The 115,343-nt window shown below is 58.4% G+C and carries 104 protein-coding genes, 3 pseudogenes and 1 riboswitch (2 of these 108 cut by a window edge); of the genes and pseudogenes, 49 read left to right on the top strand and 58 right to left on the bottom strand.

Going from position 1 to position 115,343, the window contains the following annotated elements; all coding sequences use genetic code 11:
• Positions 1–116, top strand: partial view of an RNA helicase gene (locus tag DWZ22_RS02280; protein ID WP_118345706.1) — the final stretch only. 2,566 nt of this gene lie to the left of the window's left edge; only the last 116 of its 2,682 coding nucleotides appear in the window; its start codon lies off the left edge, out of view; it ends in the stop codon at positions 114–116.
• A 79-nt stretch (positions 117–195) separates the two neighbouring features.
• On the opposite strand, the gene DWZ22_RS02285 is transcribed toward DWZ22_RS02280, so the two are convergent.
• From DWZ22_RS02285 to DWZ22_RS02310, 7 genes are all read right to left on the bottom strand, one after another.
• Positions 196–1,953, bottom strand: coding sequence for a DUF2130 domain-containing protein (locus tag DWZ22_RS02285; protein ID WP_118405319.1), 1,758 nt, complete (start codon positions 1,951–1,953; stop codon positions 196–198).
• A 138-nt stretch (positions 1,954–2,091) separates the two neighbouring features.
• Positions 2,092–2,637, bottom strand: coding sequence for a metallophosphoesterase (locus DWZ22_RS02290; RefSeq protein WP_117734531.1), 546 nt, complete (start codon positions 2,635–2,637; stop codon positions 2,092–2,094).
• Positions 2,638–2,703: 66 nt separating this feature from the next.
• Positions 2,704–2,883, bottom strand: a complete 180-nt coding sequence (locus tag DWZ22_RS10200) for a hypothetical protein (protein WP_158550198.1) — start codon at positions 2,881–2,883, stop codon at positions 2,704–2,706.
• A gap of 400 nt (positions 2,884–3,283) precedes the next feature.
• A complete protein-coding gene (locus DWZ22_RS02295) occupies positions 3,284–4,048 on the bottom strand; it encodes a ChbG/HpnK family deacetylase (RefSeq protein WP_117734532.1) in 765 nt (254 codons plus the stop codon).
• 226 nt (positions 4,049–4,274) lie between these two features.
• Positions 4,275–5,474 (bottom strand): MFS transporter, encoded by a 1,200-nt coding sequence (locus tag DWZ22_RS02300; RefSeq protein WP_158557569.1) that lies wholly within the window; start codon positions 5,472–5,474, stop codon positions 4,275–4,277.
• A 242-nt stretch (positions 5,475–5,716) separates the two neighbouring features.
• Positions 5,717–7,096: an aldehyde dehydrogenase gene (locus tag DWZ22_RS02305; RefSeq protein ID WP_118345708.1), complete on the bottom strand. Its 1,380-nt coding sequence runs from the start codon at positions 7,094–7,096 to the stop codon at positions 5,717–5,719.
• A gap of 8 nt (positions 7,097–7,104) precedes the next feature.
• The gene (locus DWZ22_RS02310) at positions 7,105–8,325 is read right to left on the bottom strand and encodes an iron-containing alcohol dehydrogenase (protein WP_117798940.1); all 1,221 of its coding nucleotides are present in this window, start codon (positions 8,323–8,325) and stop codon (positions 7,105–7,107) included.
• A 253-nt stretch (positions 8,326–8,578) separates the two neighbouring features.
• Here DWZ22_RS02310 and DWZ22_RS02315 point away from each other — a divergent pair, with 253 nt between their 5' ends.
• Positions 8,579–9,142, top strand: a complete 564-nt coding sequence (locus DWZ22_RS02315) for a ferritin family protein (RefSeq protein ID WP_070097113.1) — start codon at positions 8,579–8,581, stop codon at positions 9,140–9,142.
• A 242-nt stretch (positions 9,143–9,384) separates the two neighbouring features.
• Here the strand turns inward: DWZ22_RS02315 and DWZ22_RS02320 are convergent, their stop codons facing one another.
• Together DWZ22_RS02320 and DWZ22_RS02325 are read right to left on the bottom strand one after the other, a co-directional pair.
• Positions 9,385–10,266: a hypothetical protein gene (locus tag DWZ22_RS02320; protein ID WP_117794349.1), complete on the bottom strand. Its 882-nt coding sequence runs from the start codon at positions 10,264–10,266 to the stop codon at positions 9,385–9,387.
• Positions 10,267–10,803: 537 nt separating this feature from the next.
• Positions 10,804–12,243 (bottom strand): PLP-dependent aminotransferase family protein, encoded by a 1,440-nt coding sequence (locus DWZ22_RS02325; protein WP_118405321.1) that lies wholly within the window; start codon positions 12,241–12,243, stop codon positions 10,804–10,806.
• Between the two features lie 145 nt (positions 12,244–12,388).
• Between DWZ22_RS02325 and pdxS the strand changes: the two genes are divergently transcribed.
• Both pdxS and pdxT read left to right on the top strand, forming a co-directional pair.
• Positions 12,389–13,279 (top strand): pyridoxal 5'-phosphate synthase lyase subunit PdxS, encoded by an 891-nt coding sequence (gene pdxS / locus DWZ22_RS02330; protein WP_118405322.1) that lies wholly within the window; start codon positions 12,389–12,391, stop codon positions 13,277–13,279.
• A 20-nt stretch (positions 13,280–13,299) separates the two neighbouring features.
• Positions 13,300–13,887, top strand: a complete 588-nt coding sequence (pdxT, locus tag DWZ22_RS02335) for a pyridoxal 5'-phosphate synthase glutaminase subunit PdxT (protein ID WP_118405323.1) — start codon at positions 13,300–13,302, stop codon at positions 13,885–13,887.
• A 421-nt stretch (positions 13,888–14,308) separates the two neighbouring features.
• Here the strand turns inward: pdxT and DWZ22_RS02340 are convergent, their stop codons facing one another.
• Positions 14,309–15,220 (bottom strand): hypothetical protein, encoded by a 912-nt coding sequence (locus DWZ22_RS02340; protein WP_117734540.1) that lies wholly within the window; start codon positions 15,218–15,220, stop codon positions 14,309–14,311.
• Positions 15,221–15,434: 214 nt separating this feature from the next.
• Between DWZ22_RS02340 and DWZ22_RS02345 the strand changes: the two genes are divergently transcribed.
• Positions 15,435–15,845: a peptide deformylase gene (locus tag DWZ22_RS02345; protein ID WP_117734541.1), complete on the top strand. Its 411-nt coding sequence runs from the start codon at positions 15,435–15,437 to the stop codon at positions 15,843–15,845.
• A 75-nt stretch (positions 15,846–15,920) separates the two neighbouring features.
• Here DWZ22_RS02345 and DWZ22_RS02350 read toward each other — a convergent pair whose 3' ends face one another.
• Positions 15,921–17,402, bottom strand: coding sequence for an aminotransferase class I/II-fold pyridoxal phosphate-dependent enzyme (locus tag DWZ22_RS02350; RefSeq protein WP_117734733.1), 1,482 nt, complete (start codon positions 17,400–17,402; stop codon positions 15,921–15,923).
• Positions 17,403–17,604: 202 nt separating this feature from the next.
• A complete protein-coding gene (locus tag DWZ22_RS02355) occupies positions 17,605–18,462 on the bottom strand; it encodes a LysR family transcriptional regulator (RefSeq protein ID WP_117734542.1) in 858 nt (285 codons plus the stop codon).
• A gap of 118 nt (positions 18,463–18,580) precedes the next feature.
• Here DWZ22_RS02355 and DWZ22_RS02360 point away from each other — a divergent pair, with 118 nt between their 5' ends.
• Complete coding sequence (locus tag DWZ22_RS02360; RefSeq protein WP_118405324.1) at positions 18,581–19,492, top strand: DMT family transporter; 912 nt, start codon at positions 18,581–18,583, stop codon at positions 19,490–19,492.
• 140 nt (positions 19,493–19,632) lie between these two features.
• Entirely contained in the window at positions 19,633–21,882 is a 2,250-nt protein-coding gene (locus DWZ22_RS02365; protein ID WP_118405325.1) for a KUP/HAK/KT family potassium transporter, read from the top strand.
• A 79-nt stretch (positions 21,883–21,961) separates the two neighbouring features.
• On the opposite strand, the gene bsh is transcribed toward DWZ22_RS02365, so the two are convergent.
• Both bsh and DWZ22_RS02375 read right to left on the bottom strand, forming a co-directional pair.
• A complete protein-coding gene (gene bsh / locus DWZ22_RS02370; protein ID WP_118405326.1) occupies positions 21,962–22,927 on the bottom strand; it encodes a choloylglycine hydrolase in 966 nt (321 codons plus the stop codon).
• Positions 22,928–23,170: 243 nt separating this feature from the next.
• On the bottom strand, positions 23,171–23,590 hold the full coding sequence (locus DWZ22_RS02375) for a peptide deformylase (protein ID WP_117734546.1): 420 nt from the start codon (positions 23,588–23,590) through the stop codon (positions 23,171–23,173).
• Positions 23,591–23,784: 194 nt separating this feature from the next.
• On the opposite strand from DWZ22_RS02375, the gene DWZ22_RS02380 reads away from it, so the two are divergent.
• Both DWZ22_RS02380 and DWZ22_RS02385 read left to right on the top strand, forming a co-directional pair.
• Positions 23,785–25,098 (top strand): NCS2 family permease, encoded by a 1,314-nt coding sequence (locus DWZ22_RS02380; protein ID WP_117734547.1) that lies wholly within the window; start codon positions 23,785–23,787, stop codon positions 25,096–25,098.
• Positions 25,099–25,235: 137 nt separating this feature from the next.
• Positions 25,236–25,901 (top strand): alpha/beta hydrolase, encoded by a 666-nt coding sequence (locus DWZ22_RS02385; protein ID WP_147335817.1) that lies wholly within the window; start codon positions 25,236–25,238, stop codon positions 25,899–25,901.
• Between the two features lie 61 nt (positions 25,902–25,962).
• Here DWZ22_RS02385 and DWZ22_RS02390 read toward each other — a convergent pair whose 3' ends face one another.
• The 4 genes from DWZ22_RS02390 to DWZ22_RS02405 form a co-directional block, all read right to left on the bottom strand.
• On the bottom strand, positions 25,963–27,297 hold the full coding sequence (locus DWZ22_RS02390; protein ID WP_117743294.1) for a uracil-xanthine permease family protein: 1,335 nt from the start codon (positions 27,295–27,297) through the stop codon (positions 25,963–25,965).
• A 122-nt stretch (positions 27,298–27,419) separates the two neighbouring features.
• Positions 27,420–28,550 (bottom strand): 5-methyltetrahydropteroyltriglutamate--homocysteine S-methyltransferase, encoded by a 1,131-nt coding sequence (locus DWZ22_RS02395; RefSeq protein WP_118405327.1) that lies wholly within the window; start codon positions 28,548–28,550, stop codon positions 27,420–27,422.
• 156 nt (positions 28,551–28,706) lie between these two features.
• On the bottom strand, positions 28,707–29,603 hold the full coding sequence (locus DWZ22_RS02400) for a LysR family transcriptional regulator (protein WP_117743296.1): 897 nt from the start codon (positions 29,601–29,603) through the stop codon (positions 28,707–28,709).
• A gap of 10 nt (positions 29,604–29,613) precedes the next feature.
• Entirely contained in the window at positions 29,614–30,522 is a 909-nt protein-coding gene (locus tag DWZ22_RS02405; RefSeq protein ID WP_118405328.1) for an HAD-IIB family hydrolase, read from the bottom strand.
• Positions 30,523–30,583: 61 nt separating this feature from the next.
• Positions 30,584–30,694: riboswitch (TPP riboswitch) on the top strand.
• Positions 30,695–30,745: 51 nt separating this feature from the next.
• Here DWZ22_RS02405 and thiM point away from each other — a divergent pair.
• From thiM to DWZ22_RS02420, 3 genes are read left to right on the top strand one after another with little or no spacing between them, the layout of a single operon-like run.
• Positions 30,746–31,585: a hydroxyethylthiazole kinase gene (thiM, locus tag DWZ22_RS02410; RefSeq protein WP_117763686.1), complete on the top strand. Its 840-nt coding sequence runs from the start codon at positions 30,746–30,748 to the stop codon at positions 31,583–31,585.
• A gap of 3 nt (positions 31,586–31,588) precedes the next feature.
• Complete coding sequence (locus DWZ22_RS02415; RefSeq protein ID WP_233505090.1) at positions 31,589–31,930, top strand: thiamine-binding protein; 342 nt, start codon at positions 31,589–31,591, stop codon at positions 31,928–31,930.
• On the top strand, positions 31,927–32,622 hold the full coding sequence (locus DWZ22_RS02420; RefSeq protein WP_117743298.1) for a thiamine phosphate synthase: 696 nt from the start codon (positions 31,927–31,929) through the stop codon (positions 32,620–32,622). Before DWZ22_RS02415 ends, DWZ22_RS02420 begins: the two co-directional genes overlap by 4 nt.
• 100 nt (positions 32,623–32,722) lie before the next feature.
• Here the strand turns inward: DWZ22_RS02420 and DWZ22_RS02425 are convergent, their stop codons facing one another.
• On the bottom strand, positions 32,723–33,592 hold the full coding sequence (locus DWZ22_RS02425) for a patatin family protein (protein WP_117743299.1): 870 nt from the start codon (positions 33,590–33,592) through the stop codon (positions 32,723–32,725).
• Positions 33,593–33,849: 257 nt separating this feature from the next.
• On the opposite strand from DWZ22_RS02425, the gene DWZ22_RS02430 reads away from it, so the two are divergent.
• From DWZ22_RS02430 to DWZ22_RS02445, 4 genes are all read left to right on the top strand, one after another.
• On the top strand, positions 33,850–34,473 hold the full coding sequence (locus DWZ22_RS02430; RefSeq protein WP_117763685.1) for a flavodoxin family protein: 624 nt from the start codon (positions 33,850–33,852) through the stop codon (positions 34,471–34,473).
• Between the two features lie 17 nt (positions 34,474–34,490).
• Entirely contained in the window at positions 34,491–34,832 is a 342-nt protein-coding gene (locus DWZ22_RS02435) for an arsenate reductase family protein (RefSeq protein ID WP_055252194.1), read from the top strand.
• Positions 34,833–34,918: 86 nt separating this feature from the next.
• The gene (locus DWZ22_RS02440; protein ID WP_117763684.1) at positions 34,919–36,049 is read left to right on the top strand and encodes a GTP-binding protein; all 1,131 of its coding nucleotides are present in this window, start codon (positions 34,919–34,921) and stop codon (positions 36,047–36,049) included.
• 101 nt (positions 36,050–36,150) lie between these two features.
• Positions 36,151–36,750 (top strand): tRNA (cytidine(34)-2'-O)-methyltransferase, encoded by a 600-nt coding sequence (locus tag DWZ22_RS02445; protein ID WP_118405329.1) that lies wholly within the window; start codon positions 36,151–36,153, stop codon positions 36,748–36,750.
• Between the two features lie 29 nt (positions 36,751–36,779).
• Here the strand turns inward: DWZ22_RS02445 and DWZ22_RS02450 are convergent, their stop codons facing one another.
• The 4 genes from DWZ22_RS02450 to DWZ22_RS02465 all read right to left on the bottom strand — a co-directional run bounded on the left by DWZ22_RS02450 (position 36,780) and on the right by DWZ22_RS02465 (position 43,296).
• Positions 36,780–39,272 (bottom strand): excinuclease ABC subunit UvrA, encoded by a 2,493-nt coding sequence (locus DWZ22_RS02450; protein ID WP_118405330.1) that lies wholly within the window; start codon positions 39,270–39,272, stop codon positions 36,780–36,782.
• Between the two features lie 65 nt (positions 39,273–39,337).
• Entirely contained in the window at positions 39,338–40,456 is a 1,119-nt protein-coding gene (locus DWZ22_RS02455) for an AAA family ATPase (RefSeq protein ID WP_118405331.1), read from the bottom strand.
• Positions 40,457–40,549: 93 nt separating this feature from the next.
• Positions 40,550–42,553 (bottom strand): translation factor GTPase family protein, encoded by a 2,004-nt coding sequence (locus DWZ22_RS02460; protein WP_118405332.1) that lies wholly within the window; start codon positions 42,551–42,553, stop codon positions 40,550–40,552.
• Positions 42,554–42,807: 254 nt separating this feature from the next.
• The gene (locus DWZ22_RS02465) at positions 42,808–43,296 is read right to left on the bottom strand and encodes an N-acetyltransferase (protein ID WP_117734562.1); all 489 of its coding nucleotides are present in this window, start codon (positions 43,294–43,296) and stop codon (positions 42,808–42,810) included.
• Between the two features lie 76 nt (positions 43,297–43,372).
• Here DWZ22_RS02465 and DWZ22_RS02470 point away from each other — a divergent pair, with 76 nt between their 5' ends.
• On the top strand, positions 43,373–43,669 hold the full coding sequence (locus DWZ22_RS02470; protein WP_117743306.1) for a hypothetical protein: 297 nt from the start codon (positions 43,373–43,375) through the stop codon (positions 43,667–43,669).
• Between the two features lie 48 nt (positions 43,670–43,717).
• Here DWZ22_RS02470 and DWZ22_RS02475 read toward each other — a convergent pair whose 3' ends face one another.
• Entirely contained in the window at positions 43,718–44,422 is a 705-nt protein-coding gene (locus DWZ22_RS02475) for a class I SAM-dependent methyltransferase (protein WP_118405333.1), read from the bottom strand.
• A 435-nt stretch (positions 44,423–44,857) separates the two neighbouring features.
• On the opposite strand from DWZ22_RS02475, the gene DWZ22_RS02480 reads away from it, so the two are divergent.
• Positions 44,858–45,259: a hypothetical protein gene (locus DWZ22_RS02480; protein ID WP_118405334.1), complete on the top strand. Its 402-nt coding sequence runs from the start codon at positions 44,858–44,860 to the stop codon at positions 45,257–45,259.
• A gap of 125 nt (positions 45,260–45,384) precedes the next feature.
• On the opposite strand, the gene DWZ22_RS02485 is transcribed toward DWZ22_RS02480, so the two are convergent.
• A complete protein-coding gene (locus DWZ22_RS02485) occupies positions 45,385–46,200 on the bottom strand; it encodes a putative RNA methyltransferase (protein WP_118405335.1) in 816 nt (271 codons plus the stop codon).
• A 193-nt stretch (positions 46,201–46,393) separates the two neighbouring features.
• Between DWZ22_RS02485 and DWZ22_RS02490 the strand changes: the two genes are divergently transcribed.
• Positions 46,394–47,776, top strand: coding sequence for an MATE family efflux transporter (locus DWZ22_RS02490; protein ID WP_118405336.1), 1,383 nt, complete (start codon positions 46,394–46,396; stop codon positions 47,774–47,776).
• 27 nt (positions 47,777–47,803) lie between these two features.
• Here the strand turns inward: DWZ22_RS02490 and DWZ22_RS02495 are convergent, their stop codons facing one another.
• Positions 47,804–48,670: a LysR family transcriptional regulator gene (locus DWZ22_RS02495; RefSeq protein WP_117734567.1), complete on the bottom strand. Its 867-nt coding sequence runs from the start codon at positions 48,668–48,670 to the stop codon at positions 47,804–47,806.
• Between the two features lie 158 nt (positions 48,671–48,828).
• Between DWZ22_RS02495 and DWZ22_RS02500 the strand changes: the two genes are divergently transcribed.
• Together DWZ22_RS02500 and DWZ22_RS02505 are read left to right on the top strand one after the other, a co-directional pair.
• Positions 48,829–49,731 carry a DMT family transporter gene (locus tag DWZ22_RS02500; RefSeq protein ID WP_117734568.1) on the top strand — a complete coding sequence of 301 codons (903 nt, stop codon included), beginning with the start codon at positions 48,829–48,831 and terminating at the stop codon, positions 49,729–49,731.
• Positions 49,732–49,819: 88 nt separating this feature from the next.
• Positions 49,820–50,545 (top strand): uracil-DNA glycosylase, encoded by a 726-nt coding sequence (locus DWZ22_RS02505; protein ID WP_117734569.1) that lies wholly within the window; start codon positions 49,820–49,822, stop codon positions 50,543–50,545.
• 50 nt (positions 50,546–50,595) lie between these two features.
• On the opposite strand, the gene DWZ22_RS02510 is transcribed toward DWZ22_RS02505, so the two are convergent.
• The 3 genes from DWZ22_RS02510 to DWZ22_RS02520 all read right to left on the bottom strand — a co-directional run bounded on the left by DWZ22_RS02510 (position 50,596) and on the right by DWZ22_RS02520 (position 53,778).
• Complete coding sequence (locus DWZ22_RS02510; protein WP_117734570.1) at positions 50,596–51,276, bottom strand: SDR family NAD(P)-dependent oxidoreductase; 681 nt, start codon at positions 51,274–51,276, stop codon at positions 50,596–50,598.
• 9 nt (positions 51,277–51,285) lie between these two features.
• Positions 51,286–52,008 (bottom strand): VUT family protein, encoded by a 723-nt coding sequence (locus DWZ22_RS02515; RefSeq protein WP_233502109.1) that lies wholly within the window; start codon positions 52,006–52,008, stop codon positions 51,286–51,288.
• 156 nt (positions 52,009–52,164) lie between these two features.
• Positions 52,165–53,778, bottom strand: a complete 1,614-nt coding sequence (locus tag DWZ22_RS02520; protein ID WP_117734571.1) for a peptide chain release factor 3 — start codon at positions 53,776–53,778, stop codon at positions 52,165–52,167.
• Positions 53,779–54,086: 308 nt separating this feature from the next.
• Here DWZ22_RS02520 and DWZ22_RS02525 point away from each other — a divergent pair, with 308 nt between their 5' ends.
• The 5 genes and pseudogenes from DWZ22_RS02525 to DWZ22_RS10650 all read left to right on the top strand — a co-directional run.
• Positions 54,087–54,467, top strand: coding sequence for a GntR family transcriptional regulator (locus DWZ22_RS02525; RefSeq protein WP_117743314.1), 381 nt, complete (start codon positions 54,087–54,089; stop codon positions 54,465–54,467).
• Positions 54,468–54,490: 23 nt separating this feature from the next.
• On the top strand, positions 54,491–55,372 hold the full coding sequence (locus tag DWZ22_RS02530) for an ABC transporter ATP-binding protein (RefSeq protein ID WP_117734573.1): 882 nt from the start codon (positions 54,491–54,493) through the stop codon (positions 55,370–55,372).
• Positions 55,369–56,067, top strand: a complete 699-nt coding sequence (locus DWZ22_RS02535) for an ABC-2 transporter permease (RefSeq protein ID WP_117734574.1) — start codon at positions 55,369–55,371, stop codon at positions 56,065–56,067. The genes DWZ22_RS02530 and DWZ22_RS02535 overlap by 4 nt, the downstream gene beginning before the upstream one ends.
• A gap of 259 nt (positions 56,068–56,326) precedes the next feature.
• Positions 56,327–56,740 (top strand): annotated as a pseudogene (locus tag DWZ22_RS10645) (EamA family transporter); the annotation flags it as partial.
• Positions 56,741–56,797: 57 nt separating this feature from the next.
• A pseudogene (locus tag DWZ22_RS10650) lies at positions 56,798–57,202 on the top strand (EamA family transporter); the annotation flags it as partial.
• Positions 57,203–57,296: 94 nt separating this feature from the next.
• Here DWZ22_RS10650 and DWZ22_RS02545 read toward each other — a convergent pair.
• The 3 genes from DWZ22_RS02545 to DWZ22_RS02555 all read right to left on the bottom strand — a co-directional run bounded on the left by DWZ22_RS02545 (position 57,297) and on the right by DWZ22_RS02555 (position 59,722).
• Positions 57,297–58,601 (bottom strand): chloride channel protein, encoded by a 1,305-nt coding sequence (locus tag DWZ22_RS02545; RefSeq protein ID WP_118405337.1) that lies wholly within the window; start codon positions 58,599–58,601, stop codon positions 57,297–57,299.
• 125 nt (positions 58,602–58,726) lie between these two features.
• Positions 58,727–59,260, bottom strand: coding sequence for a TIGR00730 family Rossman fold protein (locus DWZ22_RS02550; protein ID WP_118405338.1), 534 nt, complete (start codon positions 59,258–59,260; stop codon positions 58,727–58,729).
• Between the two features lie 36 nt (positions 59,261–59,296).
• Positions 59,297–59,722 (bottom strand): potassium channel family protein, encoded by a 426-nt coding sequence (locus DWZ22_RS02555; protein ID WP_158550201.1) that lies wholly within the window; start codon positions 59,720–59,722, stop codon positions 59,297–59,299.
• A gap of 254 nt (positions 59,723–59,976) precedes the next feature.
• Here DWZ22_RS02555 and DWZ22_RS02560 point away from each other — a divergent pair, with 254 nt between their 5' ends.
• Positions 59,977–60,456, top strand: coding sequence for a pyridoxamine 5'-phosphate oxidase family protein (locus tag DWZ22_RS02560; protein ID WP_117798958.1), 480 nt, complete (start codon positions 59,977–59,979; stop codon positions 60,454–60,456).
• 96 nt (positions 60,457–60,552) lie between these two features.
• Here DWZ22_RS02560 and DWZ22_RS02565 read toward each other — a convergent pair whose 3' ends face one another.
• Together DWZ22_RS02565 and tsaA are read right to left on the bottom strand one after the other, a co-directional pair.
• A complete protein-coding gene (locus DWZ22_RS02565) occupies positions 60,553–61,764 on the bottom strand; it encodes a MalY/PatB family protein (RefSeq protein WP_118405340.1) in 1,212 nt (403 codons plus the stop codon).
• A gap of 112 nt (positions 61,765–61,876) precedes the next feature.
• Positions 61,877–62,614 carry a tRNA (N6-threonylcarbamoyladenosine(37)-N6)-methyltransferase TrmO gene (gene tsaA, locus DWZ22_RS02570; RefSeq protein ID WP_233546427.1) on the bottom strand — a complete coding sequence of 246 codons (738 nt, stop codon included), beginning with the start codon at positions 62,612–62,614 and terminating at the stop codon, positions 61,877–61,879.
• A 138-nt stretch (positions 62,615–62,752) separates the two neighbouring features.
• On the opposite strand from tsaA, the gene DWZ22_RS10205 reads away from it, so the two are divergent.
• From DWZ22_RS10205 to DWZ22_RS02585, 3 genes are all read left to right on the top strand, one after another.
• Positions 62,753–63,580, top strand: a complete 828-nt coding sequence (locus DWZ22_RS10205) for a TipAS antibiotic-recognition domain-containing protein (protein WP_158573288.1) — start codon at positions 62,753–62,755, stop codon at positions 63,578–63,580.
• A gap of 51 nt (positions 63,581–63,631) precedes the next feature.
• Positions 63,632–63,877 carry a glutaredoxin gene (locus DWZ22_RS02580; RefSeq protein WP_117734582.1) on the top strand — a complete coding sequence of 82 codons (246 nt, stop codon included), beginning with the start codon at positions 63,632–63,634 and terminating at the stop codon, positions 63,875–63,877.
• Between the two features lie 832 nt (positions 63,878–64,709).
• Positions 64,710–64,976 carry a hypothetical protein gene (locus DWZ22_RS02585; protein ID WP_117734583.1) on the top strand — a complete coding sequence of 89 codons (267 nt, stop codon included), beginning with the start codon at positions 64,710–64,712 and terminating at the stop codon, positions 64,974–64,976.
• 151 nt (positions 64,977–65,127) lie between these two features.
• On the opposite strand, the gene DWZ22_RS02590 is transcribed toward DWZ22_RS02585, so the two are convergent.
• The 8 genes from DWZ22_RS02590 to DWZ22_RS02625 form a co-directional block, all read right to left on the bottom strand.
• Entirely contained in the window at positions 65,128–66,081 is a 954-nt protein-coding gene (locus DWZ22_RS02590) for a tRNA-dihydrouridine synthase (RefSeq protein WP_118405342.1), read from the bottom strand.
• A 50-nt stretch (positions 66,082–66,131) separates the two neighbouring features.
• Positions 66,132–69,386 carry an ABC transporter ATP-binding protein/permease gene (locus DWZ22_RS02595; RefSeq protein ID WP_118405343.1) on the bottom strand — a complete coding sequence of 1,085 codons (3,255 nt, stop codon included), beginning with the start codon at positions 69,384–69,386 and terminating at the stop codon, positions 66,132–66,134.
• Between the two features lie 187 nt (positions 69,387–69,573).
• A complete protein-coding gene (locus tag DWZ22_RS02600) occupies positions 69,574–71,265 on the bottom strand; it encodes an FAD-dependent oxidoreductase (RefSeq protein ID WP_118405344.1) in 1,692 nt (563 codons plus the stop codon).
• Positions 71,262–71,588 carry a rhodanese-like domain-containing protein gene (locus DWZ22_RS02605; RefSeq protein ID WP_117734587.1) on the bottom strand — a complete coding sequence of 109 codons (327 nt, stop codon included), beginning with the start codon at positions 71,586–71,588 and terminating at the stop codon, positions 71,262–71,264. The genes DWZ22_RS02600 and DWZ22_RS02605 overlap by 4 nt, the downstream gene beginning before the upstream one ends.
• Positions 71,589–71,707: 119 nt before the next feature.
• Entirely contained in the window at positions 71,708–72,367 is a 660-nt protein-coding gene (locus DWZ22_RS02610; RefSeq protein ID WP_158553148.1) for a Crp/Fnr family transcriptional regulator, read from the bottom strand.
• A 98-nt stretch (positions 72,368–72,465) separates the two neighbouring features.
• A complete protein-coding gene (locus DWZ22_RS02615; RefSeq protein WP_118405345.1) occupies positions 72,466–73,428 on the bottom strand; it encodes a redoxin domain-containing protein in 963 nt (320 codons plus the stop codon).
• Between the two features lie 35 nt (positions 73,429–73,463).
• The gene (locus DWZ22_RS02620) at positions 73,464–74,375 is read right to left on the bottom strand and encodes a 4Fe-4S binding protein (protein ID WP_233505092.1); all 912 of its coding nucleotides are present in this window, start codon (positions 74,373–74,375) and stop codon (positions 73,464–73,466) included.
• Positions 74,368–74,514, bottom strand: coding sequence for a CD1871A family CXXC motif-containing protein (locus DWZ22_RS02625; protein ID WP_197032826.1), 147 nt, complete (start codon positions 74,512–74,514; stop codon positions 74,368–74,370). Before DWZ22_RS02625 ends, DWZ22_RS02620 begins: the two co-directional genes overlap by 8 nt.
• Before the next feature lie 89 nt (positions 74,515–74,603).
• Here DWZ22_RS02625 and DWZ22_RS02630 point away from each other — a divergent pair, with 89 nt between their 5' ends.
• The 3 genes from DWZ22_RS02630 to DWZ22_RS10375 are packed head-to-tail and all read left to right on the top strand — an operon-like array spanning position 74,604 to position 76,423.
• Positions 74,604–75,278 (top strand): response regulator transcription factor, encoded by a 675-nt coding sequence (locus DWZ22_RS02630; protein ID WP_118405346.1) that lies wholly within the window; start codon positions 74,604–74,606, stop codon positions 75,276–75,278.
• Positions 75,275–76,150, top strand: coding sequence for a histidine kinase dimerization/phospho-acceptor domain-containing protein (locus DWZ22_RS02635; protein ID WP_233546428.1), 876 nt, complete (start codon positions 75,275–75,277; stop codon positions 76,148–76,150). Before DWZ22_RS02630 ends, DWZ22_RS02635 begins: the two co-directional genes overlap by 4 nt.
• Complete coding sequence (locus tag DWZ22_RS10375) at positions 76,151–76,423, top strand: sensor histidine kinase (protein ID WP_369833803.1); 273 nt, start codon at positions 76,151–76,153, stop codon at positions 76,421–76,423.
• Between the two features lie 116 nt (positions 76,424–76,539).
• On the opposite strand, the gene guaA is transcribed toward DWZ22_RS10375, so the two are convergent.
• Positions 76,540–77,520, bottom strand: coding sequence for a glutamine-hydrolyzing GMP synthase (gene guaA / locus DWZ22_RS02640; RefSeq protein WP_118405347.1), 981 nt, complete (start codon positions 77,518–77,520; stop codon positions 76,540–76,542).
• Positions 77,521–77,816: 296 nt separating this feature from the next.
• On the opposite strand from guaA, the gene DWZ22_RS10250 reads away from it, so the two are divergent.
• Complete coding sequence (locus DWZ22_RS10250) at positions 77,817–78,821, top strand: helix-turn-helix transcriptional regulator (RefSeq protein WP_199407122.1); 1,005 nt, start codon at positions 77,817–77,819, stop codon at positions 78,819–78,821.
• 155 nt (positions 78,822–78,976) lie between these two features.
• The gene (locus DWZ22_RS02650) at positions 78,977–83,344 is read left to right on the top strand and encodes a hypothetical protein (protein WP_118405348.1); all 4,368 of its coding nucleotides are present in this window, start codon (positions 78,977–78,979) and stop codon (positions 83,342–83,344) included.
• A gap of 89 nt (positions 83,345–83,433) precedes the next feature.
• On the opposite strand, the gene DWZ22_RS02655 is transcribed toward DWZ22_RS02650, so the two are convergent.
• The 3 genes from DWZ22_RS02655 to DWZ22_RS02665 all read right to left on the bottom strand — a co-directional run bounded on the left by DWZ22_RS02655 (position 83,434) and on the right by DWZ22_RS02665 (position 85,680).
• Positions 83,434–84,018, bottom strand: coding sequence for a hypothetical protein (locus DWZ22_RS02655; RefSeq protein ID WP_118405349.1), 585 nt, complete (start codon positions 84,016–84,018; stop codon positions 83,434–83,436).
• 9 nt (positions 84,019–84,027) lie between these two features.
• Positions 84,028–84,258, bottom strand: coding sequence for a helix-turn-helix transcriptional regulator (locus DWZ22_RS02660; protein WP_117743329.1), 231 nt, complete (start codon positions 84,256–84,258; stop codon positions 84,028–84,030).
• Between the two features lie 213 nt (positions 84,259–84,471).
• Positions 84,472–85,680 (bottom strand): ATP-binding protein, encoded by a 1,209-nt coding sequence (locus DWZ22_RS02665; protein WP_117743330.1) that lies wholly within the window; start codon positions 85,678–85,680, stop codon positions 84,472–84,474.
• 252 nt (positions 85,681–85,932) lie between these two features.
• Here DWZ22_RS02665 and DWZ22_RS02670 point away from each other — a divergent pair, with 252 nt between their 5' ends.
• Entirely contained in the window at positions 85,933–87,930 is a 1,998-nt protein-coding gene (locus DWZ22_RS02670) for a type IIA DNA topoisomerase subunit B (protein ID WP_118099054.1), read from the top strand.
• Between the two features lie 45 nt (positions 87,931–87,975).
• Entirely contained in the window at positions 87,976–90,216 is a 2,241-nt protein-coding gene (locus tag DWZ22_RS02675) for a DNA gyrase subunit A (RefSeq protein WP_118405350.1), read from the top strand.
• Positions 90,217–90,306: 90 nt separating this feature from the next.
• Here the strand turns inward: DWZ22_RS02675 and DWZ22_RS02680 are convergent, their stop codons facing one another.
• Together DWZ22_RS02680 and DWZ22_RS02690 are read right to left on the bottom strand one after the other, a co-directional pair.
• Complete coding sequence (locus DWZ22_RS02680) at positions 90,307–91,515, bottom strand: ATP-binding protein (protein ID WP_118405351.1); 1,209 nt, start codon at positions 91,513–91,515, stop codon at positions 90,307–90,309.
• A gap of 383 nt (positions 91,516–91,898) precedes the next feature.
• Positions 91,899–92,429: a flavodoxin family protein gene (locus DWZ22_RS02690; protein WP_118405352.1), complete on the bottom strand. Its 531-nt coding sequence runs from the start codon at positions 92,427–92,429 to the stop codon at positions 91,899–91,901.
• A 287-nt stretch (positions 92,430–92,716) separates the two neighbouring features.
• Here DWZ22_RS02690 and DWZ22_RS02695 point away from each other — a divergent pair, with 287 nt between their 5' ends.
• On the top strand, positions 92,717–94,450 hold the full coding sequence (locus DWZ22_RS02695; RefSeq protein WP_117734604.1) for a DUF262 domain-containing protein: 1,734 nt from the start codon (positions 92,717–92,719) through the stop codon (positions 94,448–94,450).
• A 9-nt stretch (positions 94,451–94,459) separates the two neighbouring features.
• A complete protein-coding gene (locus tag DWZ22_RS02700; protein WP_117734605.1) occupies positions 94,460–94,804 on the top strand; it encodes a DUF6508 domain-containing protein in 345 nt (114 codons plus the stop codon).
• 224 nt (positions 94,805–95,028) lie between these two features.
• Here DWZ22_RS02700 and DWZ22_RS02705 read toward each other — a convergent pair whose 3' ends face one another.
• The gene (locus tag DWZ22_RS02705) at positions 95,029–95,466 is read right to left on the bottom strand and encodes a helix-turn-helix domain-containing protein (RefSeq protein WP_117734606.1); all 438 of its coding nucleotides are present in this window, start codon (positions 95,464–95,466) and stop codon (positions 95,029–95,031) included.
• A 189-nt stretch (positions 95,467–95,655) separates the two neighbouring features.
• Complete coding sequence (locus DWZ22_RS02710) at positions 95,656–96,711, bottom strand: YeiH family protein (RefSeq protein ID WP_117734607.1); 1,056 nt, start codon at positions 96,709–96,711, stop codon at positions 95,656–95,658.
• A 217-nt stretch (positions 96,712–96,928) separates the two neighbouring features.
• Between DWZ22_RS02710 and DWZ22_RS02715 the strand changes: the two genes are divergently transcribed.
• Positions 96,929–97,819, top strand: a complete 891-nt coding sequence (locus tag DWZ22_RS02715; protein ID WP_117734608.1) for a LysR family transcriptional regulator — start codon at positions 96,929–96,931, stop codon at positions 97,817–97,819.
• A 248-nt stretch (positions 97,820–98,067) separates the two neighbouring features.
• Here DWZ22_RS02715 and DWZ22_RS02720 read toward each other — a convergent pair whose 3' ends face one another.
• The 4 genes and pseudogenes from DWZ22_RS02720 to DWZ22_RS02735 form a co-directional block, all read right to left on the bottom strand.
• Positions 98,068–98,316 (bottom strand): transposase, encoded by a 249-nt coding sequence (locus DWZ22_RS02720; RefSeq protein WP_117794380.1) that lies wholly within the window; start codon positions 98,314–98,316, stop codon positions 98,068–98,070.
• A 195-nt stretch (positions 98,317–98,511) separates the two neighbouring features.
• On the bottom strand, positions 98,512–98,727 hold the full coding sequence (locus tag DWZ22_RS02725) for a histidine kinase dimerization/phospho-acceptor domain-containing protein (RefSeq protein WP_006720091.1): 216 nt from the start codon (positions 98,725–98,727) through the stop codon (positions 98,512–98,514).
• 79 nt (positions 98,728–98,806) lie between these two features.
• Positions 98,807–99,424, bottom strand: a pseudogene (locus DWZ22_RS02730) (GyrI-like domain-containing protein).
• 139 nt (positions 99,425–99,563) lie between these two features.
• On the bottom strand, positions 99,564–100,013 hold the full coding sequence (locus DWZ22_RS02735) for a hypothetical protein (RefSeq protein ID WP_117734610.1): 450 nt from the start codon (positions 100,011–100,013) through the stop codon (positions 99,564–99,566).
• A 794-nt stretch (positions 100,014–100,807) separates the two neighbouring features.
• On the opposite strand from DWZ22_RS02735, the gene DWZ22_RS02740 reads away from it, so the two are divergent.
• Entirely contained in the window at positions 100,808–101,770 is a 963-nt protein-coding gene (locus tag DWZ22_RS02740; protein ID WP_118405353.1) for an Abi family protein, read from the top strand.
• Between the two features lie 92 nt (positions 101,771–101,862).
• Here the strand turns inward: DWZ22_RS02740 and DWZ22_RS10210 are convergent, their stop codons facing one another.
• Entirely contained in the window at positions 101,863–102,006 is a 144-nt protein-coding gene (locus DWZ22_RS10210; RefSeq protein ID WP_158573289.1) for a hypothetical protein, read from the bottom strand.
• A 377-nt stretch (positions 102,007–102,383) separates the two neighbouring features.
• Between DWZ22_RS10210 and DWZ22_RS02745 the strand changes: the two genes are divergently transcribed.
• From DWZ22_RS02745 to DWZ22_RS02780, 6 genes are all read left to right on the top strand, one after another.
• Positions 102,384–103,055, top strand: coding sequence for a DUF3800 domain-containing protein (locus DWZ22_RS02745; RefSeq protein WP_117794838.1), 672 nt, complete (start codon positions 102,384–102,386; stop codon positions 103,053–103,055).
• Positions 103,056–103,446: 391 nt separating this feature from the next.
• The gene (locus tag DWZ22_RS02750) at positions 103,447–103,830 is read left to right on the top strand and encodes a cytidine deaminase (RefSeq protein WP_117794797.1); all 384 of its coding nucleotides are present in this window, start codon (positions 103,447–103,449) and stop codon (positions 103,828–103,830) included.
• Complete coding sequence (locus tag DWZ22_RS02755; protein ID WP_117794796.1) at positions 103,821–104,510, top strand: MBL fold metallo-hydrolase; 690 nt, start codon at positions 103,821–103,823, stop codon at positions 104,508–104,510. Before DWZ22_RS02750 ends, DWZ22_RS02755 begins: the two co-directional genes overlap by 10 nt.
• A gap of 292 nt (positions 104,511–104,802) precedes the next feature.
• On the top strand, positions 104,803–105,057 hold the full coding sequence (locus DWZ22_RS02760; protein WP_118405354.1) for a hypothetical protein: 255 nt from the start codon (positions 104,803–104,805) through the stop codon (positions 105,055–105,057).
• Positions 105,058–105,760: 703 nt separating this feature from the next.
• On the top strand, positions 105,761–105,979 hold the full coding sequence (locus tag DWZ22_RS02775) for a helix-turn-helix domain-containing protein (protein WP_118405356.1): 219 nt from the start codon (positions 105,761–105,763) through the stop codon (positions 105,977–105,979).
• A gap of 360 nt (positions 105,980–106,339) precedes the next feature.
• Positions 106,340–107,014: a DUF3800 domain-containing protein gene (locus DWZ22_RS02780; RefSeq protein WP_118405357.1), complete on the top strand. Its 675-nt coding sequence runs from the start codon at positions 106,340–106,342 to the stop codon at positions 107,012–107,014.
• A gap of 782 nt (positions 107,015–107,796) precedes the next feature.
• Here the strand turns inward: DWZ22_RS02780 and DWZ22_RS02785 are convergent.
• Positions 107,797–107,964, bottom strand: a complete 168-nt coding sequence (locus DWZ22_RS02785) for a hypothetical protein (protein WP_157966984.1) — start codon at positions 107,962–107,964, stop codon at positions 107,797–107,799.
• An 837-nt stretch (positions 107,965–108,801) separates the two neighbouring features.
• Between DWZ22_RS02785 and DWZ22_RS02790 the strand changes: the two genes are divergently transcribed.
• Both DWZ22_RS02790 and abc-f read left to right on the top strand, forming a co-directional pair.
• Complete coding sequence (locus DWZ22_RS02790) at positions 108,802–110,088, top strand: MFS transporter (RefSeq protein ID WP_118405358.1); 1,287 nt, start codon at positions 108,802–108,804, stop codon at positions 110,086–110,088.
• 261 nt (positions 110,089–110,349) lie between these two features.
• A complete protein-coding gene (abc-f, locus tag DWZ22_RS02795; RefSeq protein ID WP_118405359.1) occupies positions 110,350–111,819 on the top strand; it encodes a ribosomal protection-like ABC-F family protein in 1,470 nt (489 codons plus the stop codon).
• 410 nt (positions 111,820–112,229) lie between these two features.
• On the opposite strand, the gene tet(W) is transcribed toward abc-f, so the two are convergent.
• Positions 112,230–114,149 (bottom strand): tetracycline resistance ribosomal protection protein Tet(W), encoded by a 1,920-nt coding sequence (gene tet(W) / locus DWZ22_RS02800; RefSeq protein WP_066305045.1) that lies wholly within the window; start codon positions 114,147–114,149, stop codon positions 112,230–112,232.
• Positions 114,150–114,522: 373 nt separating this feature from the next.
• Positions 114,523–115,343 carry the 3' portion of a plasmid recombination protein gene (locus DWZ22_RS02805; protein ID WP_233541788.1) on the bottom strand. The gene runs 367 nt beyond the window's last position, so the window shows 821 of its 1,188 coding nt (coding positions 368–1,188); the start codon falls outside the window, past its right edge; its stop codon occupies positions 114,523–114,525.

Genomic DNA, 115,343 nt, shown 5'->3' on the forward strand with positions numbered 1-115,343 from the left:
GCGACCACGACTTTGGCATCATGGGCGATGTCGACCTGGATGCCACGCAAGACGGCGGCGAGGTTATTTTCAAGAACTACCGTGTCGGCTTTATCGAGGATTTGCTCGAGGACTAGCCGTACATACTGGAACGAAATGAAGCGGGGCCGCTGGCAACATCGCCAGCGGCCCCGCTTTTGCACTATACGTTATGCCTTACTCGGCATCCTCGACCTCATACGAATCGGCATCGGCGGGCTCATCAACCGTGTCCGCCGCCACCTCACGCACCTCGTCGAAGGCCGCCTTCATTGTTTTGTTCCCCCAGGTGAGTTTGCGGATCGTGAGGTCGTCGGCCTTCTTGTTTGCCAAGCGTAGGTTGTTCTCGGACGACAGGAGCGCCTCCTTGGTCTTTTGCAGATGGATAATCGTCTTGTCGATCTCCTCAATCGCCGTCTGGAACTTACGGCTCGCGAGCTCATAGTTGCGGCCGAAGTCGTTCTTGAACTTCTCCATCTTGGCTTCGAAGTTCGTGACATCGATATTCTGCTGTTTGTACTCCGCCAGTTCCTGCTTATAGCGAAGCGAACCCATAGCGGCGTTGCGCAGCAGCGTAATCATGGGAATGAAAAACTGTGGGCGGATCACGTACATCTTCTCGTAGCGATAGCTCACGTCCACGATTCCTGCGTTATAAAGCTCGCTCTCGGGCTCGAGCAACGTGCAGAGCACCGCGTACTCACAGCCTTTCTGGCGACGATCGTGGTCGAGCTTCTTAAAGAAGTCCTCGTTCTTATGCTTGGTCGCGGTCTCGTCGTTCTCGTTTTTCATCTCGAACATAATCGAAATGATCTCGTTGCCGCTCGCGTCACACTCACGGAAGATAAAGTCGCCCTTGGTGCCCTCGGACGCATCGTTGTCTTTCTCGAAGTACGCGTTGGGAAACGCCGTCATGCGTAGGCGGTTAAACTCGGTCTCGCAGTGCTGCTCGAGCGACTCGCCCACCATCTTGGTGGACAGGCGGACCTTCATGTCCTTAAGGCGCTCAATCTCTTCATCCTTATAGCGAATCAGTTCCTCGTTCGCGCGCTTGGTCTGCGCAAGTTCGAGCTCGTGTGCCGCCTTGGCCTGCTCCTCGCGCGAATCGCGCACCGCCAGCTCGCTCGTCAGCTTGGCACGCGCCTCGTCGCGCTCTCGCTCCGCCGCGGCAACCGCCTCCGACAGGTTCATTTTTGCTGCCAGCTCCTGCTCGCGCAGCTGGGCGCGCAGGCCCTCAGCCTCCTGCTCAGACTGAGCCTTTGCGGCGGAAAACTTCTCCTGCACCTTCGCCTGATAGTCAGCAAATGTGCGTTCAGCCTCGCTGCGAGCAGCATCAAGCGCGCGCTGCGACTCGGCCGCGGCCGCGGCAAGCGCCATCTCCTGGGCCTTGTCCGCCGCGGCAAGCTTGGCCTGCAGCTCGGCAATCTGCGCATCGCGTGCGGCCAGATCGCTTTGAGCAGCGTTACGCACCGCCGACTCGGCAAGCTTGGCTTCGTCATCCTTACGTCCCAGCTGTGCGCGCAAGCTGTCGATTTCGCGCTGGAGCTCGGCGTTCTCCTTTTGAGCATCGGCGCGGGCCTCTACCGCCGCGCGCTGGCTTGCGCTCTCGCGCTCTGCAGCAGCGCCCTCGAGCTTGGCGCGCAGCTCGGCAAGTTCGGCATCGCGCTTGGCGACCTCTTGCGCCAGCTGTTGAGCTGCGGCATTCTTCTGCTCGACAAGCTGGGCGTTACGTTGGGACTCCGCCTTTTGCAAAGCGGCCGCCGAACGCGAGCGCTCAAGCTCCAGCGCCCGCTCGCCCTCGCGCTGGACCGCCTTCACACGCTCATCCAGGTCGTGCGAGAACTCGGTATCGCGCACCTGCTTGACGATATCCGCATAGCCGGACGCATCGACCTTAAAAACTTCGCCGCAATGCGGGCACTTAATCTCGTTCATGGCAGCTCCTCGATGGACGCAAATATCAACCGCATACACTCTACCGCGCCGCACGGACAAAAAAGGCGCCGCCGCCATAATGGCAACGGCGCCAAAACCACCACAAAGGTGTCTGTCCCCTTTGTGGTGGTTCGAGAATTACAGCCCAAAAAAGTCTAGGATCTGGTCGCGGCTTACGGGCTTGTAGCCATTAGCGTCAAGTCCCACGTCATAGCGCAGAACCGGGCGCTCGCGATCGCGGTTGCGGACGTTGGCACGGTCTCCCCTGCTGTGAATGTGCCCGTGCAGCATGATGGCACCGCGCGCCTTGCCATTCCAGCTGAGCATGGGGTAGTGGCTCATCACCAGACGATGGCCCTTGGCGTAACCGGGAGCGACCTCCAGATAATCGCGCACTTCATCCCAAATATGCGGCGCGTCCGGATCTTCCCAATCGCCGTCATGGTTGCCACGAATGAGCGCCACGTTCTTGCATTCGATACGCTCGCGCAGGCGCACCGCCTCCGCCAGGGGCAAACGATAGGTAAAGTCACCCAGAATATAGAGGCGGTCATCCGCAGCAACACACTCATTGATGGCATCGATGACCTTGCGGTTCATCTCCTCGATCGAACCAAACGGTCGATCCATGTCGTGCAAGATATTCGTATCACCCAGGTGCAGGTCGGCGGTAAACCACATCATCGTCTACGTCCTCATTTCGCAATGCGTATAAGACCTGTTTAGTATACAGACGCAGCGATGCGACAGTTACCCAAAGAGCCCGCCGAACAGACCCCGGCGACGTTTGTCTTGCTTTTTCGAAGCGTCGCCCTGGGCTTTCTTGTCCTGCCGCTTTTTACGGTCCTGCCCCAGCTCGTCATCATCGAGCAGCAGATCCCACTCAAACGGATCGTCTGTCAGATCGAACAGTTCGTCATCATCAAACATGACCGCCTCCATTGCCGGTTAGCGAGCGTCCACCACATAGTTGAGAAGTCTACGGACCCGTGCGGACACAAATTCATCCTGTCTGCATCCTTCAATCGTTTGCCGCAACGCTTGCGCGACAGAACGCTTGCAGATAAGATAGGAACACGGATGGCACCCGTTGCCGCGGGTCTTGCCAACTCCGATACACGTTTTCATCGTGAGAAGTGGCCGTCTTCGCTTACGCGGGGCGGCCACTTTGTTTATTCCTATGCCATCGACTCTAATGCACAAAAAGGCACGCATGACACGTTGCCCTGACTCTATTGCGCCGCATGGAAAAAAAGGCGCCGCCGCCATAATGGCAACGGCGCCAAAACCGCCACAAAGGTGCCTGTCCCCTTTGTGGCGGCTTGAGTCCTTACAGGTCGCGGTAGTCGATCAGGCGAAGATCGGGTTGAGACTCAAGCCAAGCGCGAAGCCCGGGATCGATCAGAGCATCGACTTCCTTGGTGCGATCGGTCGTAAGCGAGCTGTTCTCGAGGATAAAGCGGTCGAGATAACCCGGATGGCAGACAAAGATCACCGTCTCACCTTCTACCATCTCGCGGACCGTCTGCATGATTGCCTCTTTGGGTTCGTAGCCCGGCTCCATCGAGCGCATCACCATGCGCAGGTCGGCATCTCCGCAATGCACCACTGCCACAGGGTCGAAGCTCGCCTTTTGCTCCTTAAGACCCAGTTCCTGGGCAACCGCCGAGATAGCTCGGTTAAGGTTTTTGCTCATGACGGCATGGGCCTCAAAGTAATCGGGCTCGCGACCCACGATCTCGACAAAGCGGTCATGCTGCGCGCGGATCTCGATGCAGGCCTCGTCGAAGTCTATCAACTCCTCACCGCGCTTAAAATGCTCACGGAAGGTACGGCTGCTATGGAATTCACCGTTCTCGTTGAGCATGCTCGGAATGAGCGCCGGGTCGGCACACGGCTTACCCAGACACACGTTGGTATGCTGGCCCACTGCAACACCGGCGTCTGCCACGAGCGACCAGCCACGTTCGGCCTCGGGCATATTGGGCATAAGGCCTACCGAGCGCACCAGACCCTCGTTGACGCTGCGGGCGATTCCCAGGTCAACGGCATACGAATACCCAATGTCATCGGCACGGATTAAAAGCCGTTTCATAACAACTCCCCCAATCTATGGAAAACTCACCACAAGTGGATACCTTTGTGATGGTTCGAGAATTACAGCTCGAAGAATCCAAGGCTCCAGTCGCAGCTTGCGGACTTGTGACCGTTAACATCGAGCCCCGCGTCATAGCGCAGGATCGAGCGCTCGCAATCGCGGCTGCGCGCATTTCGCTTTCCCCATGCGACCTATTCAGCAAGGCAAGCGGAATGCCGAGAGCCTAGCCCCGACGCCGGGCGATTGCCCAAAACGTGCAGGCGATAGCGGCCGTTGCCAGGCTTGCGCCAACAAGCACTCCCTGCACGCCAAAGGCGTCGGCCAAAAACGGAGCAACGACCAGAGGCAGCACGCCTGCGCCGTTGAGGCCCACGCGCATCACGCCCAGCACGCGCCCCACCTTGGCAGGGTCGCTCAAGCGCTGGGTGAGTGTGACGCGCACCGGTCCCATGGCGCCAAAACCAATGCCACAGACAAGCTGCCCCACCGCAGCAACGGCAACATGGGCGGTACCCACATACACAACGGAGCCCACACCCGTCACCAGCAGCATCGCCGCCAGAAGCTCCAGCCTGATGCGTCCCGACGGCACACGCATGATTAGGTACGACCCCAGTGTTCCGCCGATGCCAGCAATGGCCGACAACCATCCCATCCACTCCGTACCCACGCAGAGAACATCGCGGTAGAACAGCGACTCGAGCGAATCGAATGCCCCGTAGGAAAAGAAGCCCATAAAGCCCATGAGAAAAATCAGGCGCAGGTCGGCATCAGCTGCCGTGGCAATAACGCCTTCCCAAAGCGATCGCAAGCCCGTCGCCTCAGCGCGAGACTCCGGCTTAGCGAAGCCCTGAACAGCAGCGCCTTCACACAACGAGGTCGCAAGCAGCAGAGCGGGAACAGGTGCCACCGCAAGCAGGAAAAACACCCCTTGGTTGGAAAAGACCGAAGCGATAACGCCTCCAAGCGCAGGTCCAACGATCACCGCGACACTTGTCGCGATGTTATTGAGGCCGTTAATGCGCAGAAGCTCATCGGGGACTTCCGTCAAAAAGCGCGGATAGGCGTCCATGGCCGTAGTCCCCGCGCCAAACAACAGCCCGGTAGAGATGGCGAGTAGCGCAAGCGCGGAATAGGACACGGGAGCAACAAGACCAAAAACGCCCGATGCGCAAAGCAGGACGCAAACGGCTAGAAGCACATGACGCGGGCCCAAGGAGTCCACAAGTGCGCCGGAGCAAAACGTTGCAAAGATGAGCACCAGGTTGAGTCCAAACACGAGTGCGGACGTCTCAAATGCGCCGGCCCCGAGAACGTAGGTGCCGCAGCCAATGATGCCGACAAAATACGTCGACTGAAATGCAAGCTGTATAAAGAAATTTACCGCAACCAAACGGTGCGATGGAGAAAGAAGGCGGGACATAGCAAACCCCTCATGCATATGAAAACCAAACGAGACAGCCTGAGCGTCATCAGTCCATATAGCTCTCGAACATATGCATAATCTCCCCTTTGCTGCGGTCGTCCCGTATTCTAGCACCGATCTGGCGTCCCGCCCCTGCGCGTTGCCATCAGAACGCTCCACGCCCCAGCGCTTGGGCATGAGAAATGGCCGCCTTCGCTTACGCGGGGGCGGCCATTTTGCTTTTCTCTGTGTCATCGATTCTAATGCACAAACATGCGCACGAATTTGTGTTTCCAGCTTGCGTAGGGCGCATACCGAAACGGCACGTCCAGCCAGGTTGCCTTGTTCACGATGCTCTTCTTGTGGCTAAACGTATCGAAGCTCTCGCGGCCATGGTACTGCCCCATGCCGCTCGCGCCCATGCCGCCAAAGCCCATATGGCTCGTGGCCAGGTGCATGATCGTATCGTTAATGCAGCCGCCGCCAAAGGGCACGTAGCGCACAAAGCGCTGCTGAACCGCACGGTCCTGACTAAAGACGTACAGGGCCAGCGGCGTCGGGCGATTCGCGATGAACGCCTCGACCTCATCCAGGCTCTCAAACGTCAGCACCGGCAAGATGGGGCCGAAAATCTCCTCCTGCATTACGGCGTCATCGGGGGTCACGCCATCCAGAATCGTCGGCTCAATCTTGAGCGACATCTCGCGCGCCGCGCCACCAAGCACAACCTTATCGGGATCGATCAGCCCGCGCACGCGCGCAAAGTGCTTGGCGTTGACGATATGGCCGTAATCCTCGTTGTCGAGCGGATGCTCGCCAAACATACGGCGGACTTCCTCCTTGATAAGGCCCAGCAGCTCGTCGTGCACGCGTCTATCGACCAGCAGGTAGTCGGGCGCCACGCAGGTCTGCCCCACGTTGAGCCATTTACCAAAGGCGATACGCCGTGCCGCGACCTTCAAGTTTGCCGTTGCATCTACGATGCAGGGACTCTTTCCACCCAGCTCGAGCGTCACGGGCGTAAGGTTTTTACTTGCCCGCTCCATGACGAGTTTGCCGACCGGAACGCTACCGGTAAAGAAAATCTTGTCCCAGCACTCATCGAGCAGCGCTTCGTTCTCGGCGCGCCCGCCCTCGACAACCGTTACCAGGCGCGGATCAAATGCCTCTTCGCAGATTTGCTTGAGCACCGCGCTCGAAGCCGGGGCATAGGCGCTCGGCTTGATGACCACGGTATTGCCCGCGGCAAGGGCGCCGGCAAGCGGCTCGAGCGTCAACAAAAACGGATAGTTCCAAGGAGCCATGATGAGCGTAACGCCATAGGGCACGGCCTGCGTCTTGCACACACTCACGGCGTTGGCGAGGTCACACGGGCGCAGGCGCGGGCGACTCCATCGAGCCACGTGCGCAATCTGATGACGAATCTCGGAAAGCGACGTGCCGATCTCGCACATATATGCCTCGTCGTGCGACTTGCCCAAATCGGTCTTGAGCGCATGGGCAATATTGGCCTCGTGCGCCTGTGCCGCATCACGCAAGCTCACGAGCGCGCGACGGCGAGCATCGACATCAAACGTGGCATGCGTCTTAAAATAGGCGCGCTGATCGGCAACGATGCGCGCGATTTCCTCGGTGTTCATGGGCCCTCCTAGTTCTCGCCCTCAAACATACCACCTGCAACGACTTCGTACATATGCTCGAGCTCCAAGCGGTCCATTAGAAGCGGAACGGGGTACAGGGGATTGGCCTCGGCATCGGCATGCGCCGCCATCTGCGGAATGTCGGAGCGGCGAACGCCTGTCACATATTTGGGGATACCCAGGGCAACGTTCATGCGGTCGACCCAATCGATAAAGGCCTCGGCCGCAAGACCGTCCTGCGCGGTAGCCGGCGCAATGTCCGCCATGCGGGCAAGATCGGCGAGCTTGGGGGCGGCGGCGTCACCATAAGCGCGAAGCATATGCGGCAGGATGATGGCGTTGGCCAGGCCATGCGGAATCCCGTATCGTCCGCCCAGGCTGTGTGCAATGGCATGAACGTATCCAACGTAGGAGCGCGTAAACGCAACGCCCGCCTTATACGCTGCAGAAAGCATATTGTGGCGCGCACGCATGTTGTCGCCGTGCTCATAGGCCTCGAGCAAATAATCGTGGATGAGCTGTACCGCCTGACGCGCCATCTTGCGCGTATAGGGCGTGGTGCTGCGGCCGATAAAGGCCTCGACGGCATGCGTCAGGGCATCCATACCCGTTTGTCCCGTAATGGAGGCGGGCAGGCCGCGCGTAAACTCGGGGTCGTACACCGCAAAGCGCGGGATAAGCACAAAGTCGTTAATGGGGTACTTGTAGTGCGTCTTGTCATCGGTAATGACCGCTGCAAGTGTGACCTCGCTTCCCGTGCCTGCCGTGGTGGGGACGGCGATGAGCAGCGGCAGGCGACGATGAACGCGCAGCAGGCCACGCATCTTGTTGATGGGCTTGTTTGGCTGTGCGATGCGTGCGCCCACACCCTTAGCACAGTCCATGGCCGAGCCGCCGCCAAAGCCGATAACGGCCTGGCAGGCGTTCTCCCGATACAGGGACGCCGCTTCCTCCACGTTTGAGACCGTAGGGTTTGCCGATGTTTTGGCATAGATCGCAACGCCGATTCCCTTGGACGCGAGCGCCGTCTCGAGCGGTGCCGTAAGCCCCAGACGGGCAATACCGGGATCCGTCACGATAAGAACCCGCTGTATCGAGCGTTTTTGAAGCACCGCGGGGACATCCTCGGCATGCTCCAGAATATGCGGCTCGGTATAGGGCAACACCGGCAATGCGATGCGAAAAACCATCTGATACGTTCGGCACCAGGCGCGACGGGCTAGATGCATAAAGGAAGCTCCTTCATTTGTTGATGGGTCAACATTTGCTCGACCGATTGTACTCATCGGAGGTCTCGGGCGGCCTGCCAATCGTTAATCAATCAACATCTTCACAAGCTCAAAATTTTTTATTAAAAATCATTCCTAATAGGCTTCACATTCGGTTGCATTTATGGATAATAGAACTCGTCAAGACGCGCGTCCGGAGAGGGCCTTTACGGGACCGGACGAGCGCTCCATCGCCATCGATCGAAAGGATCGAATCATGAAATTTGTTTGCCCCGTTTGCGGTTATGTGGAAGAGTTCGACGGCGACCAGCTGCCCGAGGATTTCAAATGCCCCCAGTGCGGCGTTCCCGGTTCTCGTTTCCTGAAGCAGGAGGAGGGCCAGCTCGAGTGGGCTGCCGAGCACGTCGTGGGCGTCGCCAAGATGGAGGGTGTCTCCGAGGATATCGTTGCTGACCTGCGCGCCAACTTTGAAGGCGAGTGCTCCGAGGTCGGTATGTACCTGGCCATGGCTCGCGTCGCTCATCGCGAGGGCTATCCCGAGATCGGCCTGTACTGGGAGAAGGCTGCGCACGAGGAGGCCGAGCATGCCGCCAAGTTCGCTGAGCTCCTGGGCGAGGTCGTGACCGACTCCACCAAGAAGAACCTCGAGATGCGCGTTGAGGCCGAGAACGGCGCCACCGCCGGAAAGACCGATCTTGCCAAGCGCGCCAAGGCCGCTGGCCTCGATGCCATCCACGACACCGTGCACGAGATGGCTCGCGACGAGGCTCGCCACGGCAAGGCTTTCGCCGGCCTGCTCAAGCGCTACTTTGGCTAAGCCAATCGCCTGAGAGATAATCTCTAGCTCGATAAGGCCCGGACCGCATGGTTCGGGCCTTTTTCGTGTCTTGCGAACCAGTTAACGTCCCAAAAATAGGAACACCTTTGACATCGGCTTCGCGTCAAAAACTAAGTGAGTAGACTTTTTGGAACTTGTCGAGCAGACCACCCGTATTGCTTTATAAAACCGCAGGTAGATAGCTTGCCGCAAAACAATCTGGTCGCCATCACGCTAAAAGTCTACTCACTTAGATTAGCAGCCGCCCACGATCGGGCCTTTTTGTATCTAACGGGTATCTTTTTGTCGATTTCTCCCAGTTTTGACCAGTCAACGAACAGCTCAGACCGGAGTAACGCCTCGGCCCCTTGCTCCTCCGAGCTTTTATCGCGATATTCAACATCGAGCAACCTGCATACGGCCTTAACAATCGCGCGAAATCTATCCTCATCGGATATCTGTCCGTGTGTCAGGAGAAATACATCGTAGCCCATTGCCTGAAGCGCCGTCATGCGGTCGGCGTCACGCAAGCCATCCCCCGCTCGCCCGTGCGAGGCCTTCCCCTGACATTCGATGGCCACCTGCCGCTTTCCGTTCGGCGAAGACAACAGTAGGTCGATATATACGCGGGACTTTCCCACAATCGATCGAGCACTTGTGCTTAGCATCACTTCAACATTAAGCTCTATGCCGCAAAAACCTTCGCCTCCCAGGGATCGTGGCAACCCAAGCAACAAATACGTCTCAACCTCAAAAGGCGATGCGGCGCCCAGTGGAACGAGATGCGATACCGCGACAAATCGCTTGCCGTAACGCATCCCACAAACATCTGAACAAAAACGGTCAAGGTCTCCGCCCAAAACCAAAGCGTCGCGCCGCCACAAATTTGAGGCGGCACCGTCCTCGGACGGGCAACGTGCCCAACCAAAGGTTGCCGGAATCGCGCCCGACTCAATTGCACGCGAAAGCTCTGCCTCGAGTGCTGCTGGCAAGGCACAAACCGTAAACAAGCCGCACATCTCCGCTAATACCAAAAGCAGCTGGAGATCCGTCAGATGCCGCGACATGATGAATGCCGTCAGCAAAGGAGATGTGACCAAAAACCCATGTTCCGTTTCCAGCACGGATTCCCTGGGAAGCTCACCAAGGAACAGCCGTTGCCTAACGCTGGCAGGACAAGTCCGCTTATTTCTCGTCCCAACCAATGTATGCAACGGCAAGCCGAGCACGACCGCAGCCGTCGGGTTACGGGCGAGGCCATATCGCTGCCGGTCTTCTTCCGGTCGTGGAAGTGGCGGACACAAAGCGAGGGCTTGAGGAGGCAAACGCCAGTACCTAAAAGCCGATATGTCACAAAGTAGATCCTTCATAGGCACAGGAAAACACGAATTTCAACCCAGCCAGTCTCGCATTGGCGCGAACGCACCAAAAATGGCACCGAGCGGACCGCTAAGTTTTCAACAGCCCTCCCCAACTGACCAATAGCTTGCCAAGAACTGGACGAAGCCCTGTTGAAAACCCCTTTTTTTCTTATGGAGAAGCTTTGCGCGGCAAGTGAGTAGACTTTTTGGAACATCCCGAGCAGGCCGGTCATCCTGCTTTTCAAAACCGCAGGTAGATAGCTTGTTACAAAACTGCCTGGTCGCCAAAGAGCTAAAGGTCTACTCACTTAGGCTAGAGGGCACCCCCATTAGCTGCGATTCCAGGGTGTTTAGCGCATTTGAACTCAAGTCGTCATACTGGACAAGGATTCGAGTCGAGCTTTCAGGGACAAATGCGCCATCGGCACACCAAAAGCAGTCACTGATATCGATAAAAGGGATACTCGAGCGCGTGAGGGCCAGCGTAAAAGAGCTTCCGCCCGCGCCACGCTCCGCAACCACGATGCAGTAAAGACCCGCATCCGCATGTTCGATCGAGACCTCCCCCGCCGGAAACGTCTTCCGTACAAGCGCCGCCAGGCCATCACGCGCCTCGCGAGCACGAACACGCACGCGGTTCACATGTCGCTCGTAATCACCCGATTCCAGCAAGCGCGCCAAGGCGACCTGGTCAACAGAGCTCACCGATGAGGCATAAAAACCAAGGTCGCGCCTAAAGCACTCCATCAGCTCGTCGGGCAGCACCATGTACGCCAAACGTAACGCCGATGAAAGGCTCTTCGAAAACGTGTTGGTGTAAATAACCGACTGAGCGGCATCGATCGACGCGAGCGCGGGAATCGGCTTGCCGGCAAGGCGAAACTCGCAATCGAAGTCATCTTCGATGAGATATCGGCCCGGCTGCTCGGCAGCCCAGCTCAGCAGGGCATAGCGACGCGCAATGCTCGTCACAAGGCCGGTCGGATACTGATGGGACGGCATCAGGTGAAGGATATCTGTTCCGGTTTTCTGCAAAGCGCTCAAGTCCACGCCCTCACCATCCAGCGGGATATGGCGAACTTCGCAACCCATAGCCTGATAGATGCGTGTCAGACGCAAATAACCCGGATCCTCGACGGCATACACCTTGTCCGCGCCAAGCAACTGAACCAACATGGTATCGAGCAGCTGGGCGCCCGCACCGATAACAATGTTGTCGGGATTAACATTCATGCCCCGTGTCCCGCGCAGATGGCGAGCGATTGCGCGTCGTAGCCGAGCGGTGCCCTGCGCTGGTGCGGGCGAAAAGATCTCGCGTTCGTCTTCGGATGTCAGCGTTGCCCGTAGTGTGCCTTGCCAAAGCCTAGCCGCCTCCAAAGCGGAAGGAGAAAGCGCATCGAATCGCTCGATCTGTCCATCGGCGTCATGCGCCCCGGGGTCCATAGAGACAGTATCCCGGTCGATATCCCCCGTAACCAAAGCCAAAATCGGTGCATCCGGAAGCTCGCAAGCATAGTAGCCGCGACGCGGCTTTGAGCGAATATAACCCTCGGCAAGCAGCTGACTATATGCATTCTCGATGGTAATGACACTGATTCCCAGATGACTGGCAAAGGCGCGCTTAGACGGCAGATGCTCCCCCGCCGCAATGCGTCCAGCAACGATATCATCTCGAATTTGCTGGTAAACATACTCATAGAGCGACGCTTCGCCGCGTTGTTCCAAATTGTAGTCAAGCATGAGTCTATCATCTGACCTTATCGAGTCATTCAATCTGGTATTAGTCTGACCTTGTTATTATCTCGAAAACTGAGTATTTCGCCATACCCAGCTCCCCGATAGGATGTTCCGTCAAGCAATGCACATGCCAATCAAGGGAGCGACCATGGCAGAACAGACCAGCAAGGCCGATCGCGTCAAACTCAACCGCGAGCTCGCACAGATGCTCAAGGGCGGCGTCATCATGGACGTTACCACGCCCGAGCAGGCCCGCATCGCCGAGAAGGCAGGCGCCTGCGCCGTCATGGCTCTCGAGCGCATCCCGGCCGACATCCGCGCCGCCGGCGGCGTTTCGCGCATGAGTGACCCCAAGATGATCAAGGGCATTCAGGAGGCCGTCTCCATCCCCGTCATGGCAAAGTGCCGCATCGGTCACATCGTCGAGGCGCAGGTCCTTCAGGCCATCGAGATCGATTACATCGATGAGTCCGAGGTTCTCTCCCCCGCCGACGATGTCTACCACATCGACAAGACCCAGTTTGACGTGCCGTTTGTCTGCGGCGCCCGCGATCTGGGCGAGGCGCTGCGCCGTGTTGCCGAGGGCGCCACGATGATTCGCACCAAGGGCGAGCCGGGCACGGGCGACGTGGTCCAGGCCGTGCGCCACATGCGCAAGATCCAAAAGCAGATCCGTGACGTTGTCGCCCTGCGTGACGACGAGCTCTTTGAGGCAGCCAAGCAACTGCAGGTTCCGGTCGAGCTGGTGCGCGATATCCATGCCACGGGTAAGCTTCCCGTGGTGAACTTTGCTGCTGGCGGTGTAGCAACCCCTGCCGACGCCGCGCTGATGATGCAGTTGGGCGCCGAAGGCGTCTTTGTCGGATCGGGCATCTTTAAGAGCGGCGACCCGGCCAAGCGCGCCGCCGCCATCGTCAAGGCCGTGGCCAACTTCACCGACGCCAAGCTCATCGCTGAGCTTTCGGAGGATCTAGGCGAGGCCATGGTCGGCATCAACGCCGACGAGATCGAGATCATCATGGAGGAGCGCGGACGCTAGTCCGGTAGAAAGGATCGCACATGAGCGATTACGCAGAACAGACGGTCGCCGTGCTGGCGATCCAAGGTGCTTTTGTCGAGCACGAGGCAAGGCTGTCCGAGCTGGGCGCACGTTGTATTGAGCTGAGGCAGGCGGCTGATTTGAAGCAGGACTTTGACCGTCTGGTACTTCCCGGCGGCGAGTCTACCGTTCAAGGGAAGCTGCTTGATGAGTTGGGCATGCTCGAGGAGCTTCGCGCCCGTATCGCCAAAGGCATGCCCGTCCTGGGCACCTGCGCCGGCTTGATTCTCTTGGCACGCGATCTTGCCACCCACGACGATAAGGGCACGCCGCGTTTGGCAACCATGGATGTACTTGTCGAGCGCAATGCCTACGGCAGGCAGCTCGGCAGCTTTCGAACCAAGGGGCAGGTAGCCGGCATCGACGCTGAAGTGCCGCTGACGTTTATCCGCGCGCCCCGCATCGTCGAGGTCCACGGCGACGCCAGGGCCTTAGCGAAAGTCGATGGGCGCATCGTCGCCGCCCGCCAGGGCAACCAGCTCGGCGTCACCTTCCATCCCGAACTCGACGACGACACCCACCTCCACGAACTGTTCCTACAAATGTAGGCGGAGTAGAAACGAGCGTGGATTTTCAGACACACAACAAATGAGAGTGGATAATCTCCCACTTTGAGTTTGAATACAGGCTCAAACCGGGAGATTATCCACTCTCATGCTATGTAGTCGTTGGGGACGTTCTTAAACAACTAGTCAAACAAGAACGTCCAGCAACCACAAGGAGTGTCCCCAAGTGCCAGCAGAGACGTCCCCAAGCGCCGGAAATAAGCTACCCAACAGATCATTTTGGCAACAGCAATTACGCTGATGTTTCGGAAACGCCAGCGAGCGCCGCCCAGGGCGAACAAGTTGGCATGAAAAAGGCAAAGCATGGACCTTCTGGTCATGCCTTGCCTTTTGAATGACAAATTGTCGCCCTGGGTGGCGCGTAGCGTCAACTAGTTACGCGGTTCGTAGAACCGCGTAACCCCTAAAAGCGGTTGCCGCGGAAGCCGCCGCCGTTGCGGCCGCCACGATCGCCACCGCGACCGCCGCGGTCGTTACCACGGTTGCCGCCGAAGCCGCCACGGTTGCCACCGCGGTCGCCATAGCCACCACGGTTGCCGCCAAAGCCGCCGCGACCGCCACGGTCGCCGCCACGGTCACCAAATCCGCCACGGCCGCCACGATCGCCACCGCGACCGCCACGGTCGCCACCGCGGCCACCGCGATCGCCAAAGCCGCCGCGGCCGCCACGGTCACCGCCACGGCCACCACGATCGTCACGGCCGCCGCGAGGACCGCGGTCCTCATCCAGGCCCATGGCGACGAGCGGAGCGATAACCTTATCGAGAGCGGCCATCAGCTCGGTGGCCTCCTCGTAAGAAAGCTCGGGCAGGAGCTTCTCCTTCTTATTGGCAAGCTCGACCAGGCCCTCAGCGGCATCCTCGGCAGCGAAGACAACGATCTTGCGCATATCGCCCTCGGCGTCGTCGATGCGGCCGACCAGATCGGCAGCCTCGGCCTCGGCCATCAGGCCATCGAGCTCGCGAAGGCGCATGCCCAGCAGATCGGACATTTCCTTCTGCTCCATCTTGGGCTTGAGGTCAAGAAGCTTGATGGCGCGCTCGATGTTCGCCATGCGCTCGGCCTTGGCCTCCTCCTCCTTGGAAATAGCAAAGCGACGGCTACGCAGCAGGCGGGCGGCCTTCTGCATCTTGTCCATCAGCTCTTCGTCATCGTAATCAGCGGCGGCCTCGACAACCTCGGCCTCCTCCTCGGCGGAAACCTCGTCAGCAGCCTCAACCTCGGCAGCTTCGGTCTCCACGGTCTCGACTGCCTCAACCTCGGCAGCCATGGTCTCGTTCTCGGTCTCGTTCATGATCTCTTCGTTCTCGGACATGAGACTCCTTCTTGGCCCTCTCGGGCATCATCGCCCCATTCGCGGGGCCCGTCGCGCACTCTTTGCGCTTTAAACATTCATGCCTCTCGGCAAAACGTCCATTAGTTTATGGTGTCGCCATCCAATCTAGCTGCAGAATCTATGTGCACACATTAATGCGACATGTCGCGGTATCATGGCCCGAACCAAACGCATCCACCTTAAGGAGCCCGCCATGATTAAGCCCATCATGAAATCCGAGTTCTTTTTGCGCCTGCCTTCCGAAGACGCGGGGCCCGACGACGCCGCGACCGGGCAGGATCTTCTGGACACGCTGCACGAACACGAGCACGAGTGCGTGGGCCTTGCCGCCAACATGATCGGCGTACGCAAGCGCATCATCTGCGTAAAGGACGACAACAGGGCGCTGCTCATGTACAACCCTCAAATTCTTGAGAAGGTCAACGCCTACCAGACGAGTGAAGGATGTCTTTCGCTCGTCGGCGAGCGTCCCTGCACTCGTTATCGCCGCATTAAGGTGGAATATCTGGACGAGAGCTTTGTCCACCGCATCAAAAACTTCTCAGGCTACACCGCCGAGATCATCCAACACGAAATCGACCACTGCCAAGGAATCGTTATATAGTTCCGCCAATTCAAGAAGGCTCCCTGCAGCCAAGCAACTGCAGGGAGCTTTTCATAGTGCGGAACTTCTATCCCACTAGCTCTGGCGGTAGTGATCGAAGAAGTCGGCGAGGTCCTCGAGCGACTCCTTTAGTACTTCCATGCGCGGCAGGTACACGATGCGGAAGTGGTCGGGCTCGGCCCAGTTAAAGCCGCCGCCGCGCGTGATCAGGATCTTTTTCTCGTGCAGCAGGTCAAGGGCAAACTGCTCGTCATCGGTGATGTTGAACTTCTTAACATCCATCTTGGGGAAGATGTAGAACGCCGCACGCGGCTTGACCACCGAGATGCCATCAATCTTGTTGAGCGCCTCATACACAAAGTTGCGCTGCTCGTAGACACGGCCGCCGGGACGGATGTAGTCGTTGACGGACTGATGTCCACCGAGTGCCGTCTGAACGATCGATTGAGCCGGCACGTTGGAGCACAGGCGCATGTTGGAGAGCATGTTGATGCCCATGATGAAGTCGCTCATGCAGCGCTGGTTGCCCGAAAGCACCATCCAACCGATGCGATAGCCCGCAATCATGTGCGACTTGGACAGGCCGCTAAACGTAACGCAGGGCAGGTCGGGGGCAAGCGATGCAATGGAGACGTGCTCGTAGCCGTCCATGCACAGACGGTCGTAGATCTCATCAGCAAAGATCATCAGCTGATGCCTGCGTGCAATCTCGACGATGCCCTCGAGCACCTCGCGCGGATAGACGGAACCCGTGGGGTTGTTGGGGTTGATGATCACGAGGGCTTTGGTCGCGCTCGTGATCTTGGACTCCATATCCTCCAGATCGGGATACCAATCCGCCTGCTCGTCGCACAGATAGTGCACGGGATGTCCGCCGGCAAGAGTTGCGCACGCCGTCCACAGCGGGTAATCGGGGCTGGGAATCAGGATCTCGTCGCCGTTATCGAGCAGTGCGTTCATCGAAAGCTGAATGAGCTCGGACACACCGTTGCCCGTGTAGATGTGCTCCATCTGAACATTGGGCAGGCCCTTGATCTGCGAGTACTGCATGATCGCCTTGCGCGCGGAGAACAGGCCGCGCGAGTTGGAATAGCCTTCGCAGTCGGGCAGCTGCTGGCGCATGTCCTTAATGACCTCGTCGGGCGTGCGAAAACCAAAGGGCGCGGGGTTGCCGATATTGAGCTTGAGAATGCGCTCGCCCTCGTCCTCCATGCGGGCGGCCTCGTCAACGACGGGACCGCGCACGTCATAGAGGACGTTGTCGAGCTTGCTGGATTTAGAAAAAGTACGCATGGTGGCGCTCCTTGCAATTTGAGCCGAGGGGTTGGGTTCGGGTTTGGAAACGTTGCGGGGCGATGATGTCTCGCCTTGATCGGCGTCACTGGCGAGCAGCCAGGTAACATCGACCTCCAAAATACGGGCGAGCAGCTCTGCCACATCGCGCCGCGGAATCGTCTTGCCGCTCACATATTGGCTCATCTGACTCTTGCCGAGTTTTTTGCCGAGCATCTCCGATGCGCGGATCACATCCGACTGGCGAACGTCGCGATCGGACATAGCCTGTCGCAGGCGATCGCTAAACGTCTCTTGGGCCACTAGAACCTCCTTGCTGGCAAAGTTCAATTTGTAGAACACGAATTGAACCTGAGTTCAATTTAGGCAGCAGTATAACGCCGTGCTATTTCGAGAAGTTCAATTTCAAAAATAAAATGAGCCAAACCTCGAGATTTATCCCAAGGCGATAACGACGTGCGCTCGTTTAGAGGTATTCGAGGAAACGAGCGGCGGCAAGCGAAACATCGGCCGTGCGATATATCGCATTGATCAGCCGATGAGGATGTCCCTCGAGCGGACGCACGGCAACATCGAACTGGCAGCGGCGCAAGATGAGCGCCGGAAGAATGCTCACACCCAGACCGTCCTCGACCATGGCCATAATCGCATAGTCATCCCAGGTTGACAGCTTCGAGCGCACCGCCAGGCCCGCACGACGGAACAGTGGCGTAATCTCATCGTCACTGCCACGTTCCAGCAGAATAAACTGCTCGTTGGCCAAATCAGCAAGAGAAACGGCCTTTGCAGTGGCAAGTGAAGAGTTTGCCGGCACCACCGCCATCAGCTCATCTTGCACCAACGCCCGCGATGTCATGCCGTTTCCTCGGGGCTCACGCGGAATAAAGCCCAGGTCGCAGCGCCCTTCCGCCACCCATTGCTCAATCTCCGAGTAATCGCCCATCAGCAACTCATAATCGACGTCCGGGTGATCGGCACGAAAGCGCGCAATCACCGGCGGCAGCACATGGGTCGCCACACTCGAAAACGTACCGATGCAGATTTTGCCGCGCATGAGCCCACGCATCTCATCCACCCGTCGCTGCAAACGAACAAATTCCTCGCATAACGCCTCGACCGCCGGCATAACTTGCCGCCCATCGGCAGAAAGCACTACGCCCTCGCGGCTTCTATCGAGCACTTTAAAGCCCCAGTCTGCCTCAAGATCGGCCACCATACGGCTCACGCCCGACTGCGAATAGCTCAGCCGCTCGGCGGCGCGCGTAAAACTGCCGGCGCGCACGGTCTCGAGCAGCACCTGCATCTTTTGAATATTCGTTTCCACGGCACCCCTCCACCTTTACATGAGTTTTTGTCATGTTATCCATGCATTATATTCGCTTTTCTTCTATAGCCACCTCACCCATAGTGAACATGTTCGGATATAAAGGGGACGGAAGCACATGAACAACGGACTGTTTACGTACTTAGCAGCATTGCTATTGTTTGGCTCCAACGGCATCATCGCCGCTGCCATCGCGCTGCCGAGCTCCGATATCGTGCTGCTGCGCACCTTTCTGGGAGCCCTCTCGCTTGTCACCATCCTCGTTATCACCCAACGCCATAAGCTGCAGGCGCCATCTCGTCCCCGCGAAGCCGCAGCACTCCTTCTCTCGGGAGCCGCGCTGGGCGCCAGCTGGATTTTTCTGTTCCGCGCCTACCAGACGATCGGCGTCGGCGTATCCTCGCTGCTGTACTACTGCGGCCCCATCATCGTCATGGCCCTCTCGCCGTTTATCTTTGGCGAAAAACTGACCGGCAGCAAAATCGCCGGCTTTATCGCCGTCGCCTGCGGCGCTTTTCTCATTGCAGCGCAAGGTCTCGGCGGCAACATGCCCATTGCGGGCATCGTCTGCGGCATCGCCTCGGCATTTTGCTATGCGCTGATGGTCATCGCTAGCAAGGGTGCGCCACACATCGAGGGTCTCGAGAACTCCGCGCTCCAGTTGAGCGCCGCCTTTGTGACCGCGCTGGTCCTTACGCTCGTCACCCAAGGCGCTCCCTCGTTTTTCTCCCCCAGCATCGCCGCAGGCATCGATTGGCGCGCCGTCGCTATGCTCGGCGTCGTCAACACCGGCATCGGTTGCCTGCTCTACTTTAGCGCCGTCGCCAAGCTGCCCGTGCAGACCGTCGCGGTTGTCGGCTACCTCGAGCCGCTCTCGGCCGTCGTGTTCTCCGCCGTCCTTTTGGGTGAAGTTATAACGCCAGTCCGCCTGATGGGCGCCGCACTTATCATCGGCGGCGCGATTTTTTGCGAACTCGCTGGCAAGCGCGCAAGCGCCAAGGCCGGTATCGCCCAGACAGTACGCGCTTAAAAGCCCCTGTTTTGAAATGCTACCTGCGTACATAAATAATCCCCAGCTGGGGATTATTGTCTAAAAATACCCGATGTGCCAAACTGCTCTTGTATGTATAAAGACGGCATAAAAGTTATCTGCTCAGGACAGATAACCGGATGTCTAAGGGAGTCCACGTGGCACACAACAAGTTGGAGGCAAACCTCCAAGACCAGCGCGGGCAAGGCGGGCACGGAGCCATCCCCCTCTCCGCTGGCATGCTTCTCGTAACGCTCGGCGTCGTCTATGGCGACATCGGCACGAGCCCCATGTACACCATGAAATCAATCGTCGCCAACAACGGCGGCATCGGTACCGTCAGCGAGGACATGATCCTGGGCGCGCTTTCGCTCGTCATCTGGACCATGACGCTCGTGACCACGGTCAAGTACGTGGTAATCGCCATGAAGGCCGACAACCACAACGAAGGCGGCATCTTCGCCCTGTTCAGCCTCGTACGCAAGGTGGCACCATGGCTGATTCTGCCCGCCATGATCGGCGGCGCGGCACTGCTTGCCGACGGCATCCTCACCCCCGCCGTCACGGTCACCACAGCCATCGAGGGTCTGCGCACCATCGAATGGGGCCATGCGCTGCTGGGCGACGGCCAGACCAACGTCATCATCATCACCATCATCATTATCTGCGGCCTATTTGCCATGCAGCGCGCCGGTACCTCGTCAATCGGCAAGCTCTTCGGCCCGCTCATGACGCTGTGGTTCCTGTTCCTGGCAGGCGCCGGTCTGTTCAACATGCTCGGCAACCTGTCCATCTTGCGCGCGCTCAACCCCATCCGCGGCATTATGTTCCTGTTCTCGCCCATCAACCATTCGGGCATTATGGTGCTCGGCTTTGTCTTCCTGTCGACAACCGGTGCCGAGGCACTCTACTCGGACATGGGCCACGTGGGCAAGGCAAACATCTATGCATCCTGGCCATTTGTTAAGGCGGCCCTTATCTTCAACTATCTGGGTCAGGGAGCTTGGCTACTCGCCAATAACTCCAACCCCCAGATGCTCGCGATGGATATCGTCAACCCGTTCTATATGATGCTTCCCGAGCCCCTACGCCCCTTTGCCATCGTGCTTTCGGCCGTGGCGGCCATCATCGCCTCACAGGCGCTCATCACCGGCTCGTTCTCGCTGGTATCCGAGGCAACGCGCCTCAACCTTATGCCGCATCTGCGCATCCACTACCCCAGCGACACCAAGGGCCAGCTCTATATTCCGCTCGTCAACAAACTCATGTGGGTCGGCTGCATCTTTATCGTGCTGCTGTTCCAGAACTCCGAGCGCATGGAAAGCGCCTATGGCCTCGCCATCACCGTGACCATGCTCATGACCACGACGCTTTTGACGAGCTATATCGCCGGCATTCTCAAGCACAAGCTGGGTGCCTGCGTCTTCGCCCTGCTCTTCGGTGCCATTGAGCTGTGCTTCTTCGCCTCGTGCCTTACCATGTTCTTTGACGGCGGCTATGTGATGATCTTCCTGGCCTCGCTGCTGTTTGGCCTTATGTATGTGTGGCGCCGCGGCACCGCCATCGAGCGCACGCAGACGATCCTGCTGCCGGTCTCCAAGTACATCGATCAGCTCAACCGCCTGCGCAACGACGAGACCTATCCCGTGCTCGCCGACAACCTGGTGTTCCTCACCAACAGCCCCGATCCGCTCACACTCGACCGCGACGTGCTCTATTCCATCCTGGACAAACATCCCAAGCGCGCCAAGGCATACTGGTTCATTAACGTGCATGTCACCGATGAGCCCTATACGCACGAGTATTCCGTCGAGACCTTTGGCACGGACTTTTTGTTCCGCGTGCGCCTGGACCTGGGCTTTAAGGTCAACCAGCGCGTTAATGCCTACCTGCGCCAGATCGTTGGCGACCTGATGGCATCGGGCGAGCTGTCGCCGCAGCACCACACCTACTCCATCTATGAGACGCGCGGCAACGTGGGCGACTTCCGTTTTTGCATGCTGCGCAAGATGCTCGCCCCCGAAACGGACATCAACCGCAACGACCACCGCGTGATGGCCATCAAGTACGCCGTCCGCCGCGCCTGCGGAAGCCCGGCACGCTGGTACGGTCTTGAGAACTCGGCCATCATCATCGAGTACGTGCCGCTGTTTGCCCGCATGCGCCCGGCCGTTAAGCTCGTGCGCACCCAGGTGCCGCTCGAGGTTCAGATCGAAGAGGCCGAGGAAATGGAAGTCGACATCTTCTCGGACGACTTGGTCAACGGCAACGAGGCCGGTAGGGACATGAACGTCGATCCCACCGAGCTGCTCGAGAGCGTCGCCGATACGCCCGAACAGCAACAGCTCGACGGTCTTGAGAACGAACAACTCAACGACGCCAACTTCTAGCGACGTCACAAATCAACGACAGCGGCCCTGCACCTCACGAGAGACGCAGGGCCGCTTTGCATTGCAGTAAAGCTAACGGCTACGAACGACGCGGCTCGGGAACCACGAGCCTATCGGGGCTCGCGCCCTCGGCATCCATCAGGCTCACGTAGCGAATCGACGGATCCTCATACATCGCATAGTAATAATTGCCCGTGCGCGCGCTAAAGCATCCGGTGTAGATAGTCTTCTCGAACTTGCCATCGCCCATCCTGGACGCCCCCTCAATCATCACCACGCCCTCGAGTGAGCGGAACATGCGGACGACGTTTTCGGCCTCGCTCTCCTTTTGCGGGTAATTGGCATTGAGGTACGCCGCCTTTACAAAACGGCTCGGCGAATAGCAGTCACCGGGAATGCCGCGCATGCCGGCACCCGCGCCATAGGGTTTGAGCTCGGCGCCACGCCATGTCGCCGTCTGCGGAAAATCGCTTGTGGCTGTGATATAGGTGCGCAGGTTTTCCATGTGCCACGGGAAGGTCGGCTGGTTGGCAAGGGTGTCGACCGGATCGTCGTATACATGCAGGCCGTCAGCCATCATCTCGACCACGATGCTGCGCTGGCTGTCGCCGATAATCCAATGGAGCAGCGACACGCCCAGCCCCTCTCCGGCAGATTTGGCGACAATCACCGTGTCGCGCAGCGCGGCCTCGACCTCATCGACCGTCGAGAACGTCGCTGCCACCCACAGGGGAAACTCATAGGCCGCGATATTGGTCTTTCCATCAACCGGGCCCTCGGCATACTCGGCATAGCCGGGGAAGTTAAGCCCCGCCACAGCCAGACCCGCATCGTTACCACAGTCGAAAAACATGGGATAGTTCTTGTAATCGATGCACATGCCGATTACCGCGTGTGCCGCCGACGCATCGTCGATAAACGAATACGGAATGTGAAACCCGCGCGGCATCACACGAACCTGTTGGCCGTAGTCAAAGCTCCAGTCGAGGTTGCGGCCTAGATACATGTGGTCAGAATTATCGGTAAATCGAATGCTCGTGCACATAGCGCCTCCTAGCTCAATGTTCTTACTAGGCTCATTGTCACCAAACAAAGGAGCGCTAAACAAAAAGTCCGGACATGACAACAATGTCATACCCGGACTTTACAAGCAAGATAGACCCAACCAAGTCAACCCCGCAGGTCGTCTAAGGGGTCAAAGTGCCGCAGATTGCCACGAAAGAGGAGCGAAGCGTACTTAAGGTACGCGAGCGACGATTGAGCGGCAAGGTGCGGTGCTTTGGTCCCCTTAGACCAACTTGCCAAGACAGTGATCAATCATGTGTTGGATCATCTGTGCCTCAAAACCCGCGTAGTCGCGGCGGCACTCCTTCATCTTGCCGTCGACGATCTGGTCAAAGGCAACCTTGCACTTGATGTAGCGCGTGGACTTGGTGATCTCGTCGTGCGTCAGGCAGCTCTCCTCCATCTTGCTGGCGCCCAGGCCAAACACCAGACGGGGGTTGTAGAGCACGTGGGGCTCGCCGGCATCGTCCAGATAGACGCAGACCTTCTTGGTGACGCCAATCTGGTTGGCGGCAAGGCAGCCGGCATCCTCGAGCGACTTAATGGTATCGATCAGGTCCTGTGCGACCGACTCGTCCTCGACAGTCGCAACCTCGCAGCGCTGGGACAGGATGACCTCGTCGCGGCAGAGCTCTTTAATCATACGTTCCTCCAAAGAGTTCGTTGTAACCGCTTAAGTATACGGTACCTACACATTTTCATACGAAAAATACCGCACGTCTGCCCCCAAAGCGCCGAACATCAACATGCGAGGAACACTAACTATAAAAAGGCGATATAGTAAGGAAGTTCGTGTCAATCGGCCTAAACTCGGGGCCGAACAAGGAAAGGGTATGCATGGACGAACTTTTTCACGTCAGTGAGCGCAAGTCCACAATCGGGACCGAACTTCGCGCTGGACTGACAACATTCCTGGCGATGGCCTACATCATCGCCGTCAACCCCGCGGTGCTCTCGGGCGCCGGCATCGATGCGGGAGCGCTCGCCTGCGCCACTTGTCTGGGCGCCGGCATCATGACCATCTGCATGGGCATCTTCGCCAACCGCCCGCTCGCCTGCGCGTCGGGTCTGGGCATCAACGCCATGATTGCGGGCATCACCACCACCATGTGCGGCGGTGACTGGCACGTGGCCATGAGCGTTATCTTCCTCGAGGGTGTCGTCATCTTGCTGCTCGTCCTTTGCGGCCTGCGCGAGGCCATTATGGACGCCATCCCCGTGGTCCTGCGCCACGCCATCTCGGTTGGTCTGGGCATGTTCATCGCCATGATCGGCCTGTGCGATGCCGGCATCATCACCGCTGGCGCCGGTACGCTTGTCGGCCTGGGCGACATCACCTCCCCCACCTTTATCGTCGGCATCATCTCCATCGTCGTGACGGTTGCCCTGGCTTCCCGCAACGTGCCGGGCTCGCTGCTCATCGGCATCATCGTCGCCGTTATCGCCGGTATCCCGCTGGGCGTCACCCATGCGCCCGAGGGCCTTATCGCCCCGCTCGACTTCTCGACCTTTGGCGCCCCGTTTGCCAGCACCGCCGACGGCAACATGGCCATCGTGAAGGTTCTGACCGACCCGATGCTGCTCGTCGTTGCCTTCTCGCTGCTCATGAGTGACTTCTTCGACACCATGGGCACCGCGATGGCCGTCGCCAAGCAGGGCGAGTTCCTAACCGAGGACGGCAATGTCGAGGACATCCGCCCCATCCTGGTCGTTGACTCCGTGGCCGCCGCTGCCGGTGGCTTTATGGGCGTCTCCTCCATCACCACCTTCGTCGAGTCCACCTCCGGCGCTGCCGACGGTGGCCGCACGGGCCTCACCTCCGTCACCACCGGCGTGTTGTTCATCCTCGCCGCGTTCTTCTCCCCCGTCGTCTCCATCGTTTCCAGTGCCGCCACCTGCGGCGCCCTGGTCTACGTCGGCTACCTCATGATGAGCGAGGTCTCCGAGATCGACTGGTCCGACGTGTCGCAGGGCTTCCCGGCGTTCATGATTGTCGCCGGCGTGCCCTTCACCTACTCCATCTCTGCCGGTATTGGCCTGGGCTTTATCGCCTACGTGGTCGTCGCGCTCTTTAAGGGCGAGGCCTCCAAGATCAAGCCGCTCATGTGGATCGCAGCCCTTGCCTTCCTCGTCTACTTCTTCGTGGCGTAACGGCATAGTCTGCTAACGCAAAACAACAAGGCGCGGAGTCGCATCGAGCGGCTCCGTGCCTTTCTTTTAGCGTCTGTCCCCGTACCAGCGTGCGACAATTGAGGCTGTCAATATCACAACACCGAGAGAAGCCTGCCTTGGTAGCACATCATAAGCAGATAACCGTTTATTCAGAGTGTGTGGAAGGCGCGCCCGTCATCTACCTCCCCGTTGCCATGGGCGACGGTAGTGAAGTCTACAAGCGCTGCCGAGAGCTCGACTGCCCGCCGTTCGCCCTTGTCGCCATTGGAGGGCTCGATTGGAATCGCGAGCTGAGCCCCTGGGCATGCGACGGAACTATACGAGATGCCGAGCCCTTTGGCGGACAGGCTGCTGGTTTTCTTGACGAGTTGTTGAAGCAGATAATCCCCCAGGCCGAATCATCGCTCCCGCAACCGCCCTCCTGGCGCGGCGTTGCCGGCTACTCGTTGTCGGGTCTTTTTGCATTGTGGGCACTTTGGCAAACAGATGTCTTTGAGCGCGCGGCGAGTGCATCGGGGTCGCTGTGGTTCCCCGGCTTTATCGACTACGCGCGCGAGCGCACGATGACAGCTACGCCCGACGCCGCCTATCTGTCGCTCGGTAAAAAGGAAACCAAGACGCCCAACCGCATGATGCGGCACGTACTCGACGATACGCGCGCGATGGAAGAGCTGTTTATCGAACGCGACATTCCAACAACGCTGGAGCTCAACCCCGGCAATCACTTTGCCCAAACTGACCTGCGCATGGCGCGCGGCATCCACTGGATACTGACGCATTAAAAATGGTGCCCACGCGCATATACGCATGGGCACCATATCTTGTTTTAGCTGAACGCAGCTGCTACTTAGCAGCCTCCTCAAGCTCAGAAGTATCGAACTCAAAATCATTGCCGGGCAGAATCGCATTGAGCACGATACCCACCAGCGAGCCCACGGCAAGACCGGAAAGCGAAATCGTCACGCCGCCCAGCTCCAGCACGATGGCGCCAGCGGTGCTGTACGCAATACCGAGCGAAAGCACAAGCACCAGAGCGGCCACCAGCACGTTGCGGTTGTTCTGGAAATCGACCTGGTTCTCGATGAGGTTACGGACGCCCACAGCGCTGATCATGCCGTAGAGCACGAGCGACACGCCGCCGATAACGCATGCCGGCATGGCTGCGATGACCGCAGCGAACTTGGGGCAGAACGAAAGCACGATGGCACAACACGCGGCAATGCGGATCACGCGCGGGTCGAACACGCGCGTCAGGGCGAGCACGCCGGTGTTCTCGCCATAGGTGGTGTTGGCCGGAGCGCCAAAGAGCGAAGCCAGAATCGTGGCAAAGCCGTCACCGAGCAGCGTGCGATGCAGACCAGGATCGGCGATGTAGTTACGCTCGCAAGTGGAGCCGATAGCCGAGATGTCACCGATATGCTCGATCATGGTCGCAAAGGCCAACGGCATAATGGTGATGATGGCCGTCGTGGCAAGGCCGCTATCGAACTGCGGGCCAAAGAGCGCAAACACGGTGTTGTCCCACACGATGGGCAGACCGACCCACGGAGCGGCGGCAACGCCCGAAAAATCGACCTCACCCAACGCAGCCGCGACGGCATAGCTCACCACGACGCCCAGCAGGATCGGCACGATCTTGACCATGCCGCGACCCCAAATATTGCATACGACAATGACGGCCACAGCGACAACGGCAACAAGCCAATTGGTCTGGCAGTTGGCGATAGCAGAGCTTGCCAAGATCAGGCCGATGGAAATGACGATGGGGCCGGTCACCACCGGCGGAAAGAAGCGCATAACGCGCTTGGCGCCAAAGGCGCGGAACAGCGCTGCCAGCACCGGATAGAGCAGACCGGCGCAGGCAACGCCCAGGCAGGCGTAGGGCAAAAGCTCGGCCTCGCCGTTGGGCGCAATTGCGGCATAACCGGCAATAAAGGCAAACGATGAGCCCAAAAATGCCGGCACCTTACCGCGCGATAGGAAGTGGAACAGCAGCGTGCCCAAGCCGGCAAACAAAAGCGTTGCCGACACCGAGAGACCGGTGAGCACGGGCACCAGCACCGTGGCGCCAAACATGGCAAACAGGTGCTGCAGACCGAGCAGGAACATGCGCGGGCGGCCGAGCGACGATGCGTCGTAGATGGCATCGCTAACGGCGGGCGTCGAGAACTGGGACATTGATGTCCTTTCGAATGGAAGGGCGATCGGGCATATCGGATAACCTGCCCGAACGATACGATCCGAACCATTGTACGCGATACGCAGCGCCTCGCACGCGCCGCCGCCTGCGAACGGCATCGTTATTTCCAGACACGCTCCACAATACGCTTGACCAGCGCAATCTTTGCCCACTGCTCGTCCTCGGTCAGCTTGTTGCCAATCTCGCAGCTGGCAAAGCCACACTGCGGAGACAGATACAGGTTCTCGAGCGGCACGTACTTTACCGCCTCGCGGATGCGCTCGACGATGGCGTCTTCGTTCTCGAGCTCTGCCGCCTTGGTGGTCACCAGGCCCAACACGACCTTCTTGCCGGGGGTAACGTACTTGAGCGGCTCAAAGCCACCGGCACGCGGCGTATCGAACTCAAGATAGAACGCATCGACGTTCTCGTGTGCGAACAGGTACGGCGCGATGGGGCCATAGCCGCCCTCAAAAGCATAGGTAGAGTGGTAGTTGCCGCGGCACACGTGCGTGTTAATGACAAGGTCATCGGGCTTGCCCTCGATTGCGGCGTTGTTGAGCGCCACGCCCAGCTCGCTCACCTTTTGCAGGTCAACCGGGCTCATACCGGTCTTGGACACAAAGTCGGCATCGCAATAGATGCCCCAGGTGCAGTCATCAAATTGAATGTTGCGGCAGCCTGCGGCATACAGGTCGGCAATAACGGTGCGGTATGCTGCGGCGATGGCATCGGCGAGATCTTCGTCGGTCTTGTAGACGGCGCGCAGGCTCTCCTGCTGGCCATCGCAGCGGTCGAGCGTGACTTCGGAGAACGTCTGGATCGGCGCCGGAATGGTCTGTCGCGCGACCTGACCCCCCTCGAGCGCCTTGACAAATTTGAAGTGCTCGACGAACGGATGATTCTCGCCGCTAATGGGACCGGTTACCACGGCGGTGTCGGCGGTAGTCTCCTCATCGTGGAACATATAGCCTGTACGCGAGGTGCGACGCTCGACGCCGTTCAGCCCCCACATAAAATCGAGGTGCCAGTAGCTGCGGCGAAACTCGCCATCGGTGATGACCTGCAGGCCGGCGGCCTTTTGCCTTGCCACCAAATCGCGGATGGCATCGTCCTCGACGGCCTTAAGCCCCTCGGCATCAAGCGTGCCTGCCGTATAGGCAGCACGAGCGTCCTTTACGGCCTGCGGACGAAGAAAGCTGCCGACGATATCGGCGCGAAACGGTGCGTTCGGTTGAATCGAAGTGCTCATAGATATCTCCCTTTTGCATTGGTTGCTTTACCGGGACAGAGTATGAGCGTTCATATGGCCATCGTAAAATATACGTTTATAACAGTTTGATATAGATGCTTCCTATGTCACTCTGGACTGCCATAAAGGGACTTGAACCGTGGGGAACACAGCAGCCTAGATATGCTGACGAATCGCGTCGATATAGGCCCGACCGTAGCGCGTGAGCGTCGTGTTCTTGCGCGTGATAATGCCAATCTCCATGTACTCGTCCACGTCGAGCGGAATCGAGATAATGCCGGGGCCGTTGAGCTCGTGGCTAATCACGCCCGAACACACCGTGTAGCCGTTGAGACCCATGACCAGGTTGAACAACGTCGCGCGGTCGCGCACGCGGATATTCTTGCGACGCTCAAACGTCGAGGTCAGCTCCTCGGAATAGTAAAACGAGTTGTAGCTGCCCTGCTCGTAGGACAGGAACGGGTAGTCTTCCAGATCCTCGAGCGTCACGCTGGAGCGGTCCGCCAGCGGATGGTCGGCACAGACGAAGATATGAGGCGTGGCACAGAAGAGCCCTTCGAACACGAGCTCGTTGGCCGCCAGCATGCGCTCGATGACCTCGCGGTTGTGCTCGGACAGATATAGGATGCCCAGTTCGCTTTTCATATGCGCGACGTCCTCGATAATCTCGTGAGTCTGCTCCTCGCGCAGGGTAAAGTCGTAGCGCGCGGCATCGAACTCACGGATCACATCGACAAACGCGTTGACGGCAAAGGAGTAATGCTGGCAGCTCACGCTAAAATGCGGCACCTGCTCGGATGCTCCTTTGTACTTACCCTCGAGCAGATCAGCCTGATCGAGCACCTGGCGCGCATAGCCCAAGAAGGTCTCGCCCTCCTCGGACACAATGACGCCCTTGTTGGTGCGCTCAAAGATATGCACGCCCATCTCGTTTTCGAGATCGCGAATCGACGCGGTAATCGAAGGCTGCGACACATAGAGGCGACGCGAGGCCTCGGTGATGCTGCCACATTCGGCAACCTTTACAACGTACCTGAGCTGCTGAAGCTTCATGGCTTTCTCCCTAGACGTTCGCGATGCCGAAGTCTGCCGCGTTCATCTGACGCATAAATGACGGCATCTCACCCGTCGCGGCGCAGGCGGCAATCTGATGCAGCGCTGCGGCAACCGCATCATCTGCCGCAGCGCCGATATGCCAGCGTGCGGCAGCCGTGACGGCCTCGTTGGCATTGGCGACCGCAACGGAGTTGGGAACGGCATCGATCATGGGCAGGTCGTTATCGGAATCGCCAAATACGGCCACCTCGTCGGGCGTTAGGCCCAAAGCGCGCGCCAGCTCCAGCGCAGCGCAGCCCTTGTCCCAACCAGCCGGAAGGATGTCGAACAGGCGCACACGGTTGTTGGGAAACACAAGCGAGAGCTCCGGCACCTCGGCGGCAACGTGCTCGCGTAGCTCCGCGAGTTCCTCACGCGAACGGGCGCTCCAGATATTCGCCTTGAACACCGGCGCATCATCGACGACAGGGCGGCACGGGGCCTCTTCGCCCTTGAGCCACGCATTGCCGCCCGATTCCATAGCGCGGCGCACACGCTCGGCATCACGTGTCACGCAATAGGCATCGTTATCCCAAAAGCCATCACCCAAGCTGTATACCTTCAGATAGGTATCGTCGGTTTCTTCTTCCAGATAGGCGGCCAAGCGCATAAGCGCATCGTTATCGGTCGCACGCGAGGCGACCACTTCGCCATCGACAAACATGACCTGGCCGTTGCAGAATGCACCGGTCGAAAAACACTCGGAATGATTTTTAAACATCCAGCCCATCGCAGACGGTTGGCGACCCGAAACCGGACCAAAGTGCAGACCCGCCGTCTGCATGGCATGAATGCCCTCGATGGCATAGTCGCTGGCGCCGTCATGCCCGGCCGGAATCAGCGTATCGTCCATATCGGTCAGCACGAGTTTGATCATAAGGTCCCCCAGTCGTTTTCATCCTAACCATTGTACCGATGCGCTAGTATAGGGAACAACAGATTCGATGCGGGAGTGCCGGCGGTGCAAACCACAAGGCTGAGAGGGCATGGGGCCCAATCCTTTGAACCTGTCAGTTAATGCTGGCGTAGGGAGCATGCCGCCTTTTTAGGGGCGCTGTCTATGCACAGCGCCCCTTTTCTATGCCAAGGAGGCATGTGCAGTGATCGATTCGGAACAGCTTAAGCAAAACGTGGTCAAGGCCGTGGAGGAGATTCGTGCCACCAATCCCATGGCCGGCTCCATCACCAACACGGTAACGATTGACTTTGTCGCCAACGCGCAGCTCGCCGTGGGCGGTTCGGCCGCCATGGTCTATCTGCCCGACGAGGGCGAGGCACTCGTTGCCGGCGGCGGCGCCATCTATCTGAACATGGGCACGCTCTTCCCCATCTACGAGCAGACGATTCCCCGCGCGGCCAAGGCGGCACATGACGCCGGCAAGCCCTGGGTGCTCGATCCGGTGGGCCTGGGCATCGGCAGCCTGCGCACCCAACTGGTAAACGAACTCAAGCAGTACAAGCCCGCCATCGTGCGCGGCAATGCCTCCGAGATTATCGCGCTCGCCGGTCTGTGGGGCCTTGAGGGCGAAGCGGCCGATCTGAGCCGCGTGCGTGGCGTCGATACCACCGACACGGTAGACGCCGCCCGTGATGCCGCCGTGGCGCTCGCCCGCTACACCGGCGGCGCCGTAGTGGTCTCGGGCGAAGTCGACCTGATTACCGACGGCACGACCGTTGCCAAGTCCCACGGCGGCAGCCCACTCATGTCCAAGATCACCGGCTGCGGCTGTTCGCAGGGCGGCGTGCTGGCCGTGTACGCCTGCGCCACCGACCCGTTTACGGCGGCCATCTGCGGCACCGCCGTCTACAACGTTGCCGGCACGCGTGCCGCCGCCGTCGCCGATGCCCCGGCAAGCTTTAAGGTCGCCTTTATCGACGAGCTCTACCTCGCAACCGCCCAGGACATTGCCGATAACCAACTCGAGCTCGAGGAGGCATAAGCCATGTCCAAGCCCGCAACCAATGCCGGCATGAACACACTCGTCGCTGTGGCCATCGCCCCGTGCGGCACCGGCGACGAGCTATCTGCCGAAGTCGCCGAGGTCGTACACGTCATTCGCGAGAGCGGCCTTCCCAACCGCACCACCTCGATGTTCACCGAGATCGAGGGCGACTGGGACGAGGTCATGCAGGTCGTGCGCGACGCGACCTTCGTGTTGGCGAGCAAGGGCATCCGCACCGAAGTCGTGCTCAAAGCCGATATTCGACCCGGATTTACCGACACCATGACCGGCAAACTCGAGCGCATGGAAGCGCAGATCAAAAAGCAGGAGGAAGCACGATGAGCATCCGCGACAACCTTGATATCTCGGCCTACCTGGTACTCGGCCCCGAAAACACCCTCGGACGCCCCGTGAGCGATGTGGTGACCCAGGCGCTCGATGCCGGCTTTACCTGCATCCAGGTGCGCTCCAAGGTGGCAAGTGCCCGCGAGATCATCGCACTGACGGGCGATGCCGCACAGGCCATCGCTCAGGCCGGCAAAACCGGACAGGTCGCTCTGCTGATCGATGACCGTCTTGACTGCGTACTCGCCGCACGCGAGCAGGGCATCGCTGTCGACGGCGTGCATGTTGGCCAGAGCGACATCCCCGTCGAGGTCTGCCGCAAACTTTTGGGCCCAGATGCCATCGTGGGCCTTTCGGCCCGCTGCGAGGAGATGCTCGAGTACGTCAAGACCGCCGACATGAGCCTGGTCGATTACCTGGGCGTAGGCCCGCTCCACGAGACCGAGACCAAGCGCGACTGCGGACGTGCTGCCGACGGCTCCATCATCACCAAGAGCTTTGAGGACCTGGCTGCCCTCCATGCGGCAAGCCCCGTGCCCATCGTGGTGGGCGGCGGCGTCAAAACGGCCGATCTTCCGCAGCTCAAGACCACCGGCGTCGACGGCTTCTTTGTGGTGAGCGCCGTCTGCAGTGCCGACGACCCCTACGCCGCAGCCAAGGAGCTCGTCGATACCTGGCAGCAGGCATAGGCCCATGCCAAGCAGCTGCTCCGCAGCCCCATATCTTCAATAGCGGAAAGCGCATCCCAGTTTGGACGTCCATTTTGGGATGCGCTTTCCGCCGTGGCCCCTACCCCGCCAGATACGCTTCCAGCGCCGGCAGCGTCGCCTCCGCATCGCGACGGCCGATCTGATAGATGCGCTCGAGCTCATCGGGCTCGCGGCACAGCGACGGCACCTTCACCGATTCGCTCGGCCGCACCACAAAGATCTCGCCAGCGGCTTCGCGGCGCGCCAGGTCATCGAGCGTGGCATTGTAGACCTCGTGCCGATGCTCAAGAGCCGCGACAAACTCCGGATAGTGACGATACACGCGACGCAGCATGGGCATCACGCTATTGGGTTGCTTTACAAAGCCCGCCGGCTGCGTCAGCACCACCACGTTGCGGTCATAACCCTGCTCAAACAGCCAAGTGCTGGGAATGGAATCGGCAACACCGCCATCCAAGTACTTACGACCCTCGATGGCAACAGGACGCGTCGCTACGGGAATCGCCGACGACGCCCGGATCCACTCAATATCGCGCTCGTCGCCATAGGGCAGGTCATGGTAGACGGCCTGCCCCGTCTTAAGATCGGTACATACGCACGTAAACCGCATGGGGCAGGCGCGATATGCCTCCAGATCGATGGGATCGCGCTCGATGGGTACCTCATGATAGGCAAACTCGGCATTGAACATATCGCCGGTTCGCAACCAGCTCGTCACGCTCGCATAGCGCTTGTCGGCGCAATAGGCCTTGTTGTAGCGAATGGCGCGGCCGATCTGGCGCGATTTAAAGTTGTAGCCAAACGCCGCGCCCGCCGAGACTCCCACCATATGGTCGCAGGTCAAGCCGTGCTCCATCCATACGTCGAGCACGCCCGCCGTATACATACCACGGTAGCCGCCTCCCTCGAGCGCAAGCCCCACCGTGCGCGTCGTATCTGGCTGTGCCATGCAACCATCTCCGTTCTCATGCTTTTGAACTAAACAAGTATATCTGTCAACGTATGCCGTCAAAAACGTGTTTATAAGCATTTATCGAACGTTTCCCGATGTATCCCCATGCCGCACCGCAATGCCCCTAGATGGCCTTGGGCATGAACGCCCTTAAGAACGTTGCGAAATAAACATCGCCTGCACCGTGCCAACGCCGTCGCACACAACGTGAGATAATTCTCAGCAGAATTCACCGATAGCAGATGGAGTTTGTGATGAAGGTTCTTTTGGTCAATGGCAGCCCCAAGGCAAACGGCAACACGGCCCGCGCACTCGCCGAGGTCGCCGAGCAGCTCAACGCCGAGGGCATCGAGGCCGAGATGTTTCAGCTGGGCGCCAAGCCTATTCGCGATTGCATCGGTTGCGGCCAGTGCGGCAAGCTCGATTGCCGTTGCACCTTTGACGACGATGTGGTCAACGAGCTGATTGCCGCTGCCGAGCAGGCAGACGGCTTTGTCTTTGGCTCGCCCGTCTACTACGCACATCCCAGCGGACGCATCCTCTCGGCACTCGACCGCGCATTCTATGCAGGCAGCAAGGCCTTTGCGCACAAGCCGGGCGCCGCTGTCGCCGTTGCCCGCCGCGGCGGCACGTCGACCACCTTCGACGTGCTCAACAAGTACTTCACCATCAACCAGATGCCCGTGGTAGCATCCACCTACTGGAACAACGTCTTTGGTGCCATGCCGGGTGAGGCCACCCAAGACGCCGAGGGCCTCGCCACCATGCGAAACATCGGCAATAACATGGCCTGGCTACTGCGTTGCATCGAGGCGGGAAAGGCCGCCGGCATCGAAGCCCCCCAGGCCGATCGCGCTAGGACCAACTTCATCAGGTAGAACGGCGGAACCAAACAATGAACGTGCAGATCTTCGGTACCAAAAAGTCCTTCGATACCAAGAAGGCCCAGCGCTATTTTAAGGAGCGCCGCATTAAGGTGCAGTTTATCGACCTTAAGGAAAAGGAGATGAGCAAGGGCGAGCTCACGAGCGTGATGCAGGCGGTCGGCGGCATCGACAAGCTGCTCAACCCCAAAGCCAAGGACGAGGAGACGCTCGCGCTCATCCAGCATCTCACCCCCAGTCAGCGCTTTGATAAGCTGCTCGAGAACCAGCAGGTTCTGGCCGAACCCATCGTGCGCAACGGCAAAAAGGCCACCGTCGGCTATTGTCCCGACGTATGGGGAGCCTGGGAGTAGCCTGTGTTATTTGCCCGTGCGTGGGTATAAGAGCAGGCGTTTGGCATAAGATTCAGCTGTAAGCCATGTCTAACAAAGGAGGGCACATGCCCAACAAACCCGTGAAGATCATCATGCTTACCGGATACCTCGGTGCCGGCAAGACCACGCTGCTCAACCACATCCTCGCCAACGACGGTGGCATCCGCGCTGCCGTGATCGTCAACGATATCGGCGAGATCAACGTCGACGCCAGCCTCATCGCCGACGGCGGCCTTTCCGAGACCGACGACCTTATCCCGCTCACCAACGGCTGCATCTGCTGCACGCTTTCGGACGACCTGGCCAACCAGCTGCAGGGCATCGCCGATTCGGGCAAGTTCGACTACATCATCATCGAGGCTTCGGGGATTTGCGAGCCTATCCCCATCGCCTACACCATCTCGAGCTTCTGCGACGAGGCCAAGGTGAGCGGCGAGCCCAAGCTTGCGCTCGACAACATCGTGGCTGTGGTCGACTGCGCCCGCATGTACGACGAGTTCAACGGCGGTCGCGACCTGCTAGCCGAGGATATCGACGAGGACGACATCGAGAGTCTGCTCATCCAGCAGATCGAATTCTGCTCCACGCTGGTCCTCAACAAGACCGACACCGTGACGCCTGAGCAGATCGCCGAGCTCAAGGCCATCGTGCGCAGCCTGCAGAAGGACGCCGTGATTGTCGAGGCCCAAAACGGCGAGGTCCCCATGGAGGAGCTGCTCGACACCGACCGCTTCGACTTTATGCGCGCCTACAACTCCGCCGCCTGGATCGAGGCCATGGAGCATCCCGAGGAGCACGACGACCCCGAGGTGCTCGAGTACGACATCGAGACCTTTGTGTACTCGCGCCGCAAGCCGTTTGACCTGCAGAAGTTCACCGATTTTGTCGAGCAGGAGTGGCCCGACGAGGTCATTCGCGTCAAGGGCCCGCTGTGGCAGACCGGCGATCCGGACATGTGCTACATGTTTGAGCAGGCCGGCCACCAGATGCGCCTGATGGAGAACGGTCTGTTTGTCGATTCTGCACCCGAGGATGAGAAGCAGAAGATTATCGACGAGAACCCCGAGATCATGCAGATTTGGGACGACGAGACGGGCGATCGCATGACGAGCCTGTGCATCATCGGCCGTCACATGGACAAGGACGCGCTCATCGCCGCCCTCGATGCCTGCCTGACCGACTGGCACCGCGCCTAGGTTTAACGAAGCTAGCATTTTTCCGCCCACGTAACTGCCAAACCACCACGAAGGTGCCTGTCCCCTTCGTGGTGGTTTTTCATTCTGAGCCAAGGAGATTCATGTTCAATATCGTGCTATACGCGCCCGAGATTCCGGCCAATACAGGCAATATCGGCCGTACCTGCGTGGTCACTGGCACTCGCTTGCACCTGGTAGAGCCGCTGGGCTTTTCGCTCGACGACAAGACGGTGCGTCGAGCCGGCCTGGGCTACTGGCAAAACCTGAACGTGACGACATATGCCAGCTGGGAGGATTTCCTTGCGCGCAACGGTCTCTCCCCCGCCGACGAGCGCCTGCACCTGCTGACCAAAAAAGCGCGCCGCACCTATGCGCAAAGCACCTACCGCGACGGTGACTATCTGGTCTTTGGCAGCGAGAGCTCGGGGATTCCCGAGCCACTGCTTGCCGCGGCGCCTGAGCGCTGCGAGCGCATCCCGATGCTGCGCGATTGTGACTCACTCGATAATGCCGAGGCATGGGAAGCCCACGAGGAATCGCTCGGACATACCGAGGACAGCCACGAGGCCATCCTTCAACAGGATATCTGCGGCAACTTCGTCGACCCGAACGACTACCGCATCAGCGCACTCAACCTCTCCAACAGCGCCGCCATCGTCCTCTACGAGGCCCTGCGTCAGACAGGCTTTCCCGGAATGTGACAAAGGGACCGTCCCTTTGTCACATTCGGTTAGAGGTAGCGGCCGGTAATGCTCTTGGGGCAGGCCGCGATGTCGTCCGGCGTGCCGGCGCAGACGACCTGCCCGCCGGCATCGCCGCCGCCCGGGCCCATATCGATCACGTAGTCGGCGTTACGGATAAGGTCGAGATCGTGTTCGATCACGATAACCGTGGCGCCCTTGGCAACGAGGCCATCAAACACGCTCAGCAGCACCTGAACATCGAGCGGATGCAGACCGATGGTGGGCTCGTCGAACACGAATATGGCATCGTCCTGCACGCGGCCCATCTCGCTCGCAAGTTTGAGTCGCTGCGCCTCGCCGCCCGAGAGCGCCGGCGTGGGCTCGCCAAGTGTCAGGTATCCCAGCCCCAGATCGTGAAGCGTCTGCAGGCGTGCCTGAACTTTCTTGAGTCCGACGGTCGCGTCGAGGGCCTCATCCACGCTCATATCCATAAGTTGCGGCAACGTAAGCAGGCTGCCGTCCTTTCCCTCGCGATGGACATGTGATGCTGCGTCTGCATAACGCGAGCCACGGCATGCAGGACAGACGATCTCGACATCGGGCAAAAACTGCACGTCAAGCGATATCGAGCCCGTGCCATCGCACGTAGGGCAACGCAAAGCGCCGGTGTTGTAGCTAAAGGCACCCGCCTTATACCCCGCCGCCTTGGCCTCGGGCGTGCGGGCGAAGGCACGGCGCAGCTCATCGTGGATGTCGGCATAGGTTGCCACCGTCGAGCGCACGTTGGCGCCGATGGGCGTGGCGTCAATCAGGTTGGCGCGCGCGATACCCTCGGCATCGACCCAACGCACGTGCCTGGGCAGGCGCTCGCCGGCCGCCTGCGCCTTGAGTGCCGGGATGAGCGTCTCGAGCACCAGCGTCGTCTTGCCCGAACCCGAAACGCCCGTCACCGCGACAAGGCGGCCGCGCGGGATATCGACTTCGAGTGGTTTGACGGTATGGATGGCATCGATCGCCATGCGGATATGGCCTTGGTCGAACATTTCGTCGTCAGCCACCTGCGGGCGCAGACGCTTGGGCTCTGCGCGCAAAAACGGGACGATGCGGCTGCCCTGCGATTGTTCGACCTCGTCTACCGTACCGGCGGCGATTACATGGCCGCCGTCTGCTCCGGCAACGGGGCCCATCTCGACCAGATAGTCGGCTTCTGCCAGCACGCGCGTGTCGTGGTCGACAACAACCACGGTGTTGCCGTCGTCCACCAGATCGCGCATCACGTCCACCAAGCCGTCGACATTGGCAGGATGCAAGCCGATCGAAGGCTCGTCCAGCACATACAGCACGCCCGTCGATCGGTTGCGCACCACGCGGGCAAGCTGCACGCGCTGGCGCTCACCCGTAGACAGCGTGACACCGGCGCGGTCGAGCGAAAGGTAATCGAGGCCCAGATCGACCAGGCGGCGAGCCGTACTCAAAAACGAATCGCAGATGTCCCCGGCCATGGGTCGCATCTCAGTCGGCAAGGATGCGGGCACCCCGCGCACCCACTCAATCGCCTCGCCCAGCGTCATGGCCGCCGCCTGCGCCAGATTGATACCGCGCACCTGAGACTGGCGCGCGGCATCGGAAAGACGCGTGCCTCCGCAGTCGCGGCACGGCCCCTCGTGCAAAAAGCGTGCAACGCGCTTGAGCCCCTTGTCATCCTTAACCTTGGCGAGCGCATTCTCAACGGTATAGACGGCGTTGTAATAGGTAAAGTCGAGCGGCGTGGCACCCTCGCCGTTTTTGGGAACGTAGAGAATGTGCTTTTTAACCGCCGGACCATGGAACACGATGTCGCGTTCGGCGGGCGTGAGCTGGCTAAACGGCACGTCGGTACGCACGCCCATCTCGCCGGCTACCTGCTTCATCAGATCCCACATGAGTGTGCCCCAAGGAAGCACCGCGCCCTCGTTGATAGTCTTTGACTCGTCGGGCACCAGGCTCGCCTCGTCCACCTCGCGCATGACGCCGGTACCGCCGCAGGTAGGACACGCGCCGCCGCTGTTAAAGGCAAGGTCCTCGGCACTCGGCGCGTAGAATTCACGGCCGCATGCGGGGCACGTGAGCGACAGGCCCGCGGCGACGTTAAGGCTCGGCTCCACGCGCGCCCCGCAGTGCGGGCAAACGTGATGGGCGCAGCGGCTAAAGAGCAGACGCAGGCTGTTGTTGAGCTCGGTCATGGTGCCAAAGGTCGAGCGCACGCCCGGCACGCTGGGGCGCTGATGCAATGCGAGTGCCGCCGGCACGTGCAGCACCTCGTCCACCTGAGCGTGCTCGGCCTGCGTCAGACGACGGCGGGTATAAGTGCTGAGCGCCTCCAGATAACGACGCGAGCCCTCGGCATACAGAACCCCCAGCGCCAGCGAGCTCTTGCCCGAGCCCGACACGCCGGCAATACCCACGAGCCTTCCCAGCGGAATATCGATATCGATGTCTTTGAGGTTATGGACGCGCGCACCGCGCACCTCGATAGCACTTGGTTGTTGCGACACCGTCATCGCTCCCCTTCCTGTTAATCGAATGTGACAAAGGAATGTGACAAAGGGACAGTCCCTTTGTCACATCACTCGTGCCATAAAACACGATCGCGAATGTATTTGCCCAGCATAGGCACGCTAAACCGGACGAGGCCGTATCCGGCAGCCTCGATGACGCGCTCGCGAATCAGGCTTGCGCGATATTTACTCGCCCAGCTCTGGGTACGGTCGCAGCGCTCAATGATATCCGCCATACGCGTCGGCTTGTCCTCGTCAACCGCCATGGCCTCGATAAAGAGACGCTGCGGACTACGCAACCCGTAATACAGAGGCGCGTCAACCGCTTCGTAGAACTCGGAGACGGCATCCGCATGGCCATCCTCGACATCGCGCCTTTCAATGACCTGTGAGCCACGCCGGACAGCAGACCGCCACATGTAATATCCCACCAGCTGAACCATATAGGGATGCCCCATGCTCTTGTGTGCCGCAAGGTTCGCCGTCTCCGCATCAACGGAAAGGCCGGCGTACTCGATCGTCTGGACATATGAATCGCGCACCTTGGGCAAAGAAATCGCCCCCAACGTACGCTGCTGGGCGCGTCGCAAAAACGTCACGCTCGGCTCTTCGAGCAGATCGTCAACCATACTGGGCAAGCCGGCAAAAACCAGCGCAAGACCACGCTGGTCGCTATCGGGCAAGCCCGTGGCATCCTGATCTCCGAGCACCTGCTGATAGAGAACGGCGAGAGCCGCCAGTTCCTCGATAGACGCAGATTGAGCCTCGTCAATCGCAAACAGAATACCCTTGCTTGGGCCGAGTTTCTTGAGACGTTCGTTGACCAGCCCTCGCAACGTCTCGCCTTTTGCCCGCGCCGCCTCGACCGACATTCGGCCAAATGACGGACCAAACTCCATTGACGTCACAACGGGTTTATTCGAGCGAAGCGCGTCGGTCAAGCGGTCGCATAAACCAAGCGAAGCGGAATCGGAGACAACCGCCCATCCGCGCTCGCTGGCCAGACGTTGCAGCTCCCGTAGGAGAACCGTCTTGCCGCAGCCGCGGTTTCCCGTAATGAGCATGAGCCTGCCCGGCGCTCCCGCGCCGTTATCGAGTCCTTCCTCAAAATCTTCGATGACCGACTCGCGACCGATGAGCACCGGAGGTCGCTTACCAGCCGTTGGCTTAAAGGGATTTGGATTCATGTCGGCCTCCTCGGATTGGCAAACGCTGGTAATAGTTATACCAACTTATACCGAGTTACACCAACTGAATGTGACAAAGGGACTGTCCCTTTGTCACATGTAGCCGAAAAATTCCGCGTCGGCGGGGCGATAGGGGCGGAAGGTGGCGGGATCGATCTTTACGTGTGCCGCGGCGGGCACGTCGTACCATTTGACCGTATAGCCGGCGCCGTGGGCGCAAAAGACCGAATCGGGCGTGTTGGGCAGATCGGCCTCGGGCTCGTAGGCGGCCGTCTCGATGACGCGCTCGGCATCATGGCATGCCGCATAACCGGCGAACTCCAGGTACAGATGTCCGCGGCCGCTCGTGTAGGCAGCCACCTCCAGCGCATAATCCTGTACCTCGGATGCTGGCACGCGACCCACAAGCTTCGCCCGGTCGCCCGCCATCGCCGGCGGCTCGTACTCGGCGCCCATGCGCGTGACATCCGAAAGCGCCCTGCCCACGCAATCTCCCGGCACCTCGAGCTCAAAGTGGTACCACGGCTCCAACAGCACCGCCGCACCCGCCTCGCGTGCCCGCATCAAACCCTGACGAATCGCGCGGTACGTGGCCTGGCGAAAATCACCGCCTTCGGTGTGTTTGGCATGTGCACGGCCACCCGTAAGCGTAATGCGCACATCGGTGATGGGCGAGCCGGTCAACACGCCCAGGTGATCGCGCTCCATGGCGTTGGTGAGTGCCAAACGCTGCCAGTTCAGATCGAGCTCGTCGGTCGAGGTCACGGTGCCAACCTGCACGCCCGAACCCGCTGGCAGCGGCTCCAGGCGCAGGTGCACCTCGGCGTAATGGCGCAGCGGTTCAAAGTGGCCCACGCCCTCGACCGGCTGCGAGATCGTCTCCTTATAGAGAATGCCGCCGGGCTCAAACTCAATCGAAAGGCCAAAGCGATCGGCCAACACCCGCTGCACGACCTCTAGCTGCACGGCGCCCATCAACTGCAAGTGAATCTGCTCAAGATGCGTATTCCAGCTTACGCCGAGCATGGGGTCTTCGTCCGCCAGCTCAGTCAGCGCTTTAAACACCGCATGGACATCATGTTCGCCCGGGAGCACCGTATAGGTAAGGACCGGCGCAATGACGGGCGCATCGCACCCGGGCTCCACACCCAAGGCATCCCCCGGGCGAACGTGCGCAAGACCCGTCACGGCACAAATACCGCCAGCGGCAACTTCCTGGGCAAGCTCGTACTTCTCTCCGTTATAGATGCGCACCTGATCGACTTTCTGCCCCCATACCTCGGCACCGGAGCGCCCCTCGATCATCTGTTTTGCACGTAGCGCGCCGCCGGTCACTTTAACCCAAGCCAAGCGCTCGCCACGAACACCTCGGCTGACGCGATAGACACGCGCGGCGAACTCCGGGGCCCACGCCTGTTCACGCATCAGCGTGCACATGCCATCCAGCAGCTCGCCCACGCCCTGGTCCTTGAGCGCCGAGCCGGCAAAGCAGGGAAAGAGCTTGCGCTCGACAACCATGCGCGACAGCGTTGCGACAGAAAGCTCGCCCGTCTCAAGAAACTCATCGAGCGCCGCCTCGTCCAACGCAGCAGCGTCCTCTTGAACGGCACCACCCGCCAGTAGTTCGCTGGCATCTAGGCAGCCCTCGGAAAGGCGCTGCCCAAGTTGTGCCAGTAAAACATCGCGGCCGGGATTCTCCAAATCAATTTTGTTGATAAAGACGAACGTCGGGATGTCATAGCGCGCAAGCAGGCGCCACAGGGTTTCGGTGTGTCCCTGCACGCCATCGTTGGCGCCCACAACCAAAATCGCATAGTCGAGCGCGCGCAGCGTGCGCTCCGCCTCGGCCGAAAAATCGACGTGACCGGGGGCGTCCACGAGCATGACGTGGGTATCGCCGTGGTCGAGCACGGCCTGCGACGAGAAAATCGTGATGCCGCGCTCGCGTTCGATAGCGTTGGTATCCAGGTGCGAGTCGCCGTCGTCCACACGGCCGCGCTTGCGAATGCGACCTGCGTTGAACAGCATGGCCTCGGCCAGCGTAGTCTTGCCGGCATCGACATGCGCCAAGATTCCAACGACCGCTTGCTTCGACATGGCTCTCCTCTTATTGCAAGCCCATCGCACGTGGCAACGGGCACCCTCGTTCCACACTGGATGATACAATTTACGGGCCGGCGGGCGAAGCGGGCCCTATCCCCCGACCGAGCTCATCGCCCCGCGTTGCCGCGCGGCGATTTTCGCAGGTTCGCGCCTTGCGAAAGCCGGCTTGCAAAACAGCGCATCGAACGAAAATGGCCCCGCCCGGGGCCATTTTCATGTACATGGATTGTTGATACGCGTCCTCGCTCTTATGCCTCGCGCAGCCAGTCGAACGCAACACGCGGCGTGCCGTCCGACACATACACGACTCCGGCGCGCTCGAACCCCGCCTTCATGCTCGCACCCTGCATGGGCAGGTTGTCCGCGTGCGTATCGATACGCAGATGGTCGGCACGCTCCTTGGCAAAGGCAAACATCGCGGCCGCGATACCGTGCACGGTGCCGTCGGACGCCACGCGGTGCAGCACGGCGTACGGAGTGTCGCTACGCCACTGACCGTCCTCGATGACGTCATAGCACTCGTCCGGGCCCGGCAAAAAGGCAAACGTCGCCACCACGCGACCGTCGACTTCGCACACATAGCTGCCGCCGGCGGCGATATCGGCAGTCAGCTGCTCGGCCGAAGGCGTGCCCTCGGGCCACTGCGTGGCGTTGCCATGCGCGCGCATAAAGGCGCGGGCGACGTCATAGATGGCCATGACGGCGGGAATGTCGGTATCGAGGGTTTTTCTGATCATCACGCGGCGACCTCACGTTTATTGGTATCACTTTGATTGAGCAATGATACCAGCGTTTGGAAAGGACACGAAGCAGATGGGAAGCAAAAAGCGAGCCGCCTGGTCAAAGGCCAAAAGCGAGTTTTTGGGCGCTGCCACCGGCGGCGATATGAGCGACCTGTTTGCGCGCGAGGACGAGCGGCGCGACGCCCTGGACGCCGAGCGCGATGAGGCTTGGCGCTACAAGTCGTGCGAGCGCAAAAACCGCTACGACACACGCGCCGAGGCCGAGGCCGTTATGGCCGACTGCGAAAACCATGGGCGGCGTGGCTTGACCTGCTACAAATGCGAATACTGCGGCGGGTGGCATTTGACGTCGCACCCTTGGAAATAGGCGCTGCATCGGCGCGACGCTCACGCAGCACCGGCCATCGTGCGCAGGCTACGGGCGCGGCGGCACCAAAACATCGTAGCGGACAGCCTTGCCCGCAAGCCGATAGCTCGGCTTAACGCCGGCAAGCAGCGGCCCCTTCACTGGCCGCTTGATAACAACCTTGCGCGGGCACGGCGCAAGAGCAGCCTCGACCAGCGTCTCCTCATCGGCACACGGCTGCTCCAAATGGTGCAAGAGCTGGAACTTCTTTTTAACCGCCGCGCTCTTGGTGCGCTCGGGAAACATGGGGTCCAAATACACCACATCGGGAGCCGCGAGCTCACCGCGCTCGACCAGCTCAGCCGTATGGCGAAGGCCGGCAATGCTGTCCTCGCCCGCATGCAAGCGCATGCGTGCCACGGCAGCCGCAAGCGCCGGATCATCCGCCGCGCGGTCCAAGGCATCCTTGAGCAATGCCGCAATCACGCAATCCTGTTCATACAGATCGACGGTAAAGCCCGTGGCGGCCAGCAGCAGCGAATCCTCGCCAAAGCCTGCCGTGGCGTCAATCGCCCATGGCTGCTCGATGCCTTTCGTGCGCGCAGCCTTCACCAGCAGCTCTTGCTGCAGACGGCCCTGCTTGAGCCGTGGAAGCATGCGGGCAAAATCGGCACGTAGCTCCATCGCGCCGTCGGTGAGCGTGAGGCCCTCGGGCTTCCCGGTCAGCTCAAGCCCCGCGGCCCGAGCAACAGAAAAGGGATCGATGCGGCCCATGGGCACTCCTTTACAAGCAAACTGAATACGTGAGCGCCGCCCCTGTCGGCACTCAACCGTCCGCTATTGTCCCACATGCGACATGGCCCACAGCATCCCAATGCAAAGCACCGCCATCAATCCCGTGCATACGGCAGCGATCACAGAATCACTCATGCGCCTTCCCAACGACCGCGGCTCGCGCACTTGCCCTGTTCCGTACATCATGGCTCCTCCTTAGACCAACTCCTTATCACGACCTCATCATCGCAGCGCCGCACATGTGCTGCCATCGATTTGGCTTACGTCCAGCTTTCCTTTTTGAAAGATTGCTCTGCACAGGCGAGAAGCGCTTTCTAGCACACACGCCATCACGTTGAACTACAATGTGCTTCACGATATGTGCAGCTTATGGGACGCGCCAGACTGGCAGCTCCCGAATCGAAAGGACTACCTATGAGCGCCGCGCGCAAGACACTCAAAATCCTTGCCCTCATCTATTTTGTTTTAGGCATCGCCAGCCTCGTCATCGGAATCGCCGGCATCGCGACCGGCAAATTAGAATCCGTCTACGGATCGAACGCCATACTCGCTGCTGTCGTTGTGATTGCCAAGGGCGTTGTCGATCTTGCCGCAGGTGTTGCGGGCATCAAGGGTGCCAACAAGCCTTCGCAGGTGGATGGCGCGTTTAAGCTCGGTATCGTTGCCGCGGTCGCTACGCTCGTCCAGGCTGTGCTTACCCTTCCCGCGCTCGGCGGCAGCGCCGTCAATATCGGCGCCTTTGTCATCGTGGTCTACGACCTGTTCTTTATTCAGCAGGCGCGCGCCGTTAAGGCCGAAAACAAGGACCGTCTGTAAGCGCTCGCTTCTCATAACCTCTGCAGCCAAGCAACTAAAAAGGGCCGATCGCGCAGCAACGCGGTCGGCCCTTTACGTTTGCCCAGATAAAACCCGCCAAAATAAACCTGTCCCTTTTTTGTAGGTTAGCTGTGGCGGTACTCGGCGATGATGAAGTCGATGTCGGTCTGAAGGGTATCGAGGTTTGCCAGGCGTGCTTTGTCGGCGGGGCGCGTGCGGTAGCAGTACGGCGTCATCTGGAACACCGCCTCGATGTCGGCCTGGGTCTGGAGGGTGATAGAAGCTGTCACGCGCCGCGTTCCGACCAACTCGAGCTCGGTAGTCTTCGGCAGCTTCTCGTCATTGAGGTATGGCCTGTCGTAGAGCACCTCCTTGAGCCCAAACAGATGATGGGCACCCGGCACCACGGTGTAGAGCGAGCCCTCGGGCACCAGCACGCGAGCAAACTCGCGCTCGTTAAAGGGAGCAAAGAGCTCGGTCACCATATCGAAGGCGCCATCGGCCACGGGGATATCCTTCATGTTGGCCACAAAATAGGTCGCATCGCCGCGCTTGGCGGCCAGGCGCACCATCTCTTTGCCCAGGTCGAAACCGTAAGCATCCACGCCCGGCACCGCACCCATGGCACTGGTGTAGTAGCCCTCGCCGCAGCAAATATCGAGCAGCGTCATGGGGCCATTCGCAGACGTTGCACGTCCAGACACCTGCTTGCGCACCAGCTCGACCATCGCATCGCGCAACGGCGCGTAGTAACCGCGGTTAAGAAAGTCGCGACGACTGCGCGCCTGCGACTTGGGATCGCCCATGGAGTCGCCGCTCTTGGACGAGCGCAGCAAATTTAGATAGCCCTCGCGCGCACGGTCAAACCGGTGTCCGCCCGCGCATGTAGCACCGCGCTCGTCGTCCACCAACGGCTCATGGCAAACGGGACACAACAACATGGCAACTCCTTAGCGCGAACAACACAACGCCCACCATTGTCGCACGCCTTCCCCACCTAGTCATCGGGGACGTTATTGAATGACCAGTCGTTTAAGAACGTCCCAACGACTATCTAAGTACCGACTGGTTGCATTAGGAGTATCATCGTCTGCGCAAATAAGCACGAAATAGCATATTAGAGATTGAGAGTATATGGCCGATACCGCATCTAAGCACATTGACATGACCACCGGCTCGCTGTGGCGCAATATTCCCCTGTTCGCCTTCCCCGTGGCCGCCACGAGCATCTTGGAACAGCTATCGAACCTCATCGCCACGGTCATCATCGGCAACTTCTCGGGCGACCAGGGAACCCTTGCCATGGCAGCGGTCGGCTCCAATGTTCCGCTTACCAGTCTTATGCTCAACCTGTTTATCGGCATGTCGCTTGGCTCAAATGTGGTCATCGCCAACGCTATCGGCCGCAACGATCAGAACATGGTCAAACGTGCCGTCCATACCTCGGTTTTAATGGCGCTCGTGGGCTTTGTCGTCATCGCGCTGGGCGAGATCTTTGCCGAGCCCATGCTCGCCGCGCTCAACGTTCCTGCCGAAACCATGCCGCTCGCTTCGCTCTACCTGCGCGTCTTTTTGCTCAGCATGCCCTCGATCTTGCTCTACAACTTTGAGGCCGCGATCTTCCGCTCCGTCGGCATCACCCGTATGCCGCTGCAGGCGCTTGCCGTGTCCACCGTCCTCAACATTGGCCTGGACCTCATCTTTGTCCCCGTACTCCACTGGGGCGTCGCGGGCGTCGCCATCGCCACCGCCATCGCCTACACCGTCAGCGCCGCTACGCTCTTTATCCGCCTGCTCAAGACCGACTCCGTCGTCCGCGTCACCCCGCGCGACTTAGGCTTAGACCCCGTTTCCCTCAAGCGCATCGTTAAGATCGGCTTGCCCGCCGGTATTCAGAGCGCCGTCTTTGCCGTTGCCAACATCATCATCCAGTCCGCCATCAACAGCCTGGGCACCGAAGTCATGGCCGCATCGAGCGCCGCCATGAGCTTGGAGTACGTGTGCTACAACCTGCTCAACAGCTTTAGCCAGGCTTGCACCACCTTTGTGGGACAAAACCACGGCGCACGCCAGATTGACCGCTGCACCAAGACGCTCAAGGTCTGCCTGGTCGAAGGCGGCATCGTTGCGCTCACCACGATTATCGTCATCGTCGGTCTGGGGCGCGAGATCCTGGCACTGTTCAACAGTGACCCCAACATCGTCTCGATCGGCTATATCCGCGTGTGTTCGATCTTCCCGGCGTACGCCTTTAGCATGTTCTACGAAAACATGTCCGGCTACCTGCGCGGCTTTGGTATCTCGCTCACGCCCGCCCTCATCACCATGATCTGCGTCTGCGGCATCCGCTTCTATTGGGTGTTCTGCGTGTTCCCGCACTTCCGCACCTTTGCGAACATCATGATGGTCTACCCCATCAGCCTGGGCACCACGGCGTTCTTTATGGTCGTGGCGGTGCTACTCTGCCACCCGGCACGCACCTATCGTGTCACCCAAGCCAAAGCGACAGCCCGCTAAACACCGCACTCAACGCCGCGCCAGTCATTAATTGACAATATGCGAGCTCATATAGTCGATAAAGCGCCTCGTGGCGATGGGCATGGTGTCCCAGCTGCGCCAGGCCGCCACTACGTCGCGCGAGGGGGCGTGCACGATGGGACGTACGCGAATATCGGCACGCATGCCCTCCACAGTACGACGGTAGAGCATGCTCACGCCTAGGCCCTCCTCCACCATCGCCATGATGGTGTAGTCGTCGGTGACCTCGCTCGTCACGTGCGGCGACAGGCCATGCGCCGCGAATGCATCGAGCACCAGGCTCTGTTCGCCCTCATCCAGAAGCACAAACGGCTCGGAAGCCAGGTCGGCGAGTGTCACCTTTTCCTTTGCCGCCAGCGGATGCGCGACAGGCAACAGTGCCACCAACTCGTCGTGATAGACCACGCGCTTCTCGAGGCCAGCGGTAAACCCGCGTGCCGTAAAGCAAAAATCGACCACGCCATCGTGCACCCATTGGGCGTTGCGCGTGTAGTCGCCCTGCTTAAGGGTAAAGCGTACGCCCGGGTGCAGCGCCCCAAAGTCGCGGATCACACGCGGTAACACGGTTCGACTCACGTTGGTAAACGTCGCGATGCGAATATCGGTCGACGAAAGCCCCAGCAACTCCTGGCGCTTGCCCTCGAGCTCAGCCTCGGCAGTCACAATCTGGCGCAGATACGGCAGATATTGTTTACCGTCGCGCGTAAGCGAAACGCCCTGCTTACCGCGCTCGATAAGCGTGGTACCCAGCTCGCGCTCGAGTGCCTTGACGGCCTGGCTCACCGCACTTTGCGTATAGCCCAGCTCGTCCGCCGCGCCCTTAAGACTGCCGCGATCGACCACCATACAAACAATCTGATACCGCGATGCCATCGCACCTCCACATCAATGCAGCCGTAAAACGTTTTGCCAGGGCTTTTTCTGCCAACATTAGTATTTCTTAATCATACTGAAGATACATTCGCTTTACTACATCCATATCTGGGAGCAGAATCCTTTTTGCGAAACCGTTCTGTAACAAAAGGAGTCCCATGGATCGCAAAAAAGCAATCGCGCTCTCATTTTCCGTTCCCGTCGCATGGGGCTTTTCGTATCCCCTCATGAAGATCGGCATGGACAGCATGAACGCCACGAGCATCGTCGCGCTACGCTGCATCATCGCCTTTGTGGTCTGCCTGCTGCTCTTCCACAAGCACGCGTTGCGCATCAACCGCGACCTTATGGTCCGTGCCGCCATCATCGGCGCCATTATGGCAACCGAGCTCACCTGCATGTGCCTGGGCTCCAGCCTCACCTCTGCCTCCACTGCCGGCTTTTTGCAGAGCCTGACGGTCGTAATCGTGCCGTTTGCCAACGCCGCCCTGCTGCGCCGCGCCCCCGAGCGCAAAGTGCTCGTCGGCACCGCCATCGTCACCTGCGGTATGTTGCTGCTCTCGGGCGCCGACTTCACTAGCCTGAACCCGGGCGCGCTCATCATGCTGCTCTCCGCCTTTGTCTACGCCGGACACATCATTGTGGCGAAGCGCTTTGTCGAAGATGTCGACCCGCTGGCTCTGGGCGTTTGGCAGCTGGGCTTTGGCGGCTTGTTCTCGGGCATCGCCGCATTCACCTTTGGCGGCTTCACGCTTCCCAGTACGCCCAGCGAGATCGTGGTCGTCATTGCGCTCGCACTCATCTGCTCTGCTTACGGCTTTATCACCCAAACGCTCGTGCAGCCCCATGTGCCTGCCGAGACCACCGGTTTCGCCTTCTCGCTCGAGCCGGTATGCTCTGCCGTCTTTTCGTTCTTCCTGGTCGGCGAAGTCCTGAGCCCCATCGCCTTCTTTGGTGCCGCCCTCATCCTCACCGGCGTCATGGTGGCAACCGTCGAACTTCCGCGCCTTCGCGCGCATGGACAGGCTCGCATGGCAGGAGCGCCCGAGCACGTCTCGTAGACCCCGCTCTTCATACAGCCGTGGCATAAAGGCAACCGGTGCGCCTTTACAATAGATGCCAACAGAGCATCTGCCATAAAGGAGCCCCATGGACACCGCAACCCGCGACCTCAACATAGCAACTTGGTTGGGCAATGCGCCGCAGCCGGTACGTGACACTACGAACCAGCTGCTCGAGCGTATCGCCCTTTTGCGTGCCGAGCAGACCATCTACCCGGCACAAGACGACATCCTCAATGCCCTCGCCTACACGCCGGCCGACCAGGTCAAGGTTGTCATCTTGGGTCAAGACCCCTATCACGGACCCAACCAGGCCATGGGGCTGTCGTTCTCGGTCCCCGCGACGCAAACCAAGTTGCCGCCGAGCCTGCGCAACATCTACAAGGAACTCAATGCCGATCTGGGTTGTCCCATTCCCTCCACGGGAGACCTAACCCCATGGGCACAGCAGGGCGTCCTGCTCCTCAACACCACGCTCACCGTGCGCGAGCATGCCGCGAACTCGCACGCCAAGCTGGGCTGGAGTACCCTGACCGACTACATTATCGAACGCTGCTACCAGCTGCCCCAGCCGGTAGTCTTTTTGGCATGGGGCCGCTTTGCCCAGCAGATGGTCGAAGGCAAGCTCGCCACGACCGGCGCGGGCAAGGCAACCGACAAGTTCTGCCTGGCCTCTACGCACCCCTCGCCGCTTTCGGCCAACCGTGCCACGGCAGAACTCCCCGCTTTTATGGGGTCGCGTCCCTTCTCCGCTGCCAATCGGTTACTCGAACAGCACGGCTCGACCCCCGTTAACTGGACTTGGCTCGGATAAAAATCGATACATCGAAAACGCGCCCGACAGCTTTCCATCGGGCGCGTTTCCTATTCGGGCCAAATAAATTGCGTGCGGCCGGCCTCGCCGCCATCGATCAGCAGGCTCTGCCCGGTCATAAACCGGTTGGTCACGCCCACAAAGTAGATCCACTCGGAGATCTCTTGGGCGGTGGCCCAGCGCTTAAGCGGCGTGAGTTCCATAATCTGGCTCCACAGGTGTTCGTCTTCCATCACGCAACGGTTGAGCGGCGTAATCACGCCACCCGGGTCCACACTGTTGGCGATGGCCTGCGGCGCCAGGCGGTTTGCAAGGTTCTTGGTGTAGGCGATAACGCCGCCCTTGCTGGCGGCATAGTCGGGAAACTCCGATCCCGTATGCCCGCTCGCCGACCCCACATTGACCACGGATTTGATAGCCGGTGTCGGCTTGGCGGCAAGCCCCTCCCCCACAAAGGCATAGCGCTCGGTCACGTTGATGGTGCCACGCAAGTTGGCGGCAATATCGTCGGCCGAATCCTGCACACCGGCAACGTTCACGATTACCTGTGGCTCAAGGTCGCCTGGAAACGAGTCAGGCTCGCGGACATCAACGATCAGATGGCGGTAGCGCTCGTGTTCGATCGCCGCCGGCAGCAGATCAAAGCCCACGACCTCGTGGCCCTCGTCCAAAAAGCGCTGCACGCACGCGGCTCCGATACCACCCGAAGCACCCGTGATCAAAACCCGCATGCTTGCTCCTTAGGCGGTTGCATGGCGCTTGAGGTACTCGGCGCCCACATTCTCGCGCTCCCAGCTGCGCACGACCTTGTAGCCCACGGGGCTCAGGAAGACCTCGCACAGCAGCTCGGCAACAGCGCCGGTCAGCGAGCACATAAGAACCTGCACCCAGGTCCAACCAAAGAACGTGTGGCTCACCACAATGGCAAAGACTAGGTTGTCGATAAACTGGCCGACACCCGTAGACACATAGGAGCGGAAGGCAAAGCTCGCAAAGTTATTCTTTTTGAGCATGCGGCCGAGCGACTGGTTGAGTGTGGAGTTAACCACGGCAGAGACGAGCATTGCCAGCGAAGAGCCCAGCACCACATACCAGGTGCCACCGATGGTGGCGTTAAGGGCAGTGTTGACCTCGATCATACCCGTGTCGTAGTAGGCGCCCCACATGCCGGGCGTGAGCGAGCATGCCCAAAAGCACAGGCTCACGGCCAGGTTGACCGCCAACGCGAGGATAGAAATTTTGATGGATGCCTTGGCGCCAAAGCGCTTGCAAATCATGTCCTGGCACAAAAACGAAACCCAGCTCACCACAAAGCCGCAATCGAGTGCCAGATACGGCAGGCTGATAAGCTCCTTGTTGGCCAGCAGGTTCATCATGATAACGCTCACGATAAACAGCGAAACCGTTGCCGCGGGAATGCTCCGCAACAGGACCTTGTAGTCCTCCATGACCTTCTTGATCATTATGTACTCCTTTGGTTTTAGGTTTAACGAGCAGGATATCGGACCCGAACTGCTCGGCCGCCACGGTCTTGAGGCGACGGTGGGTATGATAGCCGCTCACACGGCGGCAGGCAAGCAAGCGGCGCGGCAGCCCCACAGGACCACCGCGCCGGCGCACTAAAACGTTACGTTGCCAAACTCCGACAGGACAAGGTCGGGGTTGTGGTCGGTCGCCCAGTCAACATTCCACGGGCTCGTAAACAGCAGCAGTTTGCCGCCGCGCATGTCCTCGACGCGCAAGGTGTCACGCGTGAGCGAAAGGCCCGGGATGTCGATGGTGTCGGGGTCGTTCTGGATCCAGCGGATGTCCGTATAGGGCAGCGGCTGACGACGGACTTCAACACGGTACTCGGCCTTAAGGCGGCGCTCGAGCACCTCAAACTGCAGTACGCCGACCACGCCCACGATGACGCTCTCCATGCCGGCACCCAGCTCGCGGAAGATCTGGATGGCGCCCTCCTGGGCAAGCTCCTCCATGCCCTTCACGAATTGCTTGCGCTTGAGCGTGTCGACCTGCGTGATGCGGGCGAACATCTCGGGGGCAAACGTCGGGATCTGCGGATACTGTACGTGGCGCTTGCCAGAGCACACGGTGTCGCCGATGCTAAAGATACCCGGATCGAACAGGCCTACGATATCGCCCGCGTACGCCTCGTCCACGATGGCGCGGTCATCGGCCATCATCGACGTGCCCGTGGCAAGCTTGAGCTTACGGTTGCCCTGCACGTGGAAGGCATCCATGCCGCGCTCGAACTTGCCCGAGCAAATGCGCACAAAGGCGATACGATCGCGGTGGTTCTTGTCCATGTTGGCCTGGATCTTAAACACAAAGCCGCTAAAGTCGTCGCGGCACGGATCGACCGGCTCGCTGGTGAGCGTATCGGTATAGGCGCGCGGCGTCGGGGCCAGGCGCAAGAACTCCTTGAGGAAGGGCTCCACGCCAAAGTTGGTGAGCGCCGAACCAAAGAACGCCGGGCTCAGCTTGCCGCAGGCCACGGCATCCAGGTCGAGCTCGTCGCCGGCGCCATCGAGCAGCTCGATGTCGTCCATCAGGTTCTTGTGGTTCTCCTCGCCAATAAGCTCATCCATGGCGGGGTCGCCCAGCTCGGCCTCGACCTCGGCGACCTTCTTGGTGGCGTTGGCGTGACCGTCGCCCTCAAAGGCGATGACGCGACGGGTCTGACGGTCGAACACGCCGCGGAAGTTACGGCCGCTGCCGATTGGCCAGTTCATGGGGTACGTATTGATGCCCAGAACGTTCTCGATCTCTTCCATGAGCTCAAACGGATCGCGGGCCTCGTGGTCGAGCTTGTTCACAAAGGTAAAGATGGGAATGTGGCGCAGCGTACAGACCTTAAAGAGCTTTTTAGTCTGGGCCTCGACGCCCTTGGCGCCGTCGATGACCATGACCGCGGCGTCGGCGGCCATAAGGGTACGGTAGGTATCCTCCGAGAAGTCCTGGTGGCCGGGAGTATCGAGGATGTTGACGCAGGCGCCGTTGTAGGTGAACTGCAGTACCGAGGAGGTAACGGAAATACCGCGCTCCTTCTCGATGTCCATCCAGTCCGAGACGGCATGCTTGGCCGAACTCTTGCCCTTGACCGAGCCGGCGGTCTGGATGCTGCCGGTATAGAGCAGCAGCTTCTCGGTAAGCGTGGTCTTACCGGCGTCCGGGTGGCTGATGATCGCGAATGTGCGGCGCGACGAGATTTCATCCGACAGGCTTGCCATGCGGATCCTTTCTTGCATTGAGTGCATTACGTCGTTGAAACCGTACTATTGTAGCCGCGAAATCCCGCCACAGGGCACCTATCAGGACAAATTCATCAGCCAAGCTCGCTGTGCATCGAACAGCTGCCTCAAGGACTGTCTCGATCTGTAACATCTAGCCATCAAAATCGACTCCAGATGTTACAGATCGAGACAAACAAACGAGGGGACAGACGAGGCCATATTTCCTCTTGCATAACTGCGCATAGTGTATATATACTGTGCTTACCGGTTATATACACGTGTAGCCCAACAGCTAAGGAGCCGCTGTGGACATCATCCTATCCAATTCGAGCGACAAGCCCATCTATGAGCAGATCTCCTCGCAGGTCAAAGCTCAGATCCTTTCGGGCGCACTCGCTGCAGGAGCCAAACTCCCCAGCATCCGCGCGCTCGCGAGCGACCTCGGTGTGAGTGTCATCACCACCAAGCGCGCCTATGCCGACCTGGAACAACTTGGCTTTATCTGTACCGTGCAGGGCAAGGGCTGCTTTGTCGCCGAGGGCAACCAGGAACTCTTGCGCGAAAACCAGCTTTGCCATATCGAAGAGTTGCTTGCGCAGGCCGCTACGCAGGCCGAAACCCTGGGCGTCACGCGCGACAAATTGCACGAGATGCTCGACCTTGTAGCCCCCGAAACCATGCAGTAGCCATCTGCAAGAAAGGCTATACCATGCAAAACTTGCTAGAACTCAAAGGCGTCTCACGCCGCGTAAGCGACCGCTTTTCCCTACGCGATGTCACACTCACCGTGGAGCCCGGCCAGATTGTTGGCTTTGTGGGCGCAAACGGCGCCGGTAAGACAACGACGATTCGCGCCGCGCTCGGACTCATAAAGCTCGATGCCGGCGAGGTGCACCTGTTTGGGCAGCACTGCGGCACCGACGCGCCCGGCGAGACACAGCGCCATCTGCGCTCCCGCATCGGTCTTGTCCTGGACACGTGTCCTTTCCCTTCCACGCTCAAGGTGGGCCAGATCGAGACGCTCGTAGGCCCGGCGCACCCCACATGGAGTCGCGAAACATTCGCCAGATTTATCGAACGATTTGGCCTTGATCCCAAAGCCAAGGTCAAAGACCTCTCCCGCGGCATGGGTATGAAGCTGCAGCTCGCCTGTGCGCTCAGCCACAATGCCAGGCTGCTCGTTTTGGACGAAGCCACCGCGGGCCTCGATCCCATGGCGCGCGAGGAGCTGCTCGATGAGCTGCTCGCCTTTGTTTCCGACGGCCAGCGCAGCGTACTGCTCTCGAGCCACATTACGTCCGACCTCGATAGCGCCGCCGATCGCGTCATCTGCATCGATAACGGTTCGATTGCATTTGACCTGCCACGCGAGGACATTACCGACCGCGCCGGAATCGCCCACTGCACGCAAGCACAGGCCGCAGAGCTCATGGCTTGCGTCGAAGGCGCCCGTGCTGCCCGCCACGCCTATAGCGTGGACGTGCTCGTGCCCAACCGCCGTGATACGCTCGAGGCTTTCCCCGAGATTCCCTGCGATCGGGCAACCATTGATGACTACCTTCGCCTCATGCTGAAAGGGGCTTCGAAATGAAACGCGCCTTTATGTCCGAGCTCGCCATCGTTCGCACGCTTATCCCGAGCATCGCGGGTGTCGGCTTATTTATATTCATCGTGATGACCCTCGCCAACGCATCGGATGGTGATTCCGGCATGAGTGCTGGCGCCTGCGCAGTCAGCGCCATGTCGCCCATCATGATCATGAACTCGCTAGCCGGCTTCGACAATCAAAACGGATGGGAGCGCTATCGGGCAACGCTGCCCTTCTCGCGCAAAGACATCGTCTGCGCACGTTACCTGTGTATCGTTGCTTTCTCGGCCATCATGGCATGTGCGGCCGCGCTGTTGAACATCGTCACCATCCCACTCTTCAATAATGCAGGCATTTTCCCGACGGGACAGGTCGTATTTGAGATCGCAATTGCCTCGGCAGCCTCGATGCTCATCTCCCTCATGATGGTGTTTTTGGCGCAGCCGCTGTTCTTTCGTTTTGGACACATGGAGGCGCTGCGCCTGTCCGTTGGTCTGTTTGCCTTGCTCGGTTGCCTTGCTATGGCCACGCTGAGCTCCTCCAACCCCATCAGCAACTGGCTCATGTCGATTGCCGGGGCAAATCCCGATTCCGCCGTCCTCGGCTGCCTGTGCGCAGGAATTGCCGTCCTGGCCCTCGCGCTATGCGCAATCAGCTGCACCGTCAGCACCAAGGTTTATCGAGTACGCGACCTGTAATCGACAGCTAAAGGACTTGGGCGGCACCCCACCTCATTTACTAGATAAGACGAAGCAGTAACAACGTCGTTACCACCCTTCACGGCATGCCGTTCACTTCTCGGAAAAACATTCACCTTCAATTCGAGCCCTAACCAAATGGCTCCCCGGAACATGGCCCCGTCTCGCCGCGGCCATATCAAACCTTCATGGTGGGGCGGTATCCTTATGTCCATAAAACTCGCAGGATAAACCCATTATCCAAGGAGGCATCGCACCCGTGTCGTGGGTCGTCGCAGCATTTGCGTCAGCATTCTTTGCCGGCATCACATCCATCTTGGCCAAATGCGGTATCAAGCAGACCGACTCCGATATCGCGACGGCCATTCGCACCTGCGTGGTGCTCGTTTTCGCCTGGGCAATGGCGGGCATTTCTAGATCCATTGGGACCATTGGCAGTATCGAACCCAGATCCTGGCTCTTTCTCGTCCTCTCGGGACTCGCTACAGGTGCTTCGTGGATCTGTTACTTTAAGGCGTTGAGCATCGGAGACGTCAATAAGGTCGTACCGGTCGACAAGATGAGCACCGTGCTCGCCGCGCTGGTCGCCATCGCGCTTTTTGGTGAGACGAGCAACCTTGCGGTTAAGCTCGTGGGAACCGCTGTCATCACCCTCGGCACGTTTTTAATGATCGAGAAGAAGCAGTCCGCCGGACCCGAGCAGCAGCAAGACCGGACCTGGCTCGCTTACGCCCTCGGCGCCGCCGTGTTCGCGGCACTCACCTCCATCCTCGCCAAGATCGGCATCGAAGGCGTCGAGTCAAACCTGGCCACGGCAATCCGCACCTGCGTGGTACTGGTTATGGCATGGGCAATCGTGGCAGCCAAGGGAAAACTGGAGCAGGTCGCGCACGTTGACCGGCGCGAACTCACATTTCTCGTAACATCGGGCATCGCAACCGGAGCATCGTGGCTGCTCTATTACTACGCCATCGCTGCAGGCCAGGTGAGCGTCGCGGTGCAGATCGACAAACTATCGATTGTCGTATCGGTACTATTTGCGCGTCTGGCATTCAACGAAAAACTCTCACGACGCAGCGCCATCGGTCTCGCCCTCATCGTACTGGGCACCGCCGCGCTTGCAATTTGGAAGTAGCGCCGATACCGAACGAAATCCAGTCCACCCGCAAATCCGTGACACAGCGCCCGCACCGGACTTGAGATGTTTGTACTGACTGCGCGCTATCGTGCTACTTGCGCAGCGGCTTGGGCAGCGGAATGCCGGCGGCGATAACGGCGGCGATGATCATGCAGACGATACCCTTGAGTGGGAAGCACATGAGCAGCAGGCCCACGACCATGACCGGCTGACGCATGACCGCACCCATCGTCGATGCCGTGCAGACGGCGACGCAAAAGACCGGATCGGCGCCGGTGAGGACAGCAAGGCCGTAGCCCAGGCTTACGCCCGAGAAGATAACCGGGAAGAAGTGGCCGCCGCGCCAGCCCATGTTGATAAGGGCGGGCGTCAGCATGGCCTTGACAAGACCGGTTGCAATGAGTACGCCAGCGGGAATGGTCATATAGGTCTCCATGAGCACGTCGGCCTGCGTCTCGCCGGCAAACATGGTGTAGGGCAGGACCGTGCCGCAAATGGCGAGCGCCAAACCGGCCAGCATGGCCTTGATGACAGGGTGCTCCCCCATGGCGTGGGCCAGTGCCTCGCTCGCGTGCTCCGAAACAAAGTACAGCCAGCCACAGACAGTGCCGATGAGCGCCAGGGGAATAAGCCAGGCGAGCTCGAGGTTGCCCACCCGAGCGGCCTCGAACCTCGGCATACCCATACCGCCGCCCATAAGCTGGCCAAGCAACAGATAGGTGCCCAAGCCGCCGGCAATCGCAATGCCGTAGACCACGGTCTTTTGCGCCTTGGGCAGCTTGATGGTGATCTCGTCGGACGCTGAGTCCTCATCGTCGTCGGCGCCCTGGCCGTCGGCGCTGCCGGCGAGCGGAGCCACAAAGCCAAAGACAGGCGCGGTAAAGAGCGCCGTCAGGGCAGCCTGGGTACCCAGCAGCGTGAGTTGCCTAAACTCGGCGCCAAAGCAACGCATGCGGTCGCCGACCCAGCTGCACAGACCCGCAATGACACCGGTCAGGCCAGCCTCCGGTCCAATGCTTCCGCCAAACAGCAACGGCAGCAATGCCGCAAGAGATAGCTTGCCGAGGTTGTCGTACGGGTAGCGGCCGTCGCGCTTTACCTTGGCCATCACCTGGTTGAGGTCATCGGTCTTGGTGCCCGTCATCTTTTCGTACAGACCGATCAGCAGGCCGCCCAGCAGGCAGACGAAAAACGGGTACGGTAAAAAACCGAACGGACCGCTCGCGAGCTCGGGCGAAGCGACGCCCAGCATATGCGGGATCTCGGTCCATAGATAGTCGATACCGTGCTCCATCGCAAAAAAGAACAGCCAGACCGCAGCGCCTGCGAAAGCGCCAGTCACAGCAACGCTAGCTAAAAACAGCGCACGGTTTTTGGGTTTTGCCAGGTTACCCATCGGGTCCTCCCGTGGTCAAAGTCAACATAGATACGCCTTATTGTAGGGCGAGCATTGTCCAGACGAGCCAACCATCTGCGCCCCAAACGACACCATTGAGTGCCAGGGCACTACGGATGCGAACCTCAACTCCCAATAATCGAGGCAATCTCGCGCAAATCGGCGGCAAAGTAGATGCCTTGCTGGCGCTGCGGACTCGATAAGCCCTTATCGACCATATGCCCGAGCAGCGCCTTGAGGTCGTTGTAGTAACCGTCCAGGTTATACAGGATGCACGGAGCACTCAGGTGTCCCAACGATACCGCAGACATGACCTCGGCAATCTCCTCGAGCGTGCCCGTCCCGCCGGGAAAGGCAATGAAGGCATCACCAAGCTCAATCATCTTGGCTTTGCGCTCAGCCATATCGCTCGTCACGATAAGGTCGTCAATACCTTCGTGTTGAAACTCTGCCTCGATAAAAAAGCTCGGCTCAACGCCCGTCACATGCCCACCAGCATCGAGCACGCTATCGGCAAGCGCGCCCATCAGGCCCGATTTGGACCCGCCGTATACCAGCGCGTGCCCGTTGGAGCCAATCCAGTTGCCCAGCTCTTGCACCGCAGGCAGAAACGCCGGGTCATTGCCGACGCTGGCGCCCAGATACACGGTGATATTCATATTCAGTCCCCCTCGTCGTGACGCACGGCGCCCGTTCTAGCGTTGGCGTCGGCGATATTCGCGTACGCGGCGCGACAGGTCAGCGAGCTCGTCACGATCGAGCTCTTCCAAATGCTCAAGATCATCCATAAAGCGCGCCATGGTGTCCTTTTGGCGCAGTTTAATGAGCGTATTGCAGTAGTTCACCGCCACACCCGTGAGCATGGCGATGTAGAAGATACTGATGACGCTCAGGACGACGGTAATAGCGCGGGCGACCGGCGTTTCGGCCGGGATATCGCCAAAGCCGATGGTCGAGACCGTCTCAAAGCTAAACCAGAGACCATCGCCAAACGTGAGGGTCGTGGGCTCGGACAGCCAGACAGCCGTCGAGCACAGCAGGTAAAAGATAAGAAACAGGCCCGTGATGCGTGCAAAGCCAGCCTGTCGCAACACGTCGGCAAGCGTCCTCAACTTGTTCATCGCGACCCCTTTTCCCAGACGCCCAATCACATTCGCTCGGTATTGTCCCACGCCTTCCCCGCAAACGGAATCAGTCGTCGGGGACGCTTCTAAACGGCGGGTTATGAAGGACCGTCCCCGTGGCAAAACGGCATACGTTTCAATCTGCGACAAATAGGACATCCCCACAGGTCTCACGGCCCGAACGAGTATCTTGATATAGACATACCGCCCACCGCCGTGCCCGCAGCACGCAAAAAGAAAGGGAGTCCACAATGTTTAGGCCTCTTCGCAGAAAAAAGCGCGCCATCACCGATAAACAGGCGCGAGAGCTGCTCGCCGATTGCAAGCGCGGCGTTTTTGCCGTCAACGGCGACGATGGCTATCCCTATGCCATTCCCGTCAATTACTTCTTTGACACCGAGCACGACAAAATTTATTTTCATGGTGCCAAGGCAGGACACAAGGTCGACGCACTCAAACGAAACGACAAAGTCTGCTTTACCGTCTATGGCAACGATTGGTATAAGGATGACGACTGGGCACCCTATGTTCAGAGCACCGTGGTTTTTGGCCGCTGTCGCCTCGTGAACGATGACCCGGCATCTGTCGAAGATACAATCCGCCAGCTCGCCCTCAAATACTACCCTTCCGCCGAGGAGGCCGAAGAGGAGATCAAACAAAGCATAGGGGGCGTCCAGCTGTATGAAATTACGGTTGAGCACCTTTGCGGCAAGCAGATTCAGGAAAAGTAGCAAACGCGGAAAACGTGCCCGCAGCCCTCTGTGCCCTATGCGCCCACGCACGCTAACGGCGTGGGCGCAGACCGCGGCGGCCGAATCGCTTGCCCCCTATACCCCAAAAACGTAGCGGTCCAGGCGGTCGCACGCTTCCCTTACACGCGAAAGCGGCAGTGCTAGATTCACGCGAATGTGGCAAGATCCGTGGAACGGACGGCCGTCCTGATACCCCACGCCCACACGCGCGCCCTCATCGAGCAGCCACTGAATATCGCGGCCATGCTCGCGGCACCACTCCGTGCAGTCTAGGAACACCATATATGTGCCCTGCGGGCGCGAATAGGACACGCCCTCAAAATGCTCGTCCACGTAATCGCAGAAGTAGTCAATGTTGCTCTCGATGACCTCGTTGAGCTCATCGACCCACTCGTAGCCCTGCGGCTGGTAGGCGCCGATAAGCGCATGCATTGAAAGGACATTCATCTCGTTGTAGTGAGTCTTATTGGACACGGCGCACACGCGATCGCGCAGCGTCTCGTTATAGATGATGTGGTAGCTGCCGACCAGGCCCGCCAGGTTAAACGTCTTGCTCGGCGCATAGAGGGCGACCGTGCGCATGCGGGCATCCTCGCTCACCGACTGCGTCGGGATATGCTTGTGGCCGGGCATGATGATGTCGGACCAGATCTCGTCCGAGATCACCACGCAATCGTGCCGGCGATAGATGTCCATGGCGCGCTCAATCTCATCGCGCTCCCATACGCGGCCGCAGGGGTTATGCGGCGAGCAGAACACCGCGGCATGGATATGGTTTTGGACGAGCTTGCGCTCCATGTCCTCAAAGTCCATGCGCCACACGCCCTGGTCGTCGAGCTTAAGCAGGCTGTGGACAATGCGATAGCCCGCGGCTTCGATAGACTTGGTAAAGCCGATGTAGGTAGGGCTGTGGACCAGCACCGCATCGCCCGGCTGGACATACGCGCGCAGGGTCGATACGACGCCGCCCAGCACGCCGTTTTCGTAGCCGATATGCTCCGGGAGCAGGCCCTCGACGCCATTACGGCGGCTCTGCCATTCGATGATGCGGTCGAAGTACTCGTCGCGCGGATCGAAATAGCCAAACATGGGATGCTGGGCGCGCTGAATGATGTGCTCCTGGACCGTGGGCACCGTGGCAAAGTTCATGTCCGCCACCCACATGGGGATGCGGTCGAAGCCCTCGTCGGGCGCGTTCGGAGCCATGCTGGGGATCTCGCCCCAGGAGTCAACGGCGATGGCGTCCATGCCGTGACGGTCGATAAGCGAAGTAAAGTCGTATTTCATGCTGAGCTCCCGTGCAAAGCGGATTGTTTTGGTAGGAGTTATTGTCCACCAGCGTGGGCGATTTTGGCACGGGGTTTGGCGTTGGATTTGGCGGGCGCCGGCGAATGGCCGGCTAGTCCCGCACGTCGTTGACGGCGATTACCGTCAACCTGGTTCCATCAACCGTAAAGGATATGTCGAGCCCGGCGTAGGCCAGATGGTAGACGCGGTTTGGCTCGTGTTTGCTACCCGCGCGGCGCGGATCTTGGCGAAGGACCTCGACCAAGCCGGGGAGCTTTGTGGACGGGACCATCTCCTGCAGCGCTTGTGGAAAGTCAACATCGAGCTCTTGCCACGGCGCATCCTCAATCCAGCCGCCGGTCGCATCCGGGTGGCAGTCCGCAAACGGAATGTAGGGCTTGATATCGTAGATGGGCGTGCCGTCGCGCAGGTCCGCTCCCAGCACATGGACGATGGGACCGTCGTCGGTAAGCTCGACATGATCGAGCTTGACGCAGGTAAGACCGATGGGATTGGGGCGAAACGGGCTGCGCGTGGCAAATACGCCCACGCGCTCGGCTCCACCTAAGCGCGGCGGACGCACGGTCTTCGACCACTTGGCGTTGGTGCCGGACCTGTCCTGCGTCTTGGCATCGACGGCGATGTCTTCGGCCGTGCCGCCGGGCGTTCCGTTTTCAAAGCGCCAGAGCAGCCACAGGTGAGAGAAGGAGTCCAGACCCTCAACTGACGCGCTGGAAGCATATTCCGGCTCAAAGACAATGCGCCCCTCAAGATGGGGCGCCAAAAAGCTGTTGCGCGGGATGCCGAACTTCTGCGGCAGGTCGGTATGTATGTGTGCAATAGGTTCCATGTCGGTCATTGTACGGCACAGGCGAGGGCAACGGGCCACGATTGCCTGTCATCGCCATCTGCATGCAACCAACGGTTGCTTGGAAGGGCGTCGGCCGCCGCGTATGCTTAACCCAACAAACAGCAGAAAGGAGCCGTTATGGCCTTTGCAGAAAAACTCATCGCCGTCCGCCGCGCCAACAATCTCACTCAAGAGCAGCTCGCCGCCAAGCTCTACGTCACGCGCCAAGCCGTGAGCCGTTGGGAGCGCGGCGAAGTCACCCCGGGCATCGACATGATGAAGCTCATTGCCGCCGTAACCGGAGAGCCGCTGTCCCACCTGCTCGAAATGCCCGAGCACTATTGCCAGAGCTGCGGCATGGTGCTCACACCCGACGACTGCGGCACCGATGCCGCGGGCGCCGCGACCGACCATTACTGCAAGTGGTGCTACGACCGCGGTAAGTACACCTATGAGACCACGATGGAGGCAATGATCGAGGATTGCGCCCCGCGGCTGGCACAAAGCACCGGCATGTCGCTCGACGAAGCCGTCTCGCTCATGGGTGCCGTGCTGCCGCAACTGGAGCGCTGGCGCACCGTGCAAGAAAACGAGGAGCGCTACGGCGCCGAGGCACGGGCACGCTATGGCGACGAGGCAATCGATGCGGCAAACGAAACATTGTTGGATATGGACCCCGAAACCTGGAACGACATGAAAGAACTCGAGCGCGCGATTCTGGGCCAGCTCTCGATTGCCATGGACGACGGCGACCCAAAGAGCGTCGAGGCCCAAAAACTTGTTGCGATGCATCGTCGTTGGATTAGCCTCAACTGGGGACGCGAGCCCCAAGACGACGCATACCTAGGCCTCGCCCACGGCTACCTTGCCGACCAACGCTTTGTTGACTACTACGACAAGCCCTGCGGCACCGGGGCCACAGCGTTTTTGGTTCAGGCCATCGAGTCGTCGCTGGCTCGCGCATAGACCGCGGCGGCTTTGGGTATCTCAATCGAAACCTCAACCGATTGGAGACCTATGGCTACTGATCACGAGCTCGAGCTGTACGTTATGACCGGCTGCCCGTATTGCTTAAAGGTCAAGCACTTTTTGGCCGATAACGGCGTGACCATTCCCGAGCGCAATATCTCGACCGATTCCGATGCCGAACAGACACTCATCGCCGTCGGCGGAAAACGCCAGGTTCCCTGCCTGTTCATCGACGGCAAACCACTCTACGAATCGAGCGACATCATCGCGTGGGTGCAGGAAAACCTGCTCTAGTACGCACGCTCTGTCCGTCCAGGGCCCCAACCCATACGACCCAAACATGTACACCAGCATCCAAAGTCGACATTTTTCGACATCTTTGGATGCTGGCGTACAGCTTTTTGGTAGTCATGGACGCTCTTGGCCGGCTAATTGTTTGAGGAGACCTTTGGATTATGGCTGTTTGACGCCTCTGGAAAGGTTTCCGAGAGGGCTGTGGTCAAAAAAGGGCAAATATGAGTACTGCTACCTGTTTAGTAGCAGCGATTTTGATCACTTCAGGAACTATTCAACGTTCCACTCGTCCGCAGACGACGTTATTTCTCCTCATATGTTCAATAAAAGTAGCTCTTAATGGGAACAAATCTCATCAGGAGCTACAATTTATAGCAAATAAATGCAACCATAATGGCAACAGTACTCATATTTGCCTTTTTTGACCACGACCCTCCAGAATAGTCGCTGAGAGCGACACTAAATGACAAAATCCGACACTTGAACGTTCTTATATGAGTAGCCATTGAAGGACACCTAACGACTACTCCCATTCGCGACACACTGTGTCGCGAATTAAGCTGGCCCCATTACCGAAGACCAGTGAGAGCTCCTGCCCAGAATCTCAATAGCTTAATAAAGGGCTCCCCTCCGGAAGTTCAATGAGCATCCAAATTCCAAGCTGAAAAGCAAAGGAGTATCGAAGCCGTCAATGCTCATTTCCTATCGAACAGGCAGGTCAAAACAAGCTAATTAGCCCGATGAACTGCTTGTATTTTTGTCTACAAAATTGTATACAAAAAGAGAATCCGAGAACCGGCGCTCGACATTATGTCGATCGATAGGAGGCGCCATGGATGCTAAGCAGCTCGAAAAGATGATGGGGTTTGCTCCCGGAGAGTTGAAGAAAGCCGCGGAAGCCTACGAAAAAGATGAGTGGCCGAAAGGTCGCACCATCAAGTTGGGAAGGCCACCAATCTCCGATGAGCCGAGCGTCGTTATATCAGCACGTGTGGGCGAATCGATTCTTGAGGCGTTTGGCGAAAAAGCCAAACGCCATGGGCAAACACGCACGGAGCGGCTCAGAGAGCTCATTACACTTGATGCACTGATTGCCTAGGCCCGCTCCCCCGTCGGACCCAAACATGTACACCAGCATCCAAAGTCGACATTTTTCGACATCTTTGGATGCTGGTGTACAGCTTTTTGCTACATAGTCGTTGGGGACGTCCTTAAATGACCAGTCGTTAAAGAACGCCCCCGATGACTAGTTAGCCGTGGAAGCGAGCTGTGGGTGCAAGCGGCTGTTCACGAAAGACGCGCTCGACGGCAGCGCGGTATTCGTCGACCTTTTTGGTCTTGCGTACGATCTTGTGGACGGTAGCGGGATCAGCGAAAGCGCACTTGGCGTAGAACCACCACTCCTTCATGCGGAAGACCGCATTGCCGCCAATCTCTTCTGCATATGCCGCAAACAGCGTGTCGTGGAAGCGCTGCAGCTCAGCAGCCGTTGCAGCAGGGCCGCCCTTGACCATGCGAGCCAGAGCGGGGTTCGCGAGCAGGCCACGCCCCAACATCACATGGCGCGTGCCGGGATAGGCCTCCACCAGCGCGTCCATATCCTCAAGATCAAAAATGTCACCGTTATAGGCCACGGGGAACGGCGCACGCTCCAGCGTCTCGCCATAAAACTCTTTGCGCGGCGAGCCCGTATAGCGGTCCTTCTGTACGCGCGGATGCACGATCAGCTCTGCCAACGGCATGCGGCAATACAGATCGAGCACGCGCTCGTATTCGTCGTCATTCTCCAGCCCCAGCCTGGTCTTTACCGACACCGGCAACGGCGACCGCTCGCACACATCGCTTAAGAACGCCTCGAGCTCGTCGAGATTGCGCAAGAAACCCGAGCCCTTGCCCTTGGCGACAACCGTTCCCGAAGGGCAACCCAGGTTGAGATTGACCTCGCGGTAGCCCATGTCGGCGAGCACCTGTGCCGCCCACACAAACTCGTCCGCATTCTTGGACATCAGCTGGGGCACCACGTTAAGTCCCTGGTTATTAGCAGGGTCGATCTCTTTAAACGCCTTGCCGCCAAAGCGATTGCCCACCCGCGGCGGCGGCAAAAACGGCGTGTAATAACAATCGAGCGCGCCGAAGCACTCCGCATGCACGCGACGGAACACATGCCCGGTAATCCCCTCCATAGGGGCCAGCGATAAATACATCAACATCCATTCTCAAATCAATGTGACAAAGGGACAGTCCCTTTGTCACATTATTCGGAGCGCAGGGCCTCCACGGGGTCTTTCTTGGATGCACTGCGGGCCGGCAGCAAACCGGCAACGACCGTCAGCAGCACCGAAATCGCGATGAGCACCAGCGCATCCTGCACGGGCAGGCTCATCAGATTGGGTACCTGTTTGGCAGCAAGCGCCCAGGCATTAACCGGAAAGCTCACGGCCACCACGACGACAATAGCAAAGACGCCGGCAATGAGGCCCTCGATAAAGGTCTCGGCATTGAACACGTTGGCCACGTTGCGCTTTGACGCGCCGATCGCGCGCAGGATGCCAATCTCCTTTTTTCGCTCCAGCACGCTGATGTAGGTGATGATGCCGATCATGATGGAGCTCACCACCAGGCTGATGCTCACGAATGCGATGAGCACCAAGCTGATGGTGTTCACGATGTCGGTCACCGAACCCATGATGATGCCCATGTAGTCGGTGTACGAGATCGCCTGTTCATCGTGGCCGGCGGCTTTGACCTGCTTGTTGTACGCATCGATGTGATCGAGCACACGCTCCTTGGCCTCAAAGTCGCGCGGGAAAATCTTGACCGAGATGGGGTCGGCCTCATCCGCATAGCCCAACGTGGTCAGATTGTTGTCGTAGGTGAGCTTCGAAGCCTTGGCATAGCTCATCATGAGCGAACTCAGATCCTCGGCATCCATGTTGAAATGGATGGCACGAGCAAAAGCGCTCGCATCCACACGCATAGCGCTCGCCAGGTTGGCAAAACTCGATGACATCTGCGTCGCCATCTGGCCCATGAGCCCTTCCGCGCCCGCCTTGAGCTGAGCTGACACCGTCGCCGCAATCTGATCGCTGATCGACTTCATCACCTGGTCCATAGCCTGCTGCAGATACGGAGCCAGCTGCTTTTGCACATAGTCGGCCATCGCCTGCTGCAGGCGCTCGGCCAGGGCATCGCCGCCGAGGGCCTTGAGCTGAGCCAGGTATTGCTGGGCGGCGGCATCATGCTCAAGATACGTCGAGAATGCGGCAGCAAGCTTTGACGCGTCTTTAAGATCTTCGGGTGACAGCGCCTTAAACTGATCCGACTGCATAAAGCCCTCAAACAGCTGGCTGACAAGCGTTCCCACCTGCTGCATTTGCTCAGGCGTGAGTTCCAGGCCCTCAAAGATACCCGAGAAATCTGGAGCCGGCGCTTTGGCCATGATGTCGCTGAAGTCGACGTCCTTCCCAACGCCCGAAAGGTCAATGTCCAGACCGGACAAGTCGATACCAGAAAGGTCCATACCGCTGGCCGCACCCGAGAGCGCAGACGTATCGAGCGAGAACGCGCTCTTTAGCGCCGCCTCGTCCACGCTGAACATGCTGCCCAGATCAACGCCTTGCTTGGCCTCGCCTTGCAGCTCATCAAAGGTTTTACCCGTAAAGACATCCGTCTCGGGGCGGGCAAGCTGCTCCTGCACGATCTGCGAATCGGCAGCGCGCTCCATAAGCTGGCGAGTCAGCGCATGCGTATAGGCAATGCCCGGAGACAATGCACTCGCATTGGCTGTCTCGTTAGGTCGCACCACGCCCACAATGTGCACGTCAATACCGTCGGCAACCTTGGCGGCCATAAAGTCGGCGTCGCCAGACATGTCAGTCCACATGCCGGTCTCTTCGTTTTTGCGATAGGCATCGGCCGGCGACAACACCTTAAATGTCGTGGACAGCGCATCGTCGTAGGTAATGTCGGTGCCGGTCTCGGGCGTCTCGACCTTGCCGTCGGCCGTCATGGCGCTGTTGACCAGGTCATTGAGCTCATCGATATCCAGCGCACCGATGCTATAGAGCGTATAGTCACCCACCGTGCCGCGGCTCGAAAGCACCATCACGGCCTCGTTGGCGGACGAGGGCCAATGGCCGGCAACGACATCGTACTGGCTGTCGAGCAGGCTCTGGTCGTCAATCATCTCGTTAAAGACCGAGGTCCCCATGGAATCCATGCTCACCGTTGCCGCCGAGCTCGCGCCTCCGCTCATAGCCTCGGTCATAGCGTTGGGAACAAGCCGAACGGGCTTCTCGTCGCCCTTGCCGGCACGATAGACAACCGGCGATACACCGTAGCCGTACTGAATGGCGTTGACCTCTTTATCGATGCCGTCGCCACCGGCATCGAGCCATGCCTTAAAGCTCGTCATGTCGTTGGACTTAACGCTTGCGAACATATCCTTTACGGCCGTGACCACAGGGATCTTATCGGTCCCCTGAGCCTTGCCGTCGGCACTGTCGTCGGACGAATCCACGCTTTCAGACGAACCGTCATCCGTGGCCCCCTCTCCGCCCATCATGGACGACAGGTCGTAATCCTGCTTGGAAATGGTGAGTGGGTAGCTCGAGAGCGTGTCCTCCTCGACCTTTTTGATGTAGCCGTTTACGCCGTTGGAGAGTGCCAGGATCGCTGCGATACCGATAATGCCAATCGAACCTGCAAAGGCCGTCATGGCCGTGCGGCCCTTCTTGGTCATGAGGTTTCGGGCAGAAAGCCCCAGGGCCGTCACAAAGCTCATCGAGGTTTTGCGCGTAGGCTTGGCCTCGCGGCGCGCGGCCTTGGCAACATCAAAGGGGTCGGAATCGTCGGTGATCTTGCCGTCCGCCAGGTTGACGATGCGCGTAGCGTACTTGTACGCCAGCTCGGGATTGTGCGTGACCATAATGACCAGACGGTCGCGCGCCACGTCCTTGAGCAAATCCATGACCTGCACGGATGTCGTTGAGTCTAGGGCGCCGGTCGGCTCGTCTGCCAGCACGATCTCGGGGTCGTTGATCAGGGCGCGGGCGATGGCCACGCGCTGCATCTGTCCGCCCGATAGCTGGCTCGGGCGTTTGTTAACGTGCTCGCCCAGGCCAACTTTCTCCAACGCCTCGCGCGCACGCTGGCGGCGCTCGGCATGCCCCACACCCGTGAGCGTGAGCGCCAGCTCCACGTTTTCCAAAATGGTCTGATGCGGAATGAGGTTATAGCTTTGGAACACAAAGCCGATGCGGTTGTTGCGGTAGGCATCCCAATCGCGGTCGCTGAAGTCCTTGGTCGAGATGCCGTCGATCAGCAAGTCGCCGGAATCAAAATGATCGAGTCCACCAATGACGTTGAGCATCGTAGTTTTTCCCGAGCCCGAGGGACCCAGGATGGCCACGAACTCGTTATCGCGAAAAGACAGGCTTACGCTGTCGAGCGCCACCTGCGTAAACGACTGCGCAACATACCTTTTGCAAATATCTCTGAGATCCAGCATGGACGGCAACCTCTCCCCCGCCGTTCGCGTTCGACACGTTTGACCTACTCTATCAGCTTTTCTGCCGGTACCAGTAAGGAATGTAGCGAACAAAAAAACGGGACAGCACGCCGCATGGCGCACCATCCCGCGTATAACATCCCCGATGCGACAAAGAGGCTGTCACTTTGTCACATTCCAATGCGCGCTACTTTTCGAGCCCGCACGGCATAACGTTAGCGCTGCCGCGGCGAGCCTCAGTCACGGCTGCAAAGAAGCGATAGCCGCCCGAGAAGTTAAAGCACTCAAAGCCATGCTGCGCCAAAATGCGGCAAGCAATGTAGCTGCGAATGCCGCTCTGGCAAATCACGTAAACCGGCTTGGCCCGGTCGAGCTCGCCCAGGCGATTGCGCAGATCATCGACGGGAATGTTTACGAAACCATCGATATGCCCGCGCTCATACTCCCCTTCCGTACGAACATCGAGCAGCTGCACGCTGCCATCGCGTGGCAAGTTGGGCTCATCCTCCCAATGCCACTGCGCCAGTATGCCGCGATTGAGGTTCTCGATCATAAAGCCCGCCATATTGACGGGATCCTTCGCCGATGAATACGGCGGCGCGTATGCTAGGTCCAAATCCTTAAGCCTATCGCCGCGCATGCCTGCCTGGATGGCAGTCGCCAGGACGTCGATACGCTTGTCCACACCATCGATGCCCACGATTTGCGCACCCAGCAGGCGCAATCCCTGCTTCTCGAAGACAACCTTCATGGTCATGGGCGTTGCACCCGGATAATAACCCGCATGCGAACCGGGCGACAGGACCACGCTGTCGCAGTCAATTCCCGCCGCGTGTGCTGCCTTTTCGGATAGTCCCGTGCTTGCCGCCGTCAAGTCGAATACCTTGATAACCGATGAGCCCAACGATCCGAGGTAGCAGCTGTCCATGCCAGCTATGACATCGGCGACGACACGCCCCTGCTTGTTGGCGGGGCCGGCGAGCGAAATGACCGCGTCCTCGCCGGTCACCTGATGCGTGACCTGCACGGCATCGCCCACGGCATACACGTCGGCAGCAGAGGTCTCCATGCGGTCGTTGACCACAATAGCCCCCTTGATGTCCAGTTCGAGCCCCGCCTCTTGCGCCAGATGGCTCTCAGGTGCCACGCCAATGGCAAGCAGCACCATATCGGCTCCGATAGGGTCATCGCCCGCAACATGGGTGACAACGCGGCCATCAACTTCCTCAAAACCTGTCACATCGGCCTTGAGGCGCAGATCGATACCGTGCTCACGCACCTCGGTATGCAAAAGGGTCGCCATGTCGTAATCCAGGTTGTTCATAAGCTGGACGGGACGCTGCAGAAGGGTCACCTGGAGCCCCAGCTCACACAGATTCTCCGCCGTCTCGACGCCAATGAAGCCGCCGCCGATCACGACGGCACTGCTCGGTCGCCGCTCTCGAACATAGCTGTGAATACGCAGCGTGTCCTCAACGGTGCGTAGGCTAAAGATTTTATCCGAGTCGATGCCCGGCAACGCAGGGCGGATCGGCTTTGCACCCGGCGACAGGATGAGCTTGTCATACGTCTCGACAAATTCCTCGCCCGTCAGCATATTGCGAACCTCGACCGTATGCGAATCGGGATGGATGGCAAACACCTCGTGACTCGTCTTGACCGCAATGCGAAAGCGATCCCAAAAGCCCTTGGGAGACTGCAGCGTCAATGCGCTCTCTTCTTCTATCACGCCGCCAATGTAGTACGGAAGCCCACAGTTGGCATACGATACAAAACCCGTGCGCTCAAAGATGACAATTTGGGCCTGCTCGTCGAGTCTGCGCAAACGTGCCGCCGCCGATGCGCCGCCCGCGACGCCTCCAACGATAACCACCTTCATAGCCAACGCACCACCTTTCCCGTGTAGCCGCTTATGCCGCCGATATTCTTGACACTGCCATACCCAGAACGCTTAAGAAAACTCACAGCTTGGTTGCTTCGCGCACCGCTCAGGCAATGCACGAAAAGCTGCGTGCCCTTGTCTGGATACAGCTCAAGCACCTGGTTGATACGATTGAGCGGAACGTTGACGCTGCCCGGAATGTGGCCCTGTCCATGCTCGTCAGCACTCCTCACGTCGAGCAGCACCGCCCCCTTAGAAGCCTTCCATTCCTGGACGCCCACATTAATGTCCGGTCCTGCAAACAAATCAAACAATCCCATAGCGCACTCCTTTGCTGGTTGCTTTGGGCAAGTATGCCAAGGCACTGCGGTCGCGTTCTGTGACCAAGTCACCAAACGGAAAATATGTTGCCGACGGCAGATGCAGCTGCGCGGTAGGTCTAGACCAACCGTGCTAACCCATCTACATCACGCACGATAATCCGTCCGCGCCTAATCTCGATGAGCCCGTCCTGCGCAAGACGTCGCAGAGCGCGCGTCACCGCTTCGCGCGCAGAGTTGATGTCGCGTGCAAGCTCGTCTTGCGTTACGGCAACTTCTGCTGTGCCCGCAGCTCGGCAATGCTCGAGCACGTAGCTGGCGACGCGCTGATCGAGGCGCTTAAAGAGCATCTGCTGCAGCACGCATACCACCTGGGAGTAGCGCTTCACCTCAACCTGGAGCATAAAGGCCTTAACGTAGACATTATCGCGGGCGAGCTGGGCACACACGCTCGCAGGAACCACCAAAAGCGATGACCTGCGTGCTGTAACCACCATGGTGTCAAATGAAATCTGCTCGATAACGCACGAGGCCGTGGTGACACAGCACTCTCCGCAGCCAACCCTAAACAGCGTGACCTCCTTGCCTTCCTCGGAAAGCAGGCTCACGCGAATGTCACCTTCGATAATAAAAACAATGCCAGTGCAAGAATTTCCGCTGCTACCGATTATCTGCCCGGCATCAAAGGATCGCAGCGACGAGCGCTCTGCCACGAGCGTCTGCTCATCGGATGTAAGTTGTCCCCAAAACGGCAACCGCTCGACCATGCTGCCGACCATAGCCGCCCCCTTTCGACGTATACCCATGATGCTACCCCGAAGCAGAAAAAAGAGTCGCTGTTTCCAGCGACTCCCCTTCAGTTGTCTGTCCCACGGACTTACAGTTCGCTCTTCGCGAGTGCCTGATCGATCAGTTTGTTGAGCGCCTCGCGCTGCTCAGCGGAGTTGATGCCGCCCATGATCGGCTCTCCCACAATGTTACCGTTCTGGTCGATCACATAGGTGGTCGGGAACGAGTACAGGTTGGAGGTGAACTTTCCGGCCTCGCTGTCCGACTTAAACCAGATGTTCTTATACGTCACGCCCTTCTTGGAAAGCACGTCCTTGGCATCGGCCACCTCGTCTTTGTTGCCATCGAGCGTAAAGGAATTAACGCCCACGACCTGGCCGCCCTTCTCGGCAAGCTCCTTGTTGAGCTTCTCCAGATCGCCCAGCTCTCCCACGCACGGCTTGCAGGTGGTAAACCAGAAGTTCATGACGGTGACCTTGTTCTTGGAGAACAGCTCGTCGCTGTTTACATCGTTGCCGTCCAAGTCCTTGCCCTTAAAGCTGGGAAACTTCGTCTCCCCGCTCTCGCCGTTGGTCATGCCTGCGGTCGAGGCATCGACGCTCTCCCCCTCGCCGGGCGTGCTGCCGCATCCGGGGAACTCCTTCTCCAGCGCCATGAGCTTGTCCTCGATCTCCTTGACCTGCTGCGCGCCGGCCTTAAGCGTCTTAAGCTCGTCAGCCGCAAACTGATCCTTGGCGCCCTCGATGGTATCGAGCAAGAAGTCACCGTAGTTCTTGCCGTCCTCAATCATGGGAGTGTCTTTGTTGGCCGCAAGGAACACCTTTTCCCATAGGGCGTTATCGCTCGCAAAGATCTCGTTTTCCTTTTGCAGCAGCTGCTGGTACAGCTCGGCCGCCTCCTCGGCACTCGACGGCTTTTGCGCTATGAGCTCGGCAATCTGCGCATCGCCGCTCTTGGCATCCTTCGCGTCGCCCTTGGGGGCAGAGCACGCCGCGAGAGTCAGCGCCAGCACGGGCAGCATCAACAGAGCCGCAATTTTTGACAGTTTCATGGTTCCTCCGTTTATATCGAAACTTATATAGGTACCTATTTGTTTTCGCAGGCTTGCGTGGACTGCGCGGGTTTGTCGCCCGTCAAACCCAGCCCGTAGCGAAAGCTAATAGCATCGACGGGGCACGCGCCCACGCATTTGCCGCAACGAATGCACTCGGCATGGTCGGGCGTACGCGTAACGTCCACGTCCATCTGGCACACCTTGGCGCACTTGCCGCACGAGACGCATTTACAATGATCAACCCGAATCCCCAGCAATGACACCTTGTTCATGAGCGCATAAAATGCGCCGAGGGGGCAAATCCATTTGCAGAAGGGGCGATAGAACAGCACGCTCAGCACCGCAACCACAATGAGGATCGCGAGCTTCCAGGAAAAGAGCTTTCCCAGCGCGGAGCGGATTCCCACGTTCATGATGGACAGCGGAATCGCGCCCTCGAGCACACCTTGCGGGCAGATGTACTTGCAAAAGAACGGGTCGCCCATACCCACATCGTTAACCACCAAGACGGGCAGCAGCACCACGGCAAACAGCAGCACGGCATACTTGATGTACGTGAGCGGCTTGAGCTTTTTCGTGGAGAGCTTTTTGCTGGGAATCTTATGAAAAAGCTCTTGTAGCCATCCAAACGGGCACAAAAAGCCGCATACAAAACGTCCCAGCAGCACGCCTATCAGAATGAGCGTTCCGGTGACGTAATACGAAAAGCTAAACTTAGACGAGCCCACCACCGACTGAAACGACCCGATGGGGCACGCACCCGAGGCCGCCGGACACGAGTAGCAGTTGAGGCCCGGCACGCAGACGGCTTTGCCCGCTCCCTGGTAGATGCCGCCCTTGGCAAAGTTAGGCAGGTGAATATTGGTCGCAAGCGTCGCCGCCGCCTGAATCAATCCACGAAATCGCGCTAAAAGATGCGATGCAGTGTTTTTTCTTTTATCCAATTCCGATACACTCCAAGCACAGCCTGATTGCCTTGGCCAGCACGGCATCTGCCTCGCCGCGCATAATTCCAAAGCCAACCATGGCTACCCCAACGATCAGCAAAGCCACCTGCGCCACAGGCTTAATCGCTTTGAACAATCTGACCACTCCTTTCGTTTCGCGACCCATTGGACCATACCGACTATAAAATCCGTGTTAAGCGTGAATGATTATGCAAGGAGAACGTTATACGTATCTTGGTCGTCGAGGACGAGCGGGCGCTGTGCGATGCGATCGCACGCAGCCTTCGCAACTTGGCCTATAGCGTCGACTGCTGCTACGACGGACAACAGGCCCTCGATCTGCTCGATGTCGAGACCTTTGATCTTGTTGTGCTCGACCTCAATCTCCCCCATGTCGACGGCATGACCGTGCTCAGGCAACTCAGGACAACTGATTGCGAGACCAAGGTGCTCGTGCTCTCGGCACGCGGCGAGGTCTCCGACAAGGTAGCGGGGCTCGGTGCGGGCGCCAACGACTACCTCACCAAGCCGTTCCATCTTGACGAGCTGGCGGCACGCATGCGCAGCCTCACGCTCAGGCGCTTTACGCAAAGCGACGTTGTTCTAACCTGTGGATCGTTGAGCTTTGACACCAAGGCGTGCCTCGCCTCCGTGGACGGCGAGACCCTATGCCTCACGCGCAAGGAAACCGGCATCTTGGAATACCTGATGCTTAACCCGGGTCGGCCGATGAGCCAGGAGGAGCTTATCGAGCATGTATGGGACAGCAGCGTCAACAGCTTTAGCAACGCGACCCGCGTGCACATCTCGTCACTGCGCAAAAAGCTGCGCGGCGCGCTGGGGCATGACCCCATCCGCAACCGAATCGGCGAAGGCTACGTTATGGAGGACGGCAAATGAAGCGGCTGTCGCTGCAGTGGCGCATCACGTTGATGACGGCCCTGCTGATATGTTCGACCTGCGTACTTATGAATTGCCTGGTTGGTTACTCCGGCATGCGCTACATGGACTCGATTGGTGCAGAAGCGTCGGCGCACAACAAGGTGGAGACCGCAGCGCCCAGCTCATTTGACCCGGTAAGCAAAGAGCTCGACGATGAGTTGACCATCGTCGTGAGCGACGCCCAAGCATCGTTTAGCGCGACGAGCTGGTGCATAACCGCGGCGGCGACGCTGCTCGGTGGCGTGCTAGCCTACTTCGTGAGCGGATATGCGCTGCAGCCGTTGCGCTCCTTTGCGGCGCAAGTCGAGAGCGTGCGGCCCGACAACCTCGCCGACACAAAGATCAGCGAGGACGTGCCCTCTGAACTCAGGCGCTGCAGCGCGTCGTTTAACGACATGATTTCCCGCCTTGACGAGGGATTATCCGCACAAAGACAGTTTACGGGCAATGCGGCGCACGAGCTGCGCACGCCGCTCGCGCTCATGCAAGCCCAGGTTGAGTTGTTTTGCGCTGAGCACCCCGACGCCGATGCCGATACAGCGAGCCTGCTCCGGCTGCTGCAGGAGCAGACCGAGCGAATGACGCACATGACAAAAACCCTGCTCGAGATGAGCGAGCTGCGTAGTGTTCCCTGCAACGATGCGATTGACCTGGCGCCGATGATCGAAGAAGTGCTCACCGACCTGGCGCCCCTTGCCGAGCAAAAGGGCATCACGCTTGTAAGCAAGGGCGACGCGCAAACGATCGGCAGCGACACGTTGATCTATCGGCTACTGTTCAACCTGGTTGAGAATGCCATTCGCTACAGTGCGCCCAGCTCAACCGTGTAAATCGGCGCCCGTGCCGAAGGCGACCGCGTGCTGCTTCGCGTGCGTGACCAAGGGCCAGGCATTCCCAAGCAATACCAGACGAGCATCTTTCAGCCCTTCTTTCGTGTCGACAGATCGCGCAGCAGAGCATATGGCGGTGTGGGGCTGGGGCTTGCGCTGGTCTGGGAGATCGCCGCGCTTCACGGCGGCTCCATCGAGGTCGAAGAAAGCTCGAAGCGCGGAACGACCATGCTCGTGATTCTTCCCGCTCGCGCACCCGGCTCATTAAAATAACGAACGGGATGGCACGCCGTGTGGTGTACCATCCCGCACATAACATCGAAGATGTGACAAAGGGACCGTCCCTTTGTCACATCTGCTAGTTCTCGTCGCCTACCAGCTGAGTTAGCTTACTCCCACTCGACCGTGCCGACGGGCTTCGGCGTAAGGTCGTAGCAAACGCGGCAGATACCGGGGACCTCGGCGGTCACGCGTGCGGTAATGCGTTTGAGCAGCGCCCAGTCGAGCTCGGGCACCTCAGCGGTCATGACGTCGACGGTATTGATGCAGCGAATAATGCAGGGCCAGTCGTAGGCGCGCTTGCCCTCGCGCACGCCGGTGGCGCGGAGGTCGGGCACGACGGCAAAATACTGCCAGATGGTCAGACCTGCCTTGTCGATCTCCTCGCGCACGATGGCGTCGGCTTCGCGCAGCGCCTCAAGACGGTCGCGGGTAATGGCGCCAAGGCAGCGGACGCCCAGGCCAGGACCGGGGAACGGCTGACGCTCAACCATGTTCTCGGGCAGGCCGAGCTCGCGGCCCACGACGCGCACCTCGTCCTTGTACAGCAGCTTGACGGGCTCGCAGAGCTCAAACTGCAGGTCCTCGGGTAGACCGCCCACGTTGTGGTGAGCCTTCACGCCGTCCTGGGACTCCAGAATGTCGGGGTAGATGGTGCCCTGGGCGAGGAAACTGACCTCGTCACCGACCTTGCGGGCCTCCTCCTCGAACACGCGGATAAACTCGGCGCCGATGATCTTGCGCTTGGCCTCGGGCTCGTCGACGTCGACGAGCTTATCGAGGAAGCGGTCGGTAGCGTCCACATAGACCAGGTTGGCGTCCATCTGGTTCTTGAACACGTCGACGACCTGCTCGCTCTCGCCCTTGCGCATGAGGCCGTGGTTCACGTGCACGCAGATGAGCTGCTTACCAATAGCTTTGATCAGCAGCGCCGCGACAACAGAGCTGTCAACGCCGCCAGAAAGGGCCAGCAGGACCTTCTTGTCACCGATCTGCTCGCGGATTGCGGTGACCTGCTCGCCGATGAACGCCTGAGCAAGTTCGGGAGTGGTGATACGCACCATATCGTCGGGACGCTTGTTGGGATCCATGCAGGGCTCCTTTTCGGTTCGATGGAACGCGCCGCGCATATGCAAACGCGCTGTCATATGCCCTCATTATATGCAGAGCAAGGTTCGTTTCCCATCGCTGCAACGGAGCTTTTTGCAGGGGTGGCAATTTTTCCTAATGTCGAGGTCAGCTAGACTTCGGTAGCTCCCTTGGGAGCATTGCCAATAGACTCTTCCTTTATTCGTTCGGCATAATCGTAGGCGATAACCACAAATTCCAGTCCCGAGCAACAGGAGTACAATTGCTGCTAATGTGGCCACCTGATGGAAGATGGAAGATGGACTGCGATAGTTACCCGCTCATTCCCATGCCGTTGATGTGCACCGCCTTTGTGCCGGGGCAGATTGACGCTGCGGTTGCAGGCATTTCCGACCCCGATTCACGCACCATCGCCACAGCAGAAGCGCTGTACTTTCGCGGACAGGCCACCCTCGCTGCCAAGACGGCGCGCCCCTATCTTGACGCCACCGATCCCGCGCTGCGCTATTCCGCATGCTTTATCTGCGGATATGCCAGTCTGTCGCTCAACCGTATCGCCGATGCCCGTCGTTGCCTTACGGGCATCCTCGATACGCCAACTGACGAGGAATCGCCCGCCGCTCACGCCACGCATATCCTGTTCGCCTCGGCCGCGAGTGTCCTGTTGCACTTGCCTTCCCCGTATTCTGCCGAAGAGTTTCATCCGCTTGCGGCGCATCTGCCCGAAGGCCTGCGCCTGTTCGCCAGCTACGTGATGGCGCACGCCTTGTATCTGCGCGGCGAATACGGCCGCAGTCTGGGCATGGCGGAAAACGCCCTGATCATGAAACAGGAAAGCTATCCGATCTCGGAACTGTTCCTGCACCTGGCAGCTTCCATGGCATACATGAGCCTCAAAGACGTCGACGCCGCAAAGGCACACTTCGGAGCCGCTTGGGACATTGCGCGTCCCGACGGCCTTATCGAGCTCATCGGCGAACACCATGGCCTTTTGCAAGGACTCATCGAGGCATGCCTAAAATCGCAATACCCTGACGATTTCGCACGCATCATCGAGATTACGTATCGATTCAGTTACGGCTGGCGGCGCATCCACAACCCCGATTCGGGCGAGGACGTGGCCGACGATCTAACGACCACGGAGTTCACCATGGCCATGCTCGCCTGCCGTGGGTGGACCAACGCCGAAATCGCACGCCATATGGGCGTGTCGCCGGGCACTGTTAAAAACCGCCTATCCGGCGTATATGCAAAGCTTGGCATCGGCACGCGCGCCGAGCTGGTCGCTCATATGTTGCGTTAGCGACCGGGCTGCCAAGCGCATCGAACGCGATCCGGAGCCCGGCACTTCGCTCGCCTAAATTGGACATTTTGACCCTTGAACGGCACTACCGCCACGGGGCACCTTCTCGCAAAATTGGATTATTTCCACCGATACCTGCGGGATGGGAGCCCAAGATGCTTGATCGCCGTTCGTTACTTGTTGCCGGAGCGTCCTCGCTAGCGAGCATCATGTTGCCTCGCGTGCCGGGAAGCGAAAATGCCTTCCTGCTGCCGTTCGCGCCCACCGAAGCCTATGCCGACGAAAAAGACCCCTTCAGGGTGCTCGTTCTCTCGCGCACCATGTTTGGTGTGGTCGTGGTCGACGCCGCCAACAAGAATATGCCCGTCAAGGGAGCGCAGGTCACGCTCGCGTCGCGTTATGCCGCGGGCAAGCAGCTCTCCGCCACGACCGACGATGAGGGCACGGCCATCTTTGAGGTCGCGCCGCTTTCGGAAGGCTACGTGGACGAGGCAACGCTTCTCGACGCGTACGACTTTAACGGCGGCATCTCCATTAGCATGGCGGGCTACCGCGATGTCGAGATTCCCCTTGCGCGTATCCAGGGCGGCACCGCCATAACCGCGCCCACGCGTCCGCTTTCCGACGGCGAGCCGTACTTCCGCCAGCTCACATTCGACGAATGGGACATCCAATACGCTGAAGCCACGTTCATGGCATTGCCGAAGGACGACACGGCAAACGAGCAGCCCGATACGCACGCCTTTACCGTGCAGGCACATCTGCCACAGGGTGGACAGGCAACGCTGCGCATCAACAAAGTGACGCCTGCCGCGGGCAGTTCGCCCGAAACCGTCACGCAGATCGGTCAGATCAAGGCCAGCGCATCGGGTTCGGATAATCTGGCAACGTTCACACTCGAAGACACGTTCCTCGATGCAGCTTCGGGCCTTCTGGAGGAAGGGTGCAAGCTGCGCTTTATGCTCGACTACCAGGGCAAAACCTACACACTCTCATCCCCTATGGCCGTTGTCACCGCGCCGGCCGCAAAGGCGGAATCCGGATCGACCACTATCGTCCCCACCACCATGGACCAAGAGATCACTCCGTTTGATTTCCCCGCGGCGTTTCCCGGCATCGGCGGTAATAAGTTCACGTGTTGGATGCCCACATTTCCGATCCTCTTCGATTTCTCGTTTGCCGGGTACGTGCTGTTTGGCGGAGGATACAAACCAGCCAGCTATATGAACGATTCGGGCAATCCGGATCCGGAGTACTGGAAGAAGTCACCGCGTGAGTCGGGCGCCAAGCAGGCAACCCGCTACCTCGACAAGATGGAGGGGAAGTGGAGTCAGTACAAGAGCATGAGTGCTGGTTCGGGTACCGATCCAAGGAACACCAAGCTCCTTCGCCACCATTGCACGCCGCTGTTCACGATGGATATCGCCACGCAGCTGTACGGCTCGCTCGCCTACGATTGGGTGGGCAAGACCTGGGGTGACAACAACGATCCCGCATGTGGCAATATTAAGGCCCTCTTCCAGGTAAGAACCGACCTCAACTGGACCGAACAGTTCACCTTGGGACCAGTGCCCTTTTTCCTAAACGTCAACCCCTGGGTGCTGGCGAAGCTGGCGCTCGCCGTGGGTGCCCACACGCACGGCAGCGGCGCGGCGTTTTTTAAAAACATTTCGCTCGACTATTCAAACACGTCGGGCTCGTTTACCATCCAGATCGGGCTTGCCGTCACCTTTGGCGCCGGCGTTGCAGGCGTCGCTTCGTCTGCCGTGCGCGGCGCCGCATCCCTCACGCTGTTCATTGGGTACGAGAAGGCAGATGGACACCAGCTTCCGCGACTGCGCGTAGGTGCAGACGTCGATGTCGACGTGATACTCCAGTTCGTAATGTTCAAGTGGACCACCAAGGCTTGGTCGGGATCGTGGCCCACACTCGCCGATTCGTGGGATATGTCAGTGAACAATGGCGATCAGTATGTGCTCCAGCGCTCTGAGCTGGCCCTGGGTGGAGATACACCTTATACGCTGGATGCCCGATTCGGCTCAGCCGGCAACGCCGAGGCAGGTGGTGTGCCGCAATTTATCGCATCGGCCACCATCGTCACTAACGCCGAGCTGCTCGCACGCGCCGAGGTTAAGGCCACTGCCGTAAACGTCGCGCCTGTCGTGCGCGATTGGGATCAAGCGGTCACGCGCATTGAGCTCGAAGCGGATGCAGAAAGCGACGACACGGGACAGATCGAGCATTTCGTCCATGCACTGATAGAGAACGACGAGAACGCCGCGCCGATGTATGAGTACACCTATATCGGTCAGGCAACGAACGCCGTTGCGGACCCCAACGCCAATTCTGCCGGCGTGTCAGAGGACGAGCGTGGCGGCATAAAACCCTCAAGCGACAACGTACTGTTTTCCGGCGTGCTCAGCGAAGCCCACATGAGGCTAATGATGATTGCCGGCGCGGAGTGTCTATTCCGCATCGCCTCGGTGCGCTACGGCGACAATGGCCGCTCGCGCCTGGTGGTGCACACAAAGGCAAACGGCACGTGGTCCGCTCCCACGCCCGCGGACTTTCCCCTTGGGTTTGGCGAGAACGACGTGGAGCGCGACAGCATATACGATTACGACTTCGACGTGGTGAAATATACGGACGGTAGAGGAAACCGGGACGCCTACGTGCTGCTGGTCTCGGGCGAGCGCCCCGCCGGCGACAACACCCTTTTCGATACGGCAAGCACAGCCGGCATACTGTCCGTTGTGCGCCTGCGCATAAGTAATGACGAGACCCGCGTGGTGTCGCATACGTCATGGCGCAGCATCTCGCGCGGCCGCCTGCAAGAGGATGGCTACCATTGCCTGCAGTGCCCGCGTATCACGGTGGGCAAGACGGTGGTCGACGGGCGCCTGTCGGGTGCCTACCTCCACCGCCACGGAACCACCGCAGAAAAGGCGCTCGGCAGCGAGGCTGAGGTTGCGCTGGAGTGCTTTACCCTGTGGTCGGACGTTTCGGGCGACAGCCTGACGTTCCGCCAAGTTCTCCGCTTTCCGCAAGCACCGTCGAGCATCGAGCTGGGCGCACCCGAAAATATCAACGGCAAAATGGTGGTGCCCGTTGCGTACGAGACCGCAGACGGTTGCGGCTGCGCATCATACGCCGTGATCGGCCAGTCCATTGCTGCCTGGGACGTTATGTCACCAGACGCCACGGTATCCTGTGCGGTGCCGTGGCCACAACATTCGGGCTTTTTGGCAACCGTCAACGAGCAACTGCAGCATATTACTTGGACGCGAGGCGCATCGGCATTTGCAACGCAGCCCGTGGGCGCCGCAGGCTGTGGCCCGGCATCGTTTAGCGTGAGCAACAACGGCAGGTGCGTGCTCTATGTAGAGAACACCGATGGCAAGGTGGGACAAACCTACGACGAAGAAGGCAACCCGGTAGCAGTGATGGGCAAGCACTTCCGCATCTTCGCCAGCACCTTGGCAGGCGATCTGTTCACGGAGCCGTTCGTGATGTGCGAACTGGACCATCCCGTCGATCAGATAACGACATTTTTGACGTCGGGAGGCATGCTCTCCGCGCTCGCCACGCACATTGTGAGCGCGGAGAAGAGCGAGGCAAAGCTGCACGGCATCGAAGTGCCCTTGGTGGCGTGTGCCACTCCGACGGGCGCGGTCGCTACCTCGGGCGCGGTGGTGCCCGGAGCAGCAGGCGAATCCTTTTTGGTCACGGTGCGAAACGACGGCAACACCTTGCTGACCGCCGGCACGATCGATCTGTACCGAGAGGGCTCCAGCCAGCCGTTCTCCAGCGCATCCATCGGATTCGGAGCGAACGCACGCATGGCTTCGATCTACGATCCAGAGCTTGCCGAGGACGCTTCGGCCAACGATATGGCACGCGTGAAATACGCACTCGAGACGCTGGGCGCACGTTTTGCAACGCACCCGCTGGTTGCCGACAATGGAAACGCCGTGCTGGCACCGGGCTGCACGGCACAATTCCGCATGAGCTTTGCCATCCCGGAGAGCTGGGGCGACGAGGTGGGCAAACGCGTCACGCTGTATGCGAAGGCGCGTGACCTGGTGGCGCTCGATCCCGTAACGCTCGAGGAAATCCGACCCGGCGCAAACTCGGCACTGGGCGCCGTACTGCACGAGCTTCATGTGCCCGACGCGGCATGCGAACGCTCAGAAGTGCAGGTCGGCGTATGCGGCAGCGCGGATACGACAGGACTTCACGACGCCCCGATGACAGCAGACGGCGATGGTGGCTCGAGTGGCGGCGGCGCTGACGAGGGCGGCGGATCCGACGGAAGCAGCTCCGGCAGTGGCAAGGACCACGGCAATAACAAGCGTTCCGGAAAAGCGGGCGTGCTTGCGGGCACGAGCGATGTCAACGCTCCCCTCATGGCAGCCGCTGCAGCACTCGCCGCGGCAGGCGCCGGCCTCGTCGCCTACAGCGCCCGCCGTACGGCACTCGAAACCGACACCGCCAATGAGGTCAATTCGGATACGCCTCGCTAGCTCCTAGCTGTTTTTTCGAGAGACGCCGACTCGGCTCATCGAACATCAAATGGGCTGGTTCTGGATACCCAGAGCCAGCCCATTACGCATTAGATGTCGTCAGAGGAGTCGAGTTCTGCCTCGAGCTTGGCACGGCGTCTTTTCGCCGTGAAAAAAGTTGCGCACGGGGCAGCAAACGTGGCCGCGAAAATCGTCGCACCGCAGAACACGCCCGTGGCCAGGTTCGCCAACCAAAAGACGCTTTCGAGCGGTACGATCTGCGCCTCAGCGATACAGCGCATTGCGGCAATAACAAGCGCGAACGCGGCGCCGCTAAGACCGCTGACAAGCATGAAATATCCAACAGGAAGATGCTCGGTTTGCCCAAAACGATTGGTATCGACATAGCCCTTCCGCGTTTGCAGTCCTGCGCAAATCAACATCACGATAACGAGCCACAAATACATGGCTGCCTCGAACGGCGTTGCAAAGCCATGCGGCATTTCACTAGCGTCGCTGTGAACCCACGCAACCTGTCGAGCTATAAACTGGTAGAAAAAGATCATCAACATGCCAAACGAAAGCAGCACGAAACCAATCTTGTAGATCTTCGCGTTCTCAGCCTCCAGGCGCTCATCCTTTGGGCCGGCATATTCACGCCACTTTTGCACGATTTTCAGATCTTCATATTTCATAGCGAACTCCTAAAGAGTATTAGGGTCGACGTCGCTCTCGTCTTCCCAAAACAAGTCGTTCAACGTAACGCGTAGCGCTTTACAGATTGCCACGCACAAATTGAGCGTGGGGTTGTAGCCGCCCGCCTCGATCAGGCCGATGGTCTGGCGCGTAACGCCCACGGCCTGGGCCAAGTCAGCTTGCGAAAGGCCAACCGCCGCGCGCGCCGCCTTCATGCGTAGGTTCTTTTTGCCCGGCATGGAGTTCCTTTCGTAGTAATGGACAGATATCCGTTGCAACATGACAGAAATATATTGTATCCTTCACAAGATGTCAACTATATCTGTCATTATGGAAACCATGTCCGCCATCGCCATGTGGACATAACAATTTCGATTCGCTATTCAAACTTACTCGGACAAAACCGACTCGGTTTTGTCCGAGTAAACGCGAGCGTAAACTATCACTGTCCGCTATTCGACATCCGGCCCCTCCCCCATCAGCCATCGGGCGATGTCGACCACCTTAATCCCCTCATAATCAACAGCCTCGTGCTTTGTTCGCGCAATGACCATTTTGGGATACGCATCACGTATCGCAAGCAGGGGTGCCACTTCGCGTTCAAAAGTCTCCTGACGCGAAATGTCATCGCTAACTTGGATATACACTCGCTCATCGCGACGAATTGCCACGAAGTCGATTTCCTTCTTATAAAGCACCCCGACATAGATTTCCCAACCGCGTCTTAGGAGCTCTATGGCGACCATATTTTCATATACGTGCCCGAAGTCGAGCTTTTTAGTGCCCAGTTTTGCGTATCTGATTGCATGATCCGATAAATAGTATTTATCACCCGAAGTGAGGTACTTTTTACCGCCTACGTCATAGCGGCGCACTCGATAGAACGCAAAGGCCTGGCATAAATATCCGAGGTACTGGGCGAGCGTTGCCACGGAAACGCGTGTTCCGGCAGCATCCAGCGCAGCCACAATCCCGCTAACAGAAGATATGTTACCGATATTGTCCATTAGGAAATCGCATGCACGTTCTAGCTGCACCTTGTTACGAACCCCATGCTTTTCTTCCACATCACGCAAAACCAAGACATCTAGCACGTTCGCAATATATCGATAGCGAGCTCGCTCGCTAGGATACAAATATGAGCCAGGCATTCCGCCCTCTCTCAAATATCGGTCAAGCGCTTCGTCCGGGTTATGAATTTCGTGATATGTCGAAAACTCAAGCAAGGAAAACGGAAATACTTCAACCTCATATGTCCGCCCGCGAAAAAGCGTCGCCAAATCACTCGAAAGCAAGAAAGCGTTGGAGCCAGTAACGTAGATATCGTATCTTCCCGATGCATGAAGGCTATTGACCGCTTTTTCGAACCCAACGCAGGTTTGCACCTCATCGATCATCACAATGTTATCGAGGCCCTCGCAATAGCCTTCCTCAACGTAGCGATGCAATGCTCGATAATCCGTTAGTTCCTCGAATTCGAGGAGATTGAAATTGATGCGGATAATATTGGCATCGGGGTCGGCCTCACGAAAGCGATCAGCAAGAGCTTCCAGTAGAACAGATTTGCCGCACCTACGAATGCCGGTAATAACCTTGATGTCCGGCGTTCCCTTAGCGCCAAGAAGCGCTTCCATATATTGAGGACGTTCGATAATCTTCATATCTTCACCGTTCTATTAAATAAAAGCTCTCTTGATTCGTTTTCGTTTAATATATGTCTTATTCTACTAAATGAAATCAAATAACTCTTGATTTCATTCAGCTATTTCTCCCAATAAAGTAACATCAATCAATATACCACGAACGATTGTTCGATGGATTTCGTGTTGGGTGGAATCGTCTGTGGGCTGGGCTATGCTACTTTGACTATCTATATGACTTAAACGCAGCAAAGGAGCACCGAGAGAGCGAGTATGGCAAAAAACACCGCAAACTATGGTAACGACAGTATCCGCCAGCTCAAGGACGAGGAGCGCGTACGCCTGCGCCCCGCCGTCATCTTTGGCTCGGACGGACTCGACGGTTGTGCGCATGCCGCCTTCGAGATCCTGTCCAACGCCGTTGACGAGGCGCGCCAGGGCTACGGCAAGCTCATCACCCTCACCGCTTTTCGCGATGGCTCTATTCAGGTAGAGGACAACGGCCGTGGCTGCCCGCTCGACTGGAACCCCTCCGAGAAGCGCTTTAACTGGGAGCTCGTCTTTTGCGAGCTCTACGCCGGCGGCAAGTACAACAACAACCAGGGCGGCGACTACGACTTCTCGCTCGGCACCAACGGCCTGGGCTCGTGCGCGACCCAGTACGCCTCCGAGTACATGGACGTCACCGTCTGGCGCGACGGCAACAAGTACTCCCTGCACTTTAAGAAGGGCAAGGTTGTCGGCGCCAAGAAGAAGGCACTCGAGATTGAGCCCAGCGACGAGAACCGCACCGGCACCACTATCAAGTGGCGCCCCGATCTTGAGGTCTTTACCTCGATCAGCATTCCCCACGACTGGTATCGCGAGACCATGCGCCGCCAGGCCGTGGTCAACGCCAACGTGACCTTCCGCCTGCGCATTGAGGGTGACGATGGCGAGTTTTCCGAAGAGGATTTTTGCTATCCCAAGGGCATCGAGGACTACGTGCTTGAGAAGGTCGGTACCGACTACCTTACCGAGCCCTTCTTTATTGAGGCCGATCGTCGCGGTCGCGATCGCGAGGACCTGCCCGATTACAACGTAAAAATCACTGCTTGCATGTGCTTCTCGCGCACTTTCATGATGCAGGAGTACTACCACAACTCATCATGGCTCGAGAACGGCGGCTCGCCCGAGAAGGCCGCGCGCAGTGCTCTGACCAGCGCCATCGATGCCTACATTAAGGGCCAAGGCAAGTACAACAAAAACGAGAGCGGCATTAAGTGGCAAGACGTTCAGGACTGTCTGGTACTGGTGACCAACTGCTTCTCCACTCAGACGTCCTACGAAAACCAGACCAAGAAGGCCATCAATAACCGCTTTATCCAGCAGGCCATGACGGCATTCTTTAAGGAGCGCCTCTCGACCTACTTGATCGAGAACAAAGACGCCGCCAACAAGATCATGGAGCAGGTACTCATCAACAAGCGCTCGCGCGAGAACGCCGAGAAGACGCGTCAGAGCATTAAGACCAATCTGCAGCAGAAGACCGACATGGCCAACCGCGTGCAGAAGTTCATCGACTGCCGTTCCAAGGACAAGAACCGTCGCGAGATCTACATCGTAGAGGGCGACTCGGCAGCAGGCGCCATCCGCACGTCGCGCGATGCCGAGTTCCAGGGCGTTATGCCCGTCCGAGGCAAGATCCTCAACTGCCTGAAGGAGGATTATCCGCGCATCTTTAAGTCCGACATCATCATGGACCTCATGCGCGTGCTGGGCTGCGGCGTGGAGATCAAGGACAAGCGCATCAAGAACCTTGGTGCCTTCGACTTGGACAACCTCAACTGGAACAAGGTCATCATCTGTACGGATGCCGACGTCGACGGTTATCACATCCGCACACTCGTGCTCACCATGCTCTACCGCCTGGTGCCCACGCTTATCGACGAGGGGTACGTGTATATCGCCGAGTCGCCGCTCTACGAGATCAACTGCAAAGAGAAAACCTACTTTGCCTACACCGAACTCGAGAAAAACGGCATCCTCAAAGAGATTGGCGACCAGAAGTGTTCCATCAACCGCTCCAAGGGTCTTGGTGAAAACGATCCGGACATGATGTGGCTCACCACCATGAACCCCGAAACGCGCCGCCTGATCAAGGTGGAGTCCGAGGACGTCACCAAGATGGAAACCATGTTCAACCTGTTGCTGGGCAACGACGAGGCGGGCCGTAAGCGCCATATCTCCGAGCACGGCAAGGAATACCTGGACCAGCTAGATCTGCAGTAGCAGCAAATCAATAACGACGGCCCATAAGAAGTTCAAGAGGAAATCGTGGCAAAGAAGAAGACGAAGAACCAGCCAAAGAAAAAGCAGGTCAACGCCGAGAACGTCATCGGCCTGCACTCCGAGGTCACCGACCAGCCGATCACGCAGACGCTCGAGGTCAACTACATGCCCTACGCCATGAGCGTTAACGTGTCGCGTGCGTTCCCCGAGATCGATGGCTTTAAGCCCTCGCACCGCAAGCTACTCTACACCATGTACAAGATGGGCCTGCTCAAGGGCGAGCGCCAGAAGAGCGCCAACATCGTGGGCCAGACCATGAAGCTCAACCCGCACGGCGACGGCGCGATCTACGAGACGATGGTGCGCCTGGCTACCGGCAACGAAGCGCTGCTTGCCCCCTTCGTGGAGTCAAAGGGCAACTTTGGCAAGTACTATTCGGGCGACCTGAGCTACGCCGCCTCGCGTTATACCGAGGCCAAACTCGCGCCCATCAGCGCCGAGATCTTCAAGGACATCGACAAGGACCCGGTCGACTTTGTTGACAGCTACGACGGTGCCATGAAGGAGCCGCGCCTGCTGCCCACCACGTTCCCCAACATCCTCGTCTCGGCCAATAAGGGCATCGGCGTCGCCATGGCATCCGACATCTGCGGCTTCAACCTCAACGAGGTCTGCACCGCCACGATGCACTACTTGCAGGACCCCGACTGCGACCTGCTCGAGTACATGCCCATGCCCGATTTCTCGACCGGCGGTGAGATCATCTACCGCCGCGAGGAGATGGAGAAGATCGTCGAGACCGGCCTTGGCAGCTTCCAGATTCGCTCCCGCTGGCGCTGGATTCCCGAAGAGCGCATCATCGAGGTCTACGAGATTCCCTACACCACCAAGACCGATGTCATCATCGAGCGCATCGTCAAGCTCTCCAAAGAGGGCAAAGTCAAAGAGATCGCCGACATCCGCGACGAGACCGACCTTTCGGGCCTGCGCATCGCAATCGACCTTAAGCGCGGTGTCGACCCCGATAAGCTCATGGCGAAGCTCTACCGCTCAACCACGCTGCAGGACTCGTTCTCGTGCAACTTCAACGTGCTGGTCGACGGCTACCCCCGCGTTATGGGCGTGCGCCAGATCCTGCACGAGTGGGTCGCATGGCGCATTCAGTCCACGCGTCGCCGCATTAACTTTGACCTGGGCAAAAAGTCCGAGCGCCTGCACCTGCTGCACGGCCTCGAGGCGATCCTGCTCGACATCGACAAGGCCATCGCCATCATTCGCGGCACCAAGCTCGAGGCCGAGGTCGTGCCCAACCTTATGAAGGGTTTCGACATCGACGAGACCCAGGCCGAGTTTGTTGCCGAGCTTAAGCTCCGCAACATCAACGAGGAGTACATCCTCAACCGCACCAAGGACATCGCAAAACTCGAGGGCGAGATTACCGAGCTCGAGGAGATCCTCTCCAGCGAGGAGAACATCAAGAAGGTCATCAGCGACGAGCTGGCCGCGGTCAACAAGAAGTACGTGATGCCGCGCCGCACGGGCAGGATCGAGCCCCATGAGGTTATCGAAGTAAGCTTGGAGCCCGAGGTCGAGGAGTACCCGGTCACTATCATGCTCTCGCGCGATGGCTACCTTAAGAAGATGACGGACCGCGTGCTCAAGAAGGCGACCACACTCAAGTACAAGGACGGCGACAAACCCTTTATCGAGTTCCCGTCCTCCAACACTCACGAGCTGCTGGTCTTTACCAACAAGAGCCAGGTATACAAGTGCAAGGTTGCGGCGTTTGAGGATACCAAGTCGGCCCAGCTGGGCTCATACCTGCCGACCGACCTCGAAATGGAACCCGACGAGAGCGTGCTCTGGGTCATCGACCCCGAGGATTACAAAGCCGACGTACTGTTTGTCTTTGAGAACGGCCGCGTGGTGCGCGTCGCACTTGCCGGATACGTCACCAAGACCAACCGCAAGCGCCTTAAGAACGCCATCTACGGCGGCAGTAAGCTGCTGTATGCGCAGGTGCTCAAGGAAGATCGCGACATCGCGCTGGTCTCGAGCGACTATCGTTTGATGAACTTCAACACGTCGCTGCTTAAGACCAAGACGACCACCAACACGCAGGGCGTCCAGGCTTTCACGGCCAAGAAGGGCCGCTCGGTCACCACCGTCGGCACGACCGAAGAGATTCTTGGTGCCGGTGTCTCGGCCGAAAAGTTCACTGCGCAGAGCCTCCCCTCTGCCGGTGCCCTCATGAAGGAAAACGACATGCCGAGCCTGTTTGACTAAAACAACGGCAGAACCGCCATAAGCTCTTAAAACGGTGGGGCCCGGAACGCAGCAACATCGCGCTCCGGGCCCCGCTCGTTGCAACGTATATCATATGCCCCACACGGGAATCGCTTGGACATCCTTGGTAATAAGGTATGGATCCGGGGTTTGGCAGACAACGTGTCCAAACCCAATTTCATAGCCGGTCAGACCCTCGAGACAGGAAAAATTCTTCACCGCATCTTTGCCCACCGTGGCCGACATCTTCACCTCGACGGGATGGAGAATATGGCCCTCTTGGATGAGCAAATCAATTTCGCGCTTCTTTTGGTCTCGATAGAACCATACGTCGCGAAGGCTCTTCCCCGTGTTCATAAAGCTCTTCAAAATTTCCGAGACAACGAACGTCTCAAATATATGCCCCGCCGCGGCCCCATTGCGCAATTGCTCCGGCGTTATCCACCTCGTTAGATGACAAACAAGACCTGTATCCATAAAGAATATCTTAGGGGTCTTGGTCAGACGCTTATCGACATTAGGCCAAAAGGGCTCGACAATCCGAACGATGTTCGACGCCTGCAAAACCGAGAGCCAAGCCTTCACCGTCTTACGGTCGACGTCAACGGTGTTTCCAATATCGGTGGCATTTAACAGTTGCCCCGTTCTCGCTGCGCACGCGACCATAAAGCTGTAGAACTTCGCCTCATCCTTTACGTTTACAAGATCGCGAACATCGCGTTCGAGATATGAGGCAACGTAGTCGGAATAATAGGAGTCCCAATCGATAGTTGGGTCTTGCAGTTCGGGCATCGAACCCCTATGGATGATGTTCCAAATATTTCCCGAAGACATCTTAGAGGCCAAGGAAACCTTTTTGGGGATATACGGACGAGGGCCCTGGGGACCACCAACGAGTTCGCGCAAGCTTAAAGAGGGCATCTCCAGAATTCTAATCCTCCCCGCCAAGGATTCGCTCACCCCTTTCATAAGGTGATATGTCTGGGATCCCGTGAGGACGATTCGGCCCTTCTCCTCTGATTGATCGACAACCCACTTCACCGGAGAAAAAAGCTCAGGCACTCGCTGAATCTCATCAATGATGATCGGCAGATCATGAGACTCGAAAAACAGGGCGGCGTCCTCTTTTGCAAGAAGATAATCCCGCGGGTTCTCCATCGAAACATAGTCGAATCGGTCGCCTAGATGTTGCTTGAGAACCGTCGTCTTCCCAACTTGGCGCGCTCCGGTCACCAAGACAACTTTTCCCTGTCCCAGCATCGAATCTATCGTCTGTTCAATTTCGCGCTCGATGTACATACAATCGCCTCCCGTTATGGAGTCTATTATCTCGTACAAACGTTAATTGGTCAAAATCGGGAGCGCTACTCCTGCTTTTCACTCACAGTCTTCTGCCCGATTCTGGCCCCAGCAGGGTCTCAGAAATTGCCAAGCGTATGGGCGTCGCCAGCAACTACGCAAGCCAATACAAACGCCGCCTCCTCGAGGACGGCGTTATCGGGGAACGTGGACGTGGCCTCGTCGGCTTCGACATCCCCGCGTTCAGGGAATTCTTGAACGAGAAGGTCTCCTGGCGCGCCAAGATTGTCCGCAAGGACTTCAATGCATGGCAATCAGCAATCCTCTTGGTAAGGACAGCAAGCATTTCCACTAGTGTTGATTGCCATGCGCTCTTCGAGCCCTTAGGCGAGCTTGCGAGCGAGCTCTCGCACCTCTTCCAGCTTGGGCGAGGAGGCCATGCTGTCGCGCTCGGTCATGCCGCTAATGGTGACAATGCCCTGGTCCTCCCACTTGCAGTACGCGCAGGCTGACTTGTACATAGCGATCGCCGCATCATAGACGCCCTCGCTGTGGCTATCGAGCAAAAGAGCCGTCTTGGTGAACGGGAATCCCGTGGCACCGAAGGCGTACAGGCGGTCGATGGCGGCCTTCTCCTGCGCAGTGATATCAAACCAGTAGATAGGCGAAGCGAAGACGACCATGTTGGCATCTTTCAGCGACTCGATCACGTCGGTCATGTCATCCTTCTGCACACAGGTGCCCTCATGGGTAAAGCAGTACTGGCATCCCAGGCAACCGGCGATCTTTTTGCTGGCAACGCGGATGACCTTGACCGTATGGCCGGCCTCGCGCGCGGTCTCGGCAAACGCCTCGACCATGGTGTCGGTATTGGCGCCCTTACGCGGGCTGCCGCTCAATATAACGATATTCATAGGAATCTCCCTCCTTCATGCCGCAGGCGCACGGCATGTTTTCTTGTAACCAAAACGAATGGAGCTATTCAATCGTCTGTAGACCGCATCTCTCGTTCGTGCCCTCCAAAGAAGGTGCAAGCAGAAGCATCACGGGCATTGATCAGCGCCGATATGGATCACGACATGAAACCGTAAGGGTTGGCCAGAGGTTGCTAGATTCAATAACTCTCAGCAATGGAGCGAATGACGACTTCGGCGATATAATCCGTGTCATCTTGATTGTTCCTGCGCGGAAGGTACAGCTCATGTCCAAGCTCAACATCGACCAGCGATCGATTCGCGATCTTCTCACCGATAAGCGATCAGACTTCCTCATCCCCGACTACCAGAGGCCCTACGCCTGGGGCGAGGATGAATGCGCAACGCTGTGGGATGACCTGTTCTCGTTCGCTTTTCCAGGCGATGACTACGAGCGTTTCGACAGCGAAAACGACGAATACTTTCTAGGGCCCATCGTCACCTTTAAGAACCTCTCTGGCCAACTTGAGATCATTGACGGCCAGCAGCGCCTCACCACCATCATGCTGCTGCTCCGCGCGTTCTACGACAAGTTCACCAACATGAAGGATAAGCAGTCTGTGAAGATGCGCGAGGCAATCGCCCGTTGTGTATGGAAAACCGACGAGTTCGACGAGCCCGACATGGAGCGCCTCAAGATCGACTCCGAGGTTGCATCGGACAACGACAAGAATGAATTCCTCGAGATTTTACGAGAGGGCAACGTAGGCGATGGCTGGAAGAGCGCTTATGCCCGCAACTTCGCTTTCTTCCAGAGGAAAATTGAACAACTGGTGAGCGAGTGGCCCACCTACACCGTCTACATGGCCACACGCGTCATCAACAATGTGATACTGTTACCCATTGAAGCGGAGTCGCAGGACACCGCGCTACGCATCTTCTCGACTCTAAACGACCGAGGGTTGCCTCTCTCGGATGCCGACATCTTCAAGAGCCAGTTCTACAAGCATTATTCCGACACGGGGCGCAAGGACGAGTTCATCCGTCGCTGGAAGGCGCTCGAGGAGGGAGCGAACGCTATCTTCCGGCCCATGCGCGGTACACCAACCGATGAGCTATTTACGCGCTATATGTACTACCGCCGCGCGAAGAAAGGCATCCGCGACACGACCACCGCATCGTTGCGCGACTTCTTCGGTGCCGATGGCTACGCCATGCTCAAGGAGGACGCCACGCTCGACGATCTCGAGGCGCTGCTCGGCTTCTGGAAACGCGTCGACGCGCAGGAAGGGTTCAGCGAGCGCGTGCTCCGCAGGCTCTTCGTGCTGAACTACGCCCCCAACGGCATGTGGACCTATCTGCTAAGCGTCTGGTTCCTTGCCAACCGCGACAGCAAAAGTGTCCTCGATGACGAGGCACTCTACGGCTTTCTAAACAAGATCACGGCATTCGTTCTCGCCTACGCCATTGAGCGTCCCGGCGTAAATGCGCTGCGTTCGCCAGTGTATCCCGAGATGATCAACATCGTGGAGCACCGCCCGGTGGAGTTTCCCAACCACCACTTCAATCGCGCAAATATTGCTGAGCGATTCCGAACCTACGTGTTCACCAACGGCAGGCCTGTAACGAAGTCCATGCTCACTTGGTGGGCGTACGCAGACCCAGATCAACCACTCATGGACCTAGACACTACGCTCGAAATTGAGCACATCTATGCCAAGAAGCGCAACGAGGTAGACCCGCTCGTCGACCAATCCAACCTGGAGGCGCTGGGTAACAAGGCGCTGCTCGAGAAGCGTGTAAACATCCGCGCGGCCGACTACAGATTCTGCGATAAACGCAAGTACTATGAGGGATACACCGACGGCAATGGCAAGCGCAAAGCCGGAACAAAGATCGCGGAACTCAAGCGCCTGACACAAGTCATGGGAGACTTCACCGAAATAGACATCGCGACTCGCACGGCTCAGATCATCGATGCCTTCGTGGACTACCTGGGCGACAACGGACTTTTGAGCTAAGGAGCGAACATGTTCGAAAGACTAACCAAGCACGCTGGCAAGCTGGAGGACAGAAACATGAATGTCGAGCTTGGGGGCGGGACGCTCGGACTCGAGGATTTCGTCGACGATTTCTATGAACTGGACGGGTTCGCGGACACCAGCTACTTCGAGACGCTTGAACGCCATGGCATCGACACCTCGGAAGGCATAGACAGCTGCGACATCGACCATGGGGACATTGACCTGATACGTGCATGCATCACGTGGTGCGTTCGTGGCGACCGCTTCTGCGACGGACTCCTTGCCGCGCAAGCCAGGAGCGGGTTTCTGGACCGCTGCCTCTTCCGGCTGAAGGAGCTCGACGAGGGCTGAACGGCGGCCACGAAGACGTCTGGCGCTGCGACAGCACAGCGATGCGACAATGCCATGCCGTCGCACTCCGTCATGCCACCAAATCAAAAGCGGAACCATCGCTCAATCTTGAGATGCATTGACCAAAGGCTCACGTTTCTACCGAGAAGTCGAGAGCGCGGGGCACACTGTGGCGCTTTATCCTCAGCTCATAGCTGCACTGCTTACTTAAAATGAACCCGTGGTCAAGATGAACTACGAGAATCATAGCGGGCGGATACCGCCCGTATGCCCCCTTCGGAATAGGCGGGCTCGCCGGCGTTCACGGCACGGTAGATGGTGGAGAAGCTCACGACGCAGCGCCCGCCGCGCTCGAGGCGGGACCTGCCGTCTATCTGCTCGGGCGACCGGCGGTCGTCGACGATGCGCCTGCGCACCTCGGCCGCGAGGGCCGGGTCGGAGAGCCTCTTGCGGGGCCTGCAGGCCTTGCGGCGGGCGTCGGAGCGCGACTGGGCGGCGATGGCCCCGTAGCGCCCGTTCCGGCCGTTCCTGGCGATCTCCCTGCTCACCGTGGACTTGTTCCTGCCTATCGCAGCGGCGATAGCCGAGACCCCCTCATGCCTCGCGTGCATCTCCGCTATCCTGTCGCGCTCCTCGGCGCTAAGATGCCTGTAGCGGCGCATGTCCCCTCGCTCCGACGTTGACCTAGACAGCCAACATCGTAGCCCCCGGGAGTGCGCCACGCTCGTGAGCAGGCCCCATGCCGTTGCACTCAGAATGCTAATCCGCCGCCCTAAAAAACGCCTCGAAACCCCTTCTGAGATTTCGAGGCGCAGAACGCGCGATGCTTTTTTCCTTTTAAAGACAATAGCCTACCAAATGCCAAGCAGATGCTGCATGCCCAGGCTCACCAGAGCGATGCCGATCCAGCAGCACAGACCCATAAAGATGGGTTTGCCGCCCGTCTTAACCAGCTTGACTATATTGGTGTTGAAACCAATCGCCGCCATAGCCATAACAATGAAGAACTTGGAGAGCTCCTTTATGGGCGCGGTCACGCCCGCAGGTAGCGCGAAGACCGTGGTGATCACGCTGGCAAGCACAAAGAAGAGGATAAAGAAGGGGAAGATCTTCTTGATATCGAACGTGCCCGCAGCTTCGCCGCCCTCGCCGTTCGCGGCGGCGCGCTTGGCCTTGTGAACCTGCCAAAATGCCAGCGCCAGCGTGATGGGGATGATGGCGAGCGTGCGGGTGAGCTTCACAATGGTCGCCTCGTCCAACGTATTGGCGCCAGGGTGTATGCCGTCCCACGCGGCAGCGGCGGCGGTTACGGACGAGGTGTCGTTGACGGCGGTGCCGGCAAACAGGCCAAAGCCCTCGTTTGAAAGGCCAAGCATGCCGCCAAGAGCCGGGAAAATAAGCGCGGCGATGATGTTGAACAAGAAGATGACGCTGATGGCCTGCGCGATCTCCTCATCGTCCGCATCGATAACCGGAGCGGTCGCCGCGATTGCCGAGCCGCCGCAGATTGACGACCCCACGCCCACCAGAGTGGAAATCTTGGTGGGGATCTTGAGGGCGCGATGCAGGGCGAAAGAAATCACCAGCGACGTGGTGATAGTCGCCACGATAATGGGCAGCGAACGGGCGCCCACGCGCGCGATCTGGGAAAGGTTGAGGCCAAAGCCCAACAGGATAACCGCGTACTGCAAGATCTTCTTAGAGGTGAACTTGATACCGGGCGCAAACGGCAACGCCGCGTCGTCCTTAATAAACAGCGCCAGCACCATACCGATGAGGATGGCGAAGACCGGCCCGCCGATCACGTCGAAGCGCTTGCCCAAAAACCATGCCGGCAGAGCGATAAGCAGGCATAGCGCCACGCCCCTCCAGCTATCTTGAACCTTGTCCCACGTTCTTTCCGCCATATCTTCTTCCTCTCTATACGCGCCGTCCCTGCATGCGCGGAACCGCTCCGCCGCCTACGACATAAACCCAAATCTCTCTCGGCAAACAGCCAAGATTGAATGCATAGCGATAGTACTACCTTGGCTTATAATTCTTTTCACCCTATTGGTTATCACTCTATAAGTATTTGTTATATATGGACGATGTTATAGATGATTCTTGAGCATAGGAGTCAACGTGCTGGATTACCGCACCCATACGTTCTTGACGGTCTGCAGGCTGGGCAGCTTCACGCAGGCGGCAGCGGAGCTCCATATCACCCAGCCCGCCGTATCGCAGCATATCCGGCAGCTCGAGGCGCATTACGGGTGCGCCCTCTTCCACAAGGGCGGCCGGCGCGGCGAGCTCACGCAAGCGGGGGCGATGCTGTTTCGAGCGCTCGAAACAATGGAGAACGATGAGACGAGGCTCAAGGCGCAAGCGAAAGCCCTAACGCTGGAGCAGCCCGCCAAGGCTCCCCTGCGTTTTGGCTGCACGCGCACCATCTGCGACTATTGGATTCCCCGCGTACTCGCCCGCCATATGGCAAAACATCCCGACGAGATGGTGCAGATGAGCGTTGGCAACACGCAGGAGCTTGTGGAAGGCCTGGAGGCCGGTACTATTGATTTCGCCTTGGTAGAAGGATCCTTTAACAGGGCCCTCTTCGACTCCGCCCCGGTATCGCGCGAGCGCTATGTAGCTGTTGGGAGCGCAGATGAGTTCGACGCGTCCTATAAGCCGGTATCCATGGCCAGCCTACTCGACCGCAGGCTCATCCTACGCGAAGCGGGGTCGGGCACGCGCGAGATCCTAGAGAAGCACCTCGCCGCGCGCGACCTCGATCTTGACGACTTCGCAGGCACGTTCGAGGTCGCCAGCATCCCCGCCATCAAGCTGTGCGTCCGGGCGGGGACTGGCATTACGTTTTTGTACCGCGCAGCGGTTGAGCGCGAGCTCGATCAGGGCGAGCTGCGCGACATCACCCCAAGCGACTTCTTTGTCGAGCACGACTTTCGCCTGATCTGGCAACGTGGCAGCCTCGCTGCGCGCCGCTACCAGGAAATCGCCCGCTCCTGGAGGCGATAAAGCCCGCAGTGCCCGCGCACGTACACAGGCAGAAGCCCGGCTCCGCGCCAAAAACGGCCTCCGATGGCGCCTAAAAACCAAAATCGACCTCCAGTGGCAAAAACCAACGCCAAAACAGGCCTCCGATGACACTTTTACCATTGCCATCGGAGGTCGATTTTGGCAAGCTGCAGGTAGAGACGTCGCTCATTTTTATGGCAAGCGCTCGTATTTGCCACCGAAGGCCAAAAATGGGCTCTTCGACGTTTCTAGTGGGTAGCGCATGTCAGCTTCTTCTGGGCCGTGAAGTCCAGGCGGCCCAGCCGGAGGAAGATTATCGTCCTGAAATAGGCGATGCTCCTGAAGCCCCTTGCAGCGCTGCGGACCGACTGGACGACGGGGTTCAGCCCTTCCAGGAACGAGTTTGTGGAGCCCCTCTTCCACCAGTTCAGGATGCCCTCCCGCTCCTTCCTGAGCGTCCTCGCCACGGTCTTCATCTCCCTGACATTGGAGTGCATCTGGCCTCCACGCCGCCTCCGAGGCCGCGAGCGCCCATGGGGGTTCCGTCTCGCTCGCCAACAGCCCCTCGGGCGGCGCGGTGGCCACCATCGCGGTCCCCCTGTGCGGGGCCTGACGACTCAGGCCCTCACACCGGCGTGTCTCGCAATCAAACGCTTCCCGGATAATAATGCCCGTTGCAGGGCTCGCCCTGGCTAGTCGCCGCCCATGTGCATGAGCATGTCAGCAATGCGAGTCGCCATCTCGTCCGCCGCTGCACGGATGTTGGCGACCCAGGACGCAAGGCCGGTCTGATCGGATGCCTCCGCTTCAAGCACGTCGTAGTTCGCGGTCACCGCCATGAGCGGGGTGACGAGGTCGTGCGAGGCGGTGCAAACGAACGCGCGCTCCCGCGCCTCGGCCTCCGCCACCGGTCGCAGGGCACGTCCCGCTGCCGCCCACGCCACGGCGAGCGCCCAAAAGCCGAAGCGATCGGCGTCACTCGCTTCGCTAAATCAACTTTATGGGATGACGGATCACGGTCTTGAGCTTCTCCGGCGCGCACTTGCGCGGGTCGGAGAGGTAAATCTCGTGATGCAGACAGGCTTCGGAGAAGTCGGGGGCGTAGCCCCGTTCCGCTGCAAATGTGCGCATGGCGTCTATGGTCGCCGGTTCGTCGTTGTAAGGCCCGGTATGCATGCGCTGAATGCAAAGACCCTCGTCGACCCTCAGCAGCTCGACCGACGAGAAGTCCAGCTTCTTCTTGGCAGCGGCTTCCGAGACGGCCCAGTCGAAGTCCTCGCGAGTGACGAAATCGGGCAGGCGGATGCATGAGATGAGGTTGAAGTCGTCCTTCCGCGCGTAATCGATCCCGCCATCGGTGTGGTCTTGCCACCAGAAGCCCTCGAGCGGAGGCACGACGAAGTCGAAATAGCCTTCGATCTCTCGCGGGCCGTTTTTCGACATCTTGATGGTATAGGCGACGCCATAGGGCATCGGCAACGCGTTCTGCTACGCGCCGCCTTCGGCATTGGGATCGCCCTTGCCCCGCACGGCAACGTAGCTCATAGACGGAACGATCAGAAAGCTCGGCTTGTCAGGCGGTTTGCCCGCGATGTTGTAGCGCACCGTAGACGCTGATGGAGATGGCTGCGCGCAGGCACGAGTGCGCCGCCGCACCTCATAGCCTGTTTCTCGGGTATTTGGGGCGCGCGGCGTTCAAAAATGTGAAGCGGTTCCGCATGGCTCGGGATTGAGCCGAGGTGCCCTACTTCTCGCCCTCCAGCAGGCCCACGATGCGGTCGATGTCGACGGCGAAGCGGGGCCTTCCTTCGCGCTCGTAGCGGTCGAGGTACGCCTGGCACTCGGAGACAATGCGCTTGGTGTTGCCGTCGATGATGCGCTGGAGCGTCTCGTAGTAGGCCGAGCCCTCGGTCCTGAAGCGACGCTGGTAGGACTTGGTTATGGGGAACATCTTGATGTAGTGGATGCCGTGGCGGCAGCCGGGGCGCGTCGTGGGGCGGGGTGGCAACGCAAAGTACTGGTCTTTGGGCACGTTGGGGGCGATGTTGGAACGCAGCGGCACGGCGAAGTCCCTGCGCTTCCCGCGGAAACGCAGCCTCACCACCACGATGCAGGGGAGATTGTGCTTAAGCATGAGCTCGCGGTCGCCCTCGACGAGGTCGAAGAAGTCCTGGGAGATGGATACGATCTTCATCGGTTACGCCCCCTTCATACGAAGCGGGGCCCGCATCGCTGCAGGCCCCTACAGGTGGGCGATATTCTACGCCTTGCGGCACCCCGTCGCCCACGGAGGTTAAACGTACACGTAAGCCGTACTCTGAAAGCCGCGGCTTCCGGCAAGTAGTTTATACCACGAAAGGTTGCTTTCAATGCGCATAGCTCGCAAAACAACACTCGCTGGGCCGCCACCCCTGGCAGTTACCCACCAATCTTCATTGGAGTCAGCAGGTCAATTCATATAGTTATGGGGGTGCATCCTAAAGGAAATCCAATTTATACCCCCATAACTAAGGTATTTTCTATTCCCACTCGATGGCTTCGGTTCTGTCGTCCCGTCATTCCAGTTGCACCCAGTTTTCGGCATCGACACGGAACGCGTGCCGCCGAATGACGCGATGTCGCGTTTCGTCGGCTTCGTGGACAAAAGTTGGGACAACCTCAAAACTTTTTTTCAAACTCAGGGCATTGAGTTTTTGTTTTTGTCCCAAAGGAGCTTCCGGCCGTGATTCGGGTGCCCGATTGGGCGGAATCGCCCGTTTCTGAAACTCAACCGCAGCATCACGCGCAAGCCACTCGCAACAACTGCAAATGATTGGTCGCGGGCGGCTTCCAACGCGATTCCAAAGCCGCAGGTCAGGCGACTGCGCTGCTGACAGGGAAAGGGAGTCGTATCAGGCGGCTTGCCCATGAGTCGACGATGAGGCCTCCATCGAATGTCGAGAACATGCTGGTAAAATAGGCAATACTTTTTATGACAGGAGACCGAGCATGGCCGAACCCCACGATAGGAAGCCGATCCTCACGATCGAGCAGCAGATAGAGCACCTCAAGCAGAAGGGCGTAGCCTTCGAGCTGTGTTCCGAGGAAGAGGCCGCGGACTACCTGCGTGACAAGTGCAACTTCTTCAAGCTCGCATCCTACCGCAAACTCTTCTCGAAATACGAGGGAGGCCCGCGCGACGGCCGCTACGTAGACCTCGACTTCGGCCAGCTGCGCCTGCTCGCGGCGCTCGACCAGGAGCTGCGCCACGCCCTGCTCGGCATGACGCTCGACATCGAGCATTTCCAGAAGGTGACACTGCTTCGCGAGATGGAGGACCGCGGAGAGGACGGCTACGCCATCGTGGCGGACTATATGGCATCGCTTACCACTGCAAACAGGGAGTACCGCCTGCGCGAGCTCAAGATGAGCGGCCGCAGCCCCTACAGCTCGAGCCTCTACGCGAAGTACTCCGGCGACATGCCCGCCTGGGCCTTCCTTGAGCTCACCTCGTTCGGCACCCTCATCGACTTCGTGCGCTTCTGCGCCAGGCGATGGGACGACAGGCGCCTCGAGGCCTCCCACTACGACCTCAAGCGCGTGAAGTCCGTCCGCAACTGCGCCGCGCACGGCTCGTGCCTGATCAACTGCTTCGCCGAGAGGGGCGCCGCCCGGGGCTCGGCGTCCAGCGGTGTCTCCCGAAGGGTCGCCGCCGTGGGAATTCCCAAGGCGACCAGGAGGAAGTGGATGGGGAATACGGCCATGCAGGAGGTCGCGACCGTGCTCGTGGCGCACTCCGGCTTGGTACCCGAGGGCTCCTCGCGCTCGCGCGCCGCATCCGAGCTCGCCGAGATGTTCGCCAGGGCCGACGGCGAAACCGAGGCGCTGCCCGACAAGGGGCCCGACGCCGCAGCTCGCTCCGCGCTCGAGTTTCTTCGCAGGTTGACAGAATCGCTCGGGTTGGTAGAATAGCCTGCAGATAGCAAAACCTTCACGGTTTTAGGGGCGGACTTGCGCAAGCGACTCTGCCCTATTTTTTTACGCTTCAGGCATGCGCAGCGGGGCTAGAAGAACCACTTGCAGTAGAGACCGCCCTGGAATATCGCATGGCAGACCGTCAGCACGAGCAGGCCCACTTCGAGCCATTTGGGGAAGGGGTCCTCTTCTCGGTTTGTGGAGCCCCGATCGGGCCAGTCTGGAGAATACACGTCGCCGTACTCGTCGCCCCCCGCCGGCCTCGTCGGCCAGGAGGGCGAGCGCCTCGTCTAATTCCCCCACGGGTGTCCCCCCCGTCGAACCCGACCTGGAAGATGCTGGTACAATACCGCAGACGGCCGGCTCCGGCTATCTTCCGCCGCACCAGGCGGATACGGGCAGGATGGACGCCGGCAAGGCCTACGCCCTTCGCAAGGGCATGGCGAACCTGGATAGGAGAATCTGAGCTCCCATCAACTTTACGCCGTCAACGCTTCGAGCTCCCTTGAATTTTCAGGCAGTACATGATATAAGGTAATTGGTTTTCCGTTAGGAAGGCTTCCAAGTGCCGGGGACGTTTTCCCCGGCTTTTTTCTTATTCAGGAAAACAATGCGAGAACTCAGCATCTTCGTCGACGAGTCGGGAAGCGACGGCCTCTCCGACCGCCACTACCTGCTTACCATCGTCATGCACGACCAATCCGAGAGCATCGCGGATTCGATCGCGGCATACGAGGGCGCCCTTCGCGCCAAGGGGCTCCCGGACATACCCTTCCATGCGTCGCCGCTCATGAACGGCAAGGACCAGTACTCCGGACTCGACCTGAGAACGCGCAAGATGCTGCTCGGCTCGTTCCGAGTCTTCTTCCGCCACATGCCCGTGAAGTACCATACCTTCGCATACGCGACCAAACAGTTCGCCTCGCTCGACAAGCTCGCGGGGACGATGCGGAGGGACCTCGTGAACTTCCTGTTCGACAACCTCGCGGAGCTGCAATCCTACGATATGGTCAAGGTCTACTACGACAACGGCCGGCACTCCATCGCCGAGTCCCTCCATCGCGCGGTCGAGTACGCGCTGTCGAAGGACGCCGTCGTCTACCGGTCGGCGCAGCCCTCCGAGTACCGGCTTTCGCAGGCGGCAGACTACATCTGCACCATGGAGCTCACGGCGATCAAATACACGGAGCATGCGGCCACCGCGACGGACGAGAAGTTCTTCGGCAAATGGTCCGATTTCAAGAAGGGCATACTGAAGGAGACGCGCAAGAAGCTCGTCTAGAGAGGCAATCAGCCCTTGGCGGAGCGTTTACCGACAATGGGGTCTGTCACGCGCGGAGGGTTGATAGATGTCACTTAGCTGCATAATAGGCTCCAGTTAGAAACCCTCAGGTTCGCGGGGCGGAATTGCGAAAGCGATTCCGCCTTTTTCCGAAATTACGAAGCAGTATCAGAGGGCTATAAAGCCGCATTGGAGGCAGCTATTTCGCGATTGGGCTCGAAGAGCTACAGGCAATGAGACGACTCCAATCGGCCAGATTCAACGAGGAAACCACCAAGCAGTTTCAAGTACTGGCAAAAAAAGATGATGGAACAAGCGGAGGAATAGATATATAAATACTTAAATATTGAAACAACTTACAACATAATAAACCACAAATAAAGAGGTAATGATGAGAGATTTATATGATATTGCCACAGATACAATCAATCCCATTAAATTAAAGAAAAATGGGAAGGCGGGCCATGTGGCTTGTGCTTTGGAAACGGTAAGCGGTGCTGTTTATACAGGCATATGTATTGATGTGCCCTGTTCTATTGGTATGTGTGCAGAACAGGCAGCTATTGCTGAGATGTTGAAGAACGGGGAAACGAAGATCAAAAAAATTGTAGCTGTCTATGAAGATGGCAGCATCCTGCCGCCTTGTGGGAGATGCAGAGAATTGATTTCACAGTTAGACATAGAAAACGAAAATGCGATTGTTGCCATTGATAACGGCAGAGAAGTTACATTAAAAGACTTATTGCCCGAAAGGTGGGACAAAAAATGGGATTGAATCAATTAACCAACCGAATCTATTTTTTAGAACATGATCCCGAAGTGGACAGACCAATATTAGCCTATCTCAAAGGAGATAAATTCTCTCTGGCAGTCGACGCCGGATATTCGGCTTCTCATGTTCAGGATTTTTACAGGGCAATTGAAGTGGAACATTTTAACAAGCCGGATTTTACGGTTATCACACACTGGCATTATGACCACACCTTTGGGATGCACGCCATCAATGGAATCAGTATTGCCCACGACAGGACAAACGGGTTTCTCAAAGACCAGCAGAAACAGGCAGTGGACCCCAGCTATATCGAAATCCTGAAAAAAGAAGATGTTCATTTTAGGAAAGAATATTACGGACAGGATAAACTGACCATTGTGCTGTCTGATGTATCTTTTTCCGATAAGTTAACCTTGGACTTAGGTGGCATCACTGCTCAGATTTTTCATACGGTTTCGCCGCATTCAGAAGATACTGTTTGTGTTTATGTACCGGAAGAAAAAGTTCTTTTTTTAGGGGATTCTACCAGTGAGGATTTCTTTAATGATGGATATATGGACAAGGACAAGTTAAAATCTTTGATGTGTATGATTCAATCAACAGATTGCAAGTATTGTATTCTTAGTCACTGTGAACCGCTTGTGAAAGAAGATTTGCTCTGCTATTTGGAAAGCATACTCTAGATGCGCTCGCGCGTATCATAAAACGTCATCAAGCGGTTGTTAATAGAATCAACCTTGATGCCCGCATCGCCAACAAAGTCGAAGAGGCTGTTACTAAGCGCGAAACCGCCCAAAGCCAAATTGTCGGTGACGCACAAAAGGCCCAAGGTGAGTACCGGCGTTCAATAGACCGTATCGGCAATTCAATAGCAAGGGCCGTTATGTGCGAGCAGCGTCTACGAGACTTCGCTTTTGATTTTGAGTCCACGCCAATTGATCCAAGGACGAATCCTGTTGGGGAGCTGCAATTTGTTTGCAGCTTGGGGTCAGTGAAATCACGCCGAAATTACTCGCTTCACTTATCGACGGCCTGATCGGAAAGAGCAAGTCCATCGATACCCTCACTTCTAGCTACGAGACCGTCATCGATGCCATCAACAATTACCCAGATGACGAGGAAGCTCCCCTGTCGGTGCTCACCTCTAAGTTTGAAAATGCGCTCGACGCAAAGCTAAAACCCGCTAAATCAATCATTCGCGAGGGCGATGTTAGTGTCGGAAAAATTTAGCCAAATATAGTCGGCCGAGATTGACCAATCCCGGCCGACCCATTTTGGCCAACACGCCCGCATCTATGACTTTCCTATCGCATTCCTACATCCCCTCGGGCTGGATCCCCCTCACCTTCACCGCCTGGGGGACGGCCTCCACCGAGTACGTGTCGAGCCCCCTGCCGCGGTAGCTCGGGCCCCGCATCACGAACACCGACGCCTTGTCGAGCAGCCTGTCGAGGGCGGCGTGTTGGCGCCACCAGCGTAGTGGCGGCGGGGAGGCACGGTGGCCATTATTCGGTGACCGGGATTGGTCAAAATCGGTTGACTATTAGCGGCTAAAATCGCCCGGCGCTAACAGCGATGACGCCTACGATGAGCTCTCGCAGGGATATAACGCGCAGATGTATTTCGCCCTCATGGCCGACAACAGCATGGGAGACGGCATTTATATCGTCGACCAGCCAGAGGATCAAATTTCGCAGAAGGCAATCAGGGAGTCCGTGCTAAGAGAGTTCCGAGCTATAGCCGGTTCGCGGCTAAGGCACGCGGCTCATGGCCGTTTCGTGGAGGCCCGACCAGCTCGACCCACCTCGACCCATCTCCACTCGCGCCGTGCTCACTAATCGCCATCAGCCGGTTCAATCGTCGCGCAGACGAAAAGGCACACGGTGTCGTGCGGTGTCCTCGCGCGGTGCCGCACGGGAAGATTGGAGGAACCATGGCACGCACAGTTGAATGCGCCGCGCCCAAGGACGACCAGAATCGCGACGAATGGATGACGGTGATCGAGATGCAGGAGTACATGAGGGCGGGCCGAAACAAGACGTACGACCTCATCTGGTCGGGGGAGATCGACTCGTACAGGCTCGGCAGGAAGCTCCTGGTTTCGAGGGCGTCCGTGGACGCCTACATCGAGTCGAGGAGCGGCCGGAAATGACGGCGGCGACCGCCCCGGGAGCCGCCCGCGGCCGGGCACGTGAGGGAGCCTCGAGACGAAAGGAGCTCAGGCACGCCTTCGTGGATGGTGTCACTGCGCCTCTGAATCAGGTTCGGACAGACAAAGGCAAGCTTCGGGTTGTTATCGCAAGCCAGCTCCGACGATCAATTCTCGTGTTCCGTAATCTTGAAGAAGCTGCAAATCTATTTCAGGGGCACTATCAACAGCAGCTTCATCCCGCTCCCCTCTTGTATTCACTGTCAGCGCATGCTATAAGGTTGTTGGTGGCTCATTGAGCTACCTCCAAGTGCCGGGGGAGTCCCCCGGCTATTTTTTTATCCATTCCATTAGGAGTCCCCATTGGCCAAGGAGCTCAGCATCTTTGTCGACGAGAGCGGCGACCGCGGCGGCAAAGCTCGCTACTACCTGCTCACACTCGTCTTTCACGATCAGGCAGACAGTATCGCCGAAGCGGTCACGGGCTATGAGTCAAAACTCGCCAGGGCCGACCTCCCCAATATCCCGTTCCACTCCGAGCCCCTCATGAACGGGCGCAAGGATTATGAGTTTCTTAACATCGAGCAGCGCAAGGTGATGCTCGCCTACTTCTCCTCGTTCGTCCGCAAACTTCCCATTTCCTATATCACGTTCGTCTACCGCCGCAGCCAGTTCGAAGACCCGGCAAGGCTAATGGAGCGCATGGGGCGCGACATCTCCTCCGCCATGATTGAACACCTGGGCTTCTTCCAGTCCTTCGACGATGTGAAGGTCTATTACGACAACGGTCAGGACATTGTCAAGCAGGCGCTCGACCGCTCGGTGGGCAAAATCCTCTCAAAAGGGGTCGTCCGACGCCGCAAGACCTCGATGACCGACTACCGCCTCGAGCAAGTGGCGGATTACCTCTGCGCTATCGAACTTGCCTTGGTCAAGTACGAAGCCAAGGAGAACGGTGAGACGTACAACAAGTTCTTCGGAGGTATAGGCCCTTTCAAGAGGAACTGGCTCAAGCAAGCCCGCAGCAAGCGGATATAGCTGGTCTCGCGGTTTCGCAAGGAACGGTCAGCTCTCCTCTGGCGGGGAACTCCGGGCGACGTGCTTCGAGCAGCGGAAGCTGAAGCGCAAGCAGAAGCAGCGCGGGCAATGATCGATGCCGACATCGGCTCAGACGTGAACAGTGCTACGCTCCCTGTTCACGGGGCGCGAAACCGCAAAGGTTGCACAGAGGTTGCAAAATAAGAAGCCTCCGACCTGTTGTCGCAGTTCGGAGGCTTGAAATCAACGAATATCGCTTATTCCCACTCGGTGGTTATAGTTTTGCCGTCTCGTCACTCCAGTTGCACCCAGTTTTCGGCGGCATCTCGAAGTGAGTGCCGCTGAATGACGCGACGTCGCGTTTCATCGGCTTCGGGGACAAAAGCTGGGACAACTTCAAAAACCATTTTCAAACTCAGAGTATTGAGTTTTTATTTTTGTCCCAAGGGGCACGGAGAGCCGCCTTTGGAGGCTCGATATCGCCGAAAAACGCCCGTTTTGAAACTCAACCGCCTTTGAGCCTGCAAACCACCAGCTTCAACAGTAAGTGAGTCGACGCGGGTGGCTTACGAGCCGTTCACAAAACCGCAGGCCACAGGTCTTTGTCAACGATAAGCAAAGTGAATAGTCTCAGGTGGCTTGCCCATGAGTTGGCGTAAGCCTGTTTAGCAAAAGGCTAATCGGACACGACAGGCCGCCCGCATGGCGACGGCGTTTCCCGTGCGGGCACAAACAGCCCTGCGTGCCCTGTCGCGCGATATCCCAATGCGACGTTCAGAACCCTACCCGCCAAGCAGCCACCTCGCGAAATTCAGCACGAGCACGCCCTCCCGGGTATGGGGCTCATGCCTCGTGCGAGTGATGAGAATCTTCGGGAATGCATCCCCGATGGATAGAATCGGCGCAATCTCCCTCTCGAGCGTCGAATCGGCGCCGATATCGTCGCTCACATACACTTTCCTTCCCGGTTTCGAAACTTGGAAGGCAGTATGCGCAAGGATGCGTCGAGGTGCGATCCCAGTCGTACCATGCCAGCAGAGATGTCGAGGCACATTCGTTCATGCTGCAATGCGGGCATCGGAGATGAAAAACAGCCCGTCGGGTAGTCATGGGCGTGCGGGAGCCCGCATCAGTAACCTGCCTCCTCGGTTGTCCCTTCTTTGCATGGTCGTCTACATAAAGGAGGAACCAGCCATGCAGATCAGCATGCTTGCCCTTCTTGGGTCACGGACCGGGGAGGCGAGGGCCTCCGTCGGGACCGCCCCGAGCAACCGGCATATCCAAGGAATGACAAGGCTCGATCGCTGTGCTGGTCAGGATGCCGAAGCGGGCCGTCCGCCAATCGGAATGCGGGTCAGGATGCTGCAACGTGATTCCAGCTGCAGGATACGGCTCCTTTGCGGTTGCCGCAAAACCTGCTGGCAACATTCTTACTATCCGAATGATGTACGCATCCCTTGGGATCGTTTCGCCTGACCAGGGCCATCTTCAGCGCCTCATCGGCCAGCTCGGCAGGCGCCTCTTCCACGCGTAATAGCCCTGGCGGGTCACCTATGCAACCAAAGATACAAAAGGAATCGAATGGCCAGAGAGGATTGCCCTTTCCGATGGTCGATTCTTGACAGGCAAACTCAAGCCTCGTTAATATTACATGGTTTGCCAGACCGAATTAACAAAGGAGGGGTGTCGTGGTTGGTCTTTTCCGCACGTGGATGAGCGCCTAGAAAGCGGCGCTGTTGTGGCGTCGCGCTGTTTTTCTGCACGCCATTTCACGATTGGACATAACCATGATATTTGAAACCTCTCGGCGCAGGTCTGTTTCGCTGTGCCATTCATGGCAATTTAAGATTTGTTTCGTATGGGGCGGGGAGCTCGTGTCGACATTGACGAGCTTGATTCTCCAAATGGGTCTCATTTGGCATATCGCCCTCACGACAGAATCATCTTCCCTCCTCTCCCTGGCATCGTTAGCAGGCTTTCTGCCGATTGCTTTGTTCGGAGTCCTTGCGGGCGCCGTTGTCGACAGGCTGCCTTTGAAACGTGTTCTCATCGGCGCCGACCTCTTCGTTGCCGCGGTGGGCGCCGCCTTGGCGATTGCCTCGTTGGCCGGCAGCTTACCTGCGTGGTCAATACTCATCGCCCTGTTTCTCCGCGCAGCTGGCACTTCGTTCTACACGCCGGCCTCCCAATCCCTCACGCCCCATCTCGCCCCGCCAGAGCATCTCGTTCGCCTGTCGGGAGTGATGCAGGCGATTCAGTCCGCCGGATACATTCTTGGCGCCGCGCTCGCGGCAGTGATTTATCCTGTGGCGGGCATTACCGCCATGATTGCCCTCGACGTGCTGGGGGCGCTTTTCGCTTCTCTAGCTGTCCTCGCCGCTCAGATAGACGCAGGAGGACTCGACGAAGCCGACCGCAGCTCGTCCTTTTCCAATAAAGTTCGAGAACTTTTCTCTGAGATTTCGGACGGCTACAAGCTGATCAGGGGATACAGGGGGCTGTTCGCCCTTCTTTGGTGCGGGTTCGTCTTCGCTTTCGCGTTCTCCCCACTCGCGGCATTGTTCCCAATAATGACCTTGGGACATTTTGGCGGTAGCACGGGGGATGCTGCTTTGGTGGAGGTCCTTTTCTCCGCAGGCATGCTGGCTGGGTCCGGCATTTTGGCGGCCACGGGAGGGTTCCGCAATAAGTCGCTCACCATGGTCGCCGCGATCGCCGGCTTCGGCGTCGTCGCAATCGCATCCGGATTGCTCGGCCCGTCGCTGTTCGCCGTTTTCCTACCGGCGAGCTTTCTTATGGGCGCATGCTCCCCGTTGTACGCGGGAACCCAGACTGCCCTTATGCAGGAGCAGATACCTCCTGAGTACCTAGGCCGCGTTTTCGGCCTCTACGGAACCATCATGGCGTGGGCCATGCCCATGGGCCTCGCGGCCCCCTCCGTTTTTGCGGATCTGCTTGGAGCTCCGTTATGGTTCGTCGGCTCTGGAGCGACCATGGTACTGCTTGCGATGGCTATGCTGCTTGCTCCGAGCGTCCGAAACGTGGGGAAAAGAGATACCGGGCGGATTCAATAGCCCAAGTATTCGAAAAAAAGAGGCGGCAGCCATCGGTTCACGCGTCAGCCTTCAAGCCCTTGCGACGACGAGGTATTGCGCCGACATCCCACATCGCGCTCCTTATTCGTCGCCAACTATCATTTTCGGATTTGCCGGCTTGCGCAAGGTCAAAACGCTCGCGCCGGCAATTGGGCAAAGGCGAAAAATCGACGTGAGCAATCTTTTTTGGCATAGCTGCGCTTCCAGTAAAAGGCTAATACACAAAAGGCGGTTCAACCTATGGAACTCATAGTCAAAGCTAAAGACATCTTTTTGGAATATGCCGGCCGCGATATCCTGGATATCGAAGAGTTGGAAATCTACTCCTACGATCGCATCGGCTTGGTGGGAGACAATGGCGCAGGCAAAACCAGCCTGCTTAAAATTCTGAGCGGCAATCTTACCATTGCGGACGCCGACGTCAGGCGCTTCGGCAGCATTGCCCTCATCGGCCAACTCGATGAACTCGACCTTGATGCGGCTCAGGACAGTGGTGAGATGCTCTCCCGTCTCAACGTCGCCGGAGTGGCGCAGGAGACGATGAGCGGCGGGGAGGAAACACGCGCCAAGATTGCCTCTGCACTCTCCCAGCATGCAAGCGCGATCTTCGCCGACGAGCCTACGAGCCACCTCGACCAAGACGGCATCCGCCTTCTCGTCGGACAACTCAAGGCATTTGATGGGGCTCTGCTCATCGTGAGCCATGACCGTCATTTTCTCGACCAGGTGGTAGACAAGATCTGGGAGCTCAAAGACGGCGGTATTTCCGAATTCTGGGGTGACTACTCCGACTATCTGCGACAGAAAGAAGAAGAGCGCAAAGCTCAGGCGACTCGATACGAAGAGGCGATGCGCGAGCGCGATCGCCTCGAAGCCGCCATCGAAAAACAACGGAAAAAAGCACGGCAGGTCGACGCCAAGCGGAAGGCTGCGAAAAAAAGCAACGAGTATGCAGGTCGATTGGGGTATCAGAAAGCAACCGGCACCAAACAGAAGAGGATGTACCAGGCGGCTAAGGACATGGAGAAGCGCCTCGAAGCGCTCGAAGGGATTGAGGCCCCAGATAGCATTCGCGCCGTGCGGTTCCGCCAGAGCAAGGCCCTGGAACTGCATAGTAAATTTCCCATCTCGGCAGACGATTTCAGCTTGAGCTTCGGCAACTGCATGCTCTATGACCACGCGAAATTCGAGATACCGCTCGGTGCCAAAGTGGCCATCACCGGTGGCAACGGTACAGGAAAGACCAGCCTGCTGAAGGCAATCGCTCGACGCGCCGACGGTATCAACATCTCTCCCAAGGCAGAGATCGGTTACTTCGAGCAAACAGGCTACAAGTTCGACGCCCGTCAGTCTGCGATCTCGTTCATGCAGGATGGTTGCGAGTACAGCATGACCGAAATTCGAGGCATCCTCGCCTCTATGGGAATCGGACCGCGCGACCTGACAAAGGACGTTGGCGTTCTCTCGGGAGGCGAAGTCATCAAGCTGCTACTCGCGAAGATGCTGCTGGGCAGATACAACATCTTGCTCATGGACGAGCCTGGAAATTACCTGGACATCAAGAGCGCCGAAGCCCTCGAGCAGATGATGAGCGCCTATGCCGGAACGATAGTGTTCGTCTCCCACGATAAGAGGCTGGTCGAGAACGTCGCAGACATTGTCTACGAAATAAAGGACACCAAGCTAGTCAAAATCTTTCAGCGCGAATAGCCCTAAATGAGCAAGAAATAATCCCCGAACGGAGACAAGGGAGTAAAACGGCAAAGAAAGAGCCTCCGTCCCAACGCAGGGAACGGAGGCTCTTTAATCGCTTTTACTCATCTCCGTCGCTGGTGGCTTTGTCATGACTCTCGTACGAAACGAAACTCAGCGGCATAGTGCGGCACTCAAAATCGCAGGTCAGAACCCTGTCGTCCTACTCCCACTCGACAAATTCAAGTATATGAGGAAGTATTTCTCTTGAATTTACAGGTAAAATATTCGCAAATTTGCTAATATTTTACCTGCTATTTTCGGCTGTCAATTTTCTTAGTATCAAAATAGTATCACAAGAGGCTGGAAAATGCAACAGAATTATGTGGAGCTCTACATAATTCTGTAACCTTCTTTGCTGTGGTGTATCAAGTAATCTTACTGAACATATGGCGCACCTTGTCCAGGCGGCTGTTTGGACGGCGGGGCTGGATGACCGGCTCGCCGACAGCGGCCTGATACCCTTTCAGTTCTGTAAGACATACGCTCCGCCCGTTGGTGTAAAAGGCCAGATCAGTACGGTATGCCTGTATATAGCGGGCGGGAATTTCGCCAGTAAAGACAACTTCATCCTTTTTTACCTGGGCCGTTTCGATGGTGGCACAGTATTTCGGTGCATCATGATAAGCCCTGGAAAGGTATTCCTGGGGCGCATAGAGGGTGAAGGAGAGATAAGGTTCCAGCAGCTGCGTCCCCGATTCCTTCAATGCCTGTTCCAATACAATCGGGGCCAATGAGCGGAAGTCCGCCGGCGTGCTGACTGGACTGTAATAAAGCCCGTATTCAAAGCAAATCTTACAGTCCGTTACGTTCCAGCCGAACAAGCCCTGCTCCAGCCCGTAACGGATACCATCCCTGACAGCGTTTTGAAAACTCTGGTTCAAGTATCCCAGCGAAACCCGGCTCTCGTATTGTACGCCGGAGCCAAGCGGGAGTGGTGTAACAGACAGTCCGATAGATGCCCAAAACGGGTTGGGCGGCACCTCGATATGGATGGTGTGGCTGGCTGCTTTGAGCGGCCGCTCCATATAAATGAGGGTGGGTTCCTTTACCACTGTTTCAATCTTGTATTTTTCCGACAGCAAAGCGGAAACGACCTCCAACTGCACCCGGCCCAAAAAAGAAAGAATGATCTCATGGGTGATGGAATCCACTTCGCAGCGCAAAAGCGGGTCAGTATCCGCAAGTTGCGTAAGAGCGTCCAGCAGCCGTTCTCTTTGCGCTGCCGTTTTCGGCGCAATCGTCGTCCGCAGCATGGGGAGGGGGGCCTCGCGCCACCTTTTACGAGGGAGCCGGGTTTGATCCCCTAATACATCGTTTAACCTCACGCTGTCGCTGGGAAGGATAACAATTTCGCCCGGATAAGCGGTGTCTGTCCGAACAATTTCCCCTTTGGATGGAATACGCATCTCTGTGATTTTCAGCTTTTCTCTCCCGGCCAGGGCCACCGTATCCCGCAGGCGCAGCGTTCCGCTGTATAGCCGCAGATAGACACGCCGCTGGCCGCAATCGGTGTACTCAACCTTGAAAACGCTGCCGCATAGGGTGGCGCTCCCCTGTTCCCCAATCGGTTGGAACAGTCCTGTCACCGCATCCATCAACGGTTGAATGCCAAGGCCCTTTTTGGCGCTGCCATGATAGACCGGAAACAGGGAGGCTTCTTGAACCCGCCGCTGTTCCTCCCGCGCAAGTTTTTCCTGGCTGATTGGTTCTCCTGCGATATACTTTTCCAATAATGCATCGTTATTTTCGATGACCGCATCCCATGCTTCTATGTCGGTATTTTCCTCCAGGACTATTTCCGGGGACAGCGACACCGTCTGCTTGATGATAATATCGGCGGAGAGCTTATCCCGAACAGACTGAACCACGCTCTGCAAATCAACGCCAGCCTGGTCGATCTTGTTGATAAAGATAACGGTGGGAATGTTCATTTTCCGCAGGGCATGGAACAGAATACGGGTCTGGGCCTGCACGCCATCTTTCGCGGAGATCACCAAGATGGCCCCATCTAAAACAGCCAAAGAGCGGTACACCTCCGCCAAAAAATCCATGTGGCCGGGCGTATCCACAATGTTAACTTTACATCTGTGCCACTGGAAGGAAGTGACTGCCGCTTGAATGGTAATCCCACGCTGCCGCTCCAACAGCATGGTGTCCGTCCTCGTTGTCCCTTTTTCGACGCTCCCTGGTTCTGAAATGGCTCCACTGGCATATAGCAGACTCTCCGTCAAGGTCGTCTTTCCAGCGTCTACATGGGCAAGAATCCCGATATTGATAATGTTCATGTCTATCCTCCATACAAGGCCCGAATGGGCGCAAAAATCCCCAGCGGCTAATACTTTTACCGCTGGGGATCATGACTTCGGACACACAGAAACATACACGACTTACATAAGCCGCGGTCCGTCACGATATTTACTAAAAAGGCAAAAGTATTCTTAAAATTGGGTACAAAAACCAAGCCCCTGCAAGGGGCAATCATTTTTGCGCCCATTATCAAATTTTATTTAAGAATACCTTGCCGCATATTTGATAGACTCCTCAAATCAGGATAATAGCAATATATCATAGTACGCTCTAAAAAACAAGAAATTATTTTACCCGATTCCCCAAATAAAACTGGAGGGCATTCACTGGAACACCCTCCATTTTTGGTGATTATCGCACACCTACCCTTGTTTTTTGCCTTGCGGCCCGTTTCCGTTCCTTTTCAGCCTGCTCCTGCTGGTAAGCGGCCTCTAATATCCTGTCCGCCTGTTCCGGGCCAATGGCTCGCCTGACCCGCTCGTAGTCCCTGACCTTTCCCTTTAGACTGTCTCTCTCGGCGCAGACCTCGTAAATCCTTTCTGACAAAGAACTGTTTTTGCTGACCTCCCGGCCATAGTCCGCTTGTAGCCGCTCAAATTTGGATTTGAGGTCGAGATAGGCCCGGTAGACCGAGCGCAGCACCTTGACGATCTTTGCCCATAAAGGCTTGGCCTTTTTCTCCCGGTAGGCCCTGGCCGATTCCAGCGGCCCCGGCTCTGGTAAGACTTCCTCCGGGTCTGCCGAAAACTCCGCCGCCAACCGCTCCATGTTCTTTACTGCCGGGGCCAATTCCTTCAACCGCTGTTCCTGTCCCGCCACCTCTTTTTGCTTCTTGGCCTTTACCTTATCCAGTTGGGCAATCTCCTTGGCCCTCTGCTCCTTTTTGTAGTCCAGCACAGACAAGTGCTGGTCGTGGGTGCCCTTGTCCTCCCACTCTATCCCGTGACGCTCCATCACGGCGGCAAGCTGCTCCTTTTCAGAGCGTACCCACTGGCTCCACTCTGTGTCCCCTCTGGTGCCTCCCTTGAAACCCTGGGCCGCTAGCGCCTGTTTGAGTGATACCCTGGTATCCAGGCCCCGCTTGCTGCCGGTGGTGAACGGTACAAAGTCGATGTGCAGATGGGGCGTGGCCTCGTCCATGTGGAGATGAGCCGAGAACACCCGAAGCTGGG

This window comes from Collinsella sp. AF31-11 (assembly GCF_003475605.1).
Taxonomy (GTDB): Bacteria; Actinomycetota; Coriobacteriia; order Coriobacteriales; family Coriobacteriaceae; genus Collinsella.

What these genes read in the sequence shown, in the direction of transcription:
- DWZ22_RS02610 (WP_158553148.1), bottom strand. Translation starts at nt 72,367, where the DNA reads ATGGTCGGCAGCATGGTCGAGCGGTTGCCGTTTTGGGGACAACTTACA.
- DWZ22_RS02440 (WP_117763684.1), top strand. Translation starts at nt 34,919, where the DNA reads ATGCCCAACAAACCCGTGAAGATCATCATGCTTACCGGATACCTCGGT.
- DWZ22_RS02450 (WP_118405330.1), bottom strand. Translation starts at nt 39,272, where the DNA reads ATGACGGTGTCGCAACAACCAAGTGCTATCGAGGTGCGCGGTGCGCGC.
- DWZ22_RS02695 (WP_117734604.1), top strand. Translation starts at nt 92,717, where the DNA reads ATGTCCAAGCTCAACATCGACCAGCGATCGATTCGCGATCTTCTCACC.
- DWZ22_RS02340 (WP_117734540.1), bottom strand. Translation starts at nt 15,220, where the DNA reads ATGTCCGAGAACGAAGAGATCATGAACGAGACCGAGAACGAGACCATG.
- DWZ22_RS02445 (WP_118405329.1), top strand. Translation starts at nt 36,151, where the DNA reads ATGTTCAATATCGTGCTATACGCGCCCGAGATTCCGGCCAATACAGGC.
- DWZ22_RS10250 (WP_199407122.1), top strand. Translation starts at nt 77,817, where the DNA reads ATGGACTGCGATAGTTACCCGCTCATTCCCATGCCGTTGATGTGCACC.
- DWZ22_RS02665 (WP_117743330.1), bottom strand. Translation starts at nt 85,680, where the DNA reads ATGAAGATTATCGAACGTCCTCAATATATGGAAGCGCTTCTTGGCGCT.
- DWZ22_RS02300 (WP_158557569.1), bottom strand. Translation starts at nt 5,474, where the DNA reads ATGTCCCGCCTTCTTTCTCCATCGCACCGTTTGGTTGCGGTAAATTTC.
- DWZ22_RS02660 (WP_117743329.1), bottom strand. Translation starts at nt 84,258, where the DNA reads ATGCCGGGCAAAAAGAACCTACGCATGAAGGCGGCGCGCGCGGCGGTT.
- DWZ22_RS02455 (WP_118405331.1), bottom strand. Translation starts at nt 40,456, where the DNA reads ATGAATCCAAATCCCTTTAAGCCAACGGCTGGTAAGCGACCTCCGGTG.
- bsh (WP_118405326.1), bottom strand. Translation starts at nt 22,927, where the DNA reads ATGTGCACGAGCATTCGATTTACCGATAATTCTGACCACATGTATCTA.
- DWZ22_RS02480 (WP_118405334.1), top strand. Translation starts at nt 44,858, where the DNA reads ATGAGCGCCGCGCGCAAGACACTCAAAATCCTTGCCCTCATCTATTTT.
- DWZ22_RS02740 (WP_118405353.1), top strand. Translation starts at nt 100,808, where the DNA reads ATGGCCGAACCCCACGATAGGAAGCCGATCCTCACGATCGAGCAGCAG.
- DWZ22_RS02375 (WP_117734546.1), bottom strand. Translation starts at nt 23,590, where the DNA reads ATGATTAAAGAGCTCTGCCGCGACGAGGTCATCCTGTCCCAGCGCTGC.
- DWZ22_RS02650 (WP_118405348.1), top strand. Translation starts at nt 78,977, where the DNA reads ATGCTTGATCGCCGTTCGTTACTTGTTGCCGGAGCGTCCTCGCTAGCG.
- DWZ22_RS02345 (WP_117734541.1), top strand. Translation starts at nt 15,435, where the DNA reads ATGATTAAGCCCATCATGAAATCCGAGTTCTTTTTGCGCCTGCCTTCC.
- pdxT (WP_118405323.1), top strand. Translation starts at nt 13,300, where the DNA reads ATGAGCGATTACGCAGAACAGACGGTCGCCGTGCTGGCGATCCAAGGT.
- DWZ22_RS02360 (WP_118405324.1), top strand. Translation starts at nt 18,581, where the DNA reads ATGAACAACGGACTGTTTACGTACTTAGCAGCATTGCTATTGTTTGGC.
- DWZ22_RS02580 (WP_117734582.1), top strand. Translation starts at nt 63,632, where the DNA reads ATGGCTACTGATCACGAGCTCGAGCTGTACGTTATGACCGGCTGCCCG.
- DWZ22_RS02500 (WP_117734568.1), top strand. Translation starts at nt 48,829, where the DNA reads ATGGATCGCAAAAAAGCAATCGCGCTCTCATTTTCCGTTCCCGTCGCA.
- DWZ22_RS02710 (WP_117734607.1), bottom strand. Translation starts at nt 96,711, where the DNA reads ATGGCGGAAAGAACGTGGGACAAGGTTCAAGATAGCTGGAGGGGCGTG.
- DWZ22_RS02585 (WP_117734583.1), top strand. Translation starts at nt 64,710, where the DNA reads ATGGATGCTAAGCAGCTCGAAAAGATGATGGGGTTTGCTCCCGGAGAG.
- DWZ22_RS02790 (WP_118405358.1), top strand. Translation starts at nt 108,802, where the DNA reads ATGATATTTGAAACCTCTCGGCGCAGGTCTGTTTCGCTGTGCCATTCA.
- DWZ22_RS02735 (WP_117734610.1), bottom strand. Translation starts at nt 100,013, where the DNA reads ATGAAGATCGTATCCATCTCCCAGGACTTCTTCGACCTCGTCGAGGGC.
- DWZ22_RS02605 (WP_117734587.1), bottom strand. Translation starts at nt 71,588, where the DNA reads ATGGGATTGTTTGATTTGTTTGCAGGACCGGACATTAATGTGGGCGTC.
- DWZ22_RS02545 (WP_118405337.1), bottom strand. Translation starts at nt 58,601, where the DNA reads ATGGGTAACCTGGCAAAACCCAAAAACCGTGCGCTGTTTTTAGCTAGC.
- DWZ22_RS02565 (WP_118405340.1), bottom strand. Translation starts at nt 61,764, where the DNA reads ATGAAATACGACTTTACTTCGCTTATCGACCGTCACGGCATGGACGCC.
- DWZ22_RS02435 (WP_055252194.1), top strand. Translation starts at nt 34,491, where the DNA reads ATGAACGTGCAGATCTTCGGTACCAAAAAGTCCTTCGATACCAAGAAG.
- DWZ22_RS02700 (WP_117734605.1), top strand. Translation starts at nt 94,460, where the DNA reads ATGTTCGAAAGACTAACCAAGCACGCTGGCAAGCTGGAGGACAGAAAC.
- DWZ22_RS02475 (WP_118405333.1), bottom strand. Translation starts at nt 44,422, where the DNA reads ATGGGCCGCATCGATCCCTTTTCTGTTGCTCGGGCCGCGGGGCTTGAG.
- DWZ22_RS02560 (WP_117798958.1), top strand. Translation starts at nt 59,977, where the DNA reads ATGTTTAGGCCTCTTCGCAGAAAAAAGCGCGCCATCACCGATAAACAG.
- DWZ22_RS02755 (WP_117794796.1), top strand. Translation starts at nt 103,821, where the DNA reads ATGGGATTGAATCAATTAACCAACCGAATCTATTTTTTAGAACATGAT.
- DWZ22_RS02400 (WP_117743296.1), bottom strand. Translation starts at nt 29,603, where the DNA reads ATGAAGCTTCAGCAGCTCAGGTACGTTGTAAAGGTTGCCGAATGTGGC.
- DWZ22_RS02485 (WP_118405335.1), bottom strand. Translation starts at nt 46,200, where the DNA reads ATGTTGTTGTGTCCCGTTTGCCATGAGCCGTTGGTGGACGACGAGCGC.
- DWZ22_RS10200 (WP_158550198.1), bottom strand. Translation starts at nt 2,883, where the DNA reads ATGTTTGATGATGACGAACTGTTCGATCTGACAGACGATCCGTTTGAG.
- abc-f (WP_118405359.1), top strand. Translation starts at nt 110,350, where the DNA reads ATGGAACTCATAGTCAAAGCTAAAGACATCTTTTTGGAATATGCCGGC.
- DWZ22_RS02420 (WP_117743298.1), top strand. Translation starts at nt 31,927, where the DNA reads ATGAGCATCCGCGACAACCTTGATATCTCGGCCTACCTGGTACTCGGC.
- DWZ22_RS02705 (WP_117734606.1), bottom strand. Translation starts at nt 95,466, where the DNA reads ATGCGCCGCTACAGGCATCTTAGCGCCGAGGAGCGCGACAGGATAGCG.
- DWZ22_RS02325 (WP_118405321.1), bottom strand. Translation starts at nt 12,243, where the DNA reads ATGCTTGACTACAATTTGGAACAACGCGGCGAAGCGTCGCTCTATGAG.
- DWZ22_RS02390 (WP_117743294.1), bottom strand. Translation starts at nt 27,297, where the DNA reads ATGTCCCAGTTCTCGACGCCCGCCGTTAGCGATGCCATCTACGACGCA.
- DWZ22_RS02285 (WP_118405319.1), bottom strand. Translation starts at nt 1,953, where the DNA reads ATGAACGAGATTAAGTGCCCGCATTGCGGCGAAGTTTTTAAGGTCGAT.
- DWZ22_RS02520 (WP_117734571.1), bottom strand. Translation starts at nt 53,778, where the DNA reads ATGGCAAGCCTGTCGGATGAAATCTCGTCGCGCCGCACATTCGCGATC.
- DWZ22_RS02405 (WP_118405328.1), bottom strand. Translation starts at nt 30,522, where the DNA reads ATGATCAAACTCGTGCTGACCGATATGGACGATACGCTGATTCCGGCC.
- DWZ22_RS02550 (WP_118405338.1), bottom strand. Translation starts at nt 59,260, where the DNA reads ATGAATATCACCGTGTATCTGGGCGCCAGCGTCGGCAATGACCCGGCG.
- DWZ22_RS02775 (WP_118405356.1), top strand. Translation starts at nt 105,761, where the DNA reads ATGGCACGCACAGTTGAATGCGCCGCGCCCAAGGACGACCAGAATCGC.
- pdxS (WP_118405322.1), top strand. Translation starts at nt 12,389, where the DNA reads ATGGCAGAACAGACCAGCAAGGCCGATCGCGTCAAACTCAACCGCGAG.
- DWZ22_RS02290 (WP_117734531.1), bottom strand. Translation starts at nt 2,637, where the DNA reads ATGATGTGGTTTACCGCCGACCTGCACCTGGGTGATACGAATATCTTG.
- DWZ22_RS02595 (WP_118405343.1), bottom strand. Translation starts at nt 69,386, where the DNA reads ATGCTGGATCTCAGAGATATTTGCAAAAGGTATGTTGCGCAGTCGTTT.
- DWZ22_RS02395 (WP_118405327.1), bottom strand. Translation starts at nt 28,550, where the DNA reads ATGAGCACTTCGATTCAACCGAACGCACCGTTTCGCGCCGATATCGTC.
- DWZ22_RS02495 (WP_117734567.1), bottom strand. Translation starts at nt 48,670, where the DNA reads ATGGCATCGCGGTATCAGATTGTTTGTATGGTGGTCGATCGCGGCAGT.
- DWZ22_RS02535 (WP_117734574.1), top strand. Translation starts at nt 55,369, where the DNA reads ATGAAACGCGCCTTTATGTCCGAGCTCGCCATCGTTCGCACGCTTATC.
- DWZ22_RS02460 (WP_118405332.1), bottom strand. Translation starts at nt 42,553, where the DNA reads ATGTCGAAGCAAGCGGTCGTTGGAATCTTGGCGCATGTCGATGCCGGC.
- DWZ22_RS02310 (WP_117798940.1), bottom strand. Translation starts at nt 8,325, where the DNA reads ATGCATCTAGCCCGTCGCGCCTGGTGCCGAACGTATCAGATGGTTTTT.
- DWZ22_RS02655 (WP_118405349.1), bottom strand. Translation starts at nt 84,018, where the DNA reads ATGAAATATGAAGATCTGAAAATCGTGCAAAAGTGGCGTGAATATGCC.
- DWZ22_RS02750 (WP_117794797.1), top strand. Translation starts at nt 103,447, where the DNA reads ATGAGAGATTTATATGATATTGCCACAGATACAATCAATCCCATTAAA.
- guaA (WP_118405347.1), bottom strand. Translation starts at nt 77,520, where the DNA reads ATGGATCCCAACAAGCGTCCCGACGATATGGTGCGTATCACCACTCCC.
- DWZ22_RS02635 (WP_233546428.1), top strand. Translation starts at nt 75,275, where the DNA reads ATGAAGCGGCTGTCGCTGCAGTGGCGCATCACGTTGATGACGGCCCTG.
- DWZ22_RS02305 (WP_118345708.1), bottom strand. Translation starts at nt 7,096, where the DNA reads ATGAACACCGAGGAAATCGCGCGCATCGTTGCCGATCAGCGCGCCTAT.
- DWZ22_RS02600 (WP_118405344.1), bottom strand. Translation starts at nt 71,265, where the DNA reads ATGAAGGTGGTTATCGTTGGAGGCGTCGCGGGCGGCGCATCGGCGGCG.
- tsaA (WP_233546427.1), bottom strand. Translation starts at nt 62,614, where the DNA reads ATGGAACCTATTGCACACATACATACCGACCTGCCGCAGAAGTTCGGC.
- DWZ22_RS02615 (WP_118405345.1), bottom strand. Translation starts at nt 73,428, where the DNA reads ATGAAACTGTCAAAAATTGCGGCTCTGTTGATGCTGCCCGTGCTGGCG.
- DWZ22_RS02670 (WP_118099054.1), top strand. Translation starts at nt 85,933, where the DNA reads ATGGCAAAAAACACCGCAAACTATGGTAACGACAGTATCCGCCAGCTC.
- DWZ22_RS02380 (WP_117734547.1), top strand. Translation starts at nt 23,785, where the DNA reads ATGGACGAACTTTTTCACGTCAGTGAGCGCAAGTCCACAATCGGGACC.
- DWZ22_RS02745 (WP_117794838.1), top strand. Translation starts at nt 102,384, where the DNA reads ATGCGAGAACTCAGCATCTTCGTCGACGAGTCGGGAAGCGACGGCCTC.
- DWZ22_RS02490 (WP_118405336.1), top strand. Translation starts at nt 46,394, where the DNA reads ATGGCCGATACCGCATCTAAGCACATTGACATGACCACCGGCTCGCTG.
- DWZ22_RS02430 (WP_117763685.1), top strand. Translation starts at nt 33,850, where the DNA reads ATGAAGGTTCTTTTGGTCAATGGCAGCCCCAAGGCAAACGGCAACACG.
- DWZ22_RS02425 (WP_117743299.1), bottom strand. Translation starts at nt 33,592, where the DNA reads ATGGCACAGCCAGATACGACGCGCACGGTGGGGCTTGCGCTCGAGGGA.
- DWZ22_RS02295 (WP_117734532.1), bottom strand. Translation starts at nt 4,048, where the DNA reads ATGAAACGGCTTTTAATCCGTGCCGATGACATTGGGTATTCGTATGCC.
- DWZ22_RS02720 (WP_117794380.1), bottom strand. Translation starts at nt 98,316, where the DNA reads ATGCACTCCAATGTCAGGGAGATGAAGACCGTGGCGAGGACGCTCAGG.
- DWZ22_RS02365 (WP_118405325.1), top strand. Translation starts at nt 19,633, where the DNA reads ATGTCTAAGGGAGTCCACGTGGCACACAACAAGTTGGAGGCAAACCTC.
- DWZ22_RS02350 (WP_117734733.1), bottom strand. Translation starts at nt 17,402, where the DNA reads ATGTCCGATCGCGACGTTCGCCAGTCGGATGTGATCCGCGCATCGGAG.
- DWZ22_RS02470 (WP_117743306.1), top strand. Translation starts at nt 43,373, where the DNA reads ATGGGAAGCAAAAAGCGAGCCGCCTGGTCAAAGGCCAAAAGCGAGTTT.
- DWZ22_RS02530 (WP_117734573.1), top strand. Translation starts at nt 54,491, where the DNA reads ATGCAAAACTTGCTAGAACTCAAAGGCGTCTCACGCCGCGTAAGCGAC.
- DWZ22_RS02415 (WP_233505090.1), top strand. Translation starts at nt 31,589, where the DNA reads ATGTCCAAGCCCGCAACCAATGCCGGCATGAACACACTCGTCGCTGTG.
- DWZ22_RS02590 (WP_118405342.1), bottom strand. Translation starts at nt 66,081, where the DNA reads ATGTATTTATCGCTGGCCCCTATGGAGGGGATTACCGGGCATGTGTTC.
- DWZ22_RS02505 (WP_117734569.1), top strand. Translation starts at nt 49,820, where the DNA reads ATGGACACCGCAACCCGCGACCTCAACATAGCAACTTGGTTGGGCAAT.
- DWZ22_RS02680 (WP_118405351.1), bottom strand. Translation starts at nt 91,515, where the DNA reads ATGTACATCGAGCGCGAAATTGAACAGACGATAGATTCGATGCTGGGA.
- DWZ22_RS02690 (WP_118405352.1), bottom strand. Translation starts at nt 92,429, where the DNA reads ATGAATATCGTTATATTGAGCGGCAGCCCGCGTAAGGGCGCCAATACC.
- DWZ22_RS02515 (WP_233502109.1), bottom strand. Translation starts at nt 52,008, where the DNA reads ATGATCAAGAAGGTCATGGAGGACTACAAGGTCCTGTTGCGGAGCATT.
- DWZ22_RS02465 (WP_117734562.1), bottom strand. Translation starts at nt 43,296, where the DNA reads ATGATCAGAAAAACCCTCGATACCGACATTCCCGCCGTCATGGCCATC.
- DWZ22_RS02555 (WP_158550201.1), bottom strand. Translation starts at nt 59,722, where the DNA reads ATGAACAAGTTGAGGACGCTTGCCGACGTGTTGCGACAGGCTGGCTTT.
- DWZ22_RS02510 (WP_117734570.1), bottom strand. Translation starts at nt 51,276, where the DNA reads ATGCGGGTTTTGATCACGGGTGCTTCGGGTGGTATCGGAGCCGCGTGC.
- DWZ22_RS10205 (WP_158573288.1), top strand. Translation starts at nt 62,753, where the DNA reads ATGGCCTTTGCAGAAAAACTCATCGCCGTCCGCCGCGCCAACAATCTC.